The 94,331-nt window shown below is 63.3% G+C and carries 93 protein-coding genes and 2 pseudogenes (1 of these 95 only partly in view); 41 read left to right on the forward strand and 54 right to left on the reverse strand.

Translation table 11 applies throughout. From position 1 onward, the window contains the following. Positions 1–503 carry the final stretch of an MFS transporter gene (locus CXK96_RS14610; protein ID WP_102837164.1) on the forward strand. It extends 814 nt beyond the left edge of the window, so the window shows 503 of its 1,317 coding nt (coding positions 815–1,317); its start codon lies beyond the left edge, outside the window; the stop codon is at positions 501–503. Here the strand turns inward: CXK96_RS14610 and CXK96_RS14615 are convergent. Together CXK96_RS14615 and CXK96_RS14620 are read right to left on the reverse strand one after the other, a co-directional pair. After that, positions 500–835, reverse strand: coding sequence for a PilZ domain-containing protein (locus CXK96_RS14615; RefSeq protein WP_102837165.1), 336 nt, complete (start codon positions 833–835; stop codon positions 500–502). The genes CXK96_RS14610 and CXK96_RS14615 overlap by 4 nt on opposite strands. Positions 836–1,011: 176 nt before the next feature. Next, positions 1,012–1,230 carry a hypothetical protein gene (locus CXK96_RS14620; protein WP_102837166.1) on the reverse strand — a complete coding sequence of 73 codons (219 nt, stop codon included), beginning with the start codon at positions 1,228–1,230 and terminating at the stop codon, positions 1,012–1,014. Positions 1,231–1,419: 189 nt separating this feature from the next. Here CXK96_RS14620 and CXK96_RS14625 point away from each other — a divergent pair, with 189 nt between their 5' ends. Both CXK96_RS14625 and CXK96_RS14630 read left to right on the forward strand, forming a co-directional pair. Then, on the forward strand, positions 1,420–2,868 hold the full coding sequence (locus CXK96_RS14625; protein ID WP_102837167.1) for an iron-containing redox enzyme family protein: 1,449 nt from the start codon (positions 1,420–1,422) through the stop codon (positions 2,866–2,868). Between the two features lie 23 nt (positions 2,869–2,891). Further along, positions 2,892–3,839 (forward strand): methyltransferase, encoded by a 948-nt coding sequence (locus CXK96_RS14630; RefSeq protein WP_102837168.1) that lies wholly within the window; start codon positions 2,892–2,894, stop codon positions 3,837–3,839. 56 nt (positions 3,840–3,895) lie between these two features. Here the strand turns inward: CXK96_RS14630 and CXK96_RS14635 are convergent, their stop codons facing one another. The 4 genes from CXK96_RS14635 to CXK96_RS14650 all read right to left on the reverse strand — a co-directional run bounded on the left by CXK96_RS14635 (position 3,896) and on the right by CXK96_RS14650 (position 8,159). Further along, positions 3,896–4,828, reverse strand: coding sequence for an AEC family transporter (locus CXK96_RS14635; RefSeq protein ID WP_102837169.1), 933 nt, complete (start codon positions 4,826–4,828; stop codon positions 3,896–3,898). A 207-nt stretch (positions 4,829–5,035) separates the two neighbouring features. After that, complete coding sequence (locus CXK96_RS14640; RefSeq protein ID WP_102837170.1) at positions 5,036–5,560, reverse strand: transcriptional regulator; 525 nt, start codon at positions 5,558–5,560, stop codon at positions 5,036–5,038. A 124-nt stretch (positions 5,561–5,684) separates the two neighbouring features. After that, positions 5,685–6,857 carry a zinc-dependent alcohol dehydrogenase gene (locus CXK96_RS14645; protein WP_102837171.1) on the reverse strand — a complete coding sequence of 391 codons (1,173 nt, stop codon included), beginning with the start codon at positions 6,855–6,857 and terminating at the stop codon, positions 5,685–5,687. 441 nt (positions 6,858–7,298) lie between these two features. Then, positions 7,299–8,159: an NAD(P)-dependent oxidoreductase gene (locus CXK96_RS14650; RefSeq protein WP_102837172.1), complete on the reverse strand. Its 861-nt coding sequence runs from the start codon at positions 8,157–8,159 to the stop codon at positions 7,299–7,301. 167 nt (positions 8,160–8,326) lie between these two features. On the opposite strand from CXK96_RS14650, the gene CXK96_RS14655 reads away from it, so the two are divergent. From CXK96_RS14655 to CXK96_RS14665, 3 genes are all read left to right on the forward strand, one after another. Then, on the forward strand, positions 8,327–9,247 hold the full coding sequence (locus CXK96_RS14655; RefSeq protein ID WP_102837173.1) for a hydrogen peroxide-inducible genes activator: 921 nt from the start codon (positions 8,327–8,329) through the stop codon (positions 9,245–9,247). 4 nt (positions 9,248–9,251) lie between these two features. Then, a complete protein-coding gene (gene recG / locus CXK96_RS14660; RefSeq protein WP_102837174.1) occupies positions 9,252–11,327 on the forward strand; it encodes an ATP-dependent DNA helicase RecG in 2,076 nt (691 codons plus the stop codon). A 75-nt stretch (positions 11,328–11,402) separates the two neighbouring features. Further along, positions 11,403–12,806: an aminoacyl-tRNA deacylase and HDOD domain-containing protein gene (locus CXK96_RS14665; RefSeq protein ID WP_102837175.1), complete on the forward strand. Its 1,404-nt coding sequence runs from the start codon at positions 11,403–11,405 to the stop codon at positions 12,804–12,806. Between the two features lie 72 nt (positions 12,807–12,878). On the opposite strand, the gene CXK96_RS14670 is transcribed toward CXK96_RS14665, so the two are convergent. The 9 genes from CXK96_RS14670 to gspE all read right to left on the reverse strand — a co-directional run bounded on the left by CXK96_RS14670 (position 12,879) and on the right by gspE (position 20,534). Next, a complete protein-coding gene (locus CXK96_RS14670) occupies positions 12,879–13,391 on the reverse strand; it encodes a type II secretion system protein M (protein WP_102837176.1) in 513 nt (170 codons plus the stop codon). After that, positions 13,388–14,530: a type II secretion system protein GspL gene (gene gspL, locus CXK96_RS14675; RefSeq protein WP_102837177.1), complete on the reverse strand. Its 1,143-nt coding sequence runs from the start codon at positions 14,528–14,530 to the stop codon at positions 13,388–13,390. The genes CXK96_RS14670 and gspL overlap by 4 nt, the downstream gene beginning before the upstream one ends. 3 nt (positions 14,531–14,533) lie before the next feature. Beyond that, positions 14,534–15,517: a type II secretion system minor pseudopilin GspK gene (gspK, locus tag CXK96_RS14680; RefSeq protein WP_102837178.1), complete on the reverse strand. Its 984-nt coding sequence runs from the start codon at positions 15,515–15,517 to the stop codon at positions 14,534–14,536. Continuing rightward, a complete protein-coding gene (gene gspJ / locus CXK96_RS14685) occupies positions 15,514–16,230 on the reverse strand; it encodes a type II secretion system minor pseudopilin GspJ (RefSeq protein WP_102837179.1) in 717 nt (238 codons plus the stop codon). Before gspJ ends, gspK begins: the two co-directional genes overlap by 4 nt. Continuing rightward, complete coding sequence (gene gspI, locus CXK96_RS14690) at positions 16,227–16,634, reverse strand: type II secretion system minor pseudopilin GspI (RefSeq protein ID WP_102837180.1); 408 nt, start codon at positions 16,632–16,634, stop codon at positions 16,227–16,229. Before gspI ends, gspJ begins: the two co-directional genes overlap by 4 nt. Continuing rightward, the gene (gene gspH / locus CXK96_RS14695) at positions 16,631–17,206 is read right to left on the reverse strand and encodes a type II secretion system minor pseudopilin GspH (protein WP_102837181.1); all 576 of its coding nucleotides are present in this window, start codon (positions 17,204–17,206) and stop codon (positions 16,631–16,633) included. Before gspH ends, gspI begins: the two co-directional genes overlap by 4 nt. A 3-nt stretch (positions 17,207–17,209) precedes the next feature. Next, positions 17,210–17,644, reverse strand: coding sequence for a type II secretion system major pseudopilin GspG (gene gspG / locus CXK96_RS14700; protein WP_102837182.1), 435 nt, complete (start codon positions 17,642–17,644; stop codon positions 17,210–17,212). Positions 17,645–17,649: 5 nt separating this feature from the next. Beyond that, a complete protein-coding gene (gene xcpS, locus CXK96_RS14705; protein ID WP_102837183.1) occupies positions 17,650–18,864 on the reverse strand; it encodes a GspF family T2SS innner membrane protein variant XcpS in 1,215 nt (404 codons plus the stop codon). Between the two features lie 158 nt (positions 18,865–19,022). Continuing rightward, entirely contained in the window at positions 19,023–20,534 is a 1,512-nt protein-coding gene (gene gspE, locus CXK96_RS14710) for a type II secretion system ATPase GspE (protein ID WP_102837184.1), read from the reverse strand. 522 nt (positions 20,535–21,056) lie between these two features. On the opposite strand from gspE, the gene CXK96_RS14715 reads away from it, so the two are divergent. The 8 genes from CXK96_RS14715 to CXK96_RS14750 all read left to right on the forward strand — a co-directional run bounded on the left by CXK96_RS14715 (position 21,057) and on the right by CXK96_RS14750 (position 27,499). After that, entirely contained in the window at positions 21,057–22,178 is a 1,122-nt protein-coding gene (locus tag CXK96_RS14715; protein ID WP_102837185.1) for a Re/Si-specific NAD(P)(+) transhydrogenase subunit alpha, read from the forward strand. Between the two features lie 14 nt (positions 22,179–22,192). Continuing rightward, complete coding sequence (locus CXK96_RS14720; protein WP_102837186.1) at positions 22,193–22,513, forward strand: NAD(P) transhydrogenase subunit alpha; 321 nt, start codon at positions 22,193–22,195, stop codon at positions 22,511–22,513. Then, positions 22,510–23,961 (forward strand): NAD(P)(+) transhydrogenase (Re/Si-specific) subunit beta, encoded by a 1,452-nt coding sequence (locus CXK96_RS14725; protein ID WP_102837187.1) that lies wholly within the window; start codon positions 22,510–22,512, stop codon positions 23,959–23,961. The genes CXK96_RS14720 and CXK96_RS14725 overlap by 4 nt, the downstream gene beginning before the upstream one ends. 223 nt (positions 23,962–24,184) lie before the next feature. Then, positions 24,185–24,385, forward strand: coding sequence for a DUF1127 domain-containing protein (locus CXK96_RS14730; RefSeq protein ID WP_102837188.1), 201 nt, complete (start codon positions 24,185–24,187; stop codon positions 24,383–24,385). A 108-nt stretch (positions 24,386–24,493) separates the two neighbouring features. Further along, positions 24,494–24,811: a DUF2388 domain-containing protein gene (locus CXK96_RS14735; RefSeq protein WP_102837259.1), complete on the forward strand. Its 318-nt coding sequence runs from the start codon at positions 24,494–24,496 to the stop codon at positions 24,809–24,811. A gap of 86 nt (positions 24,812–24,897) precedes the next feature. Then, the gene (locus CXK96_RS14740) at positions 24,898–25,218 is read left to right on the forward strand and encodes a DUF2388 domain-containing protein (RefSeq protein WP_102837189.1); all 321 of its coding nucleotides are present in this window, start codon (positions 24,898–24,900) and stop codon (positions 25,216–25,218) included. Continuing rightward, the gene (locus CXK96_RS14745) at positions 25,215–25,535 is read left to right on the forward strand and encodes a DUF2388 domain-containing protein (RefSeq protein WP_102837190.1); all 321 of its coding nucleotides are present in this window, start codon (positions 25,215–25,217) and stop codon (positions 25,533–25,535) included. Before CXK96_RS14740 ends, CXK96_RS14745 begins: the two co-directional genes overlap by 4 nt. Before the next feature lie 44 nt (positions 25,536–25,579). After that, entirely contained in the window at positions 25,580–27,499 is a 1,920-nt protein-coding gene (locus tag CXK96_RS14750; protein WP_102837191.1) for a DUF4105 domain-containing protein, read from the forward strand. Positions 27,500–28,009: 510 nt separating this feature from the next. Here CXK96_RS14750 and polA read toward each other — a convergent pair. After that, on the reverse strand, positions 28,010–30,754 hold the full coding sequence (gene polA, locus CXK96_RS14755) for a DNA polymerase I (RefSeq protein WP_102837192.1): 2,745 nt from the start codon (positions 30,752–30,754) through the stop codon (positions 28,010–28,012). A gap of 76 nt (positions 30,755–30,830) precedes the next feature. On the opposite strand from polA, the gene CXK96_RS14760 reads away from it, so the two are divergent. The 4 genes from CXK96_RS14760 to ppnN all read left to right on the forward strand — a co-directional run bounded on the left by CXK96_RS14760 (position 30,831) and on the right by ppnN (position 33,877). Next, positions 30,831–31,112, forward strand: coding sequence for a DUF2782 domain-containing protein (locus tag CXK96_RS14760; protein ID WP_102837193.1), 282 nt, complete (start codon positions 30,831–30,833; stop codon positions 31,110–31,112). 29 nt (positions 31,113–31,141) lie between these two features. Then, on the forward strand, positions 31,142–32,092 hold the full coding sequence (locus CXK96_RS14765) for a homoserine kinase (RefSeq protein ID WP_102837194.1): 951 nt from the start codon (positions 31,142–31,144) through the stop codon (positions 32,090–32,092). 124 nt (positions 32,093–32,216) lie between these two features. Then, positions 32,217–32,507 carry a hypothetical protein gene (locus tag CXK96_RS20650; RefSeq protein ID WP_146030705.1) on the forward strand — a complete coding sequence of 97 codons (291 nt, stop codon included), beginning with the start codon at positions 32,217–32,219 and terminating at the stop codon, positions 32,505–32,507. Beyond that, the gene (gene ppnN / locus CXK96_RS14770) at positions 32,504–33,877 is read left to right on the forward strand and encodes a nucleotide 5'-monophosphate nucleosidase PpnN (RefSeq protein ID WP_102837195.1); all 1,374 of its coding nucleotides are present in this window, start codon (positions 32,504–32,506) and stop codon (positions 33,875–33,877) included. Before CXK96_RS20650 ends, ppnN begins: the two co-directional genes overlap by 4 nt. A gap of 54 nt (positions 33,878–33,931) precedes the next feature. Here ppnN and CXK96_RS14775 read toward each other — a convergent pair whose 3' ends face one another. The 3 genes from CXK96_RS14775 to CXK96_RS14785 form a co-directional block, all read right to left on the reverse strand. Beyond that, a complete protein-coding gene (locus CXK96_RS14775) occupies positions 33,932–34,627 on the reverse strand; it encodes an NrdJb (RefSeq protein WP_102837196.1) in 696 nt (231 codons plus the stop codon). A gap of 50 nt (positions 34,628–34,677) precedes the next feature. After that, a complete protein-coding gene (locus tag CXK96_RS14780; RefSeq protein ID WP_102837197.1) occupies positions 34,678–36,828 on the reverse strand; it encodes an adenosylcobalamin-dependent ribonucleoside-diphosphate reductase in 2,151 nt (716 codons plus the stop codon). 152 nt (positions 36,829–36,980) lie between these two features. After that, on the reverse strand, positions 36,981–38,024 hold the full coding sequence (locus CXK96_RS14785) for a zinc ABC transporter substrate-binding protein (RefSeq protein ID WP_102837260.1): 1,044 nt from the start codon (positions 38,022–38,024) through the stop codon (positions 36,981–36,983). 65 nt (positions 38,025–38,089) lie between these two features. On the opposite strand from CXK96_RS14785, the gene zur reads away from it, so the two are divergent. From zur to CXK96_RS14805, 4 genes are read left to right on the forward strand one after another with little or no spacing between them, the layout of a single operon-like run. Next, a complete protein-coding gene (gene zur, locus CXK96_RS14790; RefSeq protein WP_102837198.1) occupies positions 38,090–38,575 on the forward strand; it encodes a zinc uptake transcriptional repressor Zur in 486 nt (161 codons plus the stop codon). Further along, a complete protein-coding gene (gene znuC / locus CXK96_RS14795) occupies positions 38,572–39,342 on the forward strand; it encodes a zinc ABC transporter ATP-binding protein ZnuC (RefSeq protein ID WP_102837199.1) in 771 nt (256 codons plus the stop codon). Before zur ends, znuC begins: the two co-directional genes overlap by 4 nt. Then, on the forward strand, positions 39,342–40,127 hold the full coding sequence (znuB, locus tag CXK96_RS14800) for a zinc ABC transporter permease subunit ZnuB (protein ID WP_102837200.1): 786 nt from the start codon (positions 39,342–39,344) through the stop codon (positions 40,125–40,127). The genes znuC and znuB overlap by 1 nt, the downstream gene beginning before the upstream one ends. Before the next feature lie 4 nt (positions 40,128–40,131). After that, the gene (locus CXK96_RS14805; protein ID WP_102837201.1) at positions 40,132–40,623 is read left to right on the forward strand and encodes a M48 family metallopeptidase; all 492 of its coding nucleotides are present in this window, start codon (positions 40,132–40,134) and stop codon (positions 40,621–40,623) included. 82 nt (positions 40,624–40,705) lie between these two features. Here CXK96_RS14805 and katE read toward each other — a convergent pair whose 3' ends face one another. Continuing rightward, positions 40,706–42,850: a catalase HPII gene (katE, locus tag CXK96_RS14810; RefSeq protein WP_102837202.1), complete on the reverse strand. Its 2,145-nt coding sequence runs from the start codon at positions 42,848–42,850 to the stop codon at positions 40,706–40,708. A gap of 259 nt (positions 42,851–43,109) precedes the next feature. Between katE and CXK96_RS14815 the strand changes: the two genes are divergently transcribed. From CXK96_RS14815 to CXK96_RS14825, 3 genes are read left to right on the forward strand one after another with little or no spacing between them, the layout of a single operon-like run. Continuing rightward, positions 43,110–44,129 carry a methionine ABC transporter ATP-binding protein gene (locus tag CXK96_RS14815; RefSeq protein ID WP_102837203.1) on the forward strand — a complete coding sequence of 340 codons (1,020 nt, stop codon included), beginning with the start codon at positions 43,110–43,112 and terminating at the stop codon, positions 44,127–44,129. After that, positions 44,129–44,806, forward strand: a complete 678-nt coding sequence (locus tag CXK96_RS14820; RefSeq protein ID WP_045422780.1) for a methionine ABC transporter permease — start codon at positions 44,129–44,131, stop codon at positions 44,804–44,806. The genes CXK96_RS14815 and CXK96_RS14820 overlap by 1 nt, the downstream gene beginning before the upstream one ends. A 43-nt stretch (positions 44,807–44,849) precedes the next feature. Further along, the gene (locus CXK96_RS14825) at positions 44,850–45,623 is read left to right on the forward strand and encodes a MetQ/NlpA family ABC transporter substrate-binding protein (protein WP_102837204.1); all 774 of its coding nucleotides are present in this window, start codon (positions 44,850–44,852) and stop codon (positions 45,621–45,623) included. 133 nt (positions 45,624–45,756) lie between these two features. On the opposite strand, the gene CXK96_RS14830 is transcribed toward CXK96_RS14825, so the two are convergent. From CXK96_RS14830 to CXK96_RS14850, 5 genes are read right to left on the reverse strand one after another with little or no spacing between them, the layout of a single operon-like run. Continuing rightward, positions 45,757–46,389: an SCO family protein gene (locus CXK96_RS14830; protein WP_102837205.1), complete on the reverse strand. Its 633-nt coding sequence runs from the start codon at positions 46,387–46,389 to the stop codon at positions 45,757–45,759. 20 nt (positions 46,390–46,409) lie between these two features. Next, complete coding sequence (cyoE, locus tag CXK96_RS14835; protein ID WP_102837206.1) at positions 46,410–47,309, reverse strand: heme o synthase; 900 nt, start codon at positions 47,307–47,309, stop codon at positions 46,410–46,412. A gap of 10 nt (positions 47,310–47,319) precedes the next feature. Beyond that, positions 47,320–48,381, reverse strand: a complete 1,062-nt coding sequence (locus tag CXK96_RS14840) for a COX15/CtaA family protein (protein ID WP_102837207.1) — start codon at positions 48,379–48,381, stop codon at positions 47,320–47,322. 57 nt (positions 48,382–48,438) lie between these two features. Then, positions 48,439–49,020: a hypothetical protein gene (locus CXK96_RS14845; RefSeq protein WP_102837208.1), complete on the reverse strand. Its 582-nt coding sequence runs from the start codon at positions 49,018–49,020 to the stop codon at positions 48,439–48,441. A 5-nt stretch (positions 49,021–49,025) separates the two neighbouring features. After that, positions 49,026–49,733, reverse strand: coding sequence for an SURF1 family protein (locus tag CXK96_RS14850; RefSeq protein WP_102837209.1), 708 nt, complete (start codon positions 49,731–49,733; stop codon positions 49,026–49,028). An 81-nt stretch (positions 49,734–49,814) separates the two neighbouring features. On the opposite strand from CXK96_RS14850, the gene CXK96_RS14855 reads away from it, so the two are divergent. After that, on the forward strand, positions 49,815–50,018 hold the full coding sequence (locus tag CXK96_RS14855) for a twin transmembrane helix small protein (protein ID WP_101152710.1): 204 nt from the start codon (positions 49,815–49,817) through the stop codon (positions 50,016–50,018). Positions 50,019–50,023: 5 nt separating this feature from the next. Here CXK96_RS14855 and CXK96_RS14860 read toward each other — a convergent pair whose 3' ends face one another. The 10 genes from CXK96_RS14860 to CXK96_RS14905 all read right to left on the reverse strand — a co-directional run bounded on the left by CXK96_RS14860 (position 50,024) and on the right by CXK96_RS14905 (position 60,423). Beyond that, the gene (locus tag CXK96_RS14860; protein WP_102837210.1) at positions 50,024–50,923 is read right to left on the reverse strand and encodes a cytochrome c oxidase subunit 3; all 900 of its coding nucleotides are present in this window, start codon (positions 50,921–50,923) and stop codon (positions 50,024–50,026) included. Then, a complete protein-coding gene (locus CXK96_RS14865; protein ID WP_102837211.1) occupies positions 50,920–51,501 on the reverse strand; it encodes a cytochrome c oxidase assembly protein in 582 nt (193 codons plus the stop codon). Before CXK96_RS14865 ends, CXK96_RS14860 begins: the two co-directional genes overlap by 4 nt. Before the next feature lie 23 nt (positions 51,502–51,524). Continuing rightward, complete coding sequence (gene ctaD, locus CXK96_RS14870; protein ID WP_102837212.1) at positions 51,525–53,153, reverse strand: cytochrome c oxidase subunit I; 1,629 nt, start codon at positions 53,151–53,153, stop codon at positions 51,525–51,527. Positions 53,154–53,165: 12 nt separating this feature from the next. Then, on the reverse strand, positions 53,166–54,299 hold the full coding sequence (gene coxB, locus CXK96_RS14875) for a cytochrome c oxidase subunit II (RefSeq protein WP_102837213.1): 1,134 nt from the start codon (positions 54,297–54,299) through the stop codon (positions 53,166–53,168). Positions 54,300–54,513: 214 nt separating this feature from the next. After that, entirely contained in the window at positions 54,514–54,795 is a 282-nt protein-coding gene (locus tag CXK96_RS14880; protein WP_272888494.1) for a hypothetical protein, read from the reverse strand. A gap of 82 nt (positions 54,796–54,877) precedes the next feature. Further along, positions 54,878–55,942 carry a PA0069 family radical SAM protein gene (locus CXK96_RS14885; RefSeq protein WP_102837215.1) on the reverse strand — a complete coding sequence of 355 codons (1,065 nt, stop codon included), beginning with the start codon at positions 55,940–55,942 and terminating at the stop codon, positions 54,878–54,880. A gap of 251 nt (positions 55,943–56,193) precedes the next feature. Then, entirely contained in the window at positions 56,194–56,958 is a 765-nt protein-coding gene (locus CXK96_RS14890) for a DUF1835 domain-containing protein (protein ID WP_102837216.1), read from the reverse strand. A gap of 17 nt (positions 56,959–56,975) precedes the next feature. After that, on the reverse strand, positions 56,976–57,254 hold the full coding sequence (locus CXK96_RS14895; RefSeq protein WP_102837217.1) for a YheV family putative zinc ribbon protein: 279 nt from the start codon (positions 57,252–57,254) through the stop codon (positions 56,976–56,978). Next, complete coding sequence (gene prlC, locus CXK96_RS14900) at positions 57,251–59,299, reverse strand: oligopeptidase A (RefSeq protein WP_102837218.1); 2,049 nt, start codon at positions 59,297–59,299, stop codon at positions 57,251–57,253. Before prlC ends, CXK96_RS14895 begins: the two co-directional genes overlap by 4 nt. Positions 59,300–59,433: 134 nt before the next feature. Beyond that, positions 59,434–60,423 carry a bile acid:sodium symporter family protein gene (locus CXK96_RS14905; RefSeq protein WP_102837219.1) on the reverse strand — a complete coding sequence of 330 codons (990 nt, stop codon included), beginning with the start codon at positions 60,421–60,423 and terminating at the stop codon, positions 59,434–59,436. 82 nt (positions 60,424–60,505) lie between these two features. On the opposite strand from CXK96_RS14905, the gene CXK96_RS14910 reads away from it, so the two are divergent. The 3 genes from CXK96_RS14910 to CXK96_RS14920 all read left to right on the forward strand — a co-directional run bounded on the left by CXK96_RS14910 (position 60,506) and on the right by CXK96_RS14920 (position 62,627). Then, positions 60,506–61,330: an AraC family transcriptional regulator gene (locus tag CXK96_RS14910; protein ID WP_102837220.1), complete on the forward strand. Its 825-nt coding sequence runs from the start codon at positions 60,506–60,508 to the stop codon at positions 61,328–61,330. Between the two features lie 37 nt (positions 61,331–61,367). Further along, a complete protein-coding gene (locus tag CXK96_RS14915; protein ID WP_102837221.1) occupies positions 61,368–61,910 on the forward strand; it encodes a gamma carbonic anhydrase family protein in 543 nt (180 codons plus the stop codon). Positions 61,911–61,982: 72 nt separating this feature from the next. After that, positions 61,983–62,627, forward strand: a complete 645-nt coding sequence (locus tag CXK96_RS14920; protein WP_102837222.1) for an HAD family hydrolase — start codon at positions 61,983–61,985, stop codon at positions 62,625–62,627. Here the strand turns inward: CXK96_RS14920 and CXK96_RS14925 are convergent. The 5 genes from CXK96_RS14925 to CXK96_RS14945 form a co-directional block, all read right to left on the reverse strand. Further along, a complete protein-coding gene (locus CXK96_RS14925) occupies positions 62,624–64,567 on the reverse strand; it encodes an alkaline phosphatase D family protein (protein ID WP_180981531.1) in 1,944 nt (647 codons plus the stop codon). The genes CXK96_RS14920 and CXK96_RS14925 overlap by 4 nt on opposite strands. 238 nt (positions 64,568–64,805) lie before the next feature. Then, positions 64,806–65,387 (reverse strand): RBBP9/YdeN family alpha/beta hydrolase, encoded by a 582-nt coding sequence (locus CXK96_RS14930; RefSeq protein WP_102837223.1) that lies wholly within the window; start codon positions 65,385–65,387, stop codon positions 64,806–64,808. A 177-nt stretch (positions 65,388–65,564) separates the two neighbouring features. Beyond that, entirely contained in the window at positions 65,565–66,287 is a 723-nt protein-coding gene (locus CXK96_RS14935; protein ID WP_102837224.1) for a ferritin-like domain-containing protein, read from the reverse strand. A 12-nt stretch (positions 66,288–66,299) separates the two neighbouring features. Continuing rightward, entirely contained in the window at positions 66,300–67,475 is a 1,176-nt protein-coding gene (locus CXK96_RS14940) for a hypothetical protein (RefSeq protein WP_102837225.1), read from the reverse strand. Positions 67,476–67,727: 252 nt separating this feature from the next. Next, the gene (locus tag CXK96_RS14945) at positions 67,728–68,792 is read right to left on the reverse strand and encodes an aminopeptidase (RefSeq protein WP_102837226.1); all 1,065 of its coding nucleotides are present in this window, start codon (positions 68,790–68,792) and stop codon (positions 67,728–67,730) included. Between the two features lie 125 nt (positions 68,793–68,917). On the opposite strand from CXK96_RS14945, the gene CXK96_RS14950 reads away from it, so the two are divergent. From CXK96_RS14950 to CXK96_RS14965, 4 genes are all read left to right on the forward strand, one after another. Next, on the forward strand, positions 68,918–69,343 hold the full coding sequence (locus CXK96_RS14950) for a hypothetical protein (RefSeq protein WP_102837227.1): 426 nt from the start codon (positions 68,918–68,920) through the stop codon (positions 69,341–69,343). Between the two features lie 121 nt (positions 69,344–69,464). Then, a complete protein-coding gene (locus CXK96_RS14955) occupies positions 69,465–69,875 on the forward strand; it encodes a hypothetical protein (protein ID WP_102837228.1) in 411 nt (136 codons plus the stop codon). A 25-nt stretch (positions 69,876–69,900) separates the two neighbouring features. Continuing rightward, on the forward strand, positions 69,901–70,896 hold the full coding sequence (locus CXK96_RS14960; RefSeq protein ID WP_102837229.1) for an LLM class flavin-dependent oxidoreductase: 996 nt from the start codon (positions 69,901–69,903) through the stop codon (positions 70,894–70,896). Positions 70,897–71,152: 256 nt separating this feature from the next. After that, positions 71,153–72,517 carry a cation:proton antiporter gene (locus tag CXK96_RS14965; protein ID WP_102837230.1) on the forward strand — a complete coding sequence of 455 codons (1,365 nt, stop codon included), beginning with the start codon at positions 71,153–71,155 and terminating at the stop codon, positions 72,515–72,517. 68 nt (positions 72,518–72,585) lie between these two features. Here CXK96_RS14965 and CXK96_RS14970 read toward each other — a convergent pair whose 3' ends face one another. The 6 genes from CXK96_RS14970 to CXK96_RS14995 all read right to left on the reverse strand — a co-directional run bounded on the left by CXK96_RS14970 (position 72,586) and on the right by CXK96_RS14995 (position 78,716). After that, positions 72,586–72,801 (reverse strand): dodecin, encoded by a 216-nt coding sequence (locus tag CXK96_RS14970; protein ID WP_019341430.1) that lies wholly within the window; start codon positions 72,799–72,801, stop codon positions 72,586–72,588. 325 nt (positions 72,802–73,126) lie between these two features. Continuing rightward, positions 73,127–73,342 (reverse strand): KTSC domain-containing protein, encoded by a 216-nt coding sequence (locus CXK96_RS14975; RefSeq protein ID WP_102837231.1) that lies wholly within the window; start codon positions 73,340–73,342, stop codon positions 73,127–73,129. Continuing rightward, entirely contained in the window at positions 73,339–75,138 is a 1,800-nt protein-coding gene (locus CXK96_RS14980) for an ABC transporter ATP-binding protein (protein WP_102837232.1), read from the reverse strand. Before CXK96_RS14980 ends, CXK96_RS14975 begins: the two co-directional genes overlap by 4 nt. Continuing rightward, positions 75,135–76,289: a beta-glucosidase gene (locus CXK96_RS14985; RefSeq protein ID WP_102837233.1), complete on the reverse strand. Its 1,155-nt coding sequence runs from the start codon at positions 76,287–76,289 to the stop codon at positions 75,135–75,137. The genes CXK96_RS14980 and CXK96_RS14985 overlap by 4 nt, the downstream gene beginning before the upstream one ends. Positions 76,290–76,302: 13 nt before the next feature. Next, positions 76,303–77,544: a UDP-galactopyranose mutase gene (gene glf, locus CXK96_RS14990; protein ID WP_102837234.1), complete on the reverse strand. Its 1,242-nt coding sequence runs from the start codon at positions 77,542–77,544 to the stop codon at positions 76,303–76,305. Next, complete coding sequence (locus CXK96_RS14995; RefSeq protein ID WP_102837235.1) at positions 77,532–78,716, reverse strand: glycosyltransferase family 1 protein; 1,185 nt, start codon at positions 78,714–78,716, stop codon at positions 77,532–77,534. Before CXK96_RS14995 ends, glf begins: the two co-directional genes overlap by 13 nt. 399 nt (positions 78,717–79,115) lie before the next feature. Here CXK96_RS14995 and galE point away from each other — a divergent pair, with 399 nt between their 5' ends. Continuing rightward, a complete protein-coding gene (gene galE, locus CXK96_RS15000; protein WP_102837236.1) occupies positions 79,116–80,183 on the forward strand; it encodes a UDP-glucose 4-epimerase GalE in 1,068 nt (355 codons plus the stop codon). A gap of 34 nt (positions 80,184–80,217) precedes the next feature. On the opposite strand, the gene CXK96_RS15005 is transcribed toward galE, so the two are convergent. Continuing rightward, positions 80,218–81,609, reverse strand: a complete 1,392-nt coding sequence (locus tag CXK96_RS15005; protein WP_102837237.1) for a S8 family peptidase — start codon at positions 81,607–81,609, stop codon at positions 80,218–80,220. 224 nt (positions 81,610–81,833) lie between these two features. After that, the gene (locus tag CXK96_RS15010; RefSeq protein WP_102837238.1) at positions 81,834–82,718 is read right to left on the reverse strand and encodes a LysR family transcriptional regulator; all 885 of its coding nucleotides are present in this window, start codon (positions 82,716–82,718) and stop codon (positions 81,834–81,836) included. Between the two features lie 132 nt (positions 82,719–82,850). Between CXK96_RS15010 and trpB the strand changes: the two genes are divergently transcribed. The 4 genes and pseudogenes from trpB to CXK96_RS15025 all read left to right on the forward strand — a co-directional run bounded on the left by trpB (position 82,851) and on the right by CXK96_RS15025 (position 85,520). Next, entirely contained in the window at positions 82,851–84,062 is a 1,212-nt protein-coding gene (gene trpB, locus CXK96_RS15015) for a tryptophan synthase subunit beta (protein ID WP_102837239.1), read from the forward strand. Beyond that, a complete protein-coding gene (trpA, locus tag CXK96_RS15020; RefSeq protein WP_102837240.1) occupies positions 84,059–84,880 on the forward strand; it encodes a tryptophan synthase subunit alpha in 822 nt (273 codons plus the stop codon). Before trpB ends, trpA begins: the two co-directional genes overlap by 4 nt. Further along, positions 84,846–84,929: pseudogene (locus CXK96_RS21175) on the forward strand (hypothetical protein); the annotation flags it as partial. The gene trpA and the pseudogene CXK96_RS21175, both read left to right, overlap by 35 nt. 66 nt (positions 84,930–84,995) lie before the next feature. Continuing rightward, on the forward strand, positions 84,996–85,520 hold the full coding sequence (locus tag CXK96_RS15025; RefSeq protein ID WP_102837241.1) for an REP-associated tyrosine transposase: 525 nt from the start codon (positions 84,996–84,998) through the stop codon (positions 85,518–85,520). 42 nt (positions 85,521–85,562) lie between these two features. Here CXK96_RS15025 and CXK96_RS15030 read toward each other — a convergent pair whose 3' ends face one another. Then, complete coding sequence (locus CXK96_RS15030) at positions 85,563–86,027, reverse strand: nuclear transport factor 2 family protein (RefSeq protein WP_102837242.1); 465 nt, start codon at positions 86,025–86,027, stop codon at positions 85,563–85,565. Positions 86,028–86,039: 12 nt separating this feature from the next. After that, positions 86,040–86,651: pseudogene (locus CXK96_RS15035) on the reverse strand (NAD(P)-dependent oxidoreductase). Between the two features lie 150 nt (positions 86,652–86,801). Between CXK96_RS15035 and CXK96_RS15040 the strand changes: the two are divergent. The 3 genes from CXK96_RS15040 to CXK96_RS15050 all read left to right on the forward strand — a co-directional run bounded on the left by CXK96_RS15040 (position 86,802) and on the right by CXK96_RS15050 (position 89,432). Then, the gene (locus tag CXK96_RS15040; protein ID WP_102837243.1) at positions 86,802–87,185 is read left to right on the forward strand and encodes a winged helix-turn-helix transcriptional regulator; all 384 of its coding nucleotides are present in this window, start codon (positions 86,802–86,804) and stop codon (positions 87,183–87,185) included. A 147-nt stretch (positions 87,186–87,332) separates the two neighbouring features. After that, the gene (yghU, locus tag CXK96_RS15045; protein ID WP_102837244.1) at positions 87,333–88,175 is read left to right on the forward strand and encodes a glutathione-dependent disulfide-bond oxidoreductase; all 843 of its coding nucleotides are present in this window, start codon (positions 87,333–87,335) and stop codon (positions 88,173–88,175) included. A gap of 468 nt (positions 88,176–88,643) precedes the next feature. Next, positions 88,644–89,432, forward strand: a complete 789-nt coding sequence (locus CXK96_RS15050) for a hypothetical protein (protein WP_102837245.1) — start codon at positions 88,644–88,646, stop codon at positions 89,430–89,432. 85 nt (positions 89,433–89,517) lie between these two features. Here the strand turns inward: CXK96_RS15050 and CXK96_RS15055 are convergent, their stop codons facing one another. The 4 genes from CXK96_RS15055 to CXK96_RS15070 form a co-directional block, all read right to left on the reverse strand. Beyond that, positions 89,518–90,009: a DUF4126 family protein gene (locus tag CXK96_RS15055; RefSeq protein WP_102837246.1), complete on the reverse strand. Its 492-nt coding sequence runs from the start codon at positions 90,007–90,009 to the stop codon at positions 89,518–89,520. A gap of 98 nt (positions 90,010–90,107) precedes the next feature. Then, positions 90,108–90,791 carry a potassium channel family protein gene (locus CXK96_RS15060; protein ID WP_102837247.1) on the reverse strand — a complete coding sequence of 228 codons (684 nt, stop codon included), beginning with the start codon at positions 90,789–90,791 and terminating at the stop codon, positions 90,108–90,110. After that, positions 90,781–92,112, reverse strand: a complete 1,332-nt coding sequence (locus CXK96_RS15065) for a TrkH family potassium uptake protein (protein WP_256061640.1) — start codon at positions 92,110–92,112, stop codon at positions 90,781–90,783. The genes CXK96_RS15060 and CXK96_RS15065 overlap by 11 nt, the downstream gene beginning before the upstream one ends. A 392-nt stretch (positions 92,113–92,504) precedes the next feature. Next, positions 92,505–93,983 carry a YdgA family protein gene (locus CXK96_RS15070; RefSeq protein ID WP_102837248.1) on the reverse strand — a complete coding sequence of 493 codons (1,479 nt, stop codon included), beginning with the start codon at positions 93,981–93,983 and terminating at the stop codon, positions 92,505–92,507. Positions 93,984–94,331 lie beyond the last annotated feature (348 nt).

Consider the following 94,331-nt stretch of genomic DNA (forward strand, 5'->3'; position numbering starts at 1 on the left):
TGGGCTTCTGGATGCCGACCTTTATCCGCAATGCCGGTGTCAGTGATGTTTCAGAGATTGGCCTGCTGACTGCAGTGCCCAGCATTGCCGCGGTGATTGGCATGCTGGTGCTCGGCGCCAGTTCCGACCGCTTCCGCGAGCGGCGCTGGCACATCATCCTGCCGTTCTGGATCGGCGCCGCAGCCATGGCCACCAGTACCGCCTTCACCGACAACGTGATGGCAACGGTGCTGCTGTTCTCCATCGCCCAAGCGGCGATCATTGGCGCGGTTCCGGTCTTTTTCAGCCTGCCGGCCACCTTTCTCACCGGCACCGCGGCGGCAACCGGCTTTGCCCTGGCCTGCTCCCTGGCGAACATCGCCGGACTGGTCAGCAATACGTTGATCGGCGTTACGCTCGACCTCACCGGGGAAAGCGGTGCGGCACTCTGGTTTTTCGCGGCGTGTCTGGTGCTCGGCTCGCTGCTGGTGATCGCGCTGCCGGCAAAGGTGGTGAATCGCTAGTCGCGCCGCCTGGGCATCAGCTCACCAATCAGCCGGGTGTATTCATCACTCGGCCGGTCCAGGGAGAAGCCCATTTCGAAACTGTCACGGCGGGAATCCTTGCGTACCCACTGGCACAGCACCACGACCTGCACTTCACGGGTTCGATCGCCTACGGTGGGCACATGCAGGCACATTTCGTAGCAGCCGTTCACGCCCAGGGGTTGCTTCGCGACCAGGCGCAGCCCGCCCATCGACAGGTCGGCCACGTAGCCCATGGGGTCGCCGCTGAGGCGGTTGGTGACTTGAATACGGCTGAGATGGCGAAAGGTGAGTCGGCTGTGTTGGCGCATGGCGAGGCTCTGGCAGTCCTTTATTCCGCAGCACTGCAGCAGAGAGCGTGCTCCCCGGCACGACGGCATGCGGTGTACCTACTGCCTGCAAGCGACCGAAACACAGCAGAAATTAAGTGCCTATCCAGCTTTTTTTCAGCTAGCGGAGCGGGGCCAAACCTCCGCTCCGCCGTTGCTCAGCGCTCGGGGCGGTCCTGCTTGTTGCGCTTGAGCGCCTCTTCCTCACTGACATCGTCAGCCATCCCCGGCGGGACGTTGTAGGCACCGCCTGGAACGTCGTCGCGATCGCCTCCGGCGGCTTCGCCATTGCTGGTTCTGCTCGCCTGATCGACACGCTCATCGTTGCGATCGTTGATCGTTTCCAGGTTCTCTTTGCCGCGTTCGGATTGATTCATGGGACCTCCGTCTGGTTGCACATTCGGACACCGCTCGGCATCCCCATAGGTTAGGAAGACGCGCGATCGCAGAAGTTGCATGCAGTGTTGTCGAGAAGACCGGCCATTCGGCAGACACGCTGAACTAATCCGGCCTGATGACGGCCAAAAAATCATCTGGGGATTTCCCCACTGCCGCCGTGTGAATCTATGCAACTGACTCGAAGCCTGCCCGTCGACACCACGCCCGTGACATGCGAGGTGGCAGCGCCTTCCAGGGCGCTTTACTTTGCCCTGCTCGACGCTCCCGACGATACCGCCGTGCGTAACCGCGCTGCTGACTACCTCAATGCCCAGCTGGACGCCGCATCCGCGCTGTCCTGCGATCTGCCGCCAGATCCGGCCGGGCTTGGGGACTGGCTGGACGCGCATACCGCCAAAATCGGCGGTCAGTACCAGGCCTACCTCGACGAACGTCGCGCCGGCGGACCACGCCGCTATTTCACCAGCAAGGCCCATGCCCTGCACTTTCTGCGTGGCGTGGCGCCAACCAAGCTGGTCGACGGTGCCTGGCTCTATGGCCTGCTGCAACGCTGGGACGACGCGCGCTTCACCTCGCTGATCCAGACCTATCTGGAAGAGCTGGGTGAAGGCCAGCCGGAAAAGAATCATGTGGTGCTGTACCGCAAGCTGCTCGCCAGCCAGGGCTGCGACGACTGGCAGAACCTGGACGATGACAACTTTGTTCAGGGAGCGATCCAGCTGGCACTGGCCGAGCACGCCGAGCAGTTCCTGCCCGAGGTGATCGGCTTCAATCTTGGCTACGAGCAGCTTCCGCTGCATCTCTTGATCAGTTCGTACGAACTCACCGAGCTGGGCATCGACCCCTATTACTTCACCCTGCATGTGACGGTCGACAACGCCGACAACGGCCATGCGAAGAAGGCCATTCAGGGCCTGCTCGCCGCCTGGCCCCAGGTGGGCGACGGCGACGAGTTCTATCGCCGTGTCATCAATGGCTATCGCCTCAACGATCTCGGTGCGAGCACGCTTTCGGTGATCGGTGGCTTCGATCCCGAGCAGGAAGTGATGCGGGTGCTGGAAAAGAAGGCCGGCGTTGGGCAGTTCGTGCACTCCGACTACTGCCGCTTCGACGGCCGTACCGTGAACCAGTGGCTTGCCGAGCCAGAGCTGATCCCCCAATTCATCGAGACGCTGCAACGCCGCAGCTGGATCAAGCGCCACGAAGATCCGCAAAACAGCCGCTTCTGGCAGCTGATTACCGGAGAACAGGGGCCGATGTTCGGGGTTTTCAGTGGTCACGAGCAGCAATTGATCCACGATTGGATTGCCGGCGACTGGCTCGCTGAGCAGCCGGCTACCCGCGGCAAACCGCACCCGTCGTTGGCGCAACGGCAGGTGCCGTTCAACAGCCGCCGGCGAATGACAGCCGAGCGGCCGGCAAAGCCGGCACTGGTGCAGCAGGACACGCCGGTCAGCGACTTCGATCAGGAAACCTTGCTGCTCGAACAACAACTGACACAGCTGCCGACACGCGAGGCGCGCATGCGTCACCTGTTGCCACTGCTGGCGCCGACCCGCCATCACAGCGCGGCAGGGCTGCTGGCCACCCGCATCTTTACTGGATTGTTCAACTGAGGCGAATTCGCCAGGGATCTCACATGACCACGGAAACTGCCCAGGACCGCGCGCTGCTGCACCTGGCTCAGGCGCTGCGCGAGCGCGGTTACCACTTCATCACCCCCACGCCACTGACCCATGAACGGGTCAATGCTCGGGTGGAAAATCAGTTGGCGAACGACCTGGAAGGCGTGTTTGGCTGGAGCCGACCCTTCCAGCATGAGCTGCTGCCACCTGCCATCTTCAGCCTGATGGATCAGGCCGGCGTGCTTGCACCCTGTGATTCCCGTTGGCGCAGCCGCGTGCGAATGTCGAGCCTCGACGGCCAGCTGTTCGTGCACTCGGCCTACCCCACCGACGCAGCGGACGCGGTGTTCTTCGGTCCCGATACCTATCGGTTCGCCAATGCGATCCTGGCCCACCTGAACAACCACAAAGGGCAGATCGGGCGCGCGGTGGACATCGGTTGCGGCTCGGGCGCCGGGGCGATTCTCACGGCCCTGGCGCGGCCCCAGGCAGAAGTCCTGGCGGTCGACATCAACCCGGCCGCGCTGCGCATGACCCGCACCAACGCGGCACTCGCCGGGGCCGACAACCTCAAGGCACGCCACAGCGATCTGCTCAATGACATCGAGGGCGAATTCGACCTCATCCTGGCCAATCCACCTTATCTGGTCGATCCGGACGAGCGCGCCTATCGCCACGGTGGTGGACCCCTGGGCGCCGGACTGTCCCTGGCGATTTTCGACGGTGCGCTGCAGCGCCTCGCGCCATGCGGCACCTTGCTGCTCTATACCGGTGTGGCGATGAAGGGCAATCAGGACCCGTTCCGCCGCGAGATCGAGCAACGCCTCGAAGGCCATGGGCTGGAATGGCGATACCGCGAAGTCGACCCCGACGTCTTCGGTGAGGAGCTGCTCGACGGCGCCTATACCGAGTGCGACCGCATCGCTGCGGTGGTGCTGGAAGTGACCCGTTCGGCTGCTTGAAGCGGCCTGCGGCACCTGAACCGACACCGCGCGGAAAACGCTTGGCGGTTTCCACCCTACACAGGCAGCAGCACAAGGCAGGCCGATAGGGTGATCAGCGAGCCGAGCGTCGATAGCAGCACCACACGCGACACCCGCGACGCTTCGCGCCCATAGAATTCGGCGAGCATGTAAGGCCCGGTGCCGGTGGGCAACGCACTGAGCAACAGCGCCGAATAGGCCCATAGGGTCGGCAGCTCGAAGACCTGAAAAGCCAGGAACCAGGTGACCAGCGGCTGTACCACCAGCTTCAACGTGACCAGCGGCCATACCCCGCTGACCTTGCCGCCGGGCTGCGGCTGCGCGAGGAACAATCCCAGCGAAACCAGCGCACAGGGCGCCGCCGCCGCACCCAGCAACTTCAGCAGTGTTGCCACCGGCACCGGCAGGGCCAACCCGCTTGCCGCCCATAACCCACCCAGCATCGGCGCCACCACCAGCGGGTTACGCAGCAGTGCAACGCTGACCTTGCGCAGCGTTCGGCTGAAGCCCTGCCCGGCGTGCAACCCGGTCTCCACGCATGCCAGAGCAATGGCAAACAGCACGCATACCACAATGATCGAGGCGACCATGGCCGGCTGCAGCGCCTCGTCACCCAGCACCAGCATGCACAGCGGAATGCCGATGTAGCCAGTGTTCGCATAGGACGCCCCAAGCGCATCGAGACTGGCATCGGCCAGCGGCTGCTTTTGCAACAGTCGATAACCGAGCGTAAAGCCGAATACGCCCAGGCAGCCCACCGAGAACGCCGTGATAAAGCCCGGCTGCCAGAGCTGTTCCCAGGTGGAATTGGCGACCACGCTGAACAGCAGCGCCGGCAACCCCAGCCAGACCACGAAACGATTGAGTTCGGAGGCGCCCGTCGGCCCCATGCGGCCAGTGCGACGGCAGATAAAACCGAGGAAGATCAGCGCAAAAACCGGCAGGACGACGTTAACGACGGCGGACATGGACTCTCATCGGGTGGTGACCGCCGGAGTGTGGGGGTATAGGGCGGGGTAGCAGACCTTAGCAAAAAATGGCTTACCGCATGACTAGAGGCGGATCGCTACACGACAGGCGAAGAGGCATCGGCTGAACGTTTCGCTTAATGGCGATGAGCGAAAACGTCCAACCCACACCCGACCTCGCCCAGTTGACGACAGCCTAGCCCCGATCTAATGCAACAACGTCGACACCGGATACCCGTTCGGCTCTGCACGACCGGCCGCAAACTCTGCTTCGACACGGCCGCGCATGGCATCGGCGCCCTGCGGGAAGCCGCTGCGGTCGCTGTAATCCCACTCAGTGACCAGCTGACTTTCGCTTGCCAGTGCTTTGGCACAGGAAATATCCAGCGCGGTAATGCCAGCCACAGCGCCAGCGGCGATGGCCGCGTTGACCTGTTCGGTACCGTTTTCGATGCTCAAGCCAAGGCCGACAAGATCCAGTGCATCGCCGCCGATGCGGCCATAGATCCACGGCTTGGGATCGTCAGTCAGCAACAGGCCGACGCCGGTGGCGATTTCCCGCGCACCGCAGGCGCGAATCAGGCCCTCGTTGTCGGGCACGCCGAGAAAACGGGCCAGCTTGCCCGGCATCAGTACTTCGGCCAGACCCAGCCCGATGCTGAACCAGCCGAGGCCACGCGCCAGCGTACGGGCGGAGTGGTTGGTACGGGTAACACGATGGGGAACACTCATGAAAATTCCTCCTCAGTAGCCGCCTCAGATTGCGAGCACGGCACTCTCGGGCCCTGTGAAAACGCCGCGAGCGATGACTAGGCAAGGCGAGAGGCCGAGCGCAGCCGTTTTCACAGGGTCTGGCTCAGGGTTTGAGAACGACCTTGATGCAGCCGTCATGCTTGTCGCGGAAGGTCTTGTACATCTCCGGACCCTGCTCGAGGCTGACGCTGTGTGTAATGACGAACGAGGGGTCGATCTGGCCTTCCTGAATGCGCTTGAGCAGATCATCGGTCCAGCGGTTGACGTGGGTCTGCCCCATGCGGAAGGTCAGGCCCTTGTTCATCGCCGCGCCAAAGGGGATCTTGTCGATCAGGCCGCCGTAGACGCCAGGAATGGAGAGAATGCCGGCCGGGCGGCAGACATAGATCATTTCGCGCAGCACGTGCGGCCGGTCACTCTCCATCATCAGCGCCTGCTTGGCGCGGTCGTACATGGAGTCGATGGAGCGCGCGGCGTGTGCCTCCATGCCCACCGAATCGATGCATTTCTCCGGCCCCTTGCCGCGGGTCAGCTCCTTGAGCCGCTCGAGCACGCTTTCTTCGTCGAAATTGATGGTGATGGCGCCACCGGCACGGGCCATCGACAGCCGCTCGGGCACGTTGTCGATGCTGATGACCTGTTCGGCGCCCATCATGATCGCGCTGCGGATGGCGAACTGGCCGACCGGCCCGGCGCCCCAGACGGCCACGGTGTCGGTGGGCTGAATGTCACACTGAGCCGCAGCCTGCCAGCCAGTGGGCAGGATGTCGCCGAGGAATAGCACCTGCTCGTCGGTCATGCCATCGGGCACCACGACGGGGCCGACATCGGCATAGGGTACGCGGACGAATTCGGCCTGGCCGCCGGCATAGCCACCGGTGAGGTGGGTGTATCCGTACAGCCCCGCGGTGGTATGGCCGAACACCTTGTCGGCCACGTCCTTGTTGCGGTTGGTGCGCTCGCACACCGAGAAATTGCCGCGCCGGCACTGGTCGCACTCGCCACAGACGATGGTGAAGGGCACTACCACGCGGTCGCCGACCTTGAGCTTCTTGTTCGCCGAGCCAACCTCCATCACCTCGCCCATGAACTCGTGACCCATGATGTCGCCGTGCTGCATGCCGGGCATGAAACCGTCATACAGGTGCAAGTCGGAGCCGCAAATGGCACAGGACGACACCTTGATGATGGCGTCGCGGGGGTCTTCAATCGACGGGTCGGGTACGTGGTTGTCGCAGCGAATATCGTGCTTGCCGTGCCAGCGAAGGGCTCTCATTGGAAAAATCTCCTGCTTCGGTGTTCGAAAACGCCGCCGTGGTGGTTCTTCCTGATGATTTCGCCGCGATGCGGCAGCTGCTCCTGACCCGACTGCTGCCATGCGGCAGGGTATACGGCGTGCGTGCTATCAGATTTTTAGTAAGCACGATGGCGGCAGAGTTGCGGCAGATGACAACGAACCGGGCGAATCGCCGACGGACTGTCATGCGCGGTTCTGAGCCAAAGACGACGTCGAGGCCGTTTTGTTGCGCCGGGTTGAGGCTGATTCGCCGACCGTCGCCCCGCCGCCTTTGCCCTTGCCGAGAGCGAGCTGCCTCCTACTGAAAACATGAACGACGCCTCTGGCTGTTGTAGGAGCGAGCTTGCTCGCGAACCAAGGTGAATGACGCCGCTCGGCGCGGGCTTATCGCCGCGCCACCACGCCCAGTGCTGCTATCGATCAGCCCTTGCCGGGGCGAATGGAGGCGTAGCCGTTGCGATAGCTGGAATATTGCGGCACCCACCCAAGCGCACGGGCGCGGGCGTTACTGCACCGTTTGCTGCCGGCGCGACGGGTCATCGTCTGTTCGGACCATTGGGTGACACCCAGCCGCTCGCGCAACCAGTCGACCACTTCGTGAAGGGGAGCCGGGTCGTCATCCACGCCGAGGTAGCAATCCTCCAGATCGCCACCGGCCAGATCGGTCTGCAGCAGACAGGCGAGCAATGCGGCCGCATCGTCACGATGAATGCGGTTGCTGTATTGCGGCGGATCGCGCTCGACCCGCAGACCCGAGCGCACCTGGTTCTGCATCCACGGCCGCACCGGGTCATACAGCCCGGCCATGCGCACCCGCGTCGCCGGATAGCCGCATTCCAGCGCCAGCTGTTCCGCTTCAAGCATGACCTGGCCGGTGTAACCGGTGGGCTCGGTGGCCGAAGTCTCATCGATCCACTCGCCCCCGTTCTGCGCATAGACACCGGTGCTGGAAACAAAGAAAACGCGCTTCGGTCGCTGGCCACGCTGCTCCAGCCAGCCAAGCGCATGGCGCAGGCCCTCGACGTAGGCCTGCCGATAACCGGGCTCGTCGTGCTGGTTGGCCGAGGCGGCATAAACAAGATAGTCCAGCTTACCGTTGGGCCAGCCACGCGGCACCTCGCTCGAGGCGAGGTCACCACGGACCGGCAGGATCGGTACCGGCAGGCTCGCCGCCTGACGACGCAGACCGTACACCGTCCAGCCCGCGCGGCTCAGCTGCAGGCCGAGGCGAATACCGACATCGCCGCAGCCGGCGATCATTACAGAGGGTCGAGTTGCCATGGCGGTTGCTCCATAACCGATGCGGACCATCGATTCGGCCCGCCTTTCATGAGTGTACTGCTGTCAGCAGGATTCACGCTGATCACTTAATAAGGGAACGGCTGCTGGCCAGTTGGTTCGAACACGAGCAAAGGCTATGCTAGCCCGCACTCTGATGGAATAACCCTATGACTCTGACCGAACTGCGCTACATCGTCACGCTCGCCCAGGAATCCCACTTCGGCCGTGCTGCCGAACGTTGCCACGTCAGCCAGCCCACCTTGTCGGTGGGCGTGAAGAAGCTCGAAGACGAGCTTGGCGTCCTGATTTTCGAGCGGACCAAAAGCGCGGTTAGGCTGACGCCAGTTGGCGAAGGCATCGTCACCCAGGCGCAGAAGGTGCTGGAGCAGGCGCAGAGCATTCGCGAGCTGGCTCAGGCCGGCAAGAATCAGTTGGCCGCGCCGCTCAAGGTCGGCGCCATCTATACCGTCGGCCCTTACATGTTCCCGCACCTGATCCCGCAGCTGCACCGCGTGGCGCCGGACATGCCCCTGTACATCGAAGAGAACTTCACCCATATCCTGCGCGACAAGCTACGCACCGGCGAGCTGGACGCGATCATCATCGCGCTGCCGTTCCAGGAAGCTGATGTGCTGACCCTGCCGCTGTATGACGAGCCCTTCTATGTGCTGATGCCTGCCGGGCATCCGTGGACGAAGAAGGAAACCATCGACAGCGAGATGCTCAACGACAAGAGCCTGCTGCTGCTGGGTGAAGGTCATTGCTTCCGCGATCAGGTGCTCGAAGCCTGCCCGACCACGCGCAAGGGCGAGGCACCGAGCCACACCACGGTGGAATCCTCGTCGCTGGAAACCATCCGCCACATGGTCGCCTCCGGGCTGGGCGTGTCGATCCTGCCCTTGTCGGCGGTCGACAGCCACCACTACTCCCCTGGCGTGCTGGACATCCGTCCGCTGACGCCGCCGGTGCCGTTCCGCACGGTGGCCATCGCCTGGCGCGCCAGCTTCCCCCGCCCACGGGCGATTGAGGTGCTGGCCGATTCGATCCGTCTGTGCTCGGTGGCGAAACCGCCTGCCGACAAAGCCTGACGCGATGAGCGAGCTGGCGGCAGTCCCGGTGACTGCAATCAAGGGCGTCGGCGCAGCCCTGGCCGAAAAGCTCGCCAAGGTCGGCCTGGAAACCCTGCAGGACCTGCTGTTCCACCTGCCCCTGCGCTACCAGGACCGTACCCGCATCGTGCCCATCGGCGCGCTGCGGCCCGGACAGGATGCCGTAGTCGAAGGCACCGTCACCGGCGCCGATGTGGTGATGGGCCGGCGCCGTAGTCTGCTGGTGCGCCTGCACGATGGCAGCGGCAGCCTCAGCCTGCGCTTCTACCACTTCAGCCAGGCGCAGAAGGAAGCCCTCAAGCGCGGCACCCAGGTGCGCTGTTATGGCGAGGCCCGACCAGGTGCGTCGGGGCTGGAGATCTACCATCCCGAATACCGTGCGCTCACGGACAGCGAGCCCGTAGCGGTCGAGCAGACGCTGACGCCAATCTATCCGACCACCGAAGGCCTGACCCAGCAGCGCCTGCGCCAACTCACCGCGCAGGCCCTGGCTCGGCTCGGTCCGCACAGCCTGCCCGATTGGTTACCCGAAGAGCTGACCCGTGATTACCGCCTGGCCAAACTGGACGAGGCGATTCGCTACCTGCACCGGCCCCCGCCGGATGCCGATCTGGAAGAGCTTGCCGAAGGCCGCCACTGGGCGCAGCACCGTCTGGCGTTCGAAGAGCTGCTGACGCACCAGCTTTCGATGCAACGCCTGCGCGAAAGCAGCCGCGCTCAGCACGCGCCGCCCTTGCCGGCTGCCCGCGACCTGCCGCAGCGTTACCTGCAAAACCTGGGTTTTCAACCCACCGGCGCACAGCAGCGGGTCGGTGCCGAGATCGCCTACGACCTCGCTCAGGACCAGCCCATGTTGCGCCTGGTACAGGGCGACGTCGGTGCCGGCAAGACGGTGGTAGCGGCCCTCGCCGCCTTGCAAGCGCTTGAGGCGGGCTATCAGGTCGCCTTGATGGCGCCGACGGAAATTCTCGCCGAGCAGCACTGCATCACCTTCTGCAAATGGCTCGAGCCGCTCGGCATCGAAGTCGCCTGGCTGGCCGGCAAACTCAAGGGAAAGGCCCGTGCGGCGGCGCTGGAGCGCATAGCCGCCGGTTGCCCGATGGTGGTCGGCACCCACGCGCTGTTTCAGGAGGAGGTGCAGTTTCGTCGCCTGGCGCTGGTGATCATCGACGAGCAACACCGTTTCGGCGTGCAGCAGCGGCTGGCGCTGCGGCGCAAGGGCGTCGAAGGACGGCTCTGCCCGCACCAGCTGATCATGACCGCGACGCCCATTCCGCGGACGCTGGCGATGAGCGCCTATGCCGATCTGGACACCTCGATCTTGGACGAGCTGCCGCCCGGTCGCACGCCGGTCAATACCGTGCTGGTCGCTGACAGCCGCCGGCTGGAAGTCATCGAGCGGGTGCGCTCGGCCTGCAATGAAGGCCGCCAGGCCTATTGGGTCTGTACCCTGATCGAGGAGTCCGAGGAGCTGACCTGTCAGGCGGCGGAAACCACTTTTGAAGACCTGTCCGCCGCGCTCGGCAATCTGAACGTCGGGCTGATCCACGGTCGCATGAAGCCGACCGAAAAAGCAGCGGTGATGGCCGAGTTCAAGGAAGGGCGCTTGCAGCTGCTGGTCGCCACCACCGTGATCGAAGTGGGCGTCGACGTGCCCAACTCAAGCCTGATGATCATCGAAAATCCCGAGCGCCTTGGACTCGCGCAACTGCATCAGCTGCGCGGGCGGGTCGGTCGTGGCAGCGCGGCCAGTCATTGCGTGCTGCTCTATCACCCGCCACTGTCGCAGATCGGCCGTGAGCGCCTCGCGATCATGCGCGAGACCTGCGACGGCTTCATCATTGCGGAAAAGGATCTGGAATTGCGCGGCCCGGGCGAAATGCTCGGCACCCGTCAGACCGGCCTGCTGCAATTCAAGGTCGCCGACCTGATGCGTGATGCCGATCTGCTGCCTGCCGTGCGCGATGCAGCGCACGCTTTGTTGGAACGCTGGCCCCAGCATGTAAGCCCCTTGCTAGAGCGCTGGCTGCGTCATGGCCAGCAATACGGTCAAGTTTAACGCTCGTCGGTAAACCCTAACCGCACTAAGCATGAGGCTATACTGCGCCGCATGGGAATAAGACGGATCATGCTCATGAACTCGGCTGTTGATACTACTACTTCAGTTACGCCACCCGCGCTTATCGTCCAGCTTCTGGACAAGCTGGCGCTACCCTACCGTACATGTGACGACAGCCCTGAGCTGAACCCCGCACAGCGCATACAAGCGGTACTGGTCGACGATGCCATCGGTGCGTTGCTGGTGCTTTTCCCGCGCGACCATCTTCTTGATCTTTCCCGCGTGGGGGAGCTCACCGGCCGTCAGCTGCTGGCGGTCAAGCCGGATCGGCTGACCCGCATGCTTTCCAAGCACAGCCTGCAGGTTCTGCCAGGCCTGCCGCCGCTGACCAGTTCACCCTGCCTGTATGAAGAGCGCCTGCTGCAGCAACCTGCGCTGTTCATCGACAGCGGGCATCCCGGCCTGCTGCTGGAAATGGCCAGCCACGATTTCAAACAGTTGCTCAGCAAAGCCAGCGCCGGCCAGTTCGCCGTTCCATTGAGCACCATCCAGCCCAACCTCGACCGTCCGGAAGAGGACCGCGAGGAAATTACCAAGGCGGTGCAAAGCTTCACTGCCCGACGCATTCAGAAGCGGCTGGAAGAAACCATCGAGATTCCCCCGCTGGCGCAAACCGCACAGAAGATCATCAAGCTGCGAGTAGACCCTGAGGCCTCCGTGGATGACATCACAGGCGTGGTCGAGACCGACCCGGCGTTGGCCGCACAAGTGGTCAGCTGGGCCGCTTCGCCCTACTACGCCGCGCCCGGCAAGATCCGCTCGGTGGAAGACGCCATTGTCCGGGTGCTCGGTTTTGACCTGGTGATCAACCTGGCGCTCGGCCTGGCACTGGGCAAGAGCCTGAGCCTGCCCAAGGACCAGCCGCAGCAAGCCACGCCCTACTGGCAACAGTCGATCTATACCGCGGCGGTCATCGAAGGGCTGAATCGCGCGATTCCGCGGACTCAACGACCGGAGGCAGGCATCAGCTATCTGGCCGGGTTGCTGCACAACTTCGGTTATCTGGTGCTTGCGCACGTCTTTCCGCCGCATTTCTCGCTGATCTGTCGACATCTGGAGGTCAACCCGCACCTGAGCCACAGCGTGATTGAACAGCACCTGCTGGGCATTACCCGTGAGCAGATCGGTGCCTGGCTGATGCGCTACTGGGGGATGCCTGACGAGTTGTCGACAGCGCTGCGCTTCCAGCATGACCCGCACTATCAGGGCGAGCACGCCGGGCATGCCAACCTGGTCTGCCTGGCCGTTCAGCTGTTGCGTAACCGCGGCATCGGGTCCGGTCCCTACAGCGAGGTTCCGCAGGAACTCTTCGATCGCCTCGGGCTGAGCCGTGAGAAGGCAAACGACGTGGTCAACAAGGTACTCGACGCCGAAGCGGCACTACGCGCCTTGGCTACGCAGATTCATCCAGCGCCCTGAGCCCTGGCCAACAGCGCCTTTCCGGGCGCTGCCGGCCGCAGGCCTCGCCTATCGCTTCCGTTGCAAGGCGACCTAGCCTTCCGCACGGAAGCTCACCCGCGCATCCACCAGCCCCTCCCCGACCTGACTGATACTGACTTCGGCGAGGCTCGCACCTGCCGCCTGTAGCTCATCGAACCAACGCAACAGCGCGCCATAGGATGCCCCCGGCAGCGTGACCTGCAGGCTGCCATCATTGCCGAAGTCGAAGCTCTCGATGGTCAGGCCGCTCTGCTGGGCACTTTGCGTCACCAACCCTTGCAACTGATCGGGCGCCAATGACACCGGGTTGCTGCGTGACATCTGCCGCGCCAGCTCGGTGTTTTGCTGGAGATAGGCGTGCAGCTCTCGCTCCTGCTGGAAGTACGCCTGCGCGTCGCGCACGCGCTGCTGAGCGGGCGCCCAAAGCAACAGGTAGAACAGCACCACCAGCAGAAATGCGCCCAGTAAGGTAAGCGACAGGCGCTCGCGGGGTTGCAGGCGTTGCCAGCGCAGCCACAGGGGCGACTCGGCCAGGCGCACGCGCATCTGTTCTCTAAGGTTCATCCTCGGCCTCCAATCACCACACGCGCGCTGACAGCATCGCCGTCACGACTGGCCGAACCCAGCTGGACGCTCTCTCCGGTTTGTCCCAGGCGCTGACGCAGCTGCTCGAGCGCGGCAAAATCGCTGGCGCGCACCTGCAGCGCGAGATCACCCCGGGCCTGGTTGAAATCAAGCTGCCCGATCGACACCGGAATACCCTCGGCCAACGCCAGCGCCACTTCATTCAGCAAGCGCATGAACTCGGCCGAAGCACCGGCGCTCTGGCCTATATGTTCGTCGAACTGCGCGCGCAGATTGACGATACGTCGGTCCTCGGGAAACAGCTCGGTGTACAGTACCCGACTCGCCTCGGCATAGCGCTCGGCCTGGCTTTCTAGTGTCCAGGCCTGAACCAGGTTGAACACCAGCTGCACGGCCAACACCAGCGCCAGCACGATCATTACCGGCTTCCATTGGCCCAGCCCGCTGCCCGCTGCCTGAATGGCGAAGTCACCCTGCGCAAGATTGAGCGCAGCGGCACGCCCCGACGCGAGAAAACGATAGGGCTCGTCAAGTTGCTGGTAGTCGTCCAGCGGAGCCGACCCCACATCCAGGGTTCCGTGCCCATGATGTGGCGCGGGACACTGACCGACCAGATGTGGCCATTGCGTGCTCTCGAAGGCCAGCCGGGCTTCCGGGCTGCCACCGAGTAGTGCGCGGTCTTCGATGAACAGCAGCTGGGTGCCGTCACGTGGCAGCAAGTCGGCATCGACGTGGATCGCGACGATGGTCAGGCCCAGCGTCTTGAGATCCTGCAGCCAGTCGGCCAGCAGTTGTCGGCGGATGGCAATGACCCGCCGCCGCCCGTCTTCGAGCGCATCGCCATGTGTCAGGTGCAGATCATCGACGTTCTCGGCCAGCAGCTCCTCCACCGCGTAGGCCAGCGCCTGATTGACCCAGCGCGCTTTGCGCGTCGGCAGGTTGACTGCGAACGCACTGCACACCTCGGCCGGCAGCACCAGTGTCACCGCCGCCGACGATCGTTCGATGACCTTCGCCAACGGCATCCAACCATCGTTGCCTTCGCCCGGCAGCCAGTAGACGCGTGTGTCGCGGTCGATCCGGGGGCCGCAGTCAGCGGGCAGAAACAGGCAGTCCATCGGCTAGCGATCTCCGTCGTTGGTTGATCGGGGCAGTCGTGGCGGCTGTCCCAGATTGCGTTGCAGCACCCGGACATCGCCGTCGTCCTCACGCCGCAATCGGCTCACCAGAGCCAGGCGGCGGTCCGCCAGGCGCACTTCGCTGATGGCCTGAAAGAATTGACTGGTCACCGCGAGATTGGTGCTTTGAAGTTGGACACCGCTGAGCGCCGGTTGCGCCATGAAACTGGCCGTGTCACGAAACGGCGCAGCCTGACGTGTCTGCACCAGCGATTCGGCGGCGCTGAGACTGAGGCTGTCGGCAAGGCTGGACAACACCAGGGCACTGGCCGTGTTGACGTTGAGCGGTGTATCCGCCGGCAGCGCCGTGACGTAGGGAGCCAGCCGTTGAAAATCCTCGTCACGCATGCCGAGCAGCAAGCGCAGTTCGGAGAGGTCTTCCAGCCGCCGGCCCGCCGTGCGATAGGGCGGGTCGAGCAGCAGATAGTCGTTGTCCTCTGCACCAAACTCCCCGCTGGGCTGCTGGTCGCTGTCGAGCCAGTCCACCAGTCGCTCGCCATAGGGCTCGGTGATCTGCAGGCGCAGCAGCAACCGGCGAAACTGGGCAAGCGCTGCCGCGTTGGGTTGCTGCTCCTGCACCAGGCTGTTGAGGTTGAAGCGCCCGGCCAGGTCCTCGATCCGTACCTGAACCTGCCCCTGGCCTTCATCGAGATCATAGGCTGGTTGCGGCAGCGCCCAGGCTTCGAGCAGATGGTCCACTGCCGGTTGCCCAGTGCCCTCGCCAGACAGCTGCAGATCGCGGCGTAGCAGGGTCTGCGCCAGCGCCTCGCCACCCAGTGCGTAGTGCCAGGCCTGGCGCGCCTGCAGCTGGTTGCCGGTGCCCCGGATCGACAACTGCTGACGCGCAATCATTCCGGCGCAGATCACCGTGACGATGGCGACCACCAGCAGCACCGTGATGAGCGCAACGCCGCGCTGCGCTTTCATTGCATTTCTCCCACGCCGCCAGGCTCCGGCACGCCCTGGGAGTCGGGCTGGATGAATTGCGGTGCCGGGGTCGGACCGTCCGGCAACCGCAGCAGGCGGGTGATGGTGTCGTAACGCTGGTGATCGACGGAGACCTCCACGGCCAGTGGCAACCGCCTCGCCTGTTCCTCTGGATTACCACGTCCGAATTCGAACGGAGGCCATTCCTCGTGCCAGGTGTTCTCCGCGTCCAGATAGCGCAGCCGCAGCGCCTGCACGTTATCGAGCACGGGCTGCACCCGTGCCTCACTGTCCACATCGCGGTCGAGCACGACCCAGTAGACCCGTTCCAGCGTGTCGCCAGCCAGCCGCCAGCGCACCCGCTGCAGGTTGGCCCGGCGCATACCGGTGGGGTTACGCCAGCCGCTGCGGGTCAGCTCCAGCGATACGCCGTCCGCAGCGCCGGCCATCTGGCCGACGAAAGCATTCTGCTCGTCGCCGTAGCCATCGCGCACCGGTCGCGGCATGGCCTGAATCAGGTCGCGCTCCAGACTCCACATCGCGCGCCCCAGCTCTCGCAGCTGGACTTCCTGTGCGCGGACCACTTCGTCGCTGCGCATCACCGCTTCGAGCATGCGGTAGGTGGCCAGGCCCAGCAGTGCGAACAGGGCGATGGCAATCAGCAGCTCAAGCAGCGTGAAACCCGCCATGGCGCTACGCGTGCGGATGCTCATGGGTCGACGCCAACGAAGCCTGTGAGGCTGGTCACCGCGCGCTCTTCGACAGGGCCGGCCGCGCCACCGCGCCGCTGCTCTGCGGCCGCGACCCAGACGCGGATGCGCAGAAGACCGGGCGTACCGCTGGTTTCCACTTCGCTCAGGGTCTGCCATTGGCGCCCACCAAACTCCAGGCGGGTATCTTCCCGGCCAACGCCCGGTGCCGGTTGTTGCAGCTGCAGCTCGGTGAGGCGGTTATCGGCGATCCAGCCGGCCAGGGTCAGCGCTTCCAGTCGCCCGGCATTGCTCACGCTGCGGCCGGCCGCCGTCAACACCACCGCCGCGACAATGGCAAATATCGCCAACGCCACCAGCACCTCAAGCAGGGTGAAACCGCTCGAACGCGCCGGGGAGGGGTTCATCGACGCTGCTCCAACGGTTCAGCACGCGGCATCCGGAAGCCATCGCTGGACACCGTCCAGCGGCTCCCTCCGGGACGCTGGTCAGACAGGGTCAGGGTGAACGGGGACAGCTCGCCACTGGAGAGAATCAGCAGCTGCGGCTGCACGCGGGGGGCACGCCGCCGCTCACGGTCTTCGTCATCGGACAGGCCCGCCGGGTCATCCTCGCGCTTGACCGGGGCGACCAGTTGCAGCGGCGTGCCGTCCAGCTCCAGCTCCAAGCGCATCCACTCCGGCGCCTGGTGCGCTTCACGATCGCCAACGTCGCGCCAACGCGCATCGGCTTCGTCGTAGCTCATCGCCCGATAACCGTCCCGGTCGAACAGCAGGCCGTATTCGCGGCTATCGAGGACGGCTTCGTCGGCCATCAGGCTGATGAGGGTGGCTACGCGTTGCGCTTCGTCGCGGATCTCACGCGATGAGCTGGTGTTACTTGTCGACAGCACGGCCAGGCCCACCAGGCCGCCGAGGATGACGATCACCACCAGCAGCTCGATCAGCGTGAAGCCGCCTTCCCGGCGCGCCTGGGGCATGGATCAGAGGTCCCAGTTACCGATATCCGCGTTCAGCTCGGAGCCGCCCTGCTTGCCGTCGGCACCATAGGAGTACAGGTCGTACTGGCCCTGAGTGCCGGGCGACAGGTATTGGTATTCGTTACCCCATGGATCCTTCGGCACGCGCTTGAGGTAGCCGTCGCGGTTCCAGTTCTTCGGCTGCGGATTGCCGCCCGGCTTCTCCACCAGCGCATCCAGCCCCTGTTGGGTGCTGGGATAGGCATAGTTATCCAGCTTGTACATGTCGAGGGCGGCGCCAATTGCCTTGATATCGCCCTTGGCCACGGTGACCTTGGCCTGGTCCGGGCGGTTCATCACCTGCGGCACCACCAGCGCGGCAAGAATCCCCAGGATCACCACCACGACCATGATTTCGATAAGGGTGAAGCCACCCTGTTTGCGACTGTTCAACGTCATTCTCACTAGCCCACCAGTTGATTGAGAGAAAGGATCGGCAGCAGGATCGCCAGCACGATTACCAATACCACAGCCCCCATGAACACCAGCATGAAGGGCTCGAAAAGTCCCACCATCAGGGAGATTTGCGCGGCCAGGTCGTTTTCCTGGTTACGTGCGGTGCGCGCCAGCATCTGGTCCAGCTCGCCGGATTTCTCGCCGCTGGCGATCATGTGCAGCATCATCGGCGGAAACTCGCCCGTCGCATCCAGCGCGCGGGTCAGGCTGCCGCCTTCGCGCACGCGCTGCGCCGCCTCGATAACTTTGTCACGAATGCGCAGGTTGGCGATCACCGCCGCGGCGATCCCCAGCGCATCTACCAGCGGCACGCCGCTGCGCGTAAGGATCGCCAGCGTCGAGGCGAAGCGCGCGGTGTTGGTCGCCCGGGCCAGCCGCCCCACCAGCGGAATCCGAAGGATGAAGGCATGCCAGCGGCGCTTGATCTTCTCATCACGCAGCGCCTGCCGCATGGCCAGGGCGGCGGCCACGATGCCAATGAGCATCAGCCAACCCCAGTTCTGCACCACTTCGCTCACCGCGATCAGCCCGGTGGTCAGGGCCGGCAGTTCCTGGCCTGTATTGACGAACACTTTCACCACATCCGGCACCACATAACCCAGCAGCAACACCACGATGGCCAGCGAGGCCACCAGCAGGATCACCGGGTACAGCAGCGCCAGTTGAATCTTCTGCCGCGACTGCTGGCGCTGGTCGGTGTAATCGGCCAGCTGATCGAGCACCAGCCCGAGGTGACCAGCATGTTCGCCCGCCGCGACGGTGGCGCGGTAAAGCTCGGGGAACGCCGAGGGATATTCACGCAGCGACCCCGCCAGGCTGTGCCCTTCCATCACCCGCGCCCGGACGGCCAGCAGCATCGACTTGATCTTCTGGGACGACGACTGTGCCGCCGCCGCACGCAACGCTTCCTCGATAGGCAACGCCGCCTGCACCAGGGTCGCCAGCTGCCGGGTCACCAGCGCCAGGTCTCGCGCCGACAGCCCGCGGCCAAAGGCGAAGCCGCCCCCGCCAGTGTCCTCCTTGGCCTTGGCCTGCTTGACGTCCAGTGGCGACCATTGCTTCTCGCGCAACAGCTGCCGCGCCTGACGTGCGCTGTCCGCCTCAATCAGGCCCTTCTGCTCGCGACCCCGGGGGTCGAGGGCGATGTATTCGAAAGCTGCCATCAGCGCTCAGCCGTTGCAGTCAGGCGCGGCTGTGTGCAGCCGTCCGGGCAAAAGCGCCTCGGGGAGGTCGCCTGCCCAACGCCGCCGTGGGCACTGGGGATGTATTCAGAGCTGATCATGGCCTGGGCTGCGGTCCTCCTGCCGGTCTGCTCATGCGCTTATTCCTCGCGCGTCACGCGCAACACTTCTTCGATGGTGGTCACGCCCTCTCGTACCTTACGCAGACCGTCATCGCGGATGCTCGGGCCCAGACGGCGAGCATGGCGAACCATGTCCTGCTCGGCGGCGCGGGTGTGGATCATGCTGCGCAGGGTGTCGTCGAACAGCACCAGTTCGTAGATGCCGGTCCGCCCACGGTAGCCCAGCTGGCGACAAACGTCGCAGCCTTCGGCGTGGTAAAGCGTCGGGGCTTCGCTCGGGTCGAGACCGAACAGCGCGCACTCGGCCTCGTCGGCGACATAGGCGCGTTTGCAGTCATTACACAGCACCCGGACAAGGCGTTGGGCCAGTACGCCAAGCAGCGACGAGGATATCAGGAACGGTTCGACGCCCATGTCCACCAGGCGCGTGACCGCACCGATGGCGCTGTTGGTGTGCAGCGTCGAGAGCACCAGATGACCGGTGAGCGAAGCCTGCACGGCCATGTCGGCGGTTTCCTGGTCGCGGATCTCGCCGACCATCACCACGTCCGGGTCCTGGCGCAAAATGGCGCGCAGGCCGCGGGCAAAGGTCATGTCGACCTTGGTGTTGACCTGGGTCTGGCCGATGCCCTCGAGGTTGTATTCGATCGGGTCCTCGACGGTGAGGATGTTGCGCGTACGGTCATTGAGCGTGACCAGACTGGCGTACAGCGTGGTGGTCTTACCCGAGCCGGTCGGGCCGGTGACGAGAATGATCCCGTGCGGCTTTTGCACGGCCTGCTCCATGACCTTGCGATCACGGTCGCTCATGCCCAGATGGCGGAGTGTGAGCCGGCCGGCCTGCTTGTCCAGCAGACGCAGTACAACCCGCTCGCCGTTGGCCGAAGGCAGCGTCGAGACCCGGATGTCCACCTCACGGCCACCGACGCGCAGGGAGATGCGGCCATCCTGCGGGATGCGTTTCTCGGCGATGTCGAGCCGCGCCATGACCTTGATCCGCGACACCAGCAGCGCCGCCAGCTCGCGTTTGGGCTGCACCACTTCGCGCAGAATACCGTCGATGCGAAAGCGGATGATCAAACGCTTTTCGAAGGTTTCGACGTGGATATCGGAGGCATTCTCCTTGATTGCCTCGCCCAGAATGGCATTGATCAGGCGAATGATCGGGGCGTCATCCTCCTGTTCCAGCAGATCCTCGGTTTCCTGGATCTGATCAGCCAGGCTGTGCAGGTCCATATCATCGCCGAGGCCTTCAACCATCTGCATCGCAGCGGAGGAGTCGTGCTGATAGGCCTCACTCAGGGCCTGCTCGAATTCATCCTGCGCCAGCCATTGCATCGCCAACGGACCACCGGCGACACGCTGGGCCTCCTGCACAGCGGTCAGCGGCGCACCTTCACGGGCGCACAAACGCAGGCCCTCCGGGCGCTCCAGCAGAAGCACGCCGTGGCGGCGAGCGAAAGCGAACGGCAGCCGCCTGGGCTGCGATTCCTCCATCAGGATCATTTCATTCACGTCTAGATCGGCCATGTGAATTTCTCATGAGTAATGCGATCGAACGTCGTCGGCATTCCGAAGCCAGCGCAACCAAATGCATTGGACTACAGGGAATCCATGACATTACAGGCACTGATCCGATTTTTTTTGCACATGCGCCGCGCCGACCGGCACCAAGGTCGCATACAGACAAGCCCGCCGACGAATACAACGTCTATGGTCCGTCATTCATGATTGCGCCGCGCATAACCGAGTACAGAACCTTAGACGAAGGTCGAACCCAATACCGACGCAGCCTGCAGCGATACAAAGCAACCTAATGGTCACGGCGTGAACGAACATCCGCCGTTGCGTTCAGATTAAAACAGTTGTTTGATTTCCATAGCCCTTGCAGAATGCCGCGCCGCAGCAGGCAAACCGGCAAGTGCAGGGGCCCGTTAGCCGATTCACACCCAGCCGCCATCCGCAGTGGCCGGGCGAAAAGTAACGCCAGCGTTGCGATAGCCGGGTTACCGCGCAGCACGCTGGTTACGATCAAGCAGGAGAACAAGAACAATGCACATTGGTGTTCCTCTCGAAACCAGGCCCGGTGAAACGCGCGTTGCCGCGACACCGGAAACCATCAAGAAGCTGATCGGGCAAGGGCATCGGGTGACGGTGCAGAGCGGAGCTGGCGTACAGGCCAGTGTTCCGGACAGTGCCTTCGAAGCGGCAGGCGCAACCATCGCCGATGCCGCTGCGGCGTTCGCAGCAGAGATCCTGCTGAAGGTGAACGCACCGAGCGAAACCGAACTGGCGCAGATGCAGCCAGGCACGGTCTTGGTCGGCATGCTCAATCCCTTCGACAATGAAAACATCGCACGCATGGCCGAACGCGGGATCACCGCCTTCGCCCTGGAAGCCGCGCCGCGCACCTCGCGCGCGCAAAGCCTCGACGTGCTCTCCTCGCAGGCCAACATCGCCGGCTACAAGGCGGTGATGGTTGCCGCCAACCAGTACCCGCGCTTCATGCCGATGCTGATGACCGCCGCCGGTACGGTGAAAGCCGCACGGGTGCTGATCCTCGGTGCCGGTGTAGCGGGTCTGCAGGCCATTGCCACGGCCAAGCGCCTGGGCGCGGTCATCGAAGCCTCGGACGTACGTCCGGCGGTGAAGGAGCAGATCGAATCGCTCGGCGCCAAGTTCGTTGATGTGCCCTGCGAGACCGACGAAGAGCGCGAATGCGCCGAAGGTGTTGGCGGCTATGCCCGGCCGATGCCGGCCAGCTGGATGGCGCGTCAGGCGCAGGCCGTGCACGAACGTGCCAAGCAAGCTGACATCATCATCACCACTGCGCTGATTCCGGGCCGCAAGGCGCCGACGCTGTTGCAGGAAGAAACCGTGCAGCAGATGAAGCCCGGCTCGGTGGTGATCGACCTCGCCGCCTCTCAGGGCGGTAACTGTCCATTGACCGAAGCCGATCAGGTGGTGGTCAAGCACGGCGTGACCCTGGTTGGCTACACCAACCTGGCGACGCACGTGCCGGCGGATGCCTCGGCGCTATACGCACGCAACCTGCTGGACTTCCTCAAGCTGGTGATCGATGGCGAAGCCAAGTTCCAGCTCAATCTCGAAGACGACATCGTCGCCGCGTGCCTGATGTGCCGCGACGGCCAGGTCGTGCGCACCAACGGTTAAGGGAGCCCGAAAGAATGGACCTGATATCTGATGGCATCTACAACCTGATCATCTTTGTGCTGGCGATCTACGTCGGCTACCACGTGGTCTGGAACGTCACCCCCGCGCTGCACACGCCGCTGATGGCAGTCACCAACGCCATCTCGGCGATCGTCATCGTCGGCGCCATGCTCGCTGCCGCCCTGACTGTCACCCCGATGGGCAAACTGATGGGAACCCTGGCGGTGACCCTGGCCGCGGTCAACGTCTTCGGTGGCTTCCTCGTCACTCGCCGCATGCTGGAAATGTTCAAGAAGAAGGAGCGCGCTGGCGCCAAGGCGGAGGTCAAGCCATGAGCATGAATCTGATCACCCTGCTCTACCTCGTCGCTTCGGTGAGTTTCATCCAGGCATTGAAAGGCCTGTCGCACCCCACCACTTCGCGCCGCGGCAACCTGTTCGGCATGATCGGCATGGGTATCGCCGTGGTCACCACGGTGTTCCTGGTCTTCAAGCTCGGCGGCCAACTGGTCGAGAGCGCCAGCCCCTGGAGCGGTCTGGGCTTCATCGTCCTCGGTCTGCTGATCGGCGGCACCATCGGTACGCTGATGGCCAAGCGCGTCGAGATGACCAAGATGCCCGAGCTGGTCGCCTTCATGCACAGCATGATCGGCCTGGCCGCGGTGTTCATTGCCATCGCCGCCGTGCTCGAGCCGCAGTCGCTAGGCATCGTCCAGGCCATCGGCTACCCGATTCCGGCCGGTAACCGCCTGGAGCTGTTCCTCGGTGCAGCCATCGGCGCCATCACCTTCTCCGGCTCGGTGATTGCCTTTGGCAAGCTGTCGGGCAAGTACAAGTTCCGCCTGTTCCAGGGCGCGCCGGTGTCGTTCCCCAACCAGCACAAGATCAACCTCGCCGTTGGCGTGGCGATCCTGGTGCTGGGGCTGATCTACACCTTCAGCGGCAACTTCACCGCGTTCATGATTCTGGTGGCACTGGCCTTCGTGATTGGCGTGCTGATCATCATCCCCATCGGCGGCGCCGACATGCCGGTGGTGGTCTCGATGCTCAACAGCTACTCGGGCTGGGCGGCGGCCGGCATCGGCTTCTCGCTGAATAACTCGATGCTGATCATCGCCGGTTCGCTGGTGGGTTCGAGCGGCGCGATCCTCTCCTACATCATGTGCAAGGCGATGAACCGCTCGTTCTTCAACGTCATTCTCGGCGGCTTCGGTGGCGACGCGGATGCCGGCCCGGCGACGGGCAGCAAGGAACAGCGTCCGGTCAAATCCGGCTCCAGCGATGACGCCGCCTTCCTGCTATCGAACGCCGATACCGTGATCATCGTTCCCGGCTACGGCCTGGCGGTGGCCCGGGCACAGCACGCGCTGATGGAGCTGGCCGAGAAGCTGACGCACATGGGCGTGACCGTGAAGTATGCAATCCACCCTGTCGCCGGCCGTATGCCCGGGCACATGAACGTGCTGCTGGCCGAAGCCGAAGTGCCGTACGAGATGGTGTTCGAGATGGACGACATCAACTCCGAGTTCGGTCAGGCCGACGTGGTGCTGGTGCTCGGCGCCAACGACGTGGTCAACCCGGCGGCGAAGAACGATCCCAAGTCGCCCATCGCCGGCATGCCGATCCTCGAGGCGTACAAAGCCAAGACGGTCATCGTCAACAAGCGCTCCATGGCCAGCGGTTATGCGGGCCTCGATAACGAGCTGTTCTACATGGACAAGACCATGATGGTCTTCGGCGATGCCAAGAAGGTTGTCGAGGACATGGTCAAGGCCGTGGAATAAGCGACAGCCGCAACACCAGAACCCCTCCCGGCGCTGCCGCGAGGGGTTTTGTTTTTTACAATCATCAGCCAAACACTTAGGCGCCTGACGCACCGGTACAGTTGATCGGTCCGCACAACTGAACCGACACAATTCAGAGCTCCTGTGACTGTTACGCAACAGCCCGGCACGCGACTCTATCTGCCCATAACCCATCCCCGTTGATTGCGGGAAGGAGCGGCTCATGGAGCGCATACTGACTTGGCGGCGCACAGCTGCAACCGGCCTGCCACCGTTGCAACGAGTATTGCAACACCTTCGCCTGTGGCAACGACGCGTACGAACCCGCCGGCAACTGGCTGCGCTCGATGAGCGTCAGCTGGCCGACATTGGCATCAGCCAGAGTGAGCGGATGGAAGAGCTGGACAGGCCGTTCTGGCGCTGACATGGCGCTTTCCAGATGATGAAGGCGAGCCGTAAGCTGAACGGCATGCACGATCCGAAGGTCATAGCGGCTATCTGCGGCAAAATCGCGTCTAGCCTGGAGAACACCATGAACAAGTATCTGTTGTCAGTTGCCACCGCTGCCTGCCTGGTCGCGGGCACCGCGTCAGCCGGAAGCATCACCGGCACCATCGATGCCATCGGCGCCTCGCTGGTCAACACCGTCGAAGGCACCTCCGATATCACCTCGAACCTGGGCGACGACAAGCTGGTGCTCGACGCCAAAGACGACGCGGCGCGTTTCGTCGCCAGCAATGGCGAGGCGCGCGGCGCTCACCTGGAAGCGGCGCTGAAACACATCCGCACCCAGGCCCCAACCCTGCACGCCAGCGATCTGCAACTGGCCGGGGCGATTCTGGCGCTCTGATACGCACGACCGATTAAGCGCAGCGCTGGTCCTGGGGCTGGCGTTTCGCTAGCCTTGGCGGCTGTTTCTCTGGCTCCAGGATTTGCATGCGTTCGCTCTACCTAGCACTTGCCTGCTGCTTCTGCGGTGGCGCCCAGGCCTTCGACACCACCCTCGCTGGCACCGTCGCCTCCAGTTACGTTGCCAGCCAGGTGACCAGCGCCCCTTTCGACAACAAGCTGATACTCGACGCTCGCGACGATGCGGCCGGGTTCGTTGCGACTCAAGGACAGATCCGAGGCGCTCGCCTGGACGCTGCACTGCGCTGGCTGCGCGAGCGGCAACCGCAGCTACTGGCCGGTGACCTTGAACTGGCCGAGGCAATTCTCGTCCAACCATCGACCCCGCTCCCCCGAGACAGATCATGAACTTCAAGCTGATCGCCGCATCTTTCGCCCTGGCCCTTTTCGCCGGCGGTGTTCAGGCGCAGACGCTGGTGGCTACCAGCAATATCGTCGTCAACGCCTTGGACCGCAGCATCAACTTCACCTCCGACGTGACCAGCCGCATCAGCGACATGAAAGTTGTCGGCGAAGCCCGCGACGAGGCGGCCGGCTTTGTTGCCAGCGGCGGTGAAATACGCGGCGCGCGACTGGAAGCAGCCCTCGGTCGCTTACGTGATGCCTTCCCGGCAGCCCAGCAGGCCAGTGACCTCGCCTTGGCCGAAGCCATCCTCGCTCAGTGAAATCATCTCGGGCCCGGTGGCTGGGCGTTGCGCTCACCCTTGTCATGCCTTTCGCTAATCTGTGCCAGGCCGAGCTGCGCCTAGCGCTTGATAGTGCCGAGCTGCAACCGGCCGAACGCGCCGCCAGTCAGCAATTGCTGGACGAAGCGCTGGCCGCGTTGCCGCCGCGAATGCTCGAGCGTCTCGACCGAGATGTCCGCGTCCGCTGGCATGACGGACTGACCCACGATGTCTATGGCAGCGCCGGAGGCAACCTGCTGCTGCTCAACCGGCGCCTGCTGCCGACACTCACCGATGGCAGCGCAGCCGCTCAACGCACCGAGCGGCCGCACGGCACGGTGCGTCAGGAAATGCTGGCGACGCTTATTCACGAAGTGGCTCATCTCTATGACCGCGCCCAGCTCTGGTCGCCGGAAATCCATCGACAGCAGGCTTTCTGTGGACAGCGCGCCAGCAGTCTCGGCCTGGTCGGCTTGCCGGACAGCTGCCGCGGGCAGACCGAGCGCCGCTTCACCCTCAGCGACGACCCGCGCCTGCTCGATCTGGCCGGCTGGCCACAACGCGTTGGCCAGCGCGGCGCACGCGAACAAGACAATGCCCAGCAGGCACGCAGCCCCGATGCCTACGAGCTGAGCAGCCCGCTGGAATTCGTAGCGGTGAACCTGGAGTACTTTCTCCTCGACCCCCGCTACGCCTGCCGTCGCCCTTTGCTGCATCACTATTTCAGCCAGCATTTCGGCTGGCAGCCAGCCGGGGTCGAAGCCTGCAAAAGCGCCTTGCCGATCCTCAACGCCGGGCATGACTTCGCGCGCACCCCGCTGATCGAGCTCGACCCCGAGCGCGTCTACGCCGTTGACTATCTGTTCGCCGAGGCCAACGACGCATGGGTCAGCCGCTGGGGCCACAGCATGCTGCGCCTGGTGATCTGCGCGCCAGGCCGCCCGCGCGGGCCGGACTGCCGCCTGGATCTGGACCATCACCTGGTGCTGTCTTTTCGCGCATTCGTCGGCGATGTACAGCTGTCGAGCTGGGACGGACTCACTGGCGTCTATCCTTCTCGCCTGTTCGTCCTGCCGCTGGGCCAGGTGATTGATGAGTACACCAAGGTCGAACTGCGCAGCCTCGCCTCAATTCCCCTGAAGCTGCAGCGCGAGGAGATCGAAAACCTGGTGATACGCAGCGCCGAAATGCACTGGAGCTACGACGGCGACTATTACTTCCTGTCGAATAACTGCGCGGTCGAAACCCTCAAGCTGCTGCGCAGCGGTACCGCCCGCCCCGAACTCGCCGCCCTCGACAGCATCCTGCCCAGCGGGCTTCTGGAAATCCTGATCAATCGCGGCCTGGCCGACGCCAGCGTGCTCGATGACCCACATGAGGCATTGCGCCTGGGGTATCGCTTCGATTCCTACCGTGATCGTTACCAGGCCATGTTCGCCGTGCTTCGCGAACGCCTGGGTCTGCCGCAAACCGATGTGCAAGCCTGGCTGGAACTAAGCGCTGAAGCTCGACGCCCCTGGATCGAGCAGGCCGACCTGCGCGCCAGCGCGGCGCTGCTGTTGGTGGAGCAGGCCGCCTTGCGCCGGCACCTGCTACTTGCGCAGGAAGAGTTGAAAAACCGCTACCTGAGCGGCCGCCAACAGGGCGACCAGACGCTGAATAAGGCGGACGAGACCCTGCAGGGCATTCTCGCTAACAGCGGTTATCTGAGCCAGCCTGCGCAATTGCTCGACGGCAGCGGTTATGGTTTGCCGCAGGCCAGCGAATGGCATCGCTTGGAATCGGAGAGCAGCCAACGTCAGGCTCGCCTCAACCAGCTCACCGATGCGCTGAACGCCGAGGTGCGGCTGTTACTCGGCGAAGAGCGGCGGCTGGAGCTTGAGGGCGTCGAAGCCAACCTGGCGCAGATTGGCCAACATCTTCGCGAGCTGCACAGGGCCGGAGGCGGACTGCAGTTGCCTTGACACAACTCTCTGGCGACGCGCAACGCCCATGATCGCGAGCAAGAACTGGGTGCCACTAACCCGTATAAGAGCAGTGCGGCAGGGCGACATGACCATTGGGCGCGCCTGGAGCCGTGAGCGTTGGAGCAACCGCCCGCAGCGTACCGGCACTTTTCTCAAGGCGAAAAAAAACCTCGAACTTCGTTGGGGGAGGGGGAAGTTCGAGGTTTAAATCCGGAACGCCAGAGGCGTATCCAGAGATCTGCCAACACTTAACACAACAAGGAGCATCGAAGGGCTTTTACACCCTTCGTAGCCTATGACCGAGCTTTCTATCCATGAGTTCAATGCCGAACGGAAAATATTTCCATAACGGAGCGTAGCCGCTCTAAGACGGGGCATTTAGCCCAACGACAGTTTCGTCAAACGTTTTCGCCTGCACCCATAACGTGCAGCGCGAACGCCCTTCAGCTACTGATGCAGCGGCGCCCCGCTGAGACAGTCTTCAGCGCAGCCCGCTGGTGCCTGTTCTTAGTGCGCTTCGTCCCAGTTGTTGCCCACCCCGGCTTCGACCAGCAGCGGCACATCCAGCTCAGCGGCCCCGCTCATCAACGGAAGGATCTGCGCGCGCACCTGTTCGAGCAGATCCTCACGAACTTCCAGCACCAGTTCATCGTGGACCTGCAGGATCACACGCGCATCCAATCCGCTCTCCTGCAGCCAGTTATCCACGGCGATCATGGCGCGTTTGATGATGTCCGCCGCGGTGCCCTGCATCGGTGCGTTGATGGCGGTGCGCTCGGCGCCTTTGCGCATGGCGCCGTTCTTCGAATTGATCTCCGGCAGGTACAACCGACGGCCGAACAGCGTTTCCACGAAACCCTGCTCCGCCGCTTGCGTGCGGGTGCGCTCCATGTAAGCGAGCACGCCGGGATAGCGAGCGAAGTAGCGGTCGATGTAGGCCTGCGCCTCGCCGCGACCGACGTCGATCTGCTTGGCCAGGCCGAAAGCGCTCATGCCGTAGATCAGTCCGAAGTTGATCGCCTTGGCGCTTCGGCGTTGATCGTTGGTGACCTGATCCAGTTCGACGCCAAACACTTCCGCCGCCGTGGCGCGGTGCACGTCCAGGTCATTCTGGAACGCGTGCAAGAGGCCGGCATCCTGGGCCAGGTGCGCCATGATGCGCAGTTCGATCTGCGAGTAGTCGGCTGCCAGCAGCTTGTAGCCCGGCGCCGCGATAAAGGCCTGCCGGATACGTCGGCCTTCGGCCGTGCGGATCGGAATGTTCTGCAGGTTCGGGTCGGACGATGACAACCGCCCGGTGGCCGTCACGGCCTGGTGGTAGCTGGTGTGGATGCGGCCGGTGCGCGGATTGATCTGCTGCGGCAGCTTGTCGGTGTAGGTGCCCTTGAGCTTGCTCAAGCTGCGGTGCTGCATGATCACCTTCGGCAGGGGGTAATCCTTTTCAGCCAGCTCGGCCAGCACGCTTTCGGCGGTAGACGGCTGACCGCCTGCGGTCTTCGACAGCACCGGGCAGCCGAGCTTGTCATAGAGAATCGCGCAGAGCTGCTTGGGCGAGCCGAGGTTGAACTCTTCACCCGCTATGTCGAACGCCTCACGCTCCAGCTCGACCAGTTTGTTGCCCAGCTCGACGCTCTGCAGTCCGAGCAGGTTGGCGTCGACCAGCGCGCCGTTGCGCTCGATGCGCGCCAGCACCGGCACCAGTGGCATCTCGATCTCGTTCAGGACCTTGAGCAGCGAAGGCGTGGCCTCCAGCTTGTTCATCAGGGTCTGATGCAGGCGCAGAGTGACATCGGCGTCTTCGGCAGCATAGGGACCAGCCTGCTCGACGGCAATCTGATCAAAGGTCAGCTGTTTGGCGCCCTTGCCGGCGATGTCTTCGAAACGGATGGTGCCGCGGCCGAGGTACTTGAGGGCCAGGCTGTCCATGTCATGGCGCGTGGCCGTGGCGTCGAGCACATAAGATTCGAGCATGGTGTCGAAGGTCATGCCGCGCATCTCGATGCCGTAATGCATCAGCACGTTCATGTCGTACTTGCCGTGCTGGCAGATCTTGCGCTTGCCCGGGTCTTCGAGCAGCGGCTTGAGCGCGGCCAGCACCGTGTCACGATCAAGCTGCTGCGGCACGCCCATGTAGCTGTGGCCGAGCGGCACGTAGGCGGCCTGGCCTGCTTCAATGGCGAAGGAGACGCCGACCAACTGCGCCTTCTGTGCATCGATACTGGTGGTTTCGGTGTCGAAAGCGAAGCAATCCGCAGCCTTCAGCCGTGCGAGCCAGGCGTCGAATTCGGCCTTATCGAAAAGGGTGCTGTATTCAGCTTCGGCCTGGATCGAGCAGCTCTCGGGCTGCACCTTGCAGTCTTCACCGGCGGCCTTGGCCTCACGTAGTAAATCGTCGAGCCAGTTCTTGAACTCCAGCTCGCGGTACAGCGCAATTAGTGCCTCGCGGTGCGGCTCGCCCGGCATCAGATCGCCGACCTGAACATCCAGCGGTACGTCGATCTTGATCGTGGCCAGCTCATAGGACATGAACGCCGCGTCGCGATGTTCTTCAAGCTTGGCGGCCAGCGACTTGGCGCCGCGGATCGGCAGGCCAGAGACCTTGTCGAGATTGTCGTAGAGGCCCTTGATGCCGCCTTCGATGCCATTGAGCAGGCCGCACGCGGTCTTCTCGCCAACCCCAGGCACACCGGGGATGTTGTCGACCTTGTCGCCCATCAACGCGAGGAAGTCGATGATCAGCTCCGGGCCGACGCCGAACTTGTTCTTCACGCCTTCGATGTCATAGACGCTACCGGTCATGGTGTTGACCAGGGTGACGTGCGGGCAGACCAGCTGGGCCATGTCCTTGTCGCCAGTGGAGATGACCACGTCGCGCTTGAGCGCGGCACACTGTCGCGCCAGTGTTCCAATCACGTCGTCCGCCTCGACGCCTTCAACGCACAGCAGTGGCATACCCAGCGCACGCACACTGGCATGCAGCGGCTCGACCTGGCCACGCAGGTCGTCGGGCATCGGTGGACGATGGGACTTGTATTCAGCGAACAGCGTGTCTCGGAAGGTCGGGCCCTTGGCGTCGAAAACCACCGCGAAGGGGCTGTCCGGATACTGCCGACGCAACGACAACAGCATGTTCAGCACGCCCTTCACGGCGCCGGTGGGCTTGCCGGTAGAGGTGGTCAGCGGAGGCAGGGCGTGGAAGGCGCGGTAGAGGTAGGACGAACCGTCCACCAGAACGAGGGGCGCTTGGCTCATGAGCAGGATCAACCTTTTCGACGGGTCCGCAGCTAGAATGCACAGGACCACTTGACGACAAAGGGACAAGGTTATCATGCGCACATTCAAACCTTTGCTGCTGGCCGGGCTGCTGGCAATGATGCCGCTGAGCGGTTTCGCCCAGGAATCGGTCGATGGCGAGCCTGACGTCACGATTCGCCAGGACGGCGACCGTACGGTCGAGGAGTATCGCGTCAACGGCTTCCTCTATGCGGTGAAGATCACGCCCAAGACCGGCAAGCCGTACTTCTTGGTCCGTGCCGATGGCGACAGCAACTTCATCCGCGCCGACCGCCCGGACATGCTGATCCCGGCCTGGGAAATCTTCAGCTGGTAACCCAGCCTAGACACTAACGGAAGTCATTCATGTCGGTTTTCACGCCCCTGCAACGCGAAGAACTCGAAGCCTTTCTGGCGCCTTACGGGCTGGGGCGCCTGCGTGACTTCGAGGGCATCGCCGCCGGCAGCGAGAACAGCAACTTCTTCGTCAGCCTGGAGCGGGGCGAGTACGTTCTGACGCTGATCGAACGCGGCCCGAGCCAGGACCTGCCGTTCTTCATCGAACTGCTCGACGTGCTGCATCGCGCCGGTCTGCCGGTGCCCTATGCGCTGCGTACGGATCGCGGCGACGCCTTGCGTTCACTGGCCGAGAAGCCGGCGCTGCTGCAGCCCAGGCTGTCGGGCAAGCACATCACCGCACCCAATCCGCACCACTGCGCGGAGGTCGGCCGGCTGCTGGCGCGGCTGCATCTGGCCACCCGCGAGCAGATACTGGAACGCCGCAGCGACCGCGGCCTGGACTGGATGCAGCAGGAAGGCCCGAGCCTGGCACTGTCTCTCGGTGAGGATCAGCTGCCGCTGCTGCGCGACGGCCTGGCAGAAATCGCCGAGCTGAAGCCAAAGATTCTGGCCCTGCCGCGGGCCAACCTGCATGCCGACCTGTTTCGTGACAACGTGCTCTTCGATGGTAACCACCTGACCGGCGTGATCGACTTCTACAACGCCTGCTCGGGGCCGATGCTCTACGATCTTGCGATCGCCGTGAACGACTGGTGCTCGCACCCCAACGGCGAACTCGACGAGGAGCGCAGCCAGGCGCTGCTTGCCGCCTACTCCAGCCTGCGCCGCTTCACCCCGGCCGAGGCCGAACTGTGGCGACCGATGCTGCGCGTGGCCTGCGTGCGGTTCTGGCTGTCGCGCCTGATCGCCGCCCAGCGGTTCGCGGGGCAATCGGTTCTGATCAAGGATCCGGACGAATTCGGTCGGCTGCTGCAAGTTCGCCAGCGATGCCACAGCGCCCTGCCGTTTGCCTTTTGACGCCCGCTGCAACCTGAAGGCCGCGGCGGTGCCCGTGGCGGAAAAACCATTTGCTCCGTGTGCAATCAAACAGCCATGCTCGCTGTCAAAACGCCTGACACCTACGACCGTACGGGATGTACGCATGAGCAGAGCCACGCCCCAGGAGCGGCTTTCAGGAACGTTTTCACCGTTTGAACGTCAAGTACTGCCCGTCCATCCGCACCGTTGCGCCTGCATTGATAGCGTCAGCCCCAGCAAGCAGCGTACAACGACGGGTTTAGCCGCTGCGCCCGGTAGCATCCCTGCCCAGTCGCGCAATGCCCGTTCGGACGGCCCTTTCGATATGTCGCTGCCCCAGGCCGCGGCGCTCAACATCCTGATGCACCTGCCCGTCCCGGCCAGGCCGCATTGCTTTCAGGGAAAACAAGCATGACCTCACGCTATGTAATCAATGCCTCGGTTAGCCCGAAAGGTAGCCTGGAGACACTGTCCCAACGAGAAGTCCAGCAACTGAGCGAAGCCGGTTGTGGCAGCACTTACACGCTGTTCCGCCAGTGCGCCCTGGCGATCCTCAATACCGGCACGCGCATCGATAACGCCAAGACCATCCTCGAGGCCTACGACGACTTCGAAGTTCGCATTCATCAGCAGGATCGCGGCGTACGCCTGGAATTGCTCAACGCACCGGCCGATGCCTTCGTCGACGGCGAGATGATCGCCAGCACCCGCGAAATGCTCTTCAGCGCGCTGCGCGACATCGTCTATACCGAAAGCGAGCTGGGCAGCCCGCGCATCGACCTGACCAGTTCCCAGGGCATCACCGATTACGTCTTCCACCTGTTGCGCAACGCCCGCACCCTGCGTCCTGGCGTCGAGCCCAACATGGTGGTGTGCTGGGGCGGGCACTCGATCAGCACCGAGGAATACAAGTACAGCAAGCGTGTCGGCCACGAGCTGGGCCTGCGCAACCTGAACATCTGCACCGGCTGCGGCCCTGGCGTGATGAAGGGCCCGATGAAGGGCGCAACCATCGCCCATGCCAAGCAGCGCATCGTCGGCGGCCGGTATCTGGGCCTGACCGAGCCGGGCATCATCGCCGCCGAGGCACCGAACCCGATCGTCAACGAGCTGGTGATCCTGCCGGATATCGAAAAGCGCCTGGAAGCCTTCGTCCGTGTCGGCCACGGCATCATCATTTTCCCCGGCGGGGTCGGTACGGCAGAGGAATTCCTCTACCTGCTGGGCATCCTGCTGCACCCGGACAACCGCGACGTGCCGTTCCCGGTCATTCTCACCGGCCCCGAAAGCGCTGCGCCCTATCTTGAGCAGATTCGCGAATTCGTCGGTGCAACGCTCGGGGAGAAAGCCCAGGGGCTGTACCAGATCATCATCGACAACCCAACCGAGGTGGCCCGGCAGATGTCCGAGGGGCTGAAAGCCGTCAAACAGTTCCGTCGTGAGCGCAACGATGCCTTCCATTTCAACTGGCTGCTGAAGATCGAGGATGGCTTCCAGCACCCCTTCGATCCGACCCACGAGAACATGGCCAGCCTGCAGCTGACGCGCGACGTGCCGCCCCACCTGCTGGCAGCGAACCTGCGCCGAGCGTTCTCCGGGATCGTGGCGGGCAACGTCAAGGACAAGGGCATTCGCCGTATCGAGCAGTTCGGCCGCTACGAGATACACGGCGACCAGTCGATCATGAAGCCGCTGGACGCCCTGTTGCAGGCGTTCGTCGAACAGCATCGGATGAAACTGCCCGGCGGCCGGCCGTACGAGCCCTGCTACCGCGTCGTAACCTGATGAGATGGATTGAGCCGATGGGCGCGCCCCGCCTGCCGGCTCGATCCTAGCGGCTTAGCCGCACTTTGAATTGCCGCAATTCAGGCAGGTGGCGCAGCCATCCATCTGCACCACCGCCTGGGTGTTGCACTTGCTGCACAGCTGCGCGCCGGCTGGAAATCCTTCGCCCGGCTCCACCGTGACCGCACCCTGGCTGGCCTCGTAAGCGGCGCGCTTTTCCGCCAGATACTTGAGCTGGGTTTCGTCCAGCGCATGCCCTTCGAGCATGCCGATATGGATCAGGTGGCGCTCCAGCACCCCGCCGATCTCCGCCACGATGGACGGCATATAGACGCCGCCCTTCTTCAGGTAGCCGCCACGCGGATCGAACACCGCTTTCAGCTCCTCGACGAGAAAGGTGCAGTCACCACCCTTGCGGAACACTGCGGACATGATTCGGGTGAGCGCGACGATCCACTGGAAGTGGTCCATGTTTTTCGAATTGATGAAAATCTCGAACGGCCGGCGCTGCTCATGGGGCGTGCCGGCATTGAGCACGACGTCGTTGACGGTGACGTAGAGCGCATGTTCGAACAGCGGTGACTTGATCTTGTAGGTCATGCCGACCAGGGTTTCCGGGCGCTGCAGGCTCTCATCCATCTCCACCACGTTGGCCTTGGCGGTGGGTTGGTCAGCGGTGACGGCAGGCCGCTCGAGGGTCTCGTCGACGACCTTGAAGCCCTTGATGCGCTGAGTGATCTTTACGGTCATTGCGGGTTCTCCATCCGGACGACAGGTGCCGCCCGGCTATCAGTCGGGGCTCAATATTTGCCGTAGTAGCCTTCTTTGAGGGCGTCGAACAGGTTGGCGGCGGAATTGACTTCCCCGTCATATTCGACCTCTTCGTTGCCTTTCAGCTCGACCACGCTGCCGTCTTCGAGAATGAAGCGGTACAGGGTTTTTTCCAGATCGGCCTCCTTGACCAGCACGCCCTGGAACGCCGCCGGATTGAAGCGGAAGGTGGTGCAGCCCTTGAGGCCCTGGCGCCAGGCGTAGCGGTAGATGTCCTTGAAGGCCTCGAACGGATAGTCGGTGGGTACGTTGGCGGTCTTGGATATCGACGAGTCGACCCACTTTTGCGCCGCGGCCTGGATGTCCACGTGCTGCGTCGGGGTGACGTCGTCGGCGGTGATGAAATACTCCGGCAGCTGCTCGCCCGGCTCGGTCGAGCCGGGTTTAGCGCGCGAATTGATCAACGTGCGATAGGCCAGCAGTTCGTAGCTGAACACCTCGATCTTTTCCTTGGCCTTGCGCCCAGCGCGGATCAGGTTGCGCGAGTAATGATGCGCGAAGCTCGGCTCGATACCGTTTGAGGCGTTGTTGGCCAGACTCAGGCTGATGGTGCCGGTGGGCGCGATGGAGCTGTGGTGGGTGAAGCGCGCGCCCTGCTCGGCCAGTGCCTCGATCAGCTCCGGCGCGTATTCGGCGAGCTTCTGCATGTAACGGGAGTATTTGGCGTGCAGCACGCGCCCCGGCACCTGGTCGCCGATCTGGTAACCGTCCTTGGCCATTTCCGGGCGCTTGCGCAGCATTTCAGCGGTCACTTCAAAAGTTTCCGCGAGCAGCGGCGCCGGCCCCTTTTCCTTGGACAGATCCAACGCCACTTCCCAGCCAACCAGCGCCATCTCCCGCGCAACCTCTTCGGTGAACACGCAGGCTTCGGCGCTGCCATAGCGCAGCTTGAGCAAGGTCAGTGCCGAGCCGAGCCCGAGGAAACCCATGCCGTGGCGGCGCTTGCTCTCGATTTCGTGACGCTGCTGCGCCAGCGGCAGACCGTTGATCTCCACCACGTTGTCCAGCATGCGGGTGAACACGCGTACCACTTCACGGTATTTGTCCCAGTCGAAGCGCGCGTCGGCGCCGAAAGGGTCGATGACGAAATGGGTGAGGTTGATCGAGCCCAGCAGGCAGGAGCCATAGGGCGGCAGCGGTTGCTCGCCGCAGGGATTGGTCGCGCGAATCGCTTCGCACCACCAGTTGTTGTTCAGCTGGTTGACCCGGTCGATAAGAATGAAGCCCGGCTCGGCGTAATCGTAGGTGGAGACCATGATCATGTCCCACAGATGTTGCGCCTTGACCCGCCCGTAGATCTTGCAGGCCACCAGTCCGTCGTCGCGCACGATGTAGCCGTCATGGCTCGGCCATTCGCGCCACAGCACCTGTTCGGCGTCGGCCAGATCCAGTTCGGCTTCTTCCTTCAGGTGCAGCGGAAAGATCAACGGCCAATCCGCGTCGGCTTCTACCGCCTGCATGAATTCGTCGGTGATCAGCAAGCTGAGGTTGAATTGCCGCAGGCGGCCGTCTTCGCGTTTGGCGCGGATGAATTCGCGCACGTCCGGATGACCGACATCAAAGGTGCCCATTTGCGCACCCCGGCGCCCGCCGGCAGAGCTGACGGTAAAGCACATCTTGTCGAAGATATCCATGAACGACAGCGGGCCGCTGGTATGCGCGCCAGCGCCGGACACAAAGGAGCCGCGCGGGCGCAAGGTGCTGAATTCGTAACCGATGCCGCAGCCGGCCTTGAGCGTCAGGCCTGCTTCATGGACCTTGCCGAGAATGTCGTCCATGGAGTCGGCAATGGTGCCGGAAACGGTGCAGTTGATCGTCGAGGTGGCCGGTTTGTAGTCCTGCGCGCCAGCGTTGGAGATGATCCGCCCGGCGGGGATGGCGCCATTGCGCAGCGCCCAGAGAAATTGCTGATACCAGAGCTCGCGGGTTTCCGCATGTTCGACATCAGCGAGTGCCCGCGCGACCCGCTGCCAGGTGTCATCCACGCTATCGTCGACGGCGCTGCCATCTTTGCGGGTTAGCCGATATTTCTGCGCCCAGATGTCTTCGGATGCCACCTGTAGGGCTATTTCAGGGGTGGTTTTCGTCTCTGCCGCGATGGGCCCGTCCGTCTTCGCCATGCGCTGCGCATCCTCGTGTCGATGGAGTGGAAACCAAAGCACGAAGCATAGCCACGGGCGCCAGAAGCACTATGACGCGCATCAAGTCGGCCGACGGACGACCCGCAAAGGCGCCCGCCGGCGCGAGGCCTTTGGACGCTGCGAGCTGAGGGTCAGAGCGATTCCAGACATTCCGCCAGCGAGCTGCCGAGATCCTCGATCAACTGCTCGTAGCCGCCCGCTGAGGCGTCGATGCCATAACCCAGCGCGTCCAGCTCGGTGACCGTCACTGGCAATCCACGGATCAGGCTATCCGCCAGGCGCGGACGAACCGGAGGCTCGTAGAACACGCAGCTCGGACCGGCCTGCTCCAAGCGCTCACGCATGGCAGCCACATGCCGCGCGCCTGGCTGGGCTTCGCCGCCGGCACTGAATACGCCAGCGTGTTTGAGCCCATAAGCGGCTTCGAAATAATCGAAGGCCTCGTGAAAGACGAAGAACGGCTTGCTTCGGGTTTCGCTCAGGCGCTGGCTGAGCCGCTTATCGAGCGCATCCAGCCGCTGCTTGAATGCGGACAGGTTGGCTCGGTAGCGCTCGGCGTTGGCCGGATCAGCCTCTGCCATGTCCTGCGCCATGCCTTCGGCGATGGTTACCGCGTTGGCAGGCAACAACCAGAGGTGCGCGTCCAGGCTGCCGGGACGATGGGCGTGGTCGTGTTCGTCGTGGTCAGCGGCCTGAGCGTGAGTGGCTTCATGAGCGTGGTCGTCATGCTCATCATGGGCCTGTTCTGAATGCTCGGCGTGCTCATCGTCGTGCGCATCATGTGCATGCTCGTCGTGGGCATCGTGATCATGGTCGTGCTCGCTGGCTGCCTCGCCGAAATGGCGCAGGGTCAGTCCGGGCAGCGACTGTATCGCCACGCTCGGCCGCTTGCGGCCCTCCAGCACCGGCGCGAGAAAGCCCTCCATGTCCGGGCCGATCCAGTAGAACAGGTCGGCGCTGCGAAGCTGCCGTACGTCGGACGGGCGCATAGCGTAATGGTGAGGCGAGGCACCCGGCGGCAGCAGAACGGCGGGCTTGCCAACGCCGTCCTGAACGGCAGCAGCGATCAGCTGCAGCGGCTTGATGCTGGTCAGCACCTCGATTTCAGCATGGGCCTGGGCGCTGCTGAAAAGACTGGCGGTCACTAGAAGCGGTATCGAAAAAAGACGAAACACGGGCAACACTCGATTGAACTGAATGGGTAACATAATAACGTCTCTCAGCCACATCGTCTTCGCTCATGCCCAAGTCTCCGCTGGCCTGCACGCCCCACGATCACCACCACTGCGTCAGCCATGCACTGGCCGAAGCCGACCTCCTGTGCGAGCGCTCGGGCGTGCGCCTGACTGCTCTGCGCAAGCGCGTGCTGGAGCTGGTGTGGCAAAGCCACAAGCCGCTCGGCGCCTACGACATCCTTGCCGAGCTGACGGCGCAGGACGGCCGCCGCGCCGCGCCGCCCACGGTATACCGCGCGCTGGATTTTCTGCTCGAAAACGGGCTGGTGCACCGCATCGCTTCGCTCAACGCGTTCATCGGCTGCAATCACCCCGAACACCCGCACCAGGGCCAGTTTCTGATCTGCCGCAACTGCCACACCGCCATTGAGCTCGAACAAGCTGCCATCAGCGAGGCCATCGACCAGGCCGCGCGCAGCGTCGGCTTCCAGGTCGAAGGCCAGACGGTCGAAGTGGTCGGCCTCTGCGCATCCTGCAGGAACGCGGCATGAACGAAGCGCTGATCCGCCTGGACGATATTCATGTCCGCTTCGCCAACCAGGCGGTGCTCGAAGGCGCTCAGCTGCAGGTCCATCGTGGCGAGATCGTGACCCTGATCGGCCCTAACGGCGCCGGCAAGACCACCCTGGTGCGTGCGGTGCTCGGCCTGCTCAAACCGGACAGCGGCACGGTCTGGCGCAAACCCAAACTGCGCGTCGGCTACATGCCGCAGAAGCTGAACGTCGACCCGACCCTGCCGCTGTCGGTGCTGCGCTTCCTGCGCCTGGTGCCGGGTGTCGACCGCGCCGCGGCCCTGGCGGCACTCAAGGAAGTGGGCGCCGAGCACGTTATCGACAGTCCGCTGCAGTCGGTTTCCGGCGGCGAGATGCAACGGGTGCTGCTGGCCCGCGCCTTGTTGCGTGAGCCGGAGCTGCTGGTGCTGGACGAGCCGGTGCAAGGTGTCGATGTGGCCGGCCAGGCCGAGCTCTACCGACTGATCGGGCGGCTGCGCGAGCGCTACGGTTGCGGCGTACTGATGGTCTCCCATGACCTGCATCTGGTAATGAGCGCCACCGATCAGGTGGTCTGCCTGAATCGCCACGTCTGCTGCTCCGGTCACCCGGAACAGGTCAGCGCTGACCCGGCGTTCGTCGAACTGTTCGGCCAGGACGCGCGCAGCCTGGCCGTCTATCACCATCAGCACGACCACAGCCACGACCTGCACGGCAGCGTGGTTGCCGCCAAACCCCATATTCACGGCCCGAACTGCAAGCACTGATGCCTGACTTTCTTCTCAACGCACTGCTCGCCGGCCTCGCGCTGGCGCTGGTCGCCGGCCCGCTTGGCTCGTTCGTGGTCTGGCGGCGCATGGCCTATTTCGGTGACACCCTGTCGCATTCCGCGCTGCTTGGCGTAGCGCTGGGCTTGATGCTGGAGGTCAACCTGACCCTGGCGGTCATCGTCTGCTGCGTGCTGCTGGCGGTGCTGCTGGTGACCCTGCAACAGCGCCAGCCACTGGCCTCCGACACGCTGCTGGGCATCCTCGCCCATAGCACGCTGTCGCTCGGACTGGTGTCGCTGAGCTTTATGCAGGATGTTCGCATCGACCTGATGGGCTATCTGTTCGGCGATCTGCTGGCGGTCAGCCCCACCGACCTGGCCTGGATTGTCGGCGGCAGCGCGCTGGTGCTGCTGGCGCTCATCCCGCTGTGGCGGCCCCTGCTGGCGGTGACGGTGCACGAGGAGCTGGCCAAGGTCGAAGGCCTGCCGGTGGCGGCGATCCGCCTGGCCCTGATGCTGTTGATTGCGATGGTGATTGCCGTGGCGATGAAGATTGTCGGGGTGCTGCTGATCACTTCGCTGCTGATCATCCCGGCCGCGGCGGCTCAGCGCCATGCCCGCACGCCGGAACAGATGGCCCTGGGTGCCAGCCTGATCGGGCTGCTCGCCGTGTGCATGGGCTTGTCATTGTCCTGGTACGAGGACACCCCCGCCGGCCCATCCATCGTGGTGTCGGCCGCAGCGCTGTTCCTGCTCAGCTTTGCCTGGCGGCGCAGGACCTGATTGGATGACGCCTCTGAAATACCTGAGCGGCTACCCCGAGTCGCTGCAGCAACAGATCCGCCAGCTGATCGCCGAAGGACGCTTGGGTGACTACCTCGAGCGTCGCTACCCGCAACGCCACCAGGTACAAAGCGACAAGGCGCTGTACGGCTATGTGCAGCAGCTGCGCCAGAACCATCTGAAAAGCGCGCCGAACATCGACAAGGTGCTCTACGACAATCGCCTCGACCTGACCCACCGCGCCCTCGGTCTGCACACCGCGGTGTCGCGGGTGCAAGGCGGCAAGCTCAAGGCCAAAAAGGAAATCCGCGTCGCCGCGCTGTTCAAGGAAGCGGCACCGGAATTCCTCCAGATGATCGTCGTGCACGAGCTGGCGCACCTGCGCGAGAGTGATCACAACCGCGCCTTCTACAAACTCTGCGAGCACATGATGCCGGGTTACGCGCAGACCGAGTTCGACCTGCGTTGCTACCTGCACTGGCGTGAGCTGAGCTGACAGCACGGCCGACACCCATCGTCCAGACGCAAAAAAGGCGGCCCGGGATCAACCGAGCCGCCTTGTTTTCACGCTATTGCGATCAGGCTGGCACTTGCTCCGCAGCCGCCTCGCGCGCCCAGACACGGTGCTGCGAGAGCGCCTGAGCAAAGGCCGAGAACACCGTCGCGACATCGCCGGAGTCACCGGTGACCAGACCGGCATCTTCCGGCAGATTCAGCGCCGTGAGCAGCTGCCGCGCCTCGCCCAGTACGGCAATTGGCTTGAGGTGCTTGTAGGCTTCGAGCAGGTAATGCTTGGCCACGCCGTTCTTGGCCATGGCCTGCACGCTCTGCGCGCCACCCGGCACGAACACCGCGTCGAAGGCAATCGAAGGCATGCCGTCCATCGCCGCGTCAGGCGTGAGCATCTTGCCATCGGCCGCCTTGACCGGTGCCGGTGACGGACCGATCAACTTGGCCATTGCGCCTTCGTCAGCCAGCTTCTGCTTGAACGCCTCGATGGCATCACCGTCGACGCCATTGGCAATGAGGATCGCCACCTTGCGCGACTTGATGTTGCCGGACAGGTGATTCATCAGGCTCAGCGCGGGCGAACTGGCCGGTGTCGGCTGCTTCAGGGACATTGTCGGTGCCGTCGGCGGCGTTACGCCGATGTTCTCGGCCACCCGGCGCGCCAGTTCCAGGTCGATATTGGCGAGGATCTCGTTGACCTGACGCTCACGGATGAAGACGCGCTCAACCTTGCCCAGTTCGAAGCTGTAGGCACCGATGATGTGCTCCTTCTCTGGCGCGCTCATGCTGTTCCAGAACAGCGTGGCCTGGGAGAAGTGATCACCGAACGATGGGCTGCGCGCCCGTACCTTGTGACCTTCCATGCGCTCTGGATAGCTCTCGAAGCCGCCACCGCTGGCAGCTGGCGGGGTTTCTTTCGGCCAGCCGCTGTCGACCGAGTTGGGCTCGTAGTTGGCGCGGCCCTTGTTGATCGTCTGACGGTGGAAGGCATCACGCTGGTTGTTGTGCACCGGTGCAATGGAGCGGTTGATCGGAATCTCGTGGAAGTTCGGCCCGCCCAGGCGCAGCAGCTGAGTATCGGTGTAAGAGAACAGCCGGCCCTGCAGCAACGGATCGTTGCTGAAATCGATGCCCGGGACGATATGGCCGATATGGAAGGCGGCCTGCTCGGTCTCGGCAAAGAAGTTGTCGGGGTTGCGGTTGAGGGTCATCTTGCCGAGCTTCTGCACCGGCACCAACTCTTCGGGGATGATCTTGGTCGGGTCGAGCAGGTCGAAGTCGAACTTGTGCTCATCGGCCTCTTCAACCACCTGCACGCCCAGTTCCCACTCGAAGTAGTCGCCCATTTCGATGGACTCCCACATGTCACGGCGGTTGAAGTCCGGGTCCTTGCCGGCCAGCTTCAGCGTCTCATCCCAGACCAGCGAGAAGGCACCGGCGACGGGCTTCCAGTGGAATTTGACGAAGCGGCTGGTGCCCTCGGCATTGACCAGGCGGAAGGTGTGCACGCCGAAGCCTTCCATGGCGCGCAGGCTGCGCGGGATGCCGCGGTCGGACATGGCCCAGATGACCATGTGCGCCGACTCCGGCGTCAGCGAGACGAAATCCCAGAAGCTGTCATGCGCCGACTGCCCCTGTGGGATTTCGTTGTGCGGCTCGGGCTTCACCGCGTGGACAAAGTCGGGAAACTTGATGGCGTCCTGAATAAAGAACACCGGCATGTTGTTGCCAACCAGGTCGAAAATGCCTTCGTCGGTGTAGAACTTGGTGGCGAAACCGCGCACATCGCGCACGGTATCAGCCGAGCCGCGAGAGCCCTGTACGGTGGAGAAACGCGTGAATACCGGCGTCTCCTTGCCCTTGCTCGCGAGAAAAGACGCCTTGGTCAGGGCGCTGTGGTCGTCGTAGCTGACGAACACGCCATGGGCAGCCGAACCACGGGCGTGCACGATGCGCTCGGGAATGCGCTCGTGGTCGAAGTGCGTGAGCTTCTCGCGCATGATGAAGTCTTCGAGCAGCGAGGGGCCGCGTTCACCGGCACTCAAAGTGTTCTGGTTATCAGCGATTTTCACGCCCTGGTTGGTGGTCAACGCTTCACCGGTGGCGTCGCTGCGTGCGCCCTCGAGCTGATCGAGCTTGGCGTTGTGGTTCTTGCGGTCGACGGTGTCGGTACCGGCAACTTCGCTGTGTTTTGGATCTTTGTTGTCCGTCATCTTGGGCCTCGGTTGAGCGTATGTGCCTAACCGCGAAGGGACCTGGCCGATCTGGGCCGGATGCATCAATTCACGGCATACCGGTTAGTGACCCTATAAAGCCTCTCAAGGTTGCGCCTTACGTCGATTAGCTCCCGCTATCGCACCGATGGCCTACCTCAATCGCAGCAGTTCCCTACGCCCAGGTGCCGCAAACGCGTAGAATGCACGCCTTTCGCCACTACCCAGGCACATACGACCGCACCCACAAGGTTCGCCCGTGATCGAATTTCAGCAAGTCCACAAAACCTATCGGGTGGCCGGCCGGGGCACCGCTCGTGAAGTGCCTGCGCTCAAGCCGACCGAACTGACCATCGGTGCTGGTGAAGTGTTCGGCCTGATCGGCCACTCCGGCGCCGGCAAGAGCACCCTGCTGCGCCTGATCAACCGTCTGGAAGAGCCGTCTGGTGGGCGCATCCTGGTCAACGGAGAAGACGTCACCGCACTCGACGCCAATGGCCTACGCCGTTTCCGTCAGCGGGTCGGGATGATCTTCCAGCATTTCAATCTGCTGATGTCCAAGACCGTCGCCGACAACGTTGCCATGCCACTGCGGCTGGCCGGCAACCATTCCCGCAGCGAGATCGACAGCCGCGTAGCCGCCCTGCTCGAACGCGTCGGGCTGAAAGACCAGGCGCGCAAATATCCGGCGCAGTTGTCGGGCGGGCAGAAGCAGCGCGTTGGTATTGCCCGCGCGCTGGCGACAGAACCGGACATCCTGCTCTGCGACGAAGCCACCAGTGCCCTCGATCCGCAGACCACCGCCTCGGTGCTTCAGTTGCTCGCCGAGATCAATGCCGAGCTGAAGCTGACCATCGTGTTGATCACCCACGAGATGGACGTGATTCGCCGCGTGTGCGACCGCGTCGCGGTGATGGACGGCGGCGCCATCGTCGAGCAGGGCCCGGTGACGGACGTATTCCTGCACCCGAAGCACCCCACCACCCAACGCTTCGTGCTTGAAGACGAAGCGGTCGACGAAGGTGAGCAGCACGACGATTTCGCCCATGTGCCCGGCCGCATACTGCGCCTGACCTTTCAGGGTGATGCCACCTACAAACCGCTGCTCGGCACGGTCGCACGGGAAACCGGTGTGGATTTCAGCATCCTCTCGGGGCGCATCGACCGTATCAAGAACACGCCCTACGGCCAGCTGACCCTGGCCCTGGTGGGCGGCGACATGGCCGCGGCCCTGGCCCAGCTGGATGCCGCTGACGTTCACGTGGAGGTACTGCGCTGATGGACGCCTTGTTCAGCTCTTTATTGGGGAATGTCGACTGGTACGAGATCTGGCTGGCGACCCTGGACACCTTGCTGATGCTCGGCGGATCGCTGCTGTTCACCATCATCCTCGGCCTGCCGCTGGGCGTGCTGCTGTTTCTCACCGGCCCGCGCCAACTGTTCGAGAACGGCCCGCTGTACGGCTTTCTGTCCTTTGTGGTGAACGTGCTGCGCTCGTTGCCGTTCATCATTCTGCTGATCGTGATGATCCCCTTTACGGTGCTGGTTACCGGCACCTCGCTGGGGGTGGCCGGGGCGATCCCGCCGCTGGTGGTGGGCGCGGCGCCGTTCTTTGCGCGACTGGTGGAAACCGCGCTGCGCGAGGTCGATCGGGGCATCATCGAGGCCACCCAGGCCATGGGCGCCACCACCCGGCAGATCATCTTCAACGCCCTGTTGCCGGAGGCTCGTCCGGGCATCATTGCCGCCGTGACCGTCACCGCCATCACCCTGGTGTCCTACACCGCCATGGCTGGCGTGGTAGGTGCGGGCGGGCTCGGCGATCTGGCTATCCGCTTCGGCTATCAACGTTTCCAGACCGACGTCATGGTGGTCACCGTGGTACTGCTGCTGGTCCTGGTTCAGGTACTGCAGAGCGTCGGCGACAAGTTGGTAACGCATTTTTCAAGAAAATAACTGCCTAACCGGCACCGATACTGGAACCCACAAGGAACCCTCCATGAAAAAACTGCTTGCTGCCTTTGCCGCTGTCGCGGCCTTCTCCGCCCAAGCCGCCGACGAACTGAACGTCGCCGCTACGGCCGTTCCACACGCGGAAATCCTCGAATTCGTCAAACCTCAGCTGACCGAACAGGGCGTAGACCTGAACGTGAAAGTCTTCACCGACTACGTGCAGCCGAACATCCAGGTGTCCGAGAAGCGCCTGGACGCCAACTTCTTCCAGCACCAGCCGTACCTGGATGAGTTCAACAAGGGCAAGGGCACCGAACTGGTCAGTGTGGCTGGCGTACACATCGAGCCCCTCGGCGCTTACTCGAGCAAGCACAAGTCGCTGGACGAGCTGCCCAAAGGCGCGACCGTCGTGATCCCCAACGACGCCACCAACGGCGGCCGTGCGCTGCTGCTGCTGCAGAAGGCCGGCGTGATCACGCTGAAGGACGGCGCCGGGATCACTGCCACGCCAAAGGACATTGCCGAGAACCCGAAGAACATCAAGATTCGTGAGCTGGAAGCCGCGACTCTTCCGCGCGTGCTGACCCAGGTCGACCTGGCGCTGATCAACACCAACTACGCCCTCGAAGCCAAGCTCAACCCCACCGAAGACGCCCTGTTCATCGAAGGCAACGACTCGCCGTACGTAAACATCCTGGTGGCCCGCCCGGACAACAAGGACAGCGCCGCCATGCAGAAGCTGATCGAAGCGCTGCACAGCGAAGAGGTGAAGCAGTTCATCAATGAGAAGTACAAGGGCGCCGTCGTACCGGCGTTCTAAGCGCGACGGAAGAAGAGCGGCGTACAGCGTCGCCCCGTTGCACTTGTGACAGGCCCGCCACGTGCGGGCCTTGTTGTTTCTGTTAGCAGCACATTGGGGCAACGCTTAGCCGCAGCTGAGCCGCGGTGGATGGTTACTCCAGCGCCAGCACTGCCGGCAGCTGCTCGGCCAACTTTTCGGTACGCAGCGGCGCGCGGACGAAGCCGCGCAGGCGGCCGTCGGGGCCGATCAGGGCGAGGTTGCCTCCGTGGTCGACCGTGTAATTGTCCTTCGAAGTATCAGCCGGAATGAAGGGTACGCCGGCAGCGTTGGCCAAGGTCTGAATGTCGTCCAGCGAGCCGGTCAGGCCGATGAACTCGGCTCCGAAATACTCCAGGTACTTTTTCAATTGCGCGGGCGTATCACGCTCGGGATCGACGCTGACCAGAATCGGTTGCATCCGCTGTCGTGCCGCTTCCGGTAGCTGGCCGCGCAGCTGACGCAGTTCAGCCAGGGTGGCCGGGCAGATATCCGGGCAGAAGGTGTAGCCGAAGAACAGTAGATTCCAGCGTCCTTCAAGGCTCTTCATCGACACGGGCTCGCCGTTCTGATTGGTCAGCGTCAGGTCAGGCACGTCGCGGCCCTGGGGCAGCATGACGATACCGGCATCGAGCAGGTCGGCGGTGTCGAGCTGCTGCTCGGTGTTGAGCGCCTTGTAAACCGTCAGGCCGATGACCAGCGCAACCAACGCCACGAGAATGAATACGGTTTTCTGGATGCGTGTCATGTAGGTCCTTGTCGGCCGGCTTAAAAGGTCAGCGGCAAATAATGATCAACCAGCAAGGCGATGAACAGCGCGAACAAGTACCAGATGCTGAATTTGAAGGTTTTGATGGCGGCATGAGGGCGGCTGTCGCGATAGAGCACGACTGTCCAGAACAGGAAGCGTGCGCCCAGCAGCACGGCGGCAGCGAGGTACAGCGGGCCACTCATGTGGATGGCAAAGGGCATGACGCTGACCGCCAGCAACATCGCGGTATAGAGCAGGATATGCACCTTGGTGTAGTGCTCGCCGTGGGTCACCGGCAGCATCGGCACGTTGACCTTGGCGTACTCATCCTTGCGGTGGATCGCCAGAGCCCAGAAGTGCGGCGGGGTCCAGGCGAAGATGATCAGCACCAGCAACAGCGGTTCGGCCGTCACCTGACCAGTCACCGCGACCCAGCCCAGCAGCGGCGGCGCAGCGCCGGCCAACCCGCCAATAACGATGTTTTGCGGCGTGGCGCGCTTGAGAAAGCCGGTATAGATCACCGCATAACCGATCAGCGAGGCCAGCGTCAGCCAGGCTGCTAGCGCATTGGTAAAGGTCAGCAGCAGCGCCATCCCGGCAACACTGAGCACTAAGGCGAACAGCAACGCGGCGGCCGGCGCGACTCGGCCTTGTGCCAACGGCCGCTTATGGGTGCGCGCCATTTCCAGGTCGATGCGCCGGTCCACCACATGGTTGATTGCCGCCGCGCCACCGGCACAGAGCGCGATGCCCAGGTTGCCGAATAACAGAACCGTCCACGGCACACCCGAGCGTGTCGCGAGAAACATGCCCACCAATGAAGTGATGAGCATCAGGACCACCACCCTGGGCTTTGTCAGCTCGAGGTAGTCGCGCCAGATGGCCTGGGCGCCGCGTTCGCTGATGAGAGTGGCCATGGGATTCTCCTTATGCGCGAGGCAGGTCGAGCCTGCTCGTCGTGTTCGAATTCAGATGTGGCTGATGAGCCGCTGCGGTGGCAACCGTCGGGTGTAGACGCAGGCGATGGTTGATCAGCACGGTGACCAGCAGCAGCAGCGCACCGCCGCCGTTGTGAGCGACTGCAACCGCCAGCGGGAGATTGAGCAGCACGTTGCTGATGCCCAGCCCGATCTGCAGGGCCAGCGCGGCGACAAGCAGCGCGGCCAGCAGCGACAGGCCGTTGCGCCAGAGCTGCCAGGCCAGCACCAGCAGAATCAGCGTCACCGTGAGCGCGCCCAGCCGATGAGTCAGGTGAATGGCAGTACGCGCTTCGCCATAGAGCATGCCGCCGAGGTAGTTGGGGCCGATGTCGTGATGGGTCAGGTTGAAGGCGTTGGCGAAATCCATCTGCGGCCACCACTGGCCGTGGCAGGTCGGAAAATCGGTGCAGGCCACCGCCGCGTAATTGCTGCTGACCCAGCCGCCCAGCGCCACCTGGACGATCACTGCGAGCATGCCGATCAGCGCGAACGTTCTGAGCTTGCCCGGCACGCTCGGAATCAACGGCCGCCGACCGGACAGGCGCAGCGTCAGCAGGAACAGGAGACTCAAGGTGGTGAAGCCACCCAGCAGATGCGCCGTGACCACCTGCGGCCAGAGTTGCAGGGTCACCGTCCACATGCCGAATGCCGCCTGGGCGATGACGACCGCGAGCAGCAGCAAGGGAAGTTTGAGCGGCTGTCCCGGCTCGTTGCGTCGGCGAAGCGCCTGCACCGCAAGCCCGAGAATGACCAGCCCCAGCGCACCGGCGAAGTAGCGATGCACCATTTCGTTCCAGCCCTTGTGCACCTCCAGCGGCGCATCGGGGAAGCGCATCGCCGCGAGGCTCTGCTTGTCCTCGCTCATGGGTACGCTAAGAAAGCCGTAGCAGCCGGGCCAGTCCGGGCAACCGAGGCCGGCATGAGTCAGCCGTGTATAGGCGCCGAGCAACACCACCACGACAGCCAATAGCGTGGCGACAAAGGCGAGGCGGTAGCCGGGTTTTGCCATCTGCTTCTCCTTGAACGACCTCTTTGGGACTCCAGCGAGGCGGCTGAGTGCCTTGGATCAACCGATCTGGGAGATTTTCAGCAGGTGTTTGAGGTCATCGAGGATCGCCTTTCCGTTGGCCTTGCCGTCATAACGCAGCACCAGATTGCCGTGGGGATCGACGATCCACAGCTGCGCACCCTGCGGTAAATCAGGATTGGCGCCGTAAACGTCAGGGTTCAGGGCGTAGCGCTGCAGCTGCGGATACTCTTGCTGCAGGCGCTGGTCGTACTCGGCAGCCAAAGGCTGCGCACTAGCGAGGGCATGGCTGGCCCGGCCTGCTTCGCGGGCCAGGCCGATGTTGATCTGGCGGGCCAGGTAGACCAGCTGCTGACAGTCCTCAGCGCAACCCTGCGGTGCGGTGACCAGCAATTCCCAGCGCGGCTCGGCAGCCACCGGCGCGGTGACACCCAGAGCATCGCGGCCCTGGCCGGTGGCAACCAGCGCACCGTCGTAGGTACGGGTTTCGGGCACCCAGAAACCGAAGCGGTACATGGCGCTCGCCAGCAGCATGGGGCCGATCACCACCGCAAGGATCAGTAGCAATTGCAAACGTCCCCGGCGCCGTTGTGCCGGTGCAGCCTTGAAGGTCGGATTCATCGCGGTCACTGCTTGCTCCCCCGTGCCTGATGCACGCCGAAGTAGATGAACAACGCCAGCAGTGCCGCTGCCAGCGCAAACCATTGCACGGCATAGCCGACATGTTGCTGCGGCTGCATGAAGGTCACCGGCCAGTCGGCGCGATAAGCCGCGGGGCCCGGGTCCAGCCGCAGCTGATATTTGATGCCGTCGCGGTCGAGCAACTGCCAGATATCTTTCAGGTCGACGTGGTTGATCAGACGCGGCCAGCCTTCTGCCATCCGCCGGTTGAGAATGAACGGGTCGCCGGAGGGCGCGTAGATCCAGGCGGACAGCTTCAGCGGGCGATCCGGGGTGTCGAATTTCGGGGGGATGCGCCGGTCCGGCCAGGGCAACCAGCCGCGGTTGACCAGCACCCAACGGCCGCTGGGCTGATCCTGAAACGGCTGCAGCAACTCGACACCAACGCGACCATCGCGGGTGCGGCTGTCCAACAGGAAGCTGTGCTCGGCGTCGAAGCTGCCCTGCAGGTTAACGCGTGTATAGGCCGGCTCCTGGAGCGTGTCGATCTGCTCCGGGCCGATGGGAGCAGCGGCCTCGCGCGCTTCCTGACGAGCCAGCATGTCGCGCTTCTGCTCACCGCGCTCCAGCTGCCAGAAACCCAGCCAGACCAGTAACGGCAACAGACACAGCACCACAAGCGTGGGTATGACACCCGGCTTGAAGCCGTTCATACCCTGCCCCGCGGCGTATTGATCGGGCTGGCTATACTGCACCCCCACTTCTCCCAGTTCCCCTGTTACGGCGGACCGCTCATGCTCAAGGCGGCAATTGTTCTGTTATTAGTAGCCACACTGGTCAGTCTGTTCAGTGGTCTGTTTTTTCTGGTCAAGGACGAAGGCCGAACCTCACGCGTGCTCACCGCCCTCTTCGTTCGTGTCTCCCTCACGGCATTGACGGTCGCCCTGATTGCATGGGGCTTCTATAGCGGGCAGCTGCAACCCGGTTTCGGCGCCTGATCGGCTTAAATCACGTAGACGAATACGAACAAGCCAATCCACACCACATCCACGAAGTGCCAATACCAGGCCGCCGCCTCGAAACCGAAATGCTGCTCAGGCGTGAAGTGACCGCGGAAGCTGCGCACCAGCATCACCGTCAGGATGATTGCGCCCATGGTCACGTGGGCGCCGTGGAAGCCCGTGAGCATGAAGAACGTCGCGCCGTAGATGCCCGAGCCCAGAGTCAGACCCAGCTCGGTGTAGGCGTGTATGTACTCTTCGATCTGCAATGTCAGGAAGGCGATGCCCAGCAGCACGGTGATTCCCAGCCCCAACTTGAGCTGCTTGCGGTGTGCCTTGCGCAGCGCGTGGTGCGCCCAGGTCAGGGTGAAGCTGGAGGTCACCAGCAGGATGGTGTTGATCAGTGGCAGGCCCCACGGGCTGATGGTGCCCTCTGGAGCGGGATAGACACCCGGGTCGGGATTGTTCAGCAGCGGCCAGCTGTACTCGAAGTTCGGCCAGAGCATGGCGCTGACGCCCTTGTCGCCTTCACCGTCTAGCCAGGGGCCTACCCAGTAACGGATGTAGAACAGCACGCCGAAAAAGGCGAGAAAGAACATCACCTCGGAAAAGATGAACCAGCTCATGCCCCAGCGGAAGGAGCGGTCCATCTGCGCGCTGTACAGTCCCGCACGGCCCTCACGGACCACCGCCCCGAACCAGCCGAACATCATGTAAGCGATCAGCAAAGCGCCGATAAAAAAGATGATCGGCCCGCTGATCTCGTCGCGGCCGGCCTTGAGGTCGTTGAACCAGCTGCCCAGGCCGAAGACGGTAGTCAGCAGCGCCAACGTTCCCACAATCGGCCATTTGCTCTGGGCGGGAACGTAGTAGTTCTCGTGCGTGGTGGTCTGTTGGCTCATTGCAGACTCTCCTTGGTCGCCACCAGATGCGCCGGATCAACGAGGGCGACGGGAGGTTGGCGGGACGTGATGTCGAACAGGGTGTAGGCGAGCGTCAGGTGACGCACATCCGCAGGCAGATCACGATCGACGATGAAACGCACCGGCATTTCGATACGCTCACCGGGTTGCAGCACTTGCTGGGTAAAGCAGAAACACTCGGTCTTGTGGAAATAGGCCGCCGCCTTTGAGGGCGACACACTGGGCACGGCCTGCGCCGTCATCGGCTTGTCTGTCGGGTTGTAGGCGATGAAGCGCATCTCGCGGCTGGAGCCGGGATGAACATTGAGCTGGTCAGCCACCGGCTTGAATTCCCAGACCATGCCTGAGGCGTTGGTGGCGAGAAACTGCACCCGCACCTCACGCGCCTCGTCTACGGTCTGCGCCCCTTCATAGGCACCCGCCGTCTTGCCGTTGATGCCGAAGGCCTTGCACATGACGTCGTAGATCGGCACCAGCGCGAAGCCGAAGGCGAACATCGCCACGACCACCAGCAACAGTCGACGTACCAGGCGGCCCAGCGGCAGCTCAGTGTTCATGGCGAGTCCTCAGAGCCGGCAGGCTAGTCATGTTTCGGACCTGTCCGATGCTCGTGCAGCTCCTCCACCGAAGGCGGCACGCTGAAGGTGTGGTACGGCGCCGGTGACGGCACACTCCACTCCAGGCCCTCCGCACCGTCCCAGGGCTTGGCAGCAGCAATAGGGCCGCCACGGATGCACTTGATCACGATGAACAGGAACAACAGCTGCGTTGCGCCGAACATGAAGGCGCCGATGCTGGAAACCATGTTGAAGTTGGCGAACATCATGTTGTAGTCCGGGATCCGTCGCGGCATGCCGGCGAGCCCGACAAAGTGCATCGGGAAGAACGCCAGGTTCATGCCGACGAAACTCATCCAGAAATGCAGCTTGGCCAGCGTTTCGTCATACATGTGCCCGGTCCACTTCGGCAGCCAGTAGTAGGCCGACGCAAAGATGCCGAAGATCGCCCCGGGCACCAGCACGTAGTGGAAATGCGCCACCACGAAGTAGGTGTCGTGGTACTGGAAGTCCGCCGGCGCGATGGCCAGCATCAACCCGGAGAACCCGCCAATGGTGAACAGGATGACGAAGGCCACGGCGAACAACATCGGCGCCTCGAAGGTCAGCGAGCCGCGCCACATGGTCGACACCCAGTTGAATACCTTCACCCCGGTGGGCACTGCGATCAGCATGGTGGCGTACATGAAGAACAACTCACCGGTCAGCGGAATGCCGACGGTGAACATGTGGTGCGACCAGACGATGAACGAGAGAAAGGCGATCGCGCCGGTAGCGTAGACCATCGAGGTGTAGCCGAACAGCGGCTTGCGGCTGAAGGCCGGGATGATCGAGCTGACCGCGCCGAACGCCGGCAGAATCATGATGTAGACCTCCGGATGCCCGAAGAACCAGAACACATGCTGGAACAGCACCGGGTCGCCGCCGCCGGCCGCGCTGAAGAAGCTGGTGCCGAAGTGGATGTCCATCAGCATCATGGTCACCACGCCGGCCAGCACCGGCATCACCGCGATCAGCAGAAAGGCGGTGATCAGCCAGGTCCAGACGAACAGGGGCATCTTCATCAGCGTCATGCCCGGCGCACGCAGGTTGAGCACGGTGGCGACCACGTTGATCGCCCCCATGATCGAACTGATGCCCATCAGGTGAATGGCGAAGATAAAGAAGGTCACCGATTCCGGCGCGTAGGTTGTCGACAGCGGTGCATAGAAGGTCCAACCGAAGTTCGGCCCACCGCCCTCCATGAACAAGGTGGAGACCAGCAACCCGAACGCTGCCGGCAGCAGCCAGAAGCTGAAGTTGTTCATCCGCGGCAAGGCCATGTCCGGCGCGCCGATCATCAACGGGATCATCCAGTTGGCCAGCCCGACGAAGGCCGGCATCACCGCGCCGAAGACCATGATCAGCCCGTGCATGGTGGTCATCTGGTTGAAGAATTCCGGCTGCACGATCTGCAGGCCCGGCTGGAACAGCTCGGCGCGGATCACCATCGCCATTGAGCCGCCCAGCAAAAACGCGCAGAAGCTGAACCACAGGTACATCGAACCGATGTCCTTGTGGTTGGTGGTCAGCAGCCAGCGTGAGAGGCCCTTGGCCGGGCCGTGGTGATGGTCATGCCCGGCATGACCATGATCGTCGATCACTGCACTCATCACCTGATCCTCTTACTGGGTGGCTTCTTCGGCCTGTTTGAAGATGAGCACGTCTCTCGGCGTGACCATGTCGCCCGTGTCGTTACCCCAGGCGTGACGCTCGTAGGTCACTACTGCAGCGATATCGACTTCCGAGAGTTGCGGGCCGAAGGCAGGCATCGATGTGCCGGGAGAGCCCTTTACGACGATGCTGATATGGTTTTCCGCATCCCCCGTCGCTATCGGCGAGCCCTTCAGCGCCGGGAACATAGGCGGCAGCCCTTCGCCCGAAGCCTGGTGACAGGCCGCGCAGTTGGTCTGGTAGACCTTTTCACCCCGAGCGGTCAGCTCTTCGAGCGTCCATTCCTTGCTGGTCAGTTCGGCCAGCTTGGCGGCTTCAGCCTTCTTCTCGTCGAGCCAGGTGGCATAGTCCTCTTGGGATTTCACCTCGACCACCACCGGCATAAAGCCGTGGTCCTTGCCGCACAGCTCGGTGCACTGGCCGCGGTAAATGCCGGGCTGCTCGACGCGGGTCCAGGATTCGTTGATAAAGCCGGGGATGGCGTCCTTCTTCACCGCCAAATCCGGTACCCACCAGGAATGGATGACGTCCGCAGCAGTGATCAGGAAGCGCACCTTGGCACCTACGGGAATCACCAGCGGCTCGTCTACCTCCAGCAGGTAGTGCTCGCCCTTGGGGGCCAGGTTGTTGATCTGATCGCGGGGTGTGGTGAGGTTGCTGAAGAACTCGACGTCCTCACCCAGGTATTTGTAGTGCCATTTCCACTGATAGCCGGTGATCTGGATGTCCACGTCCGATTCGGTGGGATCGTAGATATGGATGAGCGTGCGGGTGGCGGGCACGGCCATACCGACCAGAATCAGCAGCGGAATGATGGTCCAGAGCACCTCGACCTTGGTGTTCTCGTGGAAATGTGCCGAATCCAGCCGCTTGGAGCGGCGGTGGGCGAACATCGACCAGAACATCACCGCGAACACCAGCACACCGATGATTACGCAGATCCAGAAGATGGTCATGTGCAGATCGAATACGGAGCGACTGACGTCCGTGGCGCCGGCGCGCATGTTCACGTCCCAGGCTGCTTGGGCCTGACCGAACAGCGACCACAGCCCCATCCCCATCCAGACTCGTGGATGTCGCGACATTGCGGGTTCCCCTTATGGTTCTTGTTATCCCGCCGACTACCTGTCCGGCCGCAGAGCGGAGCGAAACGCTCGCTATAACGGCCTGACTACGCTCTGATCTGGCTCCCCCCAATGCCTGGTTGCCAGTCCTCGCTTTGCACGCGCAGTCGGATTCAATCGGTACGCTTACGATCGGAGTATAGACAGCGATGCAAGACTGGCAATTTCGTCAGGATCAGGCGCTGGCTTCTGCTGTGTGGTCGTTCTTTTTCACGCCGCGGATGTTCATCAACGCCAGACACACCTGCAGCGTGATCAGCGCCCAGGCTTCGGCGGACCAGCCCCAGATGACCCAGAGCAGGTTGCTGAGCAGGAAGCACCAGAAGCCCACCGTTCGCCGTTGCGGTTTGAGCGAGCCAATCAGCCACGCCGCCAGAACCGTGACCACCATTGCCGGCCATTGCAGAAGATCGATCCAGTCCACCTTGCCTCCAGAAACGAATGCGCACCGGACCATACCGGCGCCGCAGCGATACCTGGATTGGTGCGCCGAGCGCTTCGTATAGTTCCGGTGATCCGCCCTGCGGGCCCGGGCATGACTAGAGCAGGTTCATCTGCTGCCCGGGCGGAGCGAAGCGAGTGCAATCGAGACCGTAATTCTGGTCGCGGCGGTTGTAGCCCAACCGCTTGCAGGCCAGCTGGAAGCGCTGCGCCAAGAGCTGGGCGAACTGCCCTTCGCCGCGCATGCGGCTGCCGAAGCGGCTGTCGTAATCCTTGCCACCGCGCGACTGCCGTATCAGGCTCATGACATGCGCGGCACGCTGTGGGAAATGCTCCTGCAGCCACTCGTCGAACAGCGTGGCCACTTCATGCGGCAACCGCAGCAGCACGTAGCCGGCCGAGCGAGCACCGGCCTCCCGCGCGGCTTCGAGCATGCGCTCCAGCTCCATGTCATTAACCATCGGAATCATCGGCGCGCACATCACGCTGACCGGTACGCCCGCCTCATGCAGGGTCCGCAACACCCGCAGCCGTGCCGCGGGGGACGCGGCACGAGGCTCCATGATGCGCTTGAGCTCGTCGTCCAGGCTGGTCAGGCTGACCGAGACGCTGACCAGCCGTTGCTCGGCCAGCGGCACCAACAGATCCAGATCGCGCAGCACCAGCGAGCCCTTGGTGATGATGTGCACCGGATGCTTGAAGCGCAGCAGAATCTCCAGCGCCTGGCGTGTCAGCTGTTGTTCGCGTTCCAGCGGCTGATAAGCATCGGTGTTGACGCCCAGCGCAATCGGTTGCGGCACATAGCCGGGCTTGCTCAGCTCCTGCTCCAGGCGCTCGGCAAGGTTGGTCTTGGCGATCAACCGTGTCTCGAAATCAATCCCTGGCGACATGTCCCAATAGGCATGGCTGGGCCGCGCGAAGCAGTAGATGCAGCCATGTTCACAGCCGCGATAGGGGTTTACCGAACGATCGAAGCCGACATCCGGTGACTGGTTGCGGGTGAGCACGCTCTTGGCTGTTTCGAAGCGTACCTCGGTGGCGCGCGTCGGTGGCACGTCCTGTTCCCAGCCGTCGTCATATGCCTCGCTACGGGTCGGGGCGAAGCGGTTGTCTGGATTGATTGCGGTGCCACGGCCACGCGGCGTGCTTTTCGGTGGGTACATGACAGGCTCCGAAATACTGTATATGGATACAGTATCAGAACTTCCTCAAGCGTCGCTAATGTCGACGAGCCCGCCCGTCGAGTGGGGTGGACCGAGGCAGCCGCAGCCGCGATCTGGCAGCGCTATCTCGTCCAAAGCAATCGGTGAAAGTAAACGCTCCCTACAGAGCTGATCTCGAGGCTCAGCGGCACACATCATGTGTGCTGTGAGCAACCGGAGCCATACGGCTCATGCAGGCGACCGCTAGCATGTCAGCTGGACCGTCGCACCTGCACCTTGCTGTACTCGGCTTCTGCGACGTCACTGAGGCGAATGACGCCGCTTCTCGCCAGCTCCCGTGCGCGCCAGTAAAGGTACAGGTCCGTAGGGAAGAAGCCGTCGCAATGGCCCATGACTTCAGCCATGGCGCGGGCCAGCGGCATCCAGTCGTCGCCGCAGGCGGCGACTAACTCGCCGTCGATCCGTGACTGGTCTTCGCCGACAAACCGACCCTCGATCCAGCGACGTATCGCAGCGCTTTCCCGTACGGTGGCACGCCATTGGCTGGAGAGTTCGACGAGGCGTTCAGGGCCGACGAGGCGCGGCTGATAAAGCGCTGCCAGGGCGTCCGGCGCATTCATGGATACGGCCATGCGCATGCCAACCCGACTGTCGCCGGTGCCGCAGGCCACCTCATGAAGCGCGATTGACGAGCCTTCCAATGCCGCCGCCACACGCGCCAGCATCAGCTGTTCGGAGGCGCTATCGCCATGCCAGACCGTGACTTGCCGCGCCTGCTCAGACAGCCGCGCCAGCCACTCGGCATCGGCGGCAATGCCGGAGAAATCCGGCCGAGGCTCCAGCCCGGCAGGCCAGACGGCTTCCCAGAAGCCCATACGCATTCTGCAAGGCGAGGATTCGATATCAGCCAGCGGCCCGACGGCCAGGTCATCGCGCAGCACCCGCACCTCGCTGCCGTCAGCCAGCAGGGGCCGAACGCTCTCCGCGGCGAGGTCGCCACAGGTGATGTGCCACATGGCGAGCCTCCCTTGGATCAGTCGGGTTTTTTCTTCAGCTTGGGATTGGGGAAAAACTGCACGGCTTGCACCTGCGGATCGGGGGCCTTCGGCTTGGCCTGGTTGACCCGCGTACCCAACTCCGAGGGCACGGACTGGCCCTGCGCGTTGAGGGTGTCAGCGTAGCCGCACTCGACGCACTCGCGATGCGGAACGCCATCGACGTCCCACATCTTGATGCTGTCGCTGGCGCTGCACGCCGGACATACCGCCCCGGCGATGAAGCGCTTGGTGGTCACCTTCGGCTCGTCGCTCATGCCACTTCCTCGGTCAGACCGAGATGGCGCAGCAGCGCATCGGTAGACGGCTCACGACCACGGAAGTCGACGAACAGCACCATCGGCTCCTGCGAGCCGCCGCGCGCCAGGATGGCCTCGCGGAAGGCGCGCCCGGTGTCGGCGTTGAATACGCCCTCTTCCTCGAAGCGCGAGAAGGCATCGGACGACAGCACCTCAGCCCACTTGTAGCTGTAATAGCCCGCCGCGTAACCACCGGAAAAGATGTGCGCGAAGCTGTTGGGGAAGCGGTTGCTGGCTGGCGGACGCATCACCGAGACCTCGTCGCGGATGCTTTCCAGCACCTGGAGCACGCTGCGGCCGTCTCCGTGAGTGGCGTGCAGTTCGAAGTCGAACAGTGAAAACTCCAGCTGACGCACCATCATCAGGCCGGACTGGAAGTTCTTCGCCGCCAGCATCTTGTCGAGCAGATCCTGCGGCAGGGTTTCGCCGGTCTGGTAGTGGCCGGAGATCAGCGCCAGGCCTTCTGGCTCCCAGCACCAGTTCTCCATGAACTGACTCGGCAGCTCGACTGCGTCCCAGGCCACGCCATTGATGCCTGATGCACCGGCATGCTCGACCTGGGTCAGCAGGTGATGCAGTCCGTGGCCGAACTCGTGGAACAGCGTGGTGACTTCATCGTGGGTCAGCAGCGCCGGGCGCTCGCCCACTGGCGGGGTGAAGTTGCAAACCAGGTTGGCCACCGGCGTTTGCAGCGTGCCGAGGCAGGTGCGGCGCTTGTCGCGTGCGCCATCCATCCAGGCACCACCGCGCTTGTTGGCCCGCGCGTAGAGGTCGAAGAAGAACCGCCCGACATGCTCACCTTTCTCACGGATCTCAAACAGACGCACGTCCGGATGCCAACCGTCGAAGCTTTCCAGCTCGTGAATCTCGATGCCGTAGAGACGCTTGACGATGGCGAACAGGCCGGCAAGCACCTTGTCCACGGGGAAGTACGCGCGCAGCTCTTCCTGGCTCAGGCTGTAGCGGGCTTGGCGCAGCTTTTCGCCGAAGTAATTGACGTCCCAGCTCTGCAGATCCGTAACGTCCTGCTCGGCGGCAAAGGCGCGTAGCTCCTTCAGGTCGCGTTCGGCAAACGGCTTGCTGCGCTTGGCCAGGTCACGCAGGAAGCCCAGCACCTGATCGGTGCTGTCAGCCATTTTGGTCGCCAGCGACAGCTCGGCGTAGTTGCCGAAGCCCAGCAGCTGCGCCAGTTCCTGACGCAGGTCGAGGATCTGCTCCATCACCGGTCCGTTGTCGAACTGGCCGGCATTCGGGCCCTGATCGGAGGCGCGGGTGGAATAGGCGACATACACCTCTTCGCGCAACTTGCGATTGTCGGCGTAGGTCATCACCGCGTAGTAGCTGGGGAATTCGAGGCTGATCAGCCAACCGTCCAGCTCCTTGGCCTTGGCCGCTTCGGCCATCTGCGCCTTGGACGACTCGGTAATGCCGGCCAGCAGGCTTTCGTCGGTGACGTGCTTGGTCCAGGCCTGGGTCGCGTCGAGCAGCTGGTTGGAGAAGGTGCTGCCCAGTTCGGCGAGCTTCATGCTGATCGCGCCGAAGCGCTGCTGCTCGGCCGGCGGCAGGTCGATACCGGACAGGCGGAAGTCACGCAACGCGTGTTCAAGAATGGTCTTCTGCGCCACATCGAAGCCGTCGGCCTCGGCGCTCAGCGACAGCGCCTGGTAGGCGGCGAACAGGTCGGCGTTCTGACCCAGCTCGGTGGCGTAGGCGGACAGTTTGGGCAGACAGGCCTCGTAGGCGCTGCGCAATTCGGCATTGTTGCGCACCGCATTGAGGTGGCTGACCGGACCCCAGGCGCGGCTGAGGCGCTCGTTCATTTCGTCGAGGCCTACCACCAGGGTGCCCCAGTCGAGGCTCTCGGCGGGGCGGCTGAGCAATTCCTGCAGGGCGACGCGGTTCTCGCCTAGGACGGTATCGACCGCCGGCTCGACGTGCTCCGGACGAATCTCGGAATACGGCGGCAGGTCGAATTCCCGAAGCAGCGGATTGGTATCGGTCACGGCAGTTGCCCCTTCTGAATAAATGATCACCGGTGCATGTTAAAGACAAATGCCCGACCGCGCAGCTGGGGAACGAAGCGATAGAGCGGCTCTATTCACAACGAAACGGCGCGAGTGACGGGCATCCGTACCGGTTATTGGACCGCCGTCTGCTCGGGCAATTCGGGGCGTCGCGCATAGCGCTGGGCGAGCACCGTGCAGACCATCAGCTGGATCTGATGAAACAGCATCAGCGGCAGGATGATCATGCCGACCGCACTGGTGGCGAACAGCACCTGCGCCATGGGCACGCCGGTCGCCAGGCTCTTCTTCGAGCCGGCGAAGAGGATGGTGATGCGGTCTTCCAGATTGAAGCCAAACACCTTGGCCAGCATGGCCGTCAGCCACAGCACGATGGCCAGCAACAGACAGCAGGCCACCACCAACCCGATCAGGTGCCCAACCGGCACGATCTGCCAGAGGCCATCGACCACCGCACCGCTGAACGCCGTGTAAACCACCAGCAGGATCGAGCTCTGATCCACGGTTTTCAGCCAGGTCTTGTTGCGCGTCACCCAGGCGCCGATCCAGCGGCGAGCGATCTGCCCAGCGATAAAGGGCACCAGCAGTTGCAGCACGATCTTGCCGATGGAATCCAGCGTCGAGCCGCTCTCGCCTTCGACACCCATCAGCAGCAATACCAGCAGCGGCGTGAGGAAGATGCCGATCAGGCTGGACGCCGCGGCGCTGCAGATGGCCGCCGGCACATTGCCACGCGCCAGCGAGGTAAAGGCGATGGCCGATTGCACGGTGGCGGGCAGCGCACAGAGGTAGAGCATGCCCAGGTACAGCTCGTCACCGACCATCGGCGTCAACACCGGCTTGAGCGCCAGTCCCAGCAGCGGAAACATGACGAAGGTGCAGGCGAACACCAGCAAGTGCAGGCGCCAGTGGCCGGCACCGGCGAGGATCGCTTCGCGCGACAGCTTGGCGCCGTGCATGAAGAAGAGCAGCGCGATGGCGGCCGCCGTCAGCCACTCGAAGAACACCGCGCCGCGCCCTTCGCAGGGAAACAGCGTGGCAATGGCAACCACGGCGAGCAGGGCCAGGGTGAAGTTGTCGAAGAGCAGGCGGAGCTTGGCCATATGGTTTCCTTGGGACTTGCAGGCGACAGGGATCGACCTTAACGTGAGCGCTTACTTCCGACTAACGCCAAGCAGGCACGAAATGTCGCCAATCGGACAAGAAGCCGCACTGATTACCCGTCTTGGCGCTCTCAAAGCGCTGCCGCGGCCGGTCTATGGTCAGCTCGACTCGCCGCCCAACCTCAAGCTGGGCTACCGCCACAGCCATCCCTGGGTGCAGCTGTCCCATGCGGTGGAAGGCGTGCTCGAGGTGCGCACCGACAATGGCCGCTTCATCGCACCGCCGCTGCGCGCGGTGTGGATACCTGCCGGGGTGACGCATCAGGTCTTCTGTGCGCCGGACACCTGCATTCGCAGCCTGTATATCGACCGAAGCGTAGCCGGCGATGCGCCCGAGCATTGCCGCGTGCTGCAGGTCAGCCCCCTGCTACGCGAACTGATCCGGCATTTCAGCACCCTGCCCGAAGCCTATGCCGAAGACGGTGCAGAAGGACGACTGGTACAGGTGCTGCTCGATCAACTCGGCTGCGCACCGGAGGTCGAACTGGTGCTGCCGCTGCCCGCCGAGCCACGTCTGCATCGGTTGTGCAAAAGCCTGCAGGCGCAACCGGAGTCGCAGGAAGGCCTGGCCGACTGGAGCCGCACCCTGGGCGTATCGGAACGCACCCTGAGCCGGCTGTTCCTCCGTGAGACCGGCCTGACCTTTCGCGCCTGGCGCCAGCGACTGCGGCTGCTCAGCGCCCTGCCAGCACTGGAGCGCGGCGAGCGGGTCACCGACGTGGCGCTGGGCTGTGGTTATGAGTCCTTGTCGGCCTTTATCGCCGCCTTTCGCGAACAGTTCGGCGCTACGCCGGGCGAATTCTTCCGTCCCGGCAGCAACACACTCGATGGTCGGGTCTATCAGTGACCGACACCCCACACACACGCGCTTACAGGAGCCACCCATGAGCATCCGAACCTTCCAGGAACACACACCGGCACTTGGCGAGCGCGTCTTCGTCGACCCCAGCGCCGTGCTCATCGGCGACATCGAGATCGGCGAAGACAGCTCCGTCTGGCCGCTGACCGTGATTCGCGGCGACATGCACCGCATCCGCATCGGCAAACGCACCAGCATTCAGGACGGCAGCGTGCTGCACATCACCCATGCCGGCCCGTTCAACCCGGACGGTTTTCCGCTGACCATCGGCGACGAAGTCACCGTCGGCCATAAGGTCACGCTGCATGGCTGCACCCTGGGCAGCCGGATTCTGGTGGGCATGGGTTCGATCGTGATGGACGGCGCGGTGGTCGAAGACGAGGTCATCATCGGTGCCGGCAGCCTGGTGCCGCCGGGCAAGACGCTGGAAAGCGGCTACCTCTACGTTGGCAGCCCGGCAAAGCAGGCGCGCCCGCTCACGGAAAAAGAGCGCAGCTTCTTCAGCTACACCGCTGGCAACTACGTGAAGTTGAAGGATCAGCACTTGGCAGAAAAGCCTGAAGCCTGAAGCCTGAAGCAAAAAAATGTGCGCGAGCCGATTGTCGAACCGCGCCCCCACAGGAAATTACCGAGCCCTGCGATGCACCACTCAACCATCCTCTTCGACCTCGACGGCACCCTGACCGACCCACGCGAAGGCATTACCCGCTCGATTCAGCATGCACTGGCGCAGCTCGGCATCGACGAGCCAGATCTGGCCAAGCTGGAACCCTTTATCGGCCCACCGCTGCTGCAAGCGTTCATGGAGTTCTACGGCTTCGATGAGGCGCGGGCCTGGGAAGCGGTCGGCTATTACCGCGAGCGCTTCAAGACGATCGGCCTCTACGAAAACCTGCTGTTCGACGGCGTGCTGGAGATGCTCGAACACTTGCGCGGGCAAGGCCGGACGCTCTATGTAGCGACCTCGAAACCCTCGGTTTTCGCCCGCGAAATTGCCCGGCATTTCGCCTTCGATCAGCACTTCAAGGTCATCTATGGCAGCGAGCTGGACGGCACCCGCACCAATAAGGTCGAGCTGATCGCCCATGTGATCGCCAGAGAAGGGCTCGATCCCGAGCAGACGCTGATGATCGGCGACCGCAAGCACGACCTGATCGGCGCGCACAGCAACGGGTTGCAGGCTGTCGGGGTGGGTTACGGTTTTGGCAGCCATGCCGAGCTGATGGCGCAATCGCCAGCGTATTACTACGCCACGCTGCCAGAGCTGCGCACGGCGTTCGGCTAGGGCGTCTTGTCTCGCTCGGGAGCGAAGCTTACAGGCGGTGACCCATCGGCGTTGATCTGCTGAACCTGCGACGGTCGGCCCTCGGCATCGAGCCGGATACGACCGATACCCGAGCCGTTCCATAGCCGTTCGCCAGACCGGCTGCGGCTCGGCAGCCACGGCTGCACCCTCACCCGGCGGCGCTTGGTAAACCAGTTGAGCGGCGAACGCGGCGAATACAGCCAGCGGTTGAGCCTATCGAACAGGTCGAGCAAGCGCGGCGGAAACTCGTTCTTCACGCCACTGCTGGTGATCTGCCATAACCGCGGGCCGTCAGCACGGCCGCGAATGCGTACCTCATAGGCGAACGAGTAATGCACGTCGCCGGAGAGGATCACGTAGTTACCCGGCGTGCGGGTGTGGCGGAAGATGTTGAGCATGACCTGCGCCGCGCCGCGATGGGCCATCCAGTTTTCGGCGTCGACCAACAGCGACAGGCCGGCCCAGCTGAATACGCGTTGCACGGTCTCGATCAGCTTGACGCCGAACATCGGCGCCGGCGAGACGATGATCACCGAACGATGGTCGAGCAGCTCCTGCTGAAAATCCGTCAGTGCTTCCCAATCCATCAGCCCCGAAGGCCGGCTCAGGTTGCGCTCGCTGCGCCAGCGTCGGGTACGAGTATCGAGCACTACCAGCGCAGGCTCGCTGGGTATGACATAGCCCCAGTCGCCGCGCTCCAGCAGCTCGTCAACCACCTGATCATGCAGGGCGCAATCGAGTCGCCCGCCTTCGCCGCTATTCAGCAACGCCTCAACCGCGCTCAACGACGTGACGCTGGCATCCGGCGCATTGCCCCAGGCCTGACACAACAGATAGCCGAGCAAGGCGTTGCCGATGATGCGCCGGGAAAACGGATGGCCGTAGGCGGTCTGCTCCCAGCGGGCGCTGAGGTTCCAGTCATCGGTGATGTCGTGGTCATCGAAGATCATCAGCGACGGCAAATGTGCCAACGCCCGCGCCACCTGCGGCAGGCCGGCCTGGAAGGCATCGATGCAACTCAGTTCACGCGCCCAGCGCTCGGCCTGCTCGCCATCCAGCGGCGGCGACTGAAGCTCGATCAGGCCCCAGGGCACGGGGGACCAGACCAGCAGGTACATCGCCAGCACCTCGCCCAGCGACACCAGATGGTTGTGCGCGCTGGAGGTGGTGAACACCGGTTTTTCGACTCCGCCAAAGAAGCGCTCTCGCAGGTCTTCGTTGGATTTGAACGCAGGCAACAGTTCCGCGCGCCGGTAGTAGGTGGCTGGATGCGCCAGCAGCTCATCGCTGTCGGCGACGGTGGCGCCCTCGAGACATTCGCCATACAGCCCGAGCCGGCGAATCAGCGCATGAATGGCTACCAGAGTGGGCCCGGCCACGTCGTCGGCGTAGATCTGGTCGCCGGTCATCAGCAGCGCGGCGGGCCAGCGCTCGGAGGAGTGGCGGGTCTGGGCCACCAGCGAATCCACGGTGACCAAGCCGTCCGCCGAGGGGTGGTGCGGCTTGCGGCAGGAGCCATGCAGCAGGTCGTCGTAGCGCGACCGGACGACGAACGCCGGCCGCTCGAACCCATCATGGATCAGGTGCGGCGCCCACTCGGCGATGCCTTGCTCAGTGCCGTCGCGCTGGATCAGCAAGTCGTATTCGACCAACCGATCCACCGGCAGCGGCGTAGCCAGATGGAGATCGATCAGGTGCAAGCAGGCCGAGGTGCCAACGCGCAGCTGACGACAGCATTCGCCTTCCAGGGCCAGCGATACCGGAGCCTCCTCTTCGGGCTGCAAGGCCAGGCGCAACTGCAGCGGCTCGCTGGCCACCAGCCAGAGCACCAGACGCCCCGCCTCGAGCCGACGCAGCATGGGCCCGGCAAGCACGAGGGGAAGGGATGCAGCGGTGTCGGATGATGCGGGGCTGGGCATGCAACAGCTCGATGGACGGCAATGGAGCATCAGAGTGTAACGAATGGCGCCGGTTCGCCCCGGTTTGTGGGTCTAAGTCGCTCCACGGAACCGGTGGATGAAAAGAGCGTCATCCACCCTACTCACTGCTCAGTGATGAGGCTCAGTCTTTGTAGGGTGGATCGCGCTTCACCGATCCACCGGGCGGTGGCGAATAGCGACTGAACGAAGGAACACTCGTCCAAGGGCCCGGGCGCCATCAAGCGCGCCGTCTTGACTGGTCGTTGAGCAGCGACTGCAGACGGTCGAGAAAGACCAGACCGTTTTCCCAACGATGGTGCCCCGAAGCCACGTTGATGTGACCGACACCATGGAGCACGCTCACTTCGCTGCCCCAGGCCTCGCCCATGACACGTGAGCGGTCGGCGCTGGCAGCCGGATCATTGTCGGACCCCACCAGCACGCTCGGAAACGGCAGCGGCGCCAAGGGCAACGGTGCGAAGTTGCGCAGCGGCTCGGGGCAGCCCGGCCGCTCGACGTCCGCCGGTGCGACCAGCAGCGCACCCCTCACCCGTCGCAGCGCATCGGGCGCTGCCTGCGCGGCCCAGTGTGCGACGGTTACGCAGCCGAGACTATGCGCTATCAGCACCACCGGCTCTGACGCGCCGGCGATGCCACGACTCAGTTCGGCTACCCAGTCGGGACGCTGCGGCTGAAGCCAATCAGCCTGTTCGACGCGCTGGCTGTGAGGCAGGGTACGCTGCCAGTGGCTCTGCCAATGATCCTCAGGCGAGCCGTGCCAGCCGGGGACGATCAGGTAATGAAACGATCCACGCCGCATGGGATGGCCTCTCGATGGTCACTGAGCCGCGAGTCTATAGCTGGAACGACTGCCACAAGAAAGAATAAGAACGAATTTGCTTATGCACTAATAAATGTCTAGTCAAGCCACCTGCTTGTCGTCCCGCAAAAAAAAAGACGCGCCCGAGGGCGCGCCAAAGTGTGTAGCACACGCGTATTACTGGACTTGCCTGATCAGGTCCTGGCGCAGCAGCGTCTTGATCTTGATCACGTGGTCGTCTTCCTGCTCTTTGGCCTTGTGGAAGCCCTTGGCGATACGGGGATGGCCACCTGCTTCGGCCAGTTCGATCAACAGTTCCCAAGCAGCGTTGTCCTCGAGTTCGAGGGTTAGCAGCGCGTTGATGCCTTGAGCAATGTTGGTTCGCGGATCGGTGAGCACCTGCATCACGCCCATCGACTTGACCCCTACGACGTCGGCAGAAGGGGTCTGCGCGGTCGGGTCGGCGCCGAGCGTCTCGATCGCTTCGGCGACGATGTTCATGTGCTCGAACTCTTCGTCGCGGATGTGCTGCAGCACGCCGATCAGGTCCGAATCGGCCATGCTGATCGCCTTGGCCTTGGCGATCATGGCGTCGTACATGCGTACGCCGCTGCGCTCGAAGGCCAGGCGTTCGCCGAGCTTGTCCACTAGTAGCTCAGGGCTCTTGCCCAGCGCCATGTCGAATGTCGACTTGAGCATGCCCTTGGCAGAGCCGGGAACCGGTACCGAACCAATGCGATCGGCTTCTTCGGCGCGGGTTGCGCGCTCCATCATCAAGCCTTTGGAATCGCCCGGCACGTCCGGATGGATTTCGTTGACGGCGTCGAGCAGGCGCTTGGTGTCCTTCGGAGACATCTGCACGCCGGTGAAGTTGGTGCCCAGTTTTGCTGAATTAGCCATGTCCTTCTCTCCTCAAGAAACCTTGCGCATCTGCATAAGTTCGCCGCCCGGCGCCCACTGGTAACCGGCCGATACGATGTTCGGCGCGATACCTTCGGAATTGAGCTGGGCGCGGTAGTCCAGGGAGTTCTGCGGCTCCTGGCTCTTGTCGACGTACTCGGTGCCGCTGGTGCGCAGGTTGACCTCGGCTGCGAGGACTTGACGGACAAACTCACGCTGGCTCTTGAACTCGATCATCTTCGGCAGCGGACCTCCGAGGATTTCCGCTGGATCACGGCGCTCCAGCTTCTTGAAATACTCGCAAGCGATATTCAAATGGCCCAATTCGTAATCGAGGAAGCGTTCCCACAACGCCTTGATGCGAGGGTTGGTTTCCTGCTCGGCGCAGCTGGCGTAGGCATAGACTTCCATCGCCTCGTGCACCAGCCACTTCTCCATGAAGGATTCCTGCGGGTCGGCCAGCGAGCCGTACTGGGTGACATGCTGCTCTTCGACCGAAGCGATCTCGGCATAGAGCTGACGCGCCAGCGGATCGGCGAACAGCGGGCCGATGTTCATGTAGTAGTCGTGGGTCTGGTACTCGGCTGCAGTGATCATTGCTGCATGGATCTTGGTGATCAGTGCAGCCTGCTCTTTCTCGTAGCTTTCGCGCAGGTCATTGTCCGGATGACGATGATGCTCGGAGGTCTGCCGACCCGGCACGATGTCGGTGTAGCCCTGGAGGATGTTGTTCGCATCCTTGCCTTCGAGGCGATCGAGCATCGCGGAATAGCGGTACAGGTGATCGAAATCTTCCAGCAGACCGAAGCGATAGGTCTGCGCCTGATAAGGGTCGGGCTCGGTCTGGGCGACGGCGGCAGTCACCTCGATGGCGACCTGCTCGTAGGCAACCGTGGTTTCCAGCGGCGAGTGGTCGGCGGAGATCAGCCAGTTGACCATGGTCGCCTGATGCTGCTCGACGCGACGGATCTCGGCGAGCGGGCCACGTAGCTGTCCGGTGATCCGCGCAATGCCGTGCTTGAGGCGCAGCGCATCGGTTTCGATCCCGTTCATCAGGATGATCCGCACGCGGGTGAACGCATCGTCATCCAGCTTGCTGATCGGCTTGCCCGCCATCTCTTTCCAGGTGAACTTCTGCTTTTCAAGGGGCGTGCCCTTGTTATCGAGGATGCCGGTTAGGTTATCCATGGAGCCTCCGTTTAAACGGCTTGTATTGGCTGGACGTACAGATTCGTACGGCCAAATCACGGGTCAGGCTGGGCTGACGGTCTAGAAAATGGACGGAGGCAAGCGGAGAACAATTCCGTGAAACCTGGTGCGAACATGCAAGGACTCGACAAGCGGCAGCGCCCAACCCCTTCGAACAGGCTCCGATTCAGCGCAGCGTGATCAGCCGCCACGCCTTGCCGCATCGCGCTTCAAACGAAGCGGCGAGGGGTTTCAGCGGAGCGCGTCCAGTTGCCGTTTCCGCTCGTCGGCAGGCAGGCGACCCAAGGACGCCACGGCGGCATAGAAGCGCGGCCAATCGCCGCCGACCTGCTCGTATAACGCGGCGAAGGCAGGCACCCATTGGTCATAGAGGCCAAACGGAACCAGGCTGGCATTGTTCAGCGGCTGGTTCATCCAGCGATCGAAGCGGTCGTCGCCTTTCCACGGGCCGTCGCGCAGCTGCAGATAGGTCTGCCGCATGCGCATGAACTCGTCACGTTTGGCAGCGCGCATCGCGGATTCGCTCAGGTCGGACGCGTAAATCACGGCCAATCGATCGCGGGTCGCCAGGGCCAGCTTGCTGAGGTCGGCGTAATGCTTGCGCGCGGTCTCGTTCGGCGCTGGCAGGCCACGGCTGGCACGCCACTGCCGCAGCCCTTCGCGCTCGACAAAGGAGGCAAAGGATTCGTTGAACGCCGTGTCGTCAGCGACATACAGCTGCTGATGCGCCAGCTCGTGGAAGATCAGCCCGGCCAGGCGATCATCGTCCCAGCGCAGCATCGAGCTGAGCAGCGGATCGTCGAACCAGCCCAGGGTCGAATAGGCCGGTACGCCGGACACCAGCGTGTCGTAGCCCTCGGCTTGCATCAGCGCCGCGGCGCCGCGAGCGCGACCCTGCTGGTAGTAGCCGCGATAGGCCACACAACCGGCTATCGGAAAGCACTGGGTCCGCTGCTCCACCGAAAACTCCTCGGCGACGAACAGATTCCACATCACATACGGCCGCTGGATCTCGGCGTAAACCCGATAACTCTGGTTGTCCGGGAGTGCCAGCGCATCGCTGGCGAAGCCTCTGGCCTGCAGGGCGAGGGCCAGTCGCTGACGCAACTGCGGTGCGCGTTGCGGATCGTCGACGATTGCCACAATGGGCTCGCGCTGGCGCAGCAGCTCGAGCTGACCGACCGCCAGTTGCCCGTAATAGCTGCTGCAACCAGTCAGACCTACCGCCAGCAGCAGGGGAACCCAGCGCAATATTCGGTTGTCGACTGCGGCGATTTTCGGCTTCGACCTGAACACACGCTGACCTGTCTGCTGGCCCCACGGGGCGATGCGCTGAGCCTACAACGAGTTCGAAGCCCACCCAAACACCGAACATGCCGGTGCCAAATCGCCAGGCCGCTACCGATCGGAGATCCAGTTACATGCGAATCCTGATGCTTGTTGTTGCGCTATCCAGCCTTGGCGGCTGCGCCTTGTGGATGCCCCAGCCCGATCCGAACCAGGCCTGGATCGATCTTGATCCCCACGGAGAAACCGAATTGATGGCCGTGGCGGTCGATGAACGACCGCTGAAGGATGATCGCTACTTTCAGGTCGCCCCCGGCAGCCATCAGCTGGGTATGCGCTATCGCTTCGAAGTCGGCCCGGCTGATGTGGGTCGTGACAGCGAAGCGCTGGCACGCGACTGCCGCCTGACCCTGAGTTATGACAGCTTCAACGCCGGGGCGCGCTATCGACTGGTGGCCGGCGGCTACGGTTTCCGCCCCTGGGCCAAGCTGTACGACCAGCATGACCGCATGCTGGCCAAGGCCACCGAGCGCGGCTGCGGCGGGGTCGCGACCCGCTAGCGTTTCGGTAGTGAACCGTTCTGTTGCGGTGCAGTCGTTGAAAAAGTGCCGAAGGTGGCTCAGGCTCATTGGCTGACCGCGACAGCAGAGGCTGATCCTGCGGTTATCCGGAGGATTCATCATGCGTCTGTTCATCGCTCCAATGCTGGCGCTCGGCCTGATCGGCTGTGCCGGCCCCCTGCCTGCACCTGATCCGGACATGGCCTGGGTCGAGCTGAGCGCCCAACCCAGCGACATCTTCATGTCCGACCAACTGGACGGCGAGCGCACGCCAGACGGTCGCTATTTCCAGGTCAGCCCCGGTGCACATGAACTCGAGGCACGCTACGAATTCGAAATCAGTAGCGGTGGCTTCGGCGATTTCGGCGACACCCAGTACCTGCGCTGCACCCTGGTGATCAACTACGACGATTTCCAGCCCGGACGGCGCTATCTGTTCCAGGCCCGCTCGCTGGGCTTCACCCCACAAGGCTGGCTGCGCGACGAAGACCGTAATGTCCTGGCGCGCGCCGAGGCCGAGCACTGCTACTGAGCAGCCGTCAGCAAAGAGGTAGACGATGTCCCGTATCGAACACACCCGTTTCTCCACCCTCGACCTGGCGCCGATCCGCGATGACGGCGATGCCGGTCTGGCCCTGCGCAACTCGCTGGCGCTGGCCCAGCACGTGGAGAAGCTCGGCTTCGAGCGCTTCTGGGTCGCCGAGCACCACAACATGGACGGCATCGCCAGCGCCGCCACGTCCGTGCTGATCGGCTATCTGGCGTCCGGCACGTCGCGGATTCGCCTGGGCGCTGGCGGCGTCATGCTGCCCAACCATGCGCCGCTGGTGGTCGCCGAACAGTTCGGCACGCTGGAAGCACTCTATCCGGGTCGGATCGAATTGGGTCTGGGTCGCGCGCCGGGCGCCGATCAGTTCACCGCCCACGCCTTGCGCCGCGACCGCATGGGCAATGCCGATGACTTTCCGGCCGATGTGGAAGAACTGCAGATGCTGCTCGGCCCGCGCCAGCCCAACCAGCGGGTCATCGCCATGCCAGGCATGGGCAGCAACGTGCCGATCTGGCTGCTCGGCTCGAGCCTGTTCAGCGCTCAGCTGGCGGCGGCCAAGGGCTTGCCTTACGCCTTCGCCTCGCATTTCGCGCCGCGCTACATGCACGAGGCGATTCGTCTGTATCGCGAGAACTTCCGCCCCTCCGAGGTGCTGGACAAGCCCTACGTGATGCTCGGCGTGCCGCTGATGGCCGCCGATACCGACGAGCAGGCCGAATACCTGGCCACCACCGCCTACCAGCGCATCCTTGCCCTGATCCGTGGCCAGAGCCTGGTGCTGGTGCCGCCGGTCACCAGCATGCAGGGCAAGTGGCTGCCCCATGAGCAGGACGCTGTCGGCAGCTTCCTTGGTATGGCCCTGATCGGCGGGCCGGAAAAGATCCGCGCGCGGCTGGAGATCCTTCTGGAGCAGACAGCGGCCGATGAACTGATCTTTACCTGCGACCTCTACGAAACCGCCGACCGCCACCGCGCCTTCGACATCCTCGCCGGGTTGCGTTGACCTAAAGAGCGCATCGAGGCAATACCGATCGCTCCGAACACTCTGCGACAACGTTCCACAGCAAAGGCTTGTAAGCGCGACGCAAGCGCACAGCTCTGCGCCGGCCTCTCAACGAGGCCGGCAGCCGACGCCCCTTGCGCGCCTGGGCCAGCGGCCGCCCCGCTCGACGAACGCAGCTGAACCCCGTCCAGCCGCGTCGATCAAACCAACAGCTTATGCGTACTTCGGCGCGTCACGCTTGTTTGCGGAAGACTGAATGAATTTTCTTGAATGGATGGCCGTGCTCGGCATCCTGCTGCTGATCCTAGCCCTGGCATCGGCCTACCTGCGCTGGCTGCCGGTCACTACCTCATTGATCTATCTGGGCTTCGGTCTGCTCATCGGCCAGCTCGGCGTCGGCTTGTGGGAGATGGAGTTCATTCACATCGCCAGCTGGATGGAGCACCTCACCGAAATCGCGGTGCTGGTGTCCCTGTTCGTCAGCGGGCTCAAACTGCGCATGCCGCTGGGTCATGCGGCTTGGAAAGGCGCCTACATTCTCGCCGGCCCGGTGATGCTCGCCTGCATCGCGGGTGTTGCCGCCCTCTGCCATTACCTGCTCGGGCTCAGCTGGGGCATCTCAGTGTTGATCGGTGCCATCCTTGCCCCCACGGACCCCGTGCTCGCCAGCCTGGTGCAGGTGAGCAACTCACGCGACAGTGATCACGTGCGCTATGGCCTGTCCGGCGAAGCCGGGTTCAACGATGGCACGGCCTTCCCTTTCGTAGTGTTCGGTTTGCTGCTGATCGAACAGGAAACCATGGCCACCGGCTGGGTCAGCGAATGGGCGTTGCATCGACTGGTCTGGGCGGTGCCGGCCGGGTTGGGCTTTGGCTATCTGCTCGGGCGTTTGATCGGCAGGCTGGCGATCTTCCTGCGCGCTCGGCACGCCGATACGTCCATGTCGCCGAATGATTCGCTGGCGCTGGCGCTGATCGCGCTGGCCTATGTTGGCGCCGAGCTGATCGGCGCTTGGGGCTTTCTTGCGGTATTCGCAGCCGGCCTGGGGCTGCGCCACGCGGAAAAAGACGCCGCGGACGAATCGGAAACGCCGTCCGAGGAGCTGATCGCCCACGCCGTGCCGCATATGGCAGAGGGCGGCATGATGCCACGCGAACTGCCGCTCGAAAGCGACAAGATCGCCGAGCCCAAGGTCGCGGCCGGGGTCATGGTGGGTGACATCCTGACCTTCGGCGGGCAGCTGGAGCGCAGCCTGGAAGTGCTGCTGGTGACCATTCTCGGAGTGTTGGTCTCGGTGCACTGGGACTGGCGCGCTGTGCCTCTGGCGCTGGCGCTGTTCATGGTGATCCGGCCGCTCAGTGTGTGGCTGTTGATACCGCACCGCTACCTGGACCGGACCCAGCGCCTGACCGTCGGCTGGTTCGGCATTCGGGGGATCGGCAGCCTGTACTACCTGAGCTACGCGGTCACCCACGGCCTGTTGCCGGAAGAGGCCGAAGCGATCATTCCGCTGGTGATTTCAGTGGTGGTGTTGAGCATCGTCGCGCACGGGCTGAGTACTCAACCATTGCTGCGACGTTACGAACGCAGCCGCGGCCAGTCGCCAACGGATCACGCCTGACACGACGCGGCAGGCAGGCTCCCAGGCAGCTGGCTAAACAGCCGCTGCCGGGCCGCCCGGACGGCAGATCAGCTGTTCGCGAGGCGGAAGCCGACCTTCATGGTGACCTGAAAATGGCCGACCTTGCCGTTTTCGACATGGCCGCGAATCTCGCCCACTTCGAACCACTCGACGTTCTGCAACTTGCTGCTGGCTTCAGCGATACCGTTCTGAATCGCTTCATCAACGCTGTTGCGCGAAGAACCGACGATTTCAATCTTCTTGTACGTGTGATGATCCGACATGAATAAATCCCCTTCTGGTCTGAGGAGCCTCCGCTCGGTAATAACGCGTCCTGTTCATTGAGGCCCGCGAAGGGCCTCGGAAGTTCAGCGGAGCGGCCGATCCGCCGATGGCGGCCGGCGAATATCAGCACCCACTACCTGGATAACTCGAAGGTTATCCGCGCGGCAGCTTATCCGTGTTGATCGACGTACAGCCGTAGGGTGGGCTTCAGCCCACCGGAACGCTCGGCCCAAGTTGGTGGGCTGAAGCCCACCCTACGAGACTGCAGCGACACACGGCAGGTGGATAACTCGAAGCTTATCCACGCGGCTCTTCCTGCCAGCGTCACTCGACCCGCCGATAGCGGTAATGCTGCGCCTTGAACACCTGGTTGAAATAACGCCCAAGGGAATCGGCCTGCAGCAACGCCTGGACCACTTCGGCCGGCACCTGCTCGTAGCGGTACTGCGAGCCGTTATGAAACTCAACCTCCAACGCCTGCTCGTCCGGGTCGTAACCCAAGGCGCGCAGGCTGCTCGAATTCACCGCGACCCGTTTCATAGCGCCGGATCGGGCTCATGCTTGAAGCCCTCGGCCTGCATCTTCCACAAGGCGTCGAAAGCACCGCCGCGGCTGCGCAGCTCCATCGGTGCGCCGTCTTCGATGATCAGTCCGTTGCGCAACACGATGATCCGGTCGAAGCCTGCCAGCGTCGACAACCGGTGCGCGACGGCCACCACGGTGCGGTTGTGCACCAGGCTGTTCAGGGCCGCCTGGATCTCCCCTTCCGACTGGGTATCCAGCGCCGAAGTCGCCTCGTCGAGGATGAGAATGGGCGCGTCCTTGAGAAAGGCGCGGGCGATACCCAGCCGCTGACGCTGGCCACCTGAGAGCATCACGCCGCGCTCGCCGACCAGCGTGTCGTAGCCCTGTGGCAGCTCGCGGATGAAGGCATCGCAGAAGGCGTGACGGGCCGCTTCCACCACGTCCTCGTCACTGGCCTCAGGGCGTCCGTAGCGGATGTTCTCGCGTATCGACCGGTTGAACAGCGCCGTTTCCTGCGGCACCACGGCAATCTTCTCGCGCAGGCTGTTCTGGCTGACGGAGCGTACATCCTGGCCATCAATGAGGATGCGCCCGGCATGCACATCATCCAGGCGTTGCAGCAGCTGGATCAGCGTCGATTTGCCCGCACCGGACGGACCGACCACTCCGACCTTCTGCCCCGCCGGAATATGCAGGTTGAGGTGCTCGAAGATCATGCCGCGCTTGGGGTAGCCGAAACTGATGTCGTCGAAGGTGATGTCACCCTCGGCCAGCATCAGCTGGGTTTCCGGATCGTCCAGGCCGTGCGGTTGGACGATGATGCGCAGGGTGTCGTCGATGGCGCCGATCTGCTGAGTGGTGTCCACCAGCGCCAGCGCCAGATCCCGTGAGCCGTGGAGGATGCGGAAGGTCAACGCGCTGACCAGCACCACGTCACCGGCGGTCACCGAACCGTTCACCCACAGGCTGATCGCCCAGACCAGCATGCCCCCGGCCATCAGCGACAGGCAGATGTCGTGGATAACGCGGGCCTTTTCCAGGTACATCCAGCTGCGCCGCTGGGCCTTGGCCTCGTAGCCGATCTCGTTGGCGAGGCGTTCCGCTTCACGGTCACGTGCGGAAAACGCCTTGATGGTCCAGACATTGGAGACCGCATCCACCAGCTCGCCGCCGACCCGTGCCGATTGCGCGGCGAAACGCTGATGCTTGGTGCGGCCACGAATGCCGAAGCCGGTGATCAGTGCCGCGACGATGGCAACGAACAGGACCAACGCAACGGCCATGCGCCAATCGACGGTCAGCAGCACCACCACCGCGCCGATGAAGTCGACGATGGGCGGCACGATCTTCCAGGCCAGACCGCCATAGATCGCCCCTGCCGCGGCACCCAGGGCCGAGATACGGTTGCCCAGCGAACCGGCGAAGTGCTCGGTGAAGTAGCGCATCGGGTGGCCGGTCAGGTGCTTGAACAGGTCGACCCGGATGTCCACCACGCTCGCCACCACCGTGCGGCAGCCGAGCCAACCGCCGAGGCGCCAGAAGATGTTTTCAACCACGATCAGGCCGATGAACAGCCCCAATGGAAACCATACGTCCGCCGCGCCCCGGTTGGCGCTGCCTTGCGCCATGGCATCGACCAGCAGCTTCATCCCGTACTGCACCGCCACCGCGCAGCTTGCCGCACCGACGATCAGAAGCAACAGCCCGCCGAAATGCCAGGGCCGTAAGCAGACGTAGTGCCACAGGAAGGCGACCGGGCGATCCGGCAGGAGCGGCACCCGCGGCGGTGTGCGCAGTGCCGGCGCGTTCATGGCAAGGCGTTGGCGAGGTTTGAAACCGGATTCGAGTGACTGAAGCGCGCCTGCTGCAGCCGCAGCTCATCGGCCAACCCCTCATGCACACGGCGGTTTCCGGCTTCGTCCGGGAAGCCCAGCAGCCCCACCGGGCAGTGGCGGTCGTCGGTCCAGCCTGGGTAATCCAGCACCGGATAAAGGCAGATGCCTTCTACCGGCACGCCACGCTGCATAGCCAGGCCGGCCTGCTCGCTGACATAGCGCAGCCAGTCGCCGCGCACATCGCCTTCGGCGCCGGTTTCGGCGATCAGAATCGGCCGTTTATAGCGCTGCGAGATCTCACTGAGAATGCCTTTGAAAGGCCGATAGTCGGGGCTGTCCCGGCCGATGGTGTTGCCTTCGCCGTGATACCACTGGTTGTCGGGGTAATAATTCACGCCAAGCACGTCGAGGTACTCCGGCGCTCCGCCGAGGCCCGGCCAGAGTTCGCCGCAAAGCATGTCCCAGGCTTCGAACTGCGATTGGCGGTAGCGCTCGGCCTCACGCTGCGGACCGGGCCGATCATTTGGCGCGACGACGTGAATGGCCGGCTCGACCTGGATAAAGCGCGCCCGCGGCTCGACCTCTCGGATCGCCTGCATCGCGGCGATGGTGGCGCGGACCAGCTGGTGCTTCAACTCGAAACCACGGCCGCGCGCCATCGGGTTGAAGTAGGCCTCGTCGCCGCCAGCCCAGGACCAGAACGAGATCTCGTTGAGTGGCGCATAGATCGGCACCGTATCGGTCTCGTCCTTGATCAGCTGCGCAGCCGCGCCCGCATAGCGGGCAAAGCGTTCGACGAACTGCGGCCGCCAGATGTCGATGTCGTCCGGCCAGCCGTAATGACACAGGTCCCAGATCACCTGGAGGCGCTGACGCTGAGCCGCCTGCAGCATCGGCAGAAAGCTCGACCAGTCGTATTGCCCCTTCGAGCGCTCGATCAGGTGCCAGCGCAGGCCGTCCCGCACCGTTTTCAGACCGTGCCGCTGCAGTACGGCGTAATCATGGGCGGCCCAGCGGTCATGTCCCGTGGCGGCCAGCAGGTCGAGGCGTCGCCCATCACTGCGGCGGTGGCTCGAGCATTCGAAACCGCCGAGAAGAAAGCTCTGAAAAAGGCTTGGCTGATGCATCCGTGTCTTTCTCTCAGAGAGCCTGTTCGGCCAGGGACTGACTGTGCGCCGACTTGTCGTTAGCGGCAGGGTAAGACTCGGCTTCCTCGATGCGCTTGTACAGCGCCAGCGCCTGTCCGACCACCTGATCCATGTTGTAGTACTTGTACGTACCCAACCGTCCGACGAAGGTCACGCCGGGCGTCTGGTCCGCCAGCTGCTGGTAACGCTTGTACAGCTCGGCATTTTCCGGCCGCGGGATCGGGTAGTAGGGGTCACCCTCAGCCGAAGGGTATTCGTAGGTGATGCTGGTCTTTGGATGGACCTGACCGGTGAGGTGCTTGTACTCGCTGATGCGCGTGTAGGGCACGTCTTCACCCGGGTAGTTGACCGTACCGACCGCCTGAAACTGTTCCTGGTCGAGCTGCTTGTGTTCGAACTTCAGCGAACGATAGGGCAGCTTGCCGAAGCGGTAGTCGAAATACTCGTCGATGGGCCCGCAGAAAATCAGATGGTCGTGCTGCACCTCGTCGCGGATCTCGCGGTAATCGGTGTTGGTCATGACTTTGATGTTCGGGTGCGCGAGCATTTTCTCGAACATCTTGGTGTAGCCATGCTTGGGCATCTGCTGGAAGGTGTCGGTGAAGTAGCGGTCGTCGGTGTTGGTGCGCGTGGGGATGCGCGCGGTCACCGACTTGTCCAGCTGCGAGGGGTCGAGGCCCCACTGCTTGCGGGTGTAGCCGCGGAAGAACTTCTGGTACAGCTCGCGGCCGATGCCGTTGATCACCACGTCTTCGCTGGTCTGGATGTCGTCCACCGGCTCGGCGCGGCTGGCGAGGAAATCCGCCGCTTCCTGCTCGGTGGTCATGTTCAGGCCGTACAGCTTGTTCAGCGTGGTCATGTTGATCGGGATCGGCACTCGCTGCCCGTCCACCTGCGCCAGCACGCGGTGTTCGTAGGGTCGCCACTCTGTGAACTGCGAAAGGTAATCGACGATGCGCTGGGCATTGGTGTGGAAGATGTGCGGCCCGTAGCGGTGGATCAGCACGCCGGCTTCGTCGTAATGATCATATGCATTGCCGCCGATGTGCGGGCGCCGGTCGACCACCAGCACGCGCTTGTTAAGCCCGGCCGCCAGCCGTTCGGCCAGCACGCTGCCGGCGAAACCGGCACCGACGATCAGGTAGTCGAAGCCGCGCCGACCATTGGATGAGCCTTCGCTGGCCCCGCCGCCTGCCATCTCGGGGTTGCTGTCTCGCAGGCTTACATCGCGCATTGCATCTTTTCCTTCATCAACGCCCAGGTATGGTCCCAGGACATGTCGCCGAGAATCTCGTCAGCGGTTTTCAGCAGACGGTCGCGGTCCTCGCCATCGGCCAGGGCCTTGTCCACCGCATCGATGAACGAATCAGGCGTGTCGGCGATATGGACAATCTCGGTATCGCCGTAGGTGCGCACCACGTCCTTGATCGGCGTGGACACCACTGGACAGCCGCCGGCCAGGTATTCGGGCGTCTTGGTCGGGCTGATGAAGCGGGTCGACTCGTTCATCGCGAACGGCATGATCGCCACGTCCCAGCCGGACAGATATTTGGGCAACTCGTCGTATGTCTTGCCGCCCAGATAGTGGATGTTGTCGCGCTGCGGCAGGTCGGCCGAGTCGATCTTCACCACCGGACCGACCAGCACGAACTGCCAGTCCGGCCGCTGCTCGGCGACACGGGCGACCAGCTCGATATCGAAGCGCTCATCGATCACGCCGTAGAAGCCCAGCCGTGGATGCGGAATCTCGGCCTGGTCATCGGGGTCGGCCTGAGTCCGCCGCGCCCCGGCAAAATGTGCCACGTCGACGCTGCTGGGAAAGGCGAAGGCGTTGTCGTGCAACGTGCGCTTGGCTTCCCAAAGACTGTAGCCACCGGTAAATACCAAATCGGCGCGCTCGAGCAGCTCGCGCTCGCGCTGCACCAGCTCGCGCGGCGCGCCACGGAAGGCCGAGAGTTCGTCCATGCAGTCATAGACGGTGAGCTTGGGCTTCAGGTGGCCGGCATAACCCAGCGCCATCGGCGTGTAGTACCAGAGCATCAGCTCATTGACGCCGAGCTTGTCCAGATAACCGTCGAGCAGGTCGCGCTGCACGCGCAGCGCCGTGTCGCCCTCGCAGCCCTTGGGCAAACGTGGAATCAGCACCTGAACATCATTCTCCTCAGGCCGCACCTCCAGCCAGGGCTGAGCGTCCTCGGTGGGCATCGGCTCTTCGGCATACAGCACGTTGAAGTCCCGCGCGAACCGCGACATCAGATGCTGGGGTCGCTGATAGACGAATCGCCAGCGCAGGTGCGAGAGACAGAGCAAGGTTGGCACCTGCTCGTCGAACACGACTTCCGGTGGCGTCGCTTGTTTCTCGGGGGATTTGCCAATTTCGTATTGGTAGGGGCCGGCCCAGCTCATGGAAACCTCGTCAAGGGTGGCAATGCCCTCCAGAGTCCCTTCTGCCGCATCGCATAAGCCTGCGCAGCCCGCGCAAAGCAAAACCTGAAGCGCTCAATCGTCAATCATCCTGCAAGCGCTGCCCGCCGGCTATGGACGGCCGCCAATGTGCCAAGGTTCCCGATGCCCTACCGGAGAGGTCGGTCATCGGGTGACTGCCGCTTCGTTGGAACTTGCTCGCAGCTTCACCCGTCCCTATCCCAGGACGCCTGATTCACCCCGGCATCGGTGCTGCGTGCTTCCTGCAGTCAGTACCGCCCGATCCGCCGACCCAACCCTGGAGATGCTTGCAGCGGCCGCGCTCATACGGTCAGCCGTACGTTCCCGTGCGCGTCAGATAATTTGATTCGAGGTAGAGAGATGATTCTAGTCACGGGTGGTGCGGGTTATATCGGATCCCATGCAGTGCTGGAGCTCTTGCAGGCTGGCCATGAAGTGCTGGTCCTGGACGACCTCTGCAACGGCTCGAAGGTGGCCCTCGACCGCGTCGAACAGTTGACCGGGGGCAGCCTGCAATTCGTCAAGGGCGACGTGCGTAACCGCTCGCTGCTCAAGGCACTGTTCGCCTCGTATCCCATCACGTCAGTACTGCACCTGGCCGGTCTAAAGGCCGTCGGCGAAAGCGTGCGCGAGCCGCTGCGCTATTACGAAACCAACGTCAGCGGCAGCATCGCGCTGTGTCAGGCCATGGCCGAAGCCGGCGTCTTCAAGCTGGTGTTCAGCTCATCGGCGACCGTCTACGGTGATTCACCGAGGATGCCGATCACCGAAAACTGCCCGACCGGCCTGCCCGCCAGCCCTTACGGCCAGTCCAAACTGATGGCGGAAAACGTGCTCAAGGGTCTGGCCGAGTCGGACCCGCGTTGGTCGATTGCCCTGTTGCGCTATTTCAACCCGATCGGCGCACACGAATCCGGCCTGATCGGCGAGGACCCCAACGGCATTCCCAATAACCTGCTGCCCTACATGCTGCAGGTCGCCGTGGGTCGTCGAAAGCAATTGAACATCTACGGAGCGGATTACCCAACGCCAGACGGTACGGGTGTGCGCGACTACATCCACGTCGTGGATCTGGCTAAAGGACATCTCAAGGCGCTTGAGCGCGTGGAACAGGTGCACGGTGTTTCCACGTGGAACCTCGGCACCGGACGAGGCTATTCGGTACGTCAGATGATCACCGCGTTTGAAGAAGTGATTGGCCGCCCCCTGCCCCACGTGTTCAAGGCGCGGCGCCCCGGCGACATCGCGCAGTGCTGGTCCGACCCGAGCAAAGCCCGGGATGACCTGGGTTGGGAAGCGGAGCGAGACCTGCTGGCCATGCTGACTGATGCCTGGCGCTGGCAGAGCCGCCACCCACAGGGCTACGCCGAAGACGAAGCGGCCTCAGCGAAACCTGCGGCTAACACCGAAACGGCCCTGGCCAGCTGAGCACCCGCAGCGCGGATGCCCGTCCGGGTCTCGCTTAGGGTGCGCTGCAGTTCAGCTCGGCGCGGATTTTCGACACATCGAGCCGACGGTTCTGCTGCACTGCGCCCGTGAGCTGAGGGTCGATTACCGCAGTGCGCAGCAGTGCGTCTCGAATTTGAGCGGCCGTGGCACAAGGATTCAGCGAGGCATACAGCGCCGCCGCACCCGTCACATGTGGCGTCGCCATGGAGGTCCCGCTCATGTAAGCGTAACCTGCCTTTCCGGTGGCAGTCGGCACGGTTGAAACAATGTCGACGCCCGGCGCCGCGATGTGCACGTTGTTCACGCCGTAGTTCGAGAAGCCCGCCCGGCGGCCGTTCTGGTCGATGGCACCGACAGAAATCACGTTAGGAAGCGGGTAGCTCGCCGGGTAGCTCGGCGTGCTGTCGATGTTGAGTCCGCTGTTACCCGCCGCGGCGATGAACAGGATGTTGGCATTACCGGCCGCCTGGATGGCGTCATACAGCGCCTGCGAGTAACCGCCGCCGCCCCAGGAGTTGTTGGTCGCCACCAGATTGATCTTCTTCGCCAGCTTCAGCTGTGTCAGGTAGTTGATGGCCTTCACCGCACCCGCGGTAGTACCGCCATTGGCGCCGAGGAACTTGGCCGAGATCAGCTTGGCACTCGGGCAGACGCCGAAGACGCCAGCGCCATTGTTCGCCACCGCGCCAACCGTACCGGCGACATGCGTACCGTGATCATCTGCCGGGCCGTCGTAGACGCTGGCGTTGTTGGCGGCAAAGTCCCAGCCGTAGAGGTCGTCGGCGAAACCGTTGCGGTCGTTGTCCTTGCGGTCGGCGCGGCTGCCCTCGCCCGGGTTGATCCAGATATTGGCGCGCAGATCGCCATGGGTGGTCATCACGCCTTCGTCGATGATGCCCACGTGAACCTTGTTCGAGCACAGCGCCCCGGCGTTCCAGTTCGCCAGCGCACCGCTGCCATAAGGAGAAGCAGGCGAGGTGGTTGCGCCCTGCATGTCCCAGAGGATGCCGAGCCCCGGGTCGTTGGGGTTGGCCAACTGGGTTTTGTAGATCCAGTTGGGCTCGACGTACTCGACCGCAGGGTCCGCCGCCAGCGATGCGATCAATGCGGCGTCGATCTTCTTGCCCTTGCCCAGTTTCGCCTGAATCAGATCACCTTTGGCATCCTTGCGCGCTGCCTTGTCGAGCAGCTTCTGCGCGGCCTTTGCGCCCCGCTTGCTCAGCGCGGCGGTTTTGGCAGCCTCGGAGGCACCCGCCTTGAATTGCACCAACAGCTCACCTTCAACGAAAGGCCGACCGGCCCTGAGCGACGCATCCACGGCAGGGTTGGGCTTGGCTGCTACCTGTTCTGCCCCGGCCGCGAGCAGCGCACACATCAAAATACCGACACGCTTTTTATTGACCATCACTGTTCTCCCGAACGACTACAGACAGCCCCACGAACAGGCAAGACGGCTCCTCGGTGGGTGTCTGAACTGTATCGGCAAAGATGATGTCGATTTAGTGGCGCCGGACGAATGGCGCAGCCTTTCGTCGGCAAGCGAGACGCCATCCATAGGCAGCCCCATTTCCGCTCAGCGTATCAAGCCGCCGCCGTAATCCTGGCAAGGGGCGGCCTTCGACTGACCCATCAGGCCAGCTGCTGGCGCAACCAGTCTGCCAATCGCTCTGCGCGTCGATCCGTGCGCCGTGAGGGCACCCACAGCGACAGCCGTGCTCGTGTTTCGACAAACCCCCAGGGCGCCAGCAAACGGCCCTGGCGCAGGTCATCGGCCACCAGCTGTTGCGGCGCGATGGCCACGCCAAGCCCGGCCAGCGCGGCTTCCAACAGGAAGTAGAGATGTTCGAAGCCCTGCCCCATGCGCAACGCGGCGGGATCAAGCCCAGTAGCCCGTGCCCAGGCCGGCCATGCCTGTGGCCGAGAGGCGGTAAACAGCAGCGCTTCGTTGAACAGCACCGAGGGTGGGGCCTGGCGCAGCGCGGCACAGTTCGGATGGTGCGGGCTGAGCACTGGGCCGATGCATTCGGTGGCCAGCTCGAACACCTGCATGTCGGCCGGCCACGGCGTCTCGGCGTACACCAGCGTGGCGTCCAGCCCGGGCCTGCGCGGGTCCAATTCGCCCTCGCTGGCGGACAATTGCAGATGCAAATCGGGCAGCTCGCGGTTGAGCCGGTCTAGCCGCGGGATGAACCAGCGCGCCAGCAGGCTGCCGGGACAGCCGAGCACGAACGGCGCATCGACCGTCTGCTGGCGAAGCTCGGCACAGGTACTGCGCAAGCGCTCGAACGCCTCGCCCGCCGCGTCACGCAGGCGCACGCCCGCATCGGTGAGTTTTACGCCGCGACCTTCCTTGCTGAACAGCGCCACGCCCAGGTCATCCTCAAGCAGACGAATCTGTCGACTGACTGCACCGTGGGTCACGCTGAGTTCCGCCGCCGCTTGGCTTATGCTCTGCAGGCGCGCAGCCGCTTCAAAGGCGCGCAACGCGTTGAGGGGAGGAAGGGCTTGGCTCATTGGTGAGATTTCCTGACAGGTCCAGGCGATCTTATCGCTTTTTATCCGGGCTCGACTCGGGTAATTTCCTGCCCATCGCGCATGCCTTGGCCAAGCCAGGGCGGCTGCCACACATTCCCGCAGGAGATGACCATGACTTCATTCCGCAGCGGCCCTGACGCCAGGGGCCTGTTCGGCCGCTTCGGCGGCCAGTTCGTCGCCGAAACCCTGATGCCGCTGATCAACCAGCTGGCCGCCGAGTATGAGAAGGCCAAGGACGATCCAGCATTTCTCGAAGAGCTGGCCTACTTCCAGCGCGACTACATCGGCCGCGCCAGCCCGCTGTATTACGCCGAGCGCCTGACCGAGCAGTTCGGCGGCGCGAAGATCTACCTCAAGCGCGAAGACCTCAATCACACCGGCGCCCACAAGATCAACAACTGCATCGGCCAGATCCTGCTGGCCAAGCGGATGGGCAAACAACGCATCATCGCCGAGACCGGCGCCGGCATGCACGGCGTGGCCACCGCCACCGTGGCTGCGCGTTTCGGCATGCAATGCGTGGTCTACATGGGCACCACCGACATCGAGCGCCAGCAGGCCAACGTTTTCCGCATGAAGCTCCTCGGCGCCGAGGTGATCCCGGTCACCGCCGGCACCGGCACGCTGAAGGATGCGATGAACGAAGCCCTGCGCGACTGGGTGACCAACGTCCACAATACCTTCTACCTGATCGGCACAGCCGCCGGCCCGCACCCCTACCCGGCCATGGTGCGCGACTTCCAGTCGGTGATTGGCAACGAAGTGCGCGAGCAGATCATGGAGAAGGAAGGCCGTCTGCCCGACTCGCTGGTGGCCTGCATCGGCGGCGGCTCCAACGCCATCGGCCTGTTCCACCCCTTCCTCGATGACGAAGCGGTGCAGATCGTCGGCGTCGAAGCGGCCGGTCACGGCATCGACACCGGCAAGCACGCCGCCAGCATGGCCGGTGGCGCACCGGGCGTGCTGCACGGCAACCGCACCTTCCTGTTGCAGGACGAGGACGGCCAGATCACCGATGCGCATTCCATCTCCGCCGGCCTCGATTACCCAGGCGTCGGCCCTGAGCACGCCTGGTTGCACGAGATCAAGCGCGTCGAGTACGTGCCCTGCACTGACGACGAAGCCTTGAAAGCTTTCCACCAGTGCTGCCGCTTGGAAGGCATCATCCCGGCGCTGGAATCCGCCCATGCCCTGGCCGAAGCCTTCAAGCGCGCGGCGACGCTGCCCAAGGAGCACCTGATGGTGGTCAACCTCTCCGGGCGCGGCGACAAAGACATGCAAACCGTCATGCACCACTACGACGAACAGGAAGAACACATATGAGCTCGGTAAACGCCCGTTTGCAGACGCGCTTCGACCAGCTGAAGCACGAAAACCGCGCCGCGCTGGTCACCTTCGTGACCGCCGGTGACCCGGACTACGCCACCTCGCTCGCCATTCTCAAGGGGTTGCCGGAGGCCGGCGCCGACGTCATCGAGCTGGGCATGCCGTTCACCGACCCGATGGCTGATGGCCCGGCGATCCAGCTGGCCAACATCCGCGCCTTGGCGGCCAAGCAGAACCTGCCGAAAACGCTGCAGATGGTCCGCGAATTCCGCGAAACCAACAGCAGCACTCCGCTGGTGCTGATGGGTTACTACAACCCGATCTTCGCCTACGGTGTCGAGCGTTTCGTCAGCGATGCCAAGGAAGCCGGTGTCGACGGCCTGATCGTCGTCGACCTGCCGCCGGAGCATAACGACGAATTGTGCGACCCGGCCCAGAGCGCCGGCATAGACTTTATTCGCCTGACCACCCCGACCACCGACGACCAGCGCCTGCCCACCGTGCTCAACGGCAGCTCGGGCTTTGTCTACTACGTCTCGGTGGCCGGCGTGACCGGGGCTGGCTCGGCGACGCTGGAACATGTCGAGGAAGCGGTGGCCCGCCTGAAGCGCCACACCGACCTCCCTGTATGCGTCGGCTTCGGCATCCGCACGCCGGAACAGGCCGCCGCCATCGCCCGCCTGACCGACGGTGTGGTGGTGGGCTCGGCGCTGATCGACCAGATCGCCGGGGCCGAAACGTCCGAGCAAGCCGTCGAGGGTGTGCTGGGACTGTGCCGCGAGATTAGTGCAGGGGTGCGCGGCGCACGCAGTTGATTGCGCTGGTGGGCTGAAGCCCACCCTACATGGACTTTCAATTCCGTAGGGTGGGCTTCAGCCCACCACTGCGTTAATACCATCCGCATCACCCCATGAAGGCAAGGAGGCCTCCATGTCGAACTATCGGCGCAGCACCGTGCCCGGCGGCACCTGGTTCTTCACCCTGACCCTGGCCGACCGTCGCTCCCGGCTGTTGGTCGAGGAAATCGCGCTCCTTCGCCAAGCCTATGGCCAGACGCTGCAGGCCCGTCCCTTCCGCACCCTCGCCATTTGCATCCTGCCCGATCACCTCCATGCCATCTGGACATTGCCAGAAGGCGACGCTGACTACTCCGGCCGCTGGAGCCTGCTCAAGAGCACGTTTTCGCGACAGTTCCCGGCGAGCTTCCGGACCGCAAGCAAAACTCACAAGCGAGAAAAAGGTCTGTGGCAGCGCCGCTTTTGGGAACACCAGATCCGCGACGCTACCGACCTGCAGCGGCATGTGGATTACGTCCACTTCAATCCGGTCAAGCACGGGCTAGTCAACAGCGTTGCGGACTGGCCGCACTCGAGCTACCACAGGTATGTCGAAAAAGGGCTGCTGTCCCAGGATTGGGCTGGCAGTAATACGGCGATTGGCTCGTTCGGCGAATAATTGGCGATACGAGTCCAGCCCCCGCATGCCGATCACACGCCCCTAGAACATGGTGTTGTCGTTCGCCGACTCGGCGGGCACGTCCTGAATCACGTCCCAATGTTCGACGATAACGCCATCGTCGACCCGGAAGATGTCGACCACCGCCTGGCCGCGGTCCTCGGGGCCATTGGTTGAATGCACGTGCAGGTAGACCAGATCGCCGTCCGTCGCGCTACGCACGATACGAGCGCGTGATTGCGGGTTTTCTTTGAAGAGGCCGCTGAAGTAACCCACGAAGGGTGCCTTGCCGTCCGGCACGCCCGGGTTGTGCTGCGTGTAGTCATCGGCCACGACACGTGCGGCCTCTTCCACCTGATGCTTGTTGAAGAACTGGTCGTAGAACTCGACGACCAGGGTGCGATCGGCTTCCTCGGCCGCGAGATCCCGTGTGGATGGGCTGGCGGCGAAGATGGTGGTCGACAAAGCGGACAGCAGCGCGGCGGTCATCATAAGCGTACGAAGCATGAGCAAATTTCCTTAGTAACCGACGGTAAAACGCTGGCGCACATGCGCCGGGTGCTCGATCTCGTCGACCAGCGCTACGGCGTAGTCTTCGAATGAAATACGGCTGCCTTGCGCGTTGCTGAGCAGCGCATCTTTGCCAAGGCGAAACTGGCCCGTCCGCTCGCCTGGGACGAACTCGGCCGAAGGCGACAGAAAGGTCCATTCAAGCTCGGTCTCCTGCCTGAGCTGCTCGAGAAAGACCGCGCCGCCAGAGGCTTCAGCTTTGTAGGCTTCGGGAAAATCAGGCAGGTCGATAACGCGCCGACCAGGCGCGACCTCCAGGCTGCCGGCTCCACCAACGACCAGATAACGCTTTACGCCAGAGGCGCGTACCGCCTCGATCAGGGTGTGCGGCTCGGACGAGGTGAAGTTGACCGCGCTGACGACGGCATCGTGACCGCGCAGCGCCGACGTCAGGCCCTACAGGTCTTGGGCGTCGCCCTTGACGGCGATGACGCCGGGCAGCTCGGCGATTCGCTCGGGATGGCGAGCAATCGCGGTCACGCGATGCCCGCGGTCGGTGAGCTCTCTGAGAATGCGCGAGCCGGCTGAGCCAGAGGCGCCAATCAATGCGATATGGGACACGACGCAATCCTTTGTCTAGTTTATGGACCAGGTATGTTTTGTAGACCTTGGGTGCGAGCAATGCTACGTTTCGCCGCCTCGCCCCACAAGAAGTCAGGTTCGTGGTACCTGGTCACGCTGGGCTGACCTGCCTCGCCGACGGAGAACCCTATGCTGCGCGATGAAGTCATTAACGCTGCCTTCGACCACCCCTGCCCGATCCGCGATGTGCTCGATCGCATAGGTGACCAATGGAGTTTTCTGGTGCTTGAAGCGCTGGCCGAACGCACGCTGCGCTTCAATGAGCTCAGTCGTGAGATCGGTGATATCTCCAAACAGATGCTTTCGCGAACCCTCAAGCGGCTGGAGATGGAAGGGTTCGTGCACCGCACCCTGTACGCCGAGGTTCCTCCGCGGGTGGAGTACCAGCTGACGGACCTGGGCCGAGGGTTTCTGGTGCCCATGCAGGCGTTGGTGCAATGGGCCGATACCCACCACGCTCAGGTCTGCCAGTCACGTCGCGCGTATCGCTCAGCCGAAGGGGCTGTCGATTGATGCCGCATCAGTGCCAAGCCCAAGACAGGTATCCCGAACAAACCATTCCCCATCGATGACCAATATCAACCGGCTCGATTTCGACTGCGCCGTCTGAGCGCGTAGGATGCCCTGCACATCCCCAGTACCCACGCGAGGAGATTGTTCATGCCCGATAGCACTTACGTACCGCCGAAAGTCTGGACCCACGACGCGCCCTCGGGTGGCAAGTTCGCCAGCATCAACGCCCCGACCGCCGGTGCGCGGGAGGAAAAGGCGTTGCCGGTGGGCAAGCATCCGCTGCAGCTCTACTCCCTGGCCACGCCTAACGGCGTGAAAGTCAGCATCATGCTCGAAGAGCTGCTCGCTCTCGGCCACAGCGGCGCGGAATACGACGCCTGGCTGATCAAGATCGGTGACGGCGACCAGTTCGGCAGCGGCTTTGTCGAGATCAACCCGAACTCCAAGATTCCAGCACTGGCCGATCACAGCGTCGACGGCGAACCGCTGCGGGTGTTCGAATCCGGTTCGATCCTGGTGTACCTGGCCGAGAAGTTCGGCGCCTTCCTGCCGACCGAAACCCGCGCGCGCACCGAAACGATGAACTGGCTGTTCTGGCAGATGGGCTCGGCGCCCTTCCTCGGCGGGGGCTTTGGCCACTTCTATGCCTACGCGCCGGAGAAGTACGAGTATCCGATCAACCGCTACGCGATGGAGGTCAAGCGCCAGCTCGACGTGCTGGATCGCCAACTGGCCGAAAACCGCTACATTGCCGGCGACGACTACACCATTGCCGACATGGCCATCTGGCCCTGGTACGGCGGGCTGGTGCGCGGCGAGCTGTACAGTGCTGCCGAATTCCTCTCGGTGCAGGACTACAAACATGTGCAGCGCTGGGCCGCCGAACTGGCCGAGCGACCCGGCGTGATTCGCGGACGCAAGGTCAACCGCACCTGGGGCGATGAGTCGGAGCAAGCGGCCGAGCGCCATAGCGCAGCGGATCTCGACTGAGTCACCGGGCGCCAGACCCAGGACCTCTACGCGCGGCAAGCCCCACCGCGCGCATGCGGCCAGGGCGGATGCAACCTGATTGTTGGCAGGGTGTCTTGGCCTTCACCGCATGACCTCATACAACGCACCATCAGCGCAGGTCGAAACGTTCTGGCGCCGCCCCCGATAACACGGACGCTCCATTCTCCCAGCAGACCGATCACTGCAGACCCGGCCATCTGAACAAGGTGACGCCCCGCGGGCGCATCACGGCGAAGCCCCTCCCTGAAGATCTCCCGCCCGTTACGGCTTTGCGCCGCGCTGCCCCTCGACTTTTCTGAACTATGCCGCCCAGGCCAGACCAAATACTCATGAGCGCTGCTCCGAGGAGCGGATGAGCCGCCATCACTATGGCAGGTGTCCTCATCAGTCCCGGGATAAGCGCAGTGCTCGGATAACCCAGTTGTTCAACACAACGCGAGGTGAACCATGAAACACACACTAGTAGCGGCGTTTGCGACGTCGACCGATGCCAACCGTACCGTGGGCGACCTGATGTCGCGGGGCATCGCCCGGGAACAGATTCACTCAGTAGGTGCTGACAGCGCGAACATTCATGCCTACGACGCGCCCTACTCCACCGAAGGCGGCACCGTCGACCGCGAGCATCACGAGGGCAAGGTCGCGCACTTCTTCAAATCGTTGTTCGGCCATGAGCCGCACGAAGAACACCGTCGCCATGCCACCGCCTACCCGGAAGCCGTACGCCGAGGCTCGCTGGTGATCGCCGTCGACGTGCACGACGACGATCAACTGGTCCGTGCACGCGACGCCCTGGAGTACAACGGCGCGCTCAATATCGACGACAACGGCAACGGTGCGGGCGCAACCCCAGGCTATTCCGGCGCAACCAGCCCCTATGCCGGCGCCACCGGCGGCGACAGCCACTTGGACAAGCATTTCGCTGGGTCCGCCAGCCATGCAGGCCATTCAGCCGATACCCATCGCGATACAGGTGCCCCGGGTGCGGGAACAACCGATACAGCGGCAACAGGCCGTACGGCTGATACCCATGCAGGCTCCGGCGATACCGGCCGCTACGATGTGGGCACGGCGGCCAAACGGGCCGGCACGGATTACCCAGAGAACGCCGGCACCGCATCCCCGACTGGCGGCGGCCTGGCCGGCGAGACGGTCGGCACTCGCGACGCGACGGAAAGCCTGGACGCCACCCACGCGGGCACCTGCACAGACCGGATCTGCGTGATCAAGCGGTAAAACGGTTGACCGACCGGTGAGCGATCAAGGGCCGCAAGACGCGGCCCTTTTTTTTGACCGGCTTCAGCGAGGCGCGTCCAGATCCTCAGTGCCCGTCCAGCGCGCGCCGCAACCCGGCATTGCCGATCGCCAGCGCCACGCAGTCTTCCGTCAGCCCTAACGCAGCATTGACATAAGGATTGGCCTGATAGGGTTTGCGCAGGTCGAGTCCAATCTTCGACGCGACCAGCGCGGCCGTTGCGCCAACCACTGCCGGAAGCCATATCGGTTGTCGCTGTGCGCTGGCCAGGGCTGCTGCGGTCACCCCGCCCGACAAGGCCCGAAACATCATCGATGGCAGGATGGTCCTGTCCGGCGCAAAGGGCATCTTGTCACCCACCAGTTCGCCCACCGCCATGGGTACAATAAATTGCTGCATACGATGCGAGGCCAGGGTGCGCGCCGGCTCGTTCGCCTCGTCGATGTCGTCCCGCGCGGCCAGTGCCCGGCTGGTCATGGTGGGGGCCAGGGTGCTGCGCATCCCTGTTACCAGGCCTAGCGCCAGCGCGCCCCACAAAACATTGCTCAGAGTGGTCATGCGTGTGTCTCCCGGTGGCTTTTAGATGCGACCGGGTTAGCGCATCAGCCGTTCATGTCCATCTCCGAGCGGTCAGCTAGTCCCGCTCTGTGAGGTTGCTAGCCCTTGGCCGCTGCAAACTTCTCTACCCGTTTGGTTTCACCCGCCACGATCAGGATGTCGCCCGGGTGGATCAGGGTCTCAGGCTTGGCGTAGATGAAGTCTTCATGCGCCCGCTTCACCCCGACGATGGTGACGCCGTAGCGCTTGTGCACGCCGGCGTCCGCCAGGGTCTTGTCATGAATGTTGCGTGGCGCGTGCGTCGAGGCGATGGCAAACCCGTCGTCGAACTCGATGAACTCGAGCATCTTGCCGGTCACCAGATGCGCCACGCGCTCGCCCATGGAGGTTTCCGGATAGACGACGTGGTGGGCTCCGGTGCGCTCGAGGATCAGCCCGTGGCGCTTGCTCAAGGCCTTGGCCCAGATGTCCGGTACGCCGAGTTCCTGCAGCGCGAGGACGGTCAGCACGCTGGCTTCCAGGTCGGTGCCGATACTCACCACCACATGGCGGAACTGATCCACCCCGAGCTGGCGCAGGGCGCGGATGTCGGTCGCGTCGGCCTGCGCCACATGGGTCAGCTGGTCGACCCACTGCTGCACGTTGGCGCTGTTGCTGTCGATGCCCAGCACTTCGTGGCCCATGGACGTGAGCGAATCGGCAACCGCCGAGCCGAATCGCCCCAGGCCGATGACGGCGACACTGTCGTTCTCGAATGTCTTGCCGAACAGGTTATCCAACAATGGGGCGTTCCTCCGGATAGCGGTAATGTTTGGTCACGCTGCGCAGCGCAAGGGCCGTCGCCAGCGTAATGGTGCCGACCCGCCCGATGAACATCAGGGCGATGATCACCAGCTGGCCGGACGCGGGCAGATCGTCGGTGATCCCGGTCGACAAACCGACCGTGGCGAACGCGGACACCGCCTCGAACAGCACCACGCCGAGCTCGTAGTCCGTCATGCTGAGCAGCAACATGGTGCCGATACCCACAATGAGCGAGCTGAGAAACAGCACCGTCAGCGCCTGGCGTTGCGTGGCGTAAGAGATGCGCCGACGGAAGGCGACTGTGTCCTCATTGCCACGGATCTCGGCCCAGATGAAGAAGAACAGCAGGAAGAAGGTCGTCACCTTGATCCCGCCCGCTGTACTAGCGCTGCCGCCGCCGACAAACATCAGAAAGTAGTGAACGGCCAGCGTCTGCGCTTCGAACTGGCTGACGTCCAGGCTGTTGAAGCCCGCCGTGCGCGCCACCGCCGAGCTGAACAGGGCTGACAACAGCTTGTCACCCAGCGACATGCCGCCCAGCGTGCCGGGGTTGCCCCACTCGTAGAACAGAATCGCCAGCGTGCCGCCGAACAGGAGCACGGCCGAGCCCCAGAGCGTGATACGGGTGTGGATTGTCCAAGGCTTGCCGCGCTGGTCGCGGCGAAACTCGTAGAGCACCGGAAAGCCCAGGCCGCCGATGATCAGCGCAAGCATGATCGGCACCAGCACCACCGGGTCCGTTGCGAAGCGCATCAGGCTGTCGGAATAGGTCGAGAAACCGGCGTTGTTGAAGGCCGATACCGCGTGGAAAAGACCGTCCCAGAGCGCCTTCGGCCAAGGCACGTCATAGGTGAAGTGCAAATGGACGGTGAGAATGGCGGTCACGACCAGCTCAACACCGACCGTGACCAGCAGAATCAGCCGCAGCACGCCGGTCACATCGCCGAGACCTAACGAGCGCGTCTCCTGCTGCGCGACCAGGCGGCTGCTGAGCTGTAAGCGGCGCTTGACCAACAGCCCGAGCAGGGTCGCGCCACTCATGATGCCGAAGCCACCCACCTGAAACAGCAGCAGGATCACGCACTGGCCGAAGAACGACCAATAGGTCGCCGTGTCCTGCACGATCAAACCTGTCACGCAGACGGCCGAAACTGCCGTGAACAGGGCCGTCAGCAATGACGCGCTTTCAGGCCCGGCGGTCGATACCGGCAACAGCAAGAGCACCGTGCCCAACAGGGTCGCAGCAAGAAAAGCGAGCGGAATGAGGCGAGCCGGTCGGCGAACTGCGTTGCTGAGCAAAGTCGATTCCTTAGGTGTTCCCTTGGCTGCTGACGTTCGCGCAAAGCCTTGGCACGAGCCTCTACCTTGTGCGGCCACCCTCGATCAGTGGGCCGCGACAATAGCAAAAAGCATCGTGGCTGCGCTGCACAGCGCGGTTAGGCTGGCACGACGGATCTAGCGCCCTGATGCTCTATCGACAGGCCTTGTCCGCAGCTGTTCACCTGCAGCGCGGGGCACTACCCGAGCCAACCGCACCTTGTTTCTTGCGAACCTCATCGGTTTCTTCAACCCAAGGGCGATCCATCATCGCCGCCGATTCAACCGGCACATGCAATCGACGTTGCAGCTCCGGTTCTCGTCCGATCAAAAAAGGCGACCCGAAGGTCGCCTTTTTCACACGGTACGGGCCGTTACTGGCCGAGCAGGCCGGCGCCCAGTACCGAACCGAAGGCAAAGCCGATGAATTCCTGAACGCTCATATCTTGGCCATTCAAGGTCACCTTGTTGTCGGCGTAATGCAGTGAGCTGGCCAGGCGATCGCCTTGCAGCTGGAACCAGCCCGCACCGAGTGCCATACCGCTGAACAACTCGGTCGTCAGGTCTACCTGCTGCTGCAACGCAGCCGGGTCGGCGCTGTACTGCGGTTCGCGCTGAGCAATCAGGCTGGCAACATCGCGCACCAGGCCTTTATCGATGCCTGCTTCGGCTTTGAGCGACGCCAGCATGCTGGTGATCATCGCATCAGGAGTAAAGGCTTCTGCTCTCGGGGCCTGCAGGTCGGCCACAACAGACAGGCGGGCCGCACCGTTAGCGGTCTCGAAGCCGAACTCGTCGAGCGCCAAGGTGGGCTTGTGCTCCAGCAGTTGCAGGGCAAGCGCTTGCAGCTCCTGCGGCTGAGCGTCGCTGATGCTGTCGAGTGCCTCCTGCGGGGTGGCACCGCTGTCGAGGATCTGCTTGTAACTTTCCAGCAGTGCCTTGAGGCTGCTTTCGTCCAGATTGCGCAGGCTGAGGGCCAGCGCCAGGTTGCGGATGGACTGACCATTGGCCCCCACCTCGCCAACGCGGTAGGCGATCGACTGGTCGAAGCCGCCGCTGCTTCGACTCGACACTTCATCAATGGAGGCTTTGTTGATGATTACGGCAGAATTGTTGTCGGTCTGGATTTCCATGCGTTCGAGCGTAATGGCGGACGGGCCTTGGCCGAACCCGTTGACATAGTCGTGCTTGTCCACGGTCATGCCGATACCGCTTAGCTTCACCCGCACCGGCTTGCCATCATCACGGCGTTGCAGGTTCATGTCGATTTCCGGCAGCTGACCTTCCAGGCGCACGGTAGTGGTTTCGTCGGCCACTTCGAAGTTCACGCTGCCAGCCGCAACGCGAACCGTGCCGTCTTCGTTCTCAAGATTGAGAGGCGCCGAGCGCAGCGCGCCTTGCTGGCTGCCGTCATAGCCGAAGGCGACGTCACCAACCAGGGGGTTTTCACCTGAAGCGGCCTCGAACAGCGCTTCGGTCTGCGCTGATCGCTCAAGACGGAAATGGCTCTGGGCCGCAACCGGCATCAGCTGCCCATTGGTCAGGCGTGAAACCGGAAACGGGCCATGCTCGATGCGGTCTTCCAACAGCACGGCGTATTGCCGGGGCTCGCCGTCGCTGTCCTGAACCTCGATGTCGACCTGATAGCGGGCGCTGCTGGAAAGCAGACCGCCTTCGAAACTGAGCATTTTGACGGCGACGTCGGCACCGGCTCCAACGCTCATCTCGCGCAACTGGATATTGGCCTGCTCGACGGCATCACGGGCAGTCGATTCAACCTGGGTGCTGGTGTAAACAGTGGCGCCGCCGACGAGGGCCAGTGGAATGGCAACGGCAAGTGCGATTTTTTTCATGGAAACATCCTGTGCGGCGGCTGGGCAGACGTCCTGTCAGCCGGTGGTTGGCAAGCGGCCGCACTCTATCAGCGAGCCTGTACAGTCTCCAGCGCGCCTTGCAGCGGGATCGGAAGGCTGAGAACGCGGCGACAAATCAGGACGCTCTCACCGCTGATAAACCAAACCAAGCTAAGGATTCCAACTCACCGTCCGCGCCAGCGGTGGATGTGCAAAGCGACATCCACCCTTGTATCTCGACTACCACGCTATGTTGGGGTGATAGTTCCCGACTGATCATCGGGGGAAGGCCAGGAAGCCGTATCCACCCTTAGGCTTTGAGCCTGCGACGTAGATAGCGCTGCGGCC

The sequence above is a fragment of the Stutzerimonas stutzeri genome (assembly GCF_002890895.1).
GTDB lineage: Bacteria > Pseudomonadota > Gammaproteobacteria > Pseudomonadales > Pseudomonadaceae > Stutzerimonas > Stutzerimonas stutzeri_AB.

Bases quoted from the DNA above. Each gene is read 5' to 3' on its own strand.
- CXK96_RS14720 (WP_102837186.1), top strand. From the start codon at position 22,193: ATGGACCTGATATCTGATGGCATCTACAACCTGATCATCTTTGTGCTG.
- CXK96_RS14860 (WP_102837210.1), bottom strand. From the start codon at position 50,923: ATGAGCCAACAGACCACCACGCACGAGAACTACTACGTTCCCGCCCAG.
- CXK96_RS14880 (WP_272888494.1), bottom strand. From the start codon at position 54,795: ATGGTCCGGTGCGCATTCGTTTCTGGAGGCAAGGTGGACTGGATCGAT.
- galE (WP_102837236.1), top strand. From the start codon at position 79,116: ATGATTCTAGTCACGGGTGGTGCGGGTTATATCGGATCCCATGCAGTG.
- CXK96_RS14615 (WP_102837165.1), bottom strand. From the start codon at position 835: ATGCGCCAACACAGCCGACTCACCTTTCGCCATCTCAGCCGTATTCAA.
- znuB (WP_102837200.1), top strand. From the start codon at position 39,342: ATGCCTGACTTTCTTCTCAACGCACTGCTCGCCGGCCTCGCGCTGGCG.
- CXK96_RS14745 (WP_102837190.1), top strand. From the start codon at position 25,215: ATGAACTTCAAGCTGATCGCCGCATCTTTCGCCCTGGCCCTTTTCGCC.
- CXK96_RS14830 (WP_102837205.1), bottom strand. From the start codon at position 46,389: ATGACACGCATCCAGAAAACCGTATTCATTCTCGTGGCGTTGGTTGCG.
- gspH (WP_102837181.1), bottom strand. From the start codon at position 17,206: ATGCCCCAGGCGCGCCGGGAAGGCGGCTTCACGCTGATCGAGCTGCTG.
- CXK96_RS14825 (WP_102837204.1), top strand. From the start codon at position 44,850: ATGAAAAAACTGCTTGCTGCCTTTGCCGCTGTCGCGGCCTTCTCCGCC.
- ctaD (WP_102837212.1), bottom strand. From the start codon at position 53,153: ATGAGTGCAGTGATCGACGATCATGGTCATGCCGGGCATGACCATCAC.
- CXK96_RS14630 (WP_102837168.1), top strand. From the start codon at position 2,892: ATGACCACGGAAACTGCCCAGGACCGCGCGCTGCTGCACCTGGCTCAG.
- gspL (WP_102837177.1), bottom strand. From the start codon at position 14,530: ATGGACTGCCTGTTTCTGCCCGCTGACTGCGGCCCCCGGATCGACCGC.
- CXK96_RS14725 (WP_102837187.1), top strand. From the start codon at position 22,510: ATGAGCATGAATCTGATCACCCTGCTCTACCTCGTCGCTTCGGTGAGT.
- cyoE (WP_102837206.1), bottom strand. From the start codon at position 47,309: ATGGCCACTCTCATCAGCGAACGCGGCGCCCAGGCCATCTGGCGCGAC.
- CXK96_RS15010 (WP_102837238.1), bottom strand. From the start codon at position 82,718: ATGAGCCAAGCCCTTCCTCCCCTCAACGCGTTGCGCGCCTTTGAAGCG.
- polA (WP_102837192.1), bottom strand. From the start codon at position 30,754: ATGAGCCAAGCGCCCCTCGTTCTGGTGGACGGTTCGTCCTACCTCTAC.
- CXK96_RS15005 (WP_102837237.1), bottom strand. From the start codon at position 81,609: ATGGTCAATAAAAAGCGTGTCGGTATTTTGATGTGTGCGCTGCTCGCG.
- yghU (WP_102837244.1), top strand. From the start codon at position 87,333: ATGCCCGATAGCACTTACGTACCGCCGAAAGTCTGGACCCACGACGCG.
- CXK96_RS14890 (WP_102837216.1), bottom strand. From the start codon at position 56,958: ATGTGGCACATCACCTGTGGCGACCTCGCCGCGGAGAGCGTTCGGCCC.
- CXK96_RS14960 (WP_102837229.1), top strand. From the start codon at position 69,901: ATGTCCCGTATCGAACACACCCGTTTCTCCACCCTCGACCTGGCGCCG.
- CXK96_RS14895 (WP_102837217.1), bottom strand. From the start codon at position 57,254: ATGAGCGACGAGCCGAAGGTGACCACCAAGCGCTTCATCGCCGGGGCG.
- trpA (WP_102837240.1), top strand. From the start codon at position 84,059: ATGAGCTCGGTAAACGCCCGTTTGCAGACGCGCTTCGACCAGCTGAAG.
- CXK96_RS14665 (WP_102837175.1), top strand. From the start codon at position 11,403: ATGAACTCGGCTGTTGATACTACTACTTCAGTTACGCCACCCGCGCTT.
- katE (WP_102837202.1), bottom strand. From the start codon at position 42,850: ATGACGGACAACAAAGATCCAAAACACAGCGAAGTTGCCGGTACCGAC.
- gspI (WP_102837180.1), bottom strand. From the start codon at position 16,634: ATGAACCCCTCCCCGGCGCGTTCGAGCGGTTTCACCCTGCTTGAGGTG.
- CXK96_RS14840 (WP_102837207.1), bottom strand. From the start codon at position 48,381: ATGGCAAAACCCGGCTACCGCCTCGCCTTTGTCGCCACGCTATTGGCT.
- CXK96_RS14975 (WP_102837231.1), bottom strand. From the start codon at position 73,342: ATGAAACGGGTCGCGGTGAATTCGAGCAGCCTGCGCGCCTTGGGTTAC.
- CXK96_RS15040 (WP_102837243.1), top strand. From the start codon at position 86,802: ATGCTGCGCGATGAAGTCATTAACGCTGCCTTCGACCACCCCTGCCCG.
- CXK96_RS14935 (WP_102837224.1), bottom strand. From the start codon at position 66,287: ATGGCTAATTCAGCAAAACTGGGCACCAACTTCACCGGCGTGCAGATG.
- CXK96_RS14855 (WP_101152710.1), top strand. From the start codon at position 49,815: ATGCTCAAGGCGGCAATTGTTCTGTTATTAGTAGCCACACTGGTCAGT.
- CXK96_RS20650 (WP_146030705.1), top strand. From the start codon at position 32,217: ATGAGCAGAGCCACGCCCCAGGAGCGGCTTTCAGGAACGTTTTCACCG.
- coxB (WP_102837213.1), bottom strand. From the start codon at position 54,299: ATGTCGCGACATCCACGAGTCTGGATGGGGATGGGGCTGTGGTCGCTG.
- CXK96_RS15030 (WP_102837242.1), bottom strand. From the start codon at position 86,027: ATGCTTCGTACGCTTATGATGACCGCCGCGCTGCTGTCCGCTTTGTCG.
- CXK96_RS14640 (WP_102837170.1), bottom strand. From the start codon at position 5,560: ATGAGTGTTCCCCATCGTGTTACCCGTACCAACCACTCCGCCCGTACG.
- gspE (WP_102837184.1), bottom strand. From the start codon at position 20,534: ATGGCCGATCTAGACGTGAATGAAATGATCCTGATGGAGGAATCGCAG.
- CXK96_RS14995 (WP_102837235.1), bottom strand. From the start codon at position 78,716: ATGAGCTGGGCCGGCCCCTACCAATACGAAATTGGCAAATCCCCCGAG.
- gspJ (WP_102837179.1), bottom strand. From the start codon at position 16,230: ATGAGCATCCGCACGCGTAGCGCCATGGCGGGTTTCACGCTGCTTGAG.
- gspG (WP_102837182.1), bottom strand. From the start codon at position 17,644: ATGACGTTGAACAGTCGCAAACAGGGTGGCTTCACCCTTATCGAAATC.
- CXK96_RS14915 (WP_102837221.1), top strand. From the start codon at position 61,368: ATGAGCATCCGAACCTTCCAGGAACACACACCGGCACTTGGCGAGCGC.
- CXK96_RS14925 (WP_180981531.1), bottom strand. From the start codon at position 64,567: ATGCCCAGCCCCGCATCATCCGACACCGCTGCATCCCTTCCCCTCGTG.
- CXK96_RS14965 (WP_102837230.1), top strand. From the start codon at position 71,153: ATGAATTTTCTTGAATGGATGGCCGTGCTCGGCATCCTGCTGCTGATC.
- CXK96_RS14930 (WP_102837223.1), bottom strand. From the start codon at position 65,387: ATGCGGCGTGGATCGTTTCATTACCTGATCGTCCCCGGCTGGCACGGC.
- CXK96_RS14940 (WP_102837225.1), bottom strand. From the start codon at position 67,475: ATGGATAACCTAACCGGCATCCTCGATAACAAGGGCACGCCCCTTGAA.
- CXK96_RS15070 (WP_102837248.1), bottom strand. From the start codon at position 93,983: ATGAAAAAAATCGCACTTGCCGTTGCCATTCCACTGGCCCTCGTCGGC.
- CXK96_RS14635 (WP_102837169.1), bottom strand. From the start codon at position 4,828: ATGTCCGCCGTCGTTAACGTCGTCCTGCCGGTTTTTGCGCTGATCTTC.
- CXK96_RS14750 (WP_102837191.1), top strand. From the start codon at position 25,580: ATGCCTTTCGCTAATCTGTGCCAGGCCGAGCTGCGCCTAGCGCTTGAT.
- CXK96_RS14625 (WP_102837167.1), top strand. From the start codon at position 1,420: ATGCAACTGACTCGAAGCCTGCCCGTCGACACCACGCCCGTGACATGC.
- glf (WP_102837234.1), bottom strand. From the start codon at position 77,544: ATGCGCGATGTAAGCCTGCGAGACAGCAACCCCGAGATGGCAGGCGGC.
- CXK96_RS14955 (WP_102837228.1), top strand. From the start codon at position 69,465: ATGCGTCTGTTCATCGCTCCAATGCTGGCGCTCGGCCTGATCGGCTGT.
- CXK96_RS14735 (WP_102837259.1), top strand. From the start codon at position 24,494: ATGAACAAGTATCTGTTGTCAGTTGCCACCGCTGCCTGCCTGGTCGCG.
- CXK96_RS14850 (WP_102837209.1), bottom strand. From the start codon at position 49,733: ATGAACGGCTTCAAGCCGGGTGTCATACCCACGCTTGTGGTGCTGTGT.
- CXK96_RS14740 (WP_102837189.1), top strand. From the start codon at position 24,898: ATGCGTTCGCTCTACCTAGCACTTGCCTGCTGCTTCTGCGGTGGCGCC.
- CXK96_RS14780 (WP_102837197.1), bottom strand. From the start codon at position 36,828: ATGGCGAAGACGGACGGGCCCATCGCGGCAGAGACGAAAACCACCCCT.
- xcpS (WP_102837183.1), bottom strand. From the start codon at position 18,864: ATGGCAGCTTTCGAATACATCGCCCTCGACCCCCGGGGTCGCGAGCAG.
- CXK96_RS14620 (WP_102837166.1), bottom strand. From the start codon at position 1,230: ATGAATCAATCCGAACGCGGCAAAGAGAACCTGGAAACGATCAACGAT.
- CXK96_RS14980 (WP_102837232.1), bottom strand. From the start codon at position 75,138: ATGAACGCGCCGGCACTGCGCACACCGCCGCGGGTGCCGCTCCTGCCG.
- CXK96_RS14650 (WP_102837172.1), bottom strand. From the start codon at position 8,159: ATGGCAACTCGACCCTCTGTAATGATCGCCGGCTGCGGCGATGTCGGT.
- CXK96_RS14910 (WP_102837220.1), top strand. From the start codon at position 60,506: ATGTCGCCAATCGGACAAGAAGCCGCACTGATTACCCGTCTTGGCGCT.
- CXK96_RS14760 (WP_102837193.1), top strand. From the start codon at position 30,831: ATGCGCACATTCAAACCTTTGCTGCTGGCCGGGCTGCTGGCAATGATG.
- CXK96_RS15050 (WP_102837245.1), top strand. From the start codon at position 88,644: ATGAAACACACACTAGTAGCGGCGTTTGCGACGTCGACCGATGCCAAC.
- CXK96_RS14970 (WP_019341430.1), bottom strand. From the start codon at position 72,801: ATGTCGGATCATCACACGTACAAGAAGATTGAAATCGTCGGTTCTTCG.
- CXK96_RS14865 (WP_102837211.1), bottom strand. From the start codon at position 51,501: ATGAACACTGAGCTGCCGCTGGGCCGCCTGGTACGTCGACTGTTGCTG.
- CXK96_RS14920 (WP_102837222.1), top strand. From the start codon at position 61,983: ATGCACCACTCAACCATCCTCTTCGACCTCGACGGCACCCTGACCGAC.
- ppnN (WP_102837195.1), top strand. From the start codon at position 32,504: ATGACCTCACGCTATGTAATCAATGCCTCGGTTAGCCCGAAAGGTAGC.
- CXK96_RS14820 (WP_045422780.1), top strand. From the start codon at position 44,129: ATGGACGCCTTGTTCAGCTCTTTATTGGGGAATGTCGACTGGTACGAG.
- CXK96_RS14985 (WP_102837233.1), bottom strand. From the start codon at position 76,289: ATGCATCAGCCAAGCCTTTTTCAGAGCTTTCTTCTCGGCGGTTTCGAA.
- CXK96_RS15025 (WP_102837241.1), top strand. From the start codon at position 84,996: ATGTCGAACTATCGGCGCAGCACCGTGCCCGGCGGCACCTGGTTCTTC.
- CXK96_RS14775 (WP_102837196.1), bottom strand. From the start codon at position 34,627: ATGACCGTAAAGATCACTCAGCGCATCAAGGGCTTCAAGGTCGTCGAC.
- gspK (WP_102837178.1), bottom strand. From the start codon at position 15,517: ATGAAAGCGCAGCGCGGCGTTGCGCTCATCACGGTGCTGCTGGTGGTC.
- recG (WP_102837174.1), top strand. From the start codon at position 9,252: ATGAGCGAGCTGGCGGCAGTCCCGGTGACTGCAATCAAGGGCGTCGGC.
- CXK96_RS14645 (WP_102837171.1), bottom strand. From the start codon at position 6,857: ATGAGAGCCCTTCGCTGGCACGGCAAGCACGATATTCGCTGCGACAAC.
- CXK96_RS14730 (WP_102837188.1), top strand. From the start codon at position 24,185: ATGGAGCGCATACTGACTTGGCGGCGCACAGCTGCAACCGGCCTGCCA.
- CXK96_RS15055 (WP_102837246.1), bottom strand. From the start codon at position 90,009: ATGACCACTCTGAGCAATGTTTTGTGGGGCGCGCTGGCGCTAGGCCTG.
- CXK96_RS14805 (WP_102837201.1), top strand. From the start codon at position 40,132: ATGACGCCTCTGAAATACCTGAGCGGCTACCCCGAGTCGCTGCAGCAA.
- zur (WP_102837198.1), top strand. From the start codon at position 38,090: ATGCCCAAGTCTCCGCTGGCCTGCACGCCCCACGATCACCACCACTGC.
- znuC (WP_102837199.1), top strand. From the start codon at position 38,572: ATGAACGAAGCGCTGATCCGCCTGGACGATATTCATGTCCGCTTCGCC.
- CXK96_RS14765 (WP_102837194.1), top strand. From the start codon at position 31,142: ATGTCGGTTTTCACGCCCCTGCAACGCGAAGAACTCGAAGCCTTTCTG.
- CXK96_RS14845 (WP_102837208.1), bottom strand. From the start codon at position 49,020: ATGAATCCGACCTTCAAGGCTGCACCGGCACAACGGCGCCGGGGACGT.
- trpB (WP_102837239.1), top strand. From the start codon at position 82,851: ATGACTTCATTCCGCAGCGGCCCTGACGCCAGGGGCCTGTTCGGCCGC.
- CXK96_RS14905 (WP_102837219.1), bottom strand. From the start codon at position 60,423: ATGGCCAAGCTCCGCCTGCTCTTCGACAACTTCACCCTGGCCCTGCTC.
- CXK96_RS14885 (WP_102837215.1), bottom strand. From the start codon at position 55,942: ATGTACCCACCGAAAAGCACGCCGCGTGGCCGTGGCACCGCAATCAAT.
- CXK96_RS14715 (WP_102837185.1), top strand. From the start codon at position 21,057: ATGCACATTGGTGTTCCTCTCGAAACCAGGCCCGGTGAAACGCGCGTT.
- CXK96_RS14950 (WP_102837227.1), top strand. From the start codon at position 68,918: ATGCGAATCCTGATGCTTGTTGTTGCGCTATCCAGCCTTGGCGGCTGC.
- CXK96_RS14670 (WP_102837176.1), bottom strand. From the start codon at position 13,391: ATGAACCTTAGAGAACAGATGCGCGTGCGCCTGGCCGAGTCGCCCCTG.
- CXK96_RS14655 (WP_102837173.1), top strand. From the start codon at position 8,327: ATGACTCTGACCGAACTGCGCTACATCGTCACGCTCGCCCAGGAATCC.